General features: G+C 66.9%; 107 protein-coding genes, 2 tRNA genes and 1 riboswitch (2 of these 110 cut by a window edge). Of the genes, 36 read left to right on the forward strand and 73 right to left on the reverse strand.

The features are described from left to right. A protein-coding gene (locus MKD38_RS01315) for a LysR family transcriptional regulator (RefSeq protein WP_252674323.1) crosses the window boundary here: on the reverse strand, positions 1-796 show its 5' portion. Its footprint begins 143 nt before the window's first position; 796 of the gene's 939 nt are visible here — the first part of the coding sequence; the start codon lies at positions 794-796; its stop codon lies off the left edge, out of view. A 187-nt stretch (positions 797-983) separates the two neighbouring features. Here MKD38_RS01315 and MKD38_RS01320 point away from each other — a divergent pair, with 187 nt between their 5' ends. Beyond that, a complete protein-coding gene (locus tag MKD38_RS01320) occupies positions 984-2,246 on the forward strand; it encodes an acyl-CoA dehydrogenase family protein (RefSeq protein ID WP_252674324.1) in 1,263 nt (420 codons plus the stop codon). Positions 2,247-2,412: 166 nt separating this feature from the next. Then, complete coding sequence (locus MKD38_RS01325) at positions 2,413-3,105, forward strand: glutathione binding-like protein (protein ID WP_252674325.1); 693 nt, start codon at positions 2,413-2,415, stop codon at positions 3,103-3,105. Positions 3,106-3,140: 35 nt separating this feature from the next. On the opposite strand, the gene MKD38_RS01330 is transcribed toward MKD38_RS01325, so the two are convergent. Next, positions 3,141-3,992: a hypothetical protein gene (locus MKD38_RS01330; protein ID WP_252674326.1), complete on the reverse strand. Its 852-nt coding sequence runs from the start codon at positions 3,990-3,992 to the stop codon at positions 3,141-3,143. A 296-nt stretch (positions 3,993-4,288) separates the two neighbouring features. On the opposite strand from MKD38_RS01330, the gene MKD38_RS01335 reads away from it, so the two are divergent. Continuing rightward, positions 4,289-4,708, forward strand: coding sequence for a helix-turn-helix domain-containing protein (locus MKD38_RS01335; protein WP_252674327.1), 420 nt, complete (start codon positions 4,289-4,291; stop codon positions 4,706-4,708). Here MKD38_RS01335 and ureG read toward each other — a convergent pair. The 14 genes from ureG to urtA all read right to left on the reverse strand — a co-directional run bounded on the left by ureG (position 4,705) and on the right by urtA (position 16,840). Further along, on the reverse strand, positions 4,705-5,334 hold the full coding sequence (ureG, locus tag MKD38_RS01340) for an urease accessory protein UreG (RefSeq protein ID WP_062797828.1): 630 nt from the start codon (positions 5,332-5,334) through the stop codon (positions 4,705-4,707). The two genes, MKD38_RS01335 and ureG, sit on opposite strands and share 4 nt — an antisense overlap. 14 nt (positions 5,335-5,348) lie before the next feature. Beyond that, positions 5,349-6,041 (reverse strand): urease accessory protein UreF, encoded by a 693-nt coding sequence (locus MKD38_RS01345; protein WP_252674328.1) that lies wholly within the window; start codon positions 6,039-6,041, stop codon positions 5,349-5,351. After that, positions 6,041-6,433: an endonuclease domain-containing protein gene (locus MKD38_RS01350; protein WP_252674329.1), complete on the reverse strand. Its 393-nt coding sequence runs from the start codon at positions 6,431-6,433 to the stop codon at positions 6,041-6,043. Before MKD38_RS01350 ends, MKD38_RS01345 begins: the two co-directional genes overlap by 1 nt. 145 nt (positions 6,434-6,578) lie before the next feature. Next, on the reverse strand, positions 6,579-7,160 hold the full coding sequence (ureE, locus tag MKD38_RS01355) for an urease accessory protein UreE (RefSeq protein ID WP_252674330.1): 582 nt from the start codon (positions 7,158-7,160) through the stop codon (positions 6,579-6,581). A gap of 16 nt (positions 7,161-7,176) precedes the next feature. Further along, positions 7,177-8,892 carry an urease subunit alpha gene (gene ureC, locus MKD38_RS01360; RefSeq protein WP_252674331.1) on the reverse strand — a complete coding sequence of 572 codons (1,716 nt, stop codon included), beginning with the start codon at positions 8,890-8,892 and terminating at the stop codon, positions 7,177-7,179. Continuing rightward, positions 8,892-9,197, reverse strand: a complete 306-nt coding sequence (locus MKD38_RS01365; protein WP_252674332.1) for an urease subunit beta — start codon at positions 9,195-9,197, stop codon at positions 8,892-8,894. Before MKD38_RS01365 ends, ureC begins: the two co-directional genes overlap by 1 nt. An 11-nt stretch (positions 9,198-9,208) precedes the next feature. Further along, on the reverse strand, positions 9,209-9,820 hold the full coding sequence (locus MKD38_RS01370) for a HupE/UreJ family protein (RefSeq protein ID WP_252674333.1): 612 nt from the start codon (positions 9,818-9,820) through the stop codon (positions 9,209-9,211). 48 nt (positions 9,821-9,868) lie between these two features. Next, complete coding sequence (locus MKD38_RS01375; RefSeq protein ID WP_252674334.1) at positions 9,869-10,171, reverse strand: urease subunit gamma; 303 nt, start codon at positions 10,169-10,171, stop codon at positions 9,869-9,871. 39 nt (positions 10,172-10,210) lie between these two features. Continuing rightward, a complete protein-coding gene (locus tag MKD38_RS01380) occupies positions 10,211-11,080 on the reverse strand; it encodes an urease accessory protein UreD (protein WP_252674335.1) in 870 nt (289 codons plus the stop codon). A gap of 27 nt (positions 11,081-11,107) precedes the next feature. Further along, on the reverse strand, positions 11,108-11,800 hold the full coding sequence (gene urtE, locus MKD38_RS01385; RefSeq protein WP_252674336.1) for an urea ABC transporter ATP-binding subunit UrtE: 693 nt from the start codon (positions 11,798-11,800) through the stop codon (positions 11,108-11,110). Positions 11,801-11,802: 2 nt separating this feature from the next. Continuing rightward, positions 11,803-12,651, reverse strand: coding sequence for an urea ABC transporter ATP-binding protein UrtD (gene urtD, locus MKD38_RS01390; protein ID WP_252674337.1), 849 nt, complete (start codon positions 12,649-12,651; stop codon positions 11,803-11,805). Then, positions 12,648-13,847, reverse strand: coding sequence for an urea ABC transporter permease subunit UrtC (gene urtC, locus MKD38_RS01395; protein ID WP_252674338.1), 1,200 nt, complete (start codon positions 13,845-13,847; stop codon positions 12,648-12,650). The genes urtD and urtC overlap by 4 nt, the downstream gene beginning before the upstream one ends. Then, the gene (gene urtB, locus MKD38_RS01400) at positions 13,847-15,490 is read right to left on the reverse strand and encodes an urea ABC transporter permease subunit UrtB (protein ID WP_252674339.1); all 1,644 of its coding nucleotides are present in this window, start codon (positions 15,488-15,490) and stop codon (positions 13,847-13,849) included. Before urtB ends, urtC begins: the two co-directional genes overlap by 1 nt. Before the next feature lie 93 nt (positions 15,491-15,583). Continuing rightward, on the reverse strand, positions 15,584-16,840 hold the full coding sequence (gene urtA, locus MKD38_RS01405; protein ID WP_252674340.1) for an urea ABC transporter substrate-binding protein: 1,257 nt from the start codon (positions 16,838-16,840) through the stop codon (positions 15,584-15,586). Positions 16,841-17,292: 452 nt separating this feature from the next. Here urtA and MKD38_RS01410 point away from each other — a divergent pair, with 452 nt between their 5' ends. Then, positions 17,293-19,347 (forward strand): gamma-glutamyltransferase family protein, encoded by a 2,055-nt coding sequence (locus MKD38_RS01410; RefSeq protein WP_252674341.1) that lies wholly within the window; start codon positions 17,293-17,295, stop codon positions 19,345-19,347. 62 nt (positions 19,348-19,409) lie between these two features. Here the strand turns inward: MKD38_RS01410 and cyoD are convergent, their stop codons facing one another. From cyoD to MKD38_RS01570, 32 genes are all read right to left on the reverse strand, one after another. After that, a complete protein-coding gene (gene cyoD, locus MKD38_RS01415; protein ID WP_018005464.1) occupies positions 19,410-19,778 on the reverse strand; it encodes a cytochrome o ubiquinol oxidase subunit IV in 369 nt (122 codons plus the stop codon). Further along, positions 19,778-20,422 carry a cytochrome o ubiquinol oxidase subunit III gene (gene cyoC, locus MKD38_RS01420; protein WP_252674342.1) on the reverse strand — a complete coding sequence of 215 codons (645 nt, stop codon included), beginning with the start codon at positions 20,420-20,422 and terminating at the stop codon, positions 19,778-19,780. The genes cyoD and cyoC overlap by 1 nt, the downstream gene beginning before the upstream one ends. A gap of 5 nt (positions 20,423-20,427) precedes the next feature. After that, complete coding sequence (cyoB, locus tag MKD38_RS01425) at positions 20,428-22,401, reverse strand: cytochrome o ubiquinol oxidase subunit I (RefSeq protein ID WP_240073969.1); 1,974 nt, start codon at positions 22,399-22,401, stop codon at positions 20,428-20,430. A gap of 14 nt (positions 22,402-22,415) precedes the next feature. Continuing rightward, positions 22,416-23,378, reverse strand: a complete 963-nt coding sequence (gene cyoA, locus MKD38_RS01430) for a ubiquinol oxidase subunit II (protein ID WP_252674343.1) — start codon at positions 23,376-23,378, stop codon at positions 22,416-22,418. A 611-nt stretch (positions 23,379-23,989) separates the two neighbouring features. Continuing rightward, positions 23,990-24,466 carry a MaoC family dehydratase gene (locus MKD38_RS01435; protein ID WP_252674344.1) on the reverse strand — a complete coding sequence of 159 codons (477 nt, stop codon included), beginning with the start codon at positions 24,464-24,466 and terminating at the stop codon, positions 23,990-23,992. Positions 24,467-24,498: 32 nt separating this feature from the next. Next, positions 24,499-24,942 carry a MaoC family dehydratase gene (locus MKD38_RS01440; RefSeq protein WP_062797790.1) on the reverse strand — a complete coding sequence of 148 codons (444 nt, stop codon included), beginning with the start codon at positions 24,940-24,942 and terminating at the stop codon, positions 24,499-24,501. Positions 24,943-25,099: 157 nt separating this feature from the next. Next, positions 25,100-26,218, reverse strand: a complete 1,119-nt coding sequence (locus MKD38_RS01445) for an acyl-CoA dehydrogenase family protein (RefSeq protein WP_252674345.1) — start codon at positions 26,216-26,218, stop codon at positions 25,100-25,102. Between the two features lie 13 nt (positions 26,219-26,231). Continuing rightward, entirely contained in the window at positions 26,232-27,434 is a 1,203-nt protein-coding gene (locus MKD38_RS01450) for an acyl-CoA dehydrogenase family protein (protein WP_115706423.1), read from the reverse strand. Positions 27,435-27,527: 93 nt separating this feature from the next. Beyond that, positions 27,528-27,983, reverse strand: coding sequence for a DUF1178 family protein (locus tag MKD38_RS01455; protein ID WP_252674346.1), 456 nt, complete (start codon positions 27,981-27,983; stop codon positions 27,528-27,530). Between the two features lie 118 nt (positions 27,984-28,101). Then, the gene (locus MKD38_RS01460; RefSeq protein ID WP_252674347.1) at positions 28,102-28,764 is read right to left on the reverse strand and encodes an NUDIX domain-containing protein; all 663 of its coding nucleotides are present in this window, start codon (positions 28,762-28,764) and stop codon (positions 28,102-28,104) included. Positions 28,765-28,808: 44 nt separating this feature from the next. Further along, positions 28,809-29,117, reverse strand: coding sequence for a DUF2818 family protein (locus MKD38_RS01465; RefSeq protein WP_252674348.1), 309 nt, complete (start codon positions 29,115-29,117; stop codon positions 28,809-28,811). 13 nt (positions 29,118-29,130) lie between these two features. Continuing rightward, on the reverse strand, positions 29,131-30,606 hold the full coding sequence (nuoN, locus tag MKD38_RS01470; protein WP_252674349.1) for an NADH-quinone oxidoreductase subunit NuoN: 1,476 nt from the start codon (positions 30,604-30,606) through the stop codon (positions 29,131-29,133). 18 nt (positions 30,607-30,624) lie between these two features. Beyond that, the gene (locus MKD38_RS01475) at positions 30,625-32,091 is read right to left on the reverse strand and encodes an NADH-quinone oxidoreductase subunit M (protein ID WP_252674350.1); all 1,467 of its coding nucleotides are present in this window, start codon (positions 32,089-32,091) and stop codon (positions 30,625-30,627) included. Between the two features lie 27 nt (positions 32,092-32,118). Continuing rightward, positions 32,119-34,206, reverse strand: coding sequence for an NADH-quinone oxidoreductase subunit L (gene nuoL, locus MKD38_RS01480; RefSeq protein WP_252674351.1), 2,088 nt, complete (start codon positions 34,204-34,206; stop codon positions 32,119-32,121). Positions 34,207-34,264: 58 nt separating this feature from the next. Continuing rightward, the gene (gene nuoK, locus MKD38_RS01485; protein ID WP_029044763.1) at positions 34,265-34,570 is read right to left on the reverse strand and encodes an NADH-quinone oxidoreductase subunit NuoK; all 306 of its coding nucleotides are present in this window, start codon (positions 34,568-34,570) and stop codon (positions 34,265-34,267) included. Positions 34,571-34,586: 16 nt separating this feature from the next. Next, entirely contained in the window at positions 34,587-35,231 is a 645-nt protein-coding gene (locus tag MKD38_RS01490; RefSeq protein ID WP_111519566.1) for an NADH-quinone oxidoreductase subunit J, read from the reverse strand. Between the two features lie 175 nt (positions 35,232-35,406). Next, positions 35,407-35,898, reverse strand: coding sequence for an NADH-quinone oxidoreductase subunit NuoI (gene nuoI, locus MKD38_RS01495; RefSeq protein WP_022534067.1), 492 nt, complete (start codon positions 35,896-35,898; stop codon positions 35,407-35,409). 71 nt (positions 35,899-35,969) lie between these two features. Beyond that, the gene (gene nuoH / locus MKD38_RS01500) at positions 35,970-37,034 is read right to left on the reverse strand and encodes an NADH-quinone oxidoreductase subunit NuoH (RefSeq protein ID WP_115679827.1); all 1,065 of its coding nucleotides are present in this window, start codon (positions 37,032-37,034) and stop codon (positions 35,970-35,972) included. Positions 37,035-37,055: 21 nt separating this feature from the next. After that, a complete protein-coding gene (gene nuoG / locus MKD38_RS01505) occupies positions 37,056-39,422 on the reverse strand; it encodes an NADH-quinone oxidoreductase subunit NuoG (RefSeq protein ID WP_252674352.1) in 2,367 nt (788 codons plus the stop codon). Positions 39,423-39,434: 12 nt separating this feature from the next. Beyond that, entirely contained in the window at positions 39,435-40,730 is a 1,296-nt protein-coding gene (nuoF, locus tag MKD38_RS01510; protein ID WP_252674353.1) for an NADH-quinone oxidoreductase subunit NuoF, read from the reverse strand. 1 nt (position 40,731) lies between these two features. Next, on the reverse strand, positions 40,732-41,229 hold the full coding sequence (gene nuoE / locus MKD38_RS01515; protein ID WP_115681423.1) for an NADH-quinone oxidoreductase subunit NuoE: 498 nt from the start codon (positions 41,227-41,229) through the stop codon (positions 40,732-40,734). Between the two features lie 184 nt (positions 41,230-41,413). Further along, on the reverse strand, positions 41,414-42,667 hold the full coding sequence (locus MKD38_RS01520; protein WP_252674354.1) for an NADH-quinone oxidoreductase subunit D: 1,254 nt from the start codon (positions 42,665-42,667) through the stop codon (positions 41,414-41,416). 9 nt (positions 42,668-42,676) lie between these two features. After that, on the reverse strand, positions 42,677-43,276 hold the full coding sequence (locus MKD38_RS01525) for an NADH-quinone oxidoreductase subunit C (protein ID WP_115708774.1): 600 nt from the start codon (positions 43,274-43,276) through the stop codon (positions 42,677-42,679). 1 nt (position 43,277) lies between these two features. After that, a complete protein-coding gene (locus tag MKD38_RS01530; RefSeq protein ID WP_011297145.1) occupies positions 43,278-43,760 on the reverse strand; it encodes a NuoB/complex I 20 kDa subunit family protein in 483 nt (160 codons plus the stop codon). Between the two features lie 6 nt (positions 43,761-43,766). Next, entirely contained in the window at positions 43,767-44,126 is a 360-nt protein-coding gene (locus tag MKD38_RS01535) for an NADH-quinone oxidoreductase subunit A (RefSeq protein ID WP_010809131.1), read from the reverse strand. A 166-nt stretch (positions 44,127-44,292) separates the two neighbouring features. Continuing rightward, a tRNA-Leu gene (locus tag MKD38_RS01540) sits at positions 44,293-44,377 on the reverse strand. A gap of 187 nt (positions 44,378-44,564) precedes the next feature. Continuing rightward, positions 44,565-44,945, reverse strand: coding sequence for a preprotein translocase subunit SecG (gene secG, locus MKD38_RS01545; RefSeq protein ID WP_252674355.1), 381 nt, complete (start codon positions 44,943-44,945; stop codon positions 44,565-44,567). A 50-nt stretch (positions 44,946-44,995) separates the two neighbouring features. After that, the gene (tpiA, locus tag MKD38_RS01550) at positions 44,996-45,739 is read right to left on the reverse strand and encodes a triose-phosphate isomerase (protein WP_371925607.1); all 744 of its coding nucleotides are present in this window, start codon (positions 45,737-45,739) and stop codon (positions 44,996-44,998) included. Positions 45,740-45,820: 81 nt separating this feature from the next. Continuing rightward, positions 45,821-46,825 (reverse strand): NAD(P)H-quinone oxidoreductase, encoded by a 1,005-nt coding sequence (locus MKD38_RS01555; RefSeq protein WP_252674356.1) that lies wholly within the window; start codon positions 46,823-46,825, stop codon positions 45,821-45,823. A gap of 153 nt (positions 46,826-46,978) precedes the next feature. Then, complete coding sequence (gene pnp / locus MKD38_RS01560; RefSeq protein WP_111519558.1) at positions 46,979-49,150, reverse strand: polyribonucleotide nucleotidyltransferase; 2,172 nt, start codon at positions 49,148-49,150, stop codon at positions 46,979-46,981. 439 nt (positions 49,151-49,589) lie between these two features. Then, positions 49,590-49,859 (reverse strand): 30S ribosomal protein S15, encoded by a 270-nt coding sequence (rpsO, locus tag MKD38_RS01565; protein WP_010809136.1) that lies wholly within the window; start codon positions 49,857-49,859, stop codon positions 49,590-49,592. A gap of 160 nt (positions 49,860-50,019) precedes the next feature. Continuing rightward, positions 50,020-51,276, reverse strand: a complete 1,257-nt coding sequence (locus MKD38_RS01570; RefSeq protein ID WP_252674357.1) for a branched-chain amino acid ABC transporter substrate-binding protein — start codon at positions 51,274-51,276, stop codon at positions 50,020-50,022. Positions 51,277-51,482: 206 nt separating this feature from the next. Here MKD38_RS01570 and MKD38_RS01575 point away from each other — a divergent pair, with 206 nt between their 5' ends. Next, on the forward strand, positions 51,483-52,013 hold the full coding sequence (locus MKD38_RS01575) for a hypothetical protein (protein WP_252674358.1): 531 nt from the start codon (positions 51,483-51,485) through the stop codon (positions 52,011-52,013). A 121-nt stretch (positions 52,014-52,134) separates the two neighbouring features. On the opposite strand, the gene MKD38_RS01580 is transcribed toward MKD38_RS01575, so the two are convergent. The 7 genes from MKD38_RS01580 to MKD38_RS01610 all read right to left on the reverse strand — a co-directional run bounded on the left by MKD38_RS01580 (position 52,135) and on the right by MKD38_RS01610 (position 59,834). Further along, entirely contained in the window at positions 52,135-53,676 is a 1,542-nt protein-coding gene (locus tag MKD38_RS01580) for a 2-isopropylmalate synthase (protein ID WP_111519555.1), read from the reverse strand. A gap of 328 nt (positions 53,677-54,004) precedes the next feature. Beyond that, on the reverse strand, positions 54,005-54,508 hold the full coding sequence (lysM, locus tag MKD38_RS01585) for a peptidoglycan-binding protein LysM (protein ID WP_111519554.1): 504 nt from the start codon (positions 54,506-54,508) through the stop codon (positions 54,005-54,007). Positions 54,509-54,626: 118 nt separating this feature from the next. Then, a complete protein-coding gene (gene pssA, locus MKD38_RS01590) occupies positions 54,627-55,508 on the reverse strand; it encodes a CDP-diacylglycerol--serine O-phosphatidyltransferase (protein WP_252674359.1) in 882 nt (293 codons plus the stop codon). 25 nt (positions 55,509-55,533) lie between these two features. Beyond that, on the reverse strand, positions 55,534-56,184 hold the full coding sequence (locus tag MKD38_RS01595; RefSeq protein ID WP_018005432.1) for a phosphatidylserine decarboxylase: 651 nt from the start codon (positions 56,182-56,184) through the stop codon (positions 55,534-55,536). Positions 56,185-56,440: 256 nt separating this feature from the next. Then, complete coding sequence (gene ilvC, locus MKD38_RS01600) at positions 56,441-57,457, reverse strand: ketol-acid reductoisomerase (protein ID WP_092314074.1); 1,017 nt, start codon at positions 57,455-57,457, stop codon at positions 56,441-56,443. 121 nt (positions 57,458-57,578) lie between these two features. Further along, the gene (gene ilvN, locus MKD38_RS01605) at positions 57,579-58,070 is read right to left on the reverse strand and encodes an acetolactate synthase small subunit (RefSeq protein ID WP_252674360.1); all 492 of its coding nucleotides are present in this window, start codon (positions 58,068-58,070) and stop codon (positions 57,579-57,581) included. Beyond that, positions 58,071-59,834, reverse strand: coding sequence for an acetolactate synthase 3 catalytic subunit (locus tag MKD38_RS01610; RefSeq protein WP_252674361.1), 1,764 nt, complete (start codon positions 59,832-59,834; stop codon positions 58,071-58,073). Positions 59,835-60,210: 376 nt separating this feature from the next. On the opposite strand from MKD38_RS01610, the gene MKD38_RS01615 reads away from it, so the two are divergent. The 10 genes from MKD38_RS01615 (at position 60,211) to MKD38_RS01660 (ending at position 67,784) form a co-directional block, all read left to right on the forward strand. Further along, positions 60,211-60,780 carry an RNA polymerase sigma factor gene (locus MKD38_RS01615; protein WP_252674362.1) on the forward strand — a complete coding sequence of 190 codons (570 nt, stop codon included), beginning with the start codon at positions 60,211-60,213 and terminating at the stop codon, positions 60,778-60,780. Beyond that, on the forward strand, positions 60,777-61,208 hold the full coding sequence (locus tag MKD38_RS01620) for a DUF3619 family protein (protein ID WP_252674363.1): 432 nt from the start codon (positions 60,777-60,779) through the stop codon (positions 61,206-61,208). The genes MKD38_RS01615 and MKD38_RS01620 overlap by 4 nt, the downstream gene beginning before the upstream one ends. Position 61,209: 1 nt before the next feature. Continuing rightward, positions 61,210-62,013, forward strand: a complete 804-nt coding sequence (locus tag MKD38_RS01625) for a DUF3106 domain-containing protein (RefSeq protein ID WP_252674364.1) — start codon at positions 61,210-61,212, stop codon at positions 62,011-62,013. Between the two features lie 119 nt (positions 62,014-62,132). Next, positions 62,133-62,666, forward strand: coding sequence for an RDD family protein (locus tag MKD38_RS01630; RefSeq protein ID WP_252674365.1), 534 nt, complete (start codon positions 62,133-62,135; stop codon positions 62,664-62,666). Continuing rightward, complete coding sequence (locus tag MKD38_RS01635) at positions 62,663-63,643, forward strand: esterase/lipase family protein (RefSeq protein WP_252674366.1); 981 nt, start codon at positions 62,663-62,665, stop codon at positions 63,641-63,643. Before MKD38_RS01630 ends, MKD38_RS01635 begins: the two co-directional genes overlap by 4 nt. Positions 63,644-63,784: 141 nt before the next feature. Beyond that, positions 63,785-64,762 (forward strand): UDP-2,3-diacylglucosamine diphosphatase, encoded by a 978-nt coding sequence (locus MKD38_RS01640; protein ID WP_252674367.1) that lies wholly within the window; start codon positions 63,785-63,787, stop codon positions 64,760-64,762. A gap of 84 nt (positions 64,763-64,846) precedes the next feature. Beyond that, a complete protein-coding gene (locus MKD38_RS01645) occupies positions 64,847-65,986 on the forward strand; it encodes a glycosyltransferase family 4 protein (protein WP_252674368.1) in 1,140 nt (379 codons plus the stop codon). Further along, on the forward strand, positions 65,913-66,398 hold the full coding sequence (locus MKD38_RS01650; RefSeq protein ID WP_371925608.1) for a diacylglycerol kinase: 486 nt from the start codon (positions 65,913-65,915) through the stop codon (positions 66,396-66,398). The genes MKD38_RS01645 and MKD38_RS01650 overlap by 74 nt, the downstream gene beginning before the upstream one ends. Positions 66,399-66,498: 100 nt before the next feature. Then, the gene (locus MKD38_RS01655) at positions 66,499-67,203 is read left to right on the forward strand and encodes a TetR/AcrR family transcriptional regulator (RefSeq protein WP_252674370.1); all 705 of its coding nucleotides are present in this window, start codon (positions 66,499-66,501) and stop codon (positions 67,201-67,203) included. Next, positions 67,200-67,784, forward strand: a complete 585-nt coding sequence (locus tag MKD38_RS01660; protein ID WP_252674371.1) for an LOG family protein — start codon at positions 67,200-67,202, stop codon at positions 67,782-67,784. The genes MKD38_RS01655 and MKD38_RS01660 overlap by 4 nt, the downstream gene beginning before the upstream one ends. Before the next feature lie 32 nt (positions 67,785-67,816). Here MKD38_RS01660 and MKD38_RS01665 read toward each other — a convergent pair whose 3' ends face one another. The 5 genes from MKD38_RS01665 to MKD38_RS01685 form a co-directional block, all read right to left on the reverse strand. Next, the gene (locus MKD38_RS01665; RefSeq protein ID WP_252674372.1) at positions 67,817-68,413 is read right to left on the reverse strand and encodes a DUF924 family protein; all 597 of its coding nucleotides are present in this window, start codon (positions 68,411-68,413) and stop codon (positions 67,817-67,819) included. A gap of 44 nt (positions 68,414-68,457) precedes the next feature. Next, positions 68,458-68,874: a group II truncated hemoglobin gene (locus MKD38_RS01670; RefSeq protein WP_111519541.1), complete on the reverse strand. Its 417-nt coding sequence runs from the start codon at positions 68,872-68,874 to the stop codon at positions 68,458-68,460. A 36-nt stretch (positions 68,875-68,910) separates the two neighbouring features. Further along, positions 68,911-71,526, reverse strand: a complete 2,616-nt coding sequence (locus MKD38_RS01675) for an ABC transporter permease (RefSeq protein ID WP_252674373.1) — start codon at positions 71,524-71,526, stop codon at positions 68,911-68,913. Between the two features lie 85 nt (positions 71,527-71,611). Further along, entirely contained in the window at positions 71,612-72,211 is a 600-nt protein-coding gene (locus MKD38_RS01680; protein ID WP_252674374.1) for a DUF4126 domain-containing protein, read from the reverse strand. Positions 72,212-72,319: 108 nt separating this feature from the next. Beyond that, complete coding sequence (locus MKD38_RS01685) at positions 72,320-73,417, reverse strand: substrate-binding domain-containing protein (protein WP_116294675.1); 1,098 nt, start codon at positions 73,415-73,417, stop codon at positions 72,320-72,322. Positions 73,418-73,560: 143 nt separating this feature from the next. On the opposite strand from MKD38_RS01685, the gene MKD38_RS01690 reads away from it, so the two are divergent. Further along, the gene (locus MKD38_RS01690; protein WP_252674375.1) at positions 73,561-74,394 is read left to right on the forward strand and encodes an ABC transporter substrate-binding protein; all 834 of its coding nucleotides are present in this window, start codon (positions 73,561-73,563) and stop codon (positions 74,392-74,394) included. A gap of 4 nt (positions 74,395-74,398) precedes the next feature. Here the strand turns inward: MKD38_RS01690 and MKD38_RS01695 are convergent, their stop codons facing one another. Then, a complete protein-coding gene (locus tag MKD38_RS01695) occupies positions 74,399-74,920 on the reverse strand; it encodes a GrpB family protein (RefSeq protein ID WP_252674376.1) in 522 nt (173 codons plus the stop codon). Between the two features lie 9 nt (positions 74,921-74,929). Beyond that, on the reverse strand, positions 74,930-75,877 hold the full coding sequence (locus MKD38_RS01700; protein WP_010809162.1) for a LysR substrate-binding domain-containing protein: 948 nt from the start codon (positions 75,875-75,877) through the stop codon (positions 74,930-74,932). A gap of 219 nt (positions 75,878-76,096) precedes the next feature. On the opposite strand from MKD38_RS01700, the gene xdhA reads away from it, so the two are divergent. From xdhA to MKD38_RS01735, 7 genes are all read left to right on the forward strand, one after another. Then, complete coding sequence (xdhA, locus tag MKD38_RS01705; protein WP_252674377.1) at positions 76,097-77,599, forward strand: xanthine dehydrogenase small subunit; 1,503 nt, start codon at positions 76,097-76,099, stop codon at positions 77,597-77,599. A gap of 26 nt (positions 77,600-77,625) precedes the next feature. After that, positions 77,626-79,998 carry a xanthine dehydrogenase molybdopterin binding subunit gene (gene xdhB, locus MKD38_RS01710; RefSeq protein WP_252674378.1) on the forward strand — a complete coding sequence of 791 codons (2,373 nt, stop codon included), beginning with the start codon at positions 77,626-77,628 and terminating at the stop codon, positions 79,996-79,998. A gap of 143 nt (positions 79,999-80,141) precedes the next feature. After that, a complete protein-coding gene (xdhC, locus tag MKD38_RS01715; protein ID WP_252674379.1) occupies positions 80,142-81,131 on the forward strand; it encodes a xanthine dehydrogenase accessory protein XdhC in 990 nt (329 codons plus the stop codon). A 55-nt stretch (positions 81,132-81,186) separates the two neighbouring features. Next, positions 81,187-82,242 (forward strand): adenosine deaminase, encoded by a 1,056-nt coding sequence (locus MKD38_RS01720; protein ID WP_062797700.1) that lies wholly within the window; start codon positions 81,187-81,189, stop codon positions 82,240-82,242. Between the two features lie 76 nt (positions 82,243-82,318). Next, on the forward strand, positions 82,319-83,641 hold the full coding sequence (guaD, locus tag MKD38_RS01725) for a guanine deaminase (protein ID WP_252674380.1): 1,323 nt from the start codon (positions 82,319-82,321) through the stop codon (positions 83,639-83,641). A 188-nt stretch (positions 83,642-83,829) separates the two neighbouring features. Then, positions 83,830-85,002: a fatty acid desaturase gene (locus tag MKD38_RS01730; RefSeq protein WP_252674381.1), complete on the forward strand. Its 1,173-nt coding sequence runs from the start codon at positions 83,830-83,832 to the stop codon at positions 85,000-85,002. Between the two features lie 49 nt (positions 85,003-85,051). Further along, positions 85,052-85,288: riboswitch (yybP-ykoY riboswitch) on the forward strand. Positions 85,289-85,315: 27 nt separating this feature from the next. Beyond that, complete coding sequence (locus MKD38_RS01735; RefSeq protein WP_252674382.1) at positions 85,316-85,891, forward strand: TMEM165/GDT1 family protein; 576 nt, start codon at positions 85,316-85,318, stop codon at positions 85,889-85,891. Between the two features lie 166 nt (positions 85,892-86,057). Here the strand turns inward: MKD38_RS01735 and MKD38_RS01740 are convergent, their stop codons facing one another. Together MKD38_RS01740 and uraH are read right to left on the reverse strand one after the other, a co-directional pair. Further along, positions 86,058-87,263 carry a urate hydroxylase PuuD gene (locus MKD38_RS01740; RefSeq protein ID WP_252674383.1) on the reverse strand — a complete coding sequence of 402 codons (1,206 nt, stop codon included), beginning with the start codon at positions 87,261-87,263 and terminating at the stop codon, positions 86,058-86,060. Positions 87,264-87,294: 31 nt separating this feature from the next. Further along, positions 87,295-87,648, reverse strand: a complete 354-nt coding sequence (gene uraH, locus MKD38_RS01745; RefSeq protein ID WP_012352291.1) for a hydroxyisourate hydrolase — start codon at positions 87,646-87,648, stop codon at positions 87,295-87,297. 298 nt (positions 87,649-87,946) lie between these two features. Between uraH and MKD38_RS01750 the strand changes: the two genes are divergently transcribed. The 6 genes from MKD38_RS01750 (at position 87,947) to MKD38_RS01775 (ending at position 93,650) form a co-directional block, all read left to right on the forward strand. Next, positions 87,947-88,711: a GntR family transcriptional regulator gene (locus tag MKD38_RS01750; RefSeq protein WP_252674384.1), complete on the forward strand. Its 765-nt coding sequence runs from the start codon at positions 87,947-87,949 to the stop codon at positions 88,709-88,711. Positions 88,712-88,881: 170 nt separating this feature from the next. After that, positions 88,882-90,294 (forward strand): nucleobase:cation symporter-2 family protein, encoded by a 1,413-nt coding sequence (locus tag MKD38_RS01755; protein WP_252674385.1) that lies wholly within the window; start codon positions 88,882-88,884, stop codon positions 90,292-90,294. Positions 90,295-90,451: 157 nt separating this feature from the next. After that, on the forward strand, positions 90,452-91,402 hold the full coding sequence (gene puuE, locus MKD38_RS01760; protein ID WP_252674386.1) for an allantoinase PuuE: 951 nt from the start codon (positions 90,452-90,454) through the stop codon (positions 91,400-91,402). Beyond that, a complete protein-coding gene (gene uraD / locus MKD38_RS01765) occupies positions 91,399-91,917 on the forward strand; it encodes a 2-oxo-4-hydroxy-4-carboxy-5-ureidoimidazoline decarboxylase (protein WP_115706374.1) in 519 nt (172 codons plus the stop codon). The genes puuE and uraD overlap by 4 nt, the downstream gene beginning before the upstream one ends. A gap of 180 nt (positions 91,918-92,097) precedes the next feature. Next, on the forward strand, positions 92,098-93,165 hold the full coding sequence (locus MKD38_RS01770) for a porin (protein ID WP_252674387.1): 1,068 nt from the start codon (positions 92,098-92,100) through the stop codon (positions 93,163-93,165). Positions 93,166-93,404: 239 nt separating this feature from the next. Next, positions 93,405-93,650: a hypothetical protein gene (locus MKD38_RS01775; RefSeq protein WP_115706372.1), complete on the forward strand. Its 246-nt coding sequence runs from the start codon at positions 93,405-93,407 to the stop codon at positions 93,648-93,650. A gap of 103 nt (positions 93,651-93,753) precedes the next feature. On the opposite strand, the gene MKD38_RS01780 is transcribed toward MKD38_RS01775, so the two are convergent. Next, positions 93,754-96,075, reverse strand: a complete 2,322-nt coding sequence (locus MKD38_RS01780) for an NADP-dependent malic enzyme (protein WP_252674388.1) — start codon at positions 96,073-96,075, stop codon at positions 93,754-93,756. Positions 96,076-96,412: 337 nt separating this feature from the next. Next, positions 96,413-97,039, reverse strand: a complete 627-nt coding sequence (locus tag MKD38_RS01785; protein ID WP_252674666.1) for a DUF4136 domain-containing protein — start codon at positions 97,037-97,039, stop codon at positions 96,413-96,415. A 285-nt stretch (positions 97,040-97,324) separates the two neighbouring features. Here MKD38_RS01785 and pepN point away from each other — a divergent pair, with 285 nt between their 5' ends. The 3 genes from pepN (at position 97,325) to MKD38_RS01800 (ending at position 101,355) form a co-directional block, all read left to right on the forward strand. Next, positions 97,325-100,036 carry an aminopeptidase N gene (gene pepN, locus MKD38_RS01790; RefSeq protein ID WP_252674389.1) on the forward strand — a complete coding sequence of 904 codons (2,712 nt, stop codon included), beginning with the start codon at positions 97,325-97,327 and terminating at the stop codon, positions 100,034-100,036. Positions 100,037-100,117: 81 nt separating this feature from the next. Continuing rightward, positions 100,118-101,134 carry a class 1 fructose-bisphosphatase gene (locus MKD38_RS01795; RefSeq protein WP_012352281.1) on the forward strand — a complete coding sequence of 339 codons (1,017 nt, stop codon included), beginning with the start codon at positions 100,118-100,120 and terminating at the stop codon, positions 101,132-101,134. Between the two features lie 145 nt (positions 101,135-101,279). Next, positions 101,280-101,355, forward strand: a tRNA-Thr gene (locus MKD38_RS01800). A 40-nt stretch (positions 101,356-101,395) separates the two neighbouring features. On the opposite strand, the gene MKD38_RS01805 is transcribed toward MKD38_RS01800, so the two are convergent. The 3 genes from MKD38_RS01805 to MKD38_RS01815 form a co-directional block, all read right to left on the reverse strand. Continuing rightward, complete coding sequence (locus tag MKD38_RS01805) at positions 101,396-101,653, reverse strand: hypothetical protein (RefSeq protein ID WP_252674390.1); 258 nt, start codon at positions 101,651-101,653, stop codon at positions 101,396-101,398. A gap of 68 nt (positions 101,654-101,721) precedes the next feature. Beyond that, positions 101,722-102,639, reverse strand: coding sequence for a polyphosphate kinase 2 (ppk2, locus tag MKD38_RS01810; protein ID WP_112773483.1), 918 nt, complete (start codon positions 102,637-102,639; stop codon positions 101,722-101,724). Between the two features lie 114 nt (positions 102,640-102,753). Next, positions 102,754-104,142: an FAD-binding oxidoreductase gene (locus MKD38_RS01815; protein WP_252674391.1), complete on the reverse strand. Its 1,389-nt coding sequence runs from the start codon at positions 104,140-104,142 to the stop codon at positions 102,754-102,756. Between the two features lie 217 nt (positions 104,143-104,359). Here MKD38_RS01815 and MKD38_RS01820 point away from each other — a divergent pair, with 217 nt between their 5' ends. Next, positions 104,360-105,472 carry a CapA family protein gene (locus MKD38_RS01820; protein WP_252674392.1) on the forward strand — a complete coding sequence of 371 codons (1,113 nt, stop codon included), beginning with the start codon at positions 104,360-104,362 and terminating at the stop codon, positions 105,470-105,472. A gap of 270 nt (positions 105,473-105,742) precedes the next feature. On the opposite strand, the gene MKD38_RS01825 is transcribed toward MKD38_RS01820, so the two are convergent. Further along, complete coding sequence (locus MKD38_RS01825) at positions 105,743-107,356, reverse strand: flagellar assembly protein A (RefSeq protein WP_252674393.1); 1,614 nt, start codon at positions 107,354-107,356, stop codon at positions 105,743-105,745. A 186-nt stretch (positions 107,357-107,542) separates the two neighbouring features. Between MKD38_RS01825 and MKD38_RS01830 the strand changes: the two genes are divergently transcribed. Next, positions 107,543-108,385: a class I SAM-dependent methyltransferase gene (locus MKD38_RS01830; protein WP_252674394.1), complete on the forward strand. Its 843-nt coding sequence runs from the start codon at positions 107,543-107,545 to the stop codon at positions 108,383-108,385. Here the strand turns inward: MKD38_RS01830 and MKD38_RS01835 are convergent, their stop codons facing one another. Beyond that, positions 108,386-108,997 carry a DUF1415 domain-containing protein gene (locus MKD38_RS01835; RefSeq protein ID WP_252674395.1) on the reverse strand — a complete coding sequence of 204 codons (612 nt, stop codon included), beginning with the start codon at positions 108,995-108,997 and terminating at the stop codon, positions 108,386-108,388. 90 nt (positions 108,998-109,087) lie between these two features. On the opposite strand from MKD38_RS01835, the gene MKD38_RS01840 reads away from it, so the two are divergent. Further along, a complete protein-coding gene (locus MKD38_RS01840; RefSeq protein WP_252674396.1) occupies positions 109,088-110,371 on the forward strand; it encodes a TIGR03862 family flavoprotein in 1,284 nt (427 codons plus the stop codon). On the opposite strand, the gene MKD38_RS01845 is transcribed toward MKD38_RS01840, so the two are convergent. Both MKD38_RS01845 and MKD38_RS01850 read right to left on the reverse strand, forming a co-directional pair. Then, positions 110,368-111,993 carry an NAD(P)/FAD-dependent oxidoreductase gene (locus tag MKD38_RS01845; RefSeq protein WP_252674397.1) on the reverse strand — a complete coding sequence of 542 codons (1,626 nt, stop codon included), beginning with the start codon at positions 111,991-111,993 and terminating at the stop codon, positions 110,368-110,370. The two genes, MKD38_RS01840 and MKD38_RS01845, sit on opposite strands and share 4 nt — an antisense overlap. 67 nt (positions 111,994-112,060) lie before the next feature. Continuing rightward, positions 112,061-112,432 (reverse strand): hypothetical protein, encoded by a 372-nt coding sequence (locus MKD38_RS01850; protein ID WP_252674398.1) that lies wholly within the window; start codon positions 112,430-112,432, stop codon positions 112,061-112,063. Positions 112,433-112,607: 175 nt separating this feature from the next. On the opposite strand from MKD38_RS01850, the gene MKD38_RS01855 reads away from it, so the two are divergent. Next, positions 112,608-113,891, forward strand: the 5' portion of a protein-coding gene (locus MKD38_RS01855; RefSeq protein ID WP_252674399.1) for an aminotransferase-like domain-containing protein. 153 nt of this gene lie beyond the right edge of the window; 1,284 of the gene's 1,437 nt are visible here — the first part of the coding sequence; the start codon lies at positions 112,608-112,610; its stop codon lies beyond the right edge, outside the window.

Here is a 113,891-nt window from a genome sequence, read left to right on the forward strand (position 1 = left end):
ACGGCAGCGACAGCAGCCGGTTGGCATAGGGCTCGTTGGCGATGCGGGCATAGCGCAACGGCAGCGTGGCCAGCAGGTCGGTGCAGCTGACCACGCGGCACGCCGCGGCGTAGTGCTGGCAGCGCAGCCGCACGCGCCGGGTCAGGCCCATGCGATGCAAGGCCTGATCCTCCAGGCCGGCGCCGCGGCGGCGCGACGACACGTGGACGTGCTCGGCCGCGAGGTAGCGCTCCAGCGTCAATTCCTTCTTCACCAGCGGATGATCGCGCCGTGCCAGCACCACCATCGGGTCGGCCATGAACGGTGCATGGTGGATCGCCGGCGACACCGGCAGCAGGATGTCGAGCGCGGCGTCGAGCGTGCCGGCCAGCAGTTCCGATTCCATCTCGCGCCGGTCGAAGCGGATCGCGGCAATTTCCACCTGCGGCGCCATCGCGGTGACGCGGCTCATCAGCGGCGGCAGCAGCGTCGACTCGAGCGCGTCGCGCATGCCGATGGTGAAGCGGCGCACGGTGTTGGTGGGATCGAAGTGCGGCGTGTCCTGCAGCGTGCGCGCAAACGACTGCAGCGCGCTGCGTACCTCGGCCGCCAGCGACCGGGCCAGCGGCGTGGGCGCCATGCCCTGCCCGCGCCGCTCGAACAGCGGATCGTCGAACAGCGTGCGCAGCCGCCCCAGCGCGTGGCTGACCGCGGGCTGCGTCAGGTTGAGCTGGCGCGCGGCCGCGGTGATGCTGCCTTCGCTGTAGATGGCGTCGAATACGACGAAGAGGTTGAGGTCGATGCGGGAGAGCTGCATGCCGATGATTCTGGCACGGAATGCAGGGAATTGATACTGGCAAATCCAGAAAATTCATTTTTCTAATTACCCGCTTTCAGATAGAGTGCATTGCATCGGCAAGGGTAGTTACCCCGAGAGCCCGAAGACCCAGCCAACCGGCGCCGGCGGCCGCCCGCGCCCATCGATCCCGTAGCGAGGAGACCACATGGATTTCGAGTACAGCCCGAAGGTCAAGGAGATGCAGGCCAAGCTGCTGGCCTTCTTCGACCAGCACATCTATCCGAACGAAAAGCGCTTCGCCGAGGAGATCGACGCCAACCGCCGCGCCGGCAACGCCTGGATCCCCACCAAGGTGATCGAGGAACTGAAGCCGCTGGCGCGCGAAGCCGGCCTGTGGAACCTGTTCCTGCCGCGCTCGCCGCGCGCGCCGCAGGGCCTGTCGAACCTGGAATACGCCACGCTGTGCGAGATCATGGGCCGGGTGCCCTGGTCGGCCGAGGTCTTCAACTGCGCCGCTCCCGATACCGGCAACATGGAGACGCTGGAGCGCTACGCGTCGGAAGAGCTGAAGGACAAGTGGCTGGAGCCGCTGCTGGCCGGCGAGATCCGCTCGGCCTTCCTGATGACCGAGCCCGCGGTGGCCTCGTCCGACGCGACCAATATCGAATGCCGCATCGAGCGCGATGGTGACCACTACGTGATCAACGGCACCAAGTGGTGGTCGTCGGGCGCCGGCGACCCGCGCTGCAAGGTCTATATCGTGATGGGCAAGACCGATCCCGAGGCCGGCCGCCATGAGCAGCAGTCGATGGTGGTGGTGCCGGCCGATACCCCGGGCATCACCATCAAGCGCTTCCTGCCGGTATTCGGCTACGACGACGCGCCGCACGGCCATATGGAGATCGAGCTGAAGAACGTGCGCGTGCCGGTCGCGAACATCCTGCTGGGCGAAGGCCGCGGCTTCGAGATCGCGCAGGGCCGCCTCGGCCCGGGCCGCATCCACCACTGCATGCGCAGCATCGGCGTGGCCGAACGCGCGCTGGAACTGCTGTGCAAGCGCGCGCTGTCGCGGGTCGCGTTCGGCAAGCCGGTGTCGGCCCAGGGCGTGACGCAGGAGCGCATCGCCGAAGCCCGTTGCGAGATCGAGATGGCGCGCCTGCTGACGCTCAAGGCCGCGTACATGATGGACACGGTCGGCAACAAGGTGGCCAAGGCCGAGATCGCCATGATCAAGGTGGTGGCCCCCAACGTGGCGCTGAAGGTGATCGACTGGGCCATCCAGGTCCACGGCGCCGCCGGCGTTTCCAGCGACTTCCCGCTGGCCAGCTGGTGGGCGCACCAGCGCACGCTGCGCCTGGCCGATGGTCCGGACGAGGTGCACCGCAACGCCATCGCCAAGCTGGAGCTGGCCAAGCACATGAACGTCAATCCGGACACCATCAAGATGCCGGTGGCGCGCGGCTTCTGAGCGCCCCGGAGCACCCGGTAGCGCCGGCAGGGGCCCGCCCCTGCCGGCATTGTGGAAAACGCGCAGCCGACCTGCGCGTTTTTTTCTTCTGTGCTTAAATCGCGCGGTTCGCCACGTCGGTGGTCGATGTGGCCGTTCCCATGAATGCAGCCAGGAGACCCCTGCAATGATCGACGTTTACACCTGGGCCACGCCCAATGGCCACAAAGTCCACATCATGCTGGAGGAGTGCGGACTGGAGTACCAGGTCCACCCGATCAACATCGGCGCCGGCGACCAGTTCGGCGAGGACTTCCTGAAGATCAGCCCCAACAACAAGATTCCCGCCATCGTCGACCCGGACGGCCCCGACGGCAAGCCGATCTCTCTGTTCGAATCGGGCGCGATCCTGCTCTACCTGGCCGGCAAGACCGGCAAGTTCCTGCCCGAGGACGTGCGCGGCAAGTACGAGACACTGCAGTGGCTGATGTTCCAGATGGGCGGCGTGGGTCCGATGCTGGGCCAGGCGCACCACTTCCGCATCTATGCGCCCGAGCAGATCGAGTACGCGGTCAACCGCTACACCAACGAGGCGAAGCGCCTGTACGGCGTGATCGACACGCAGTTGTCGAAGCACGAATGGCTGGCCGGCGAGCAGTACACCATCGCCGATATCGCCACCTTCCCGTGGCTGCGCAGCTGGCAGAACCAGGGCGTGGAGCTGGACGACTACCCGCACCTGAAGCGCTGGTTCAACCAGATCGCCGAGCGTCCCGCGGTCAAGCGCGGCGTCGAGGTGCTGGCCAGCGCGCGCAAGGCGCTGCAGGACGACAAGGCGCGCGAAATGCTGTTCGGCGCCACGCAGTACAAGCGCCACTGAAAGCCGCGCGGCGGCCACGGCGGCCGCCGCCGTCATCAGGCCAGCGCCAGCGCCGTGCGCGCCACGGCATGACCATCCGCGCGCCGGCCGCCACGGGCGTCCACGCCATCATGCGGGGCATCGCCCGCGCCGAAGCAGCACAGCAGGCCGGTGCCCGGCACCAGCACGTCGAGCCGGCATGACTCGTGCGCGTCCGGCGCGTAGAGCGCGCCGGGCTGCAGGAAGCTCATGTCACCGGCGCTGCGCACCAGCGCGCCATGCCAGTGCAGGGCCAGCGCGCCCCGGTAACACAGCGCCCAGCGCAGGCCACGCGCCTGCAGGTGCCGGCCCCAGTCATCCAACGAGCCATCCAGCTGCACAAACTCCGGGCGCATGCCGTGCTGCGCCTGCCAGTGATCCGCTTCCAACACGTCCGCCAGCGCATGCGGCGCGGCCAGGCCATCGGCATCGGCCCCGGCCCCGGCCCCGACGGGAGCAATGGCGCCCAGCGCGCACTGCCACGCACCCTCGGGCATTGCCACGGGACGCGATGCCTCGGCCGCGCCTTGCGGCACCGCGCGCACCAGGATGGTGTCGGCCACCGCCTGAATTTGCATCGGCACGCCGGGCGCGGGCGCGAACAGTTCGCCCCCGCCCACCAGCAAGCTGCCGCGGCCGGGCGAAGACAGCCGCAGGCCACCGCGCAGGCAACCCCACCATTCATGGCAATCCGCTGAAAATTCGGGCTGGCGCTCGCCGGCGCAGAGGAAGACGTAGTCGCAGGTGCAGCCGAGACCGGCAGCGGCGGCAAGCAGGCGTGGCTGGAATCCGGGAAGGAAATCCGACCGCGCGTGGCGGTCGGCATCGATGGCGCGCATGCGCGCCTCGAACAGCGTGAAGATCTGCATGGCAATCCCCCTGCAGGGCAACAGGCGCGCTGCGCCTGTCCGCGCAGCCGGCGCACGCGTAGCGGCGTGACGCTCGGTCTTGCGCGATAACCCGTCTGGCACGGCGCTGCGATGCAGCCCGCCCGGTTGATGCCATCGTGCCGCGCCATGGCCTGGCGCGCCCCTCAATTTGCGGATCGGACACCGATAGTGAGGATGAGGATAAGTTGTCGTGGCCTCAAGGTCAAACCCTTAGCCTCAGACCACTCCGAACTTTTGTTGATCCCATGACTACTCGAAATCTCAGACTTTTCGGATTGCATCTCGCCTGGCTGCGCAAGCAACGAGGCTGGTCCCAGGAGACCCTTTCGCTCGAAAGCGGACTGTCGCGCTCCTACCTGAGCGGCATTGAAAGCGGCAAGCGCAACCTGGCGCTGGCCAACATCTGCAGGCTGGCCGAGACCCTCGCCGTGCCTACCGCCGAGATGCTCGACTTCAGCCGCCACGATGTCAGCCAGCTGCAGGTCGAGCAATCGCGCGCGCCGTTCGGCAACCGCCAGCGCGCGGCGATCGAGGCCACCATGCACCATATGGCCGAGCTGACCGAGCCCGAGCTGAACCTGGTCGCCGCGGTGGCGCGGGCGCTGGCGGGCAAGGGCAGCTTCCGCCCGGCGCTCGGGCACGGCAGTTCCGGCACCAGGCCGGCACCCGATGCCGACGCGACCCCGGAAGGCTAGAGCCCCAGCATGCCCTGCCGTTCGATGAAGCCGATCACCTGGTCCAGCCCCTGTCCCGACTTGACGCTGCCCATCACGAACGGCCGGCTGCCACGCATCTTGCGCGCATCGCTTTCCATCACCGGCAGCGATGCGCCCACATACGGCGCCAGGTCGGTCTTGTTGATCACCAGCAGGTCGGACTTGGTGATGCCCGGCCCGCCCTTCCTCGGAATCTTCTCGCCCCCGGCGACGTCGATCACGTAGATCGTAAGATCAGAAAGTTCTGGGCTGAAGGTCGCGGCCAGGTTGTCGCCGCCGGACTCGATGAAGACCACGTCGGCATCCGGGAAGCGCGCCAGCATGCGATCCACCGCTTCCAGATTGATCGATGCATCCTCGCGGATCGCGGTGTGCGGGCAGCCGCCGGTTTCCACGCCCAGGATGCGCTCGGCCGGCAGCGCACCGGAGATCGTCAGCAGGCGCTGGTCTTCCTTGGTGTAGATGTCATTGGTGATCGCGACCAGGTCATAGCGGTCGCGCATCGCCTTGCACAGCATCTCCAGCAGCGTGGTCTTGCCGGAGCCGACGGGCCCGCCGACGCCGACGCGCAGCGGAGGGTTTTTCTTGGTACGGGCGTGGGTCATGGTGCGGTATCGGTTCAGGATCGGAACAGCCGGGAGTACTGCGTTTCGTGGCGCGCGCACAGCAGTCCCAGCATCGGGGAAAACGTCGACAGTTGCGGCGGCGTGGCTTCGGCGCGGCGGCCGGCTTCGTCGACGGCGTCGAGCACGGCGCCATGCAGTCGGCGCAGCATGTGCTGCCCCGCCACTTGCCCCAGCGGCACCGCCTTGATCGCCGCGGCCACCTGGTTCTCGGCCCAGTTGAAGCAGTAGGCCGCCAGGCCATCGCGCGCACCGATCTCCAGCGCCACGCAGGCGGCGGTGAACGCGGTCGGCAGGCATACCGGCGACAGCGTGGCGAGCGTGTCGCGCAACGCCGGCGTGCCCCACTCCATCTGCGCGATCAGGCGGGCCAGCGACCAGCCCATCTGCTCGGTCTCCAGCCGCAGCTCGGAGGTCTCGCGGGTGGCGTGGAACCAGTCGTTCCAGGCCCGCACCTGCGCGGCGTCGCCCGCCTGCCAGTGGCGATGCAACAGCAGCCACAGCGGCGCCTCGCATTGCGCCTGGACATGCCGCAGGTTGTCGTAGATCCAGCGCTCCGCCGTCTGCGCGTCATGCACGCTGGCGCATTCGATTGCGGCCTCGAGACCTTGCGAATAGCTGAAGCCTCCGATCGGCAGCGATGGCGAGGCGAGGTGCAGCAGGGAGATGAGTTGGTGGAGGTGGGTCATCAGACGACGCCTCGCTTTGCGATGGTTTGCTCCCCTCGCCCGCTTGCGGGAGAGGGGTCGGGGGAGAGGGCCGGAGCATCCACGAGCCCCAACTCCAACAATACCTCGCGTACTTTTTCTAGTACTGCCACCGTATTTGCCAATACATCATGGTTCCAAAACCGCACCACACGATATCCCTCGCGATGGAACCAGACATCTCGTGTCGCATCAGCCTCAGAGCCATGCTGGCCGCCATCCACTTCGATGACCAATTTGAATGCGATGCAGACGAAATCCGCGACATAAGGCCCGCACTGCTGTTGACGCTTGAATTTCAACCCAAGAAATCGGTGGGCACGGAAGTGGTACCAAAGACGTTGCTCCGCCTTGGTCTGGTTGGAGCGGAGCATGCGGACGAACGTTGGCCCTGGCACACGCCTGCCCTCTCCCCCATCCCCTCTCCCGCAAGCGGGAGAGGGGAGCGCGGTGTCGGTATTGGTAAGGTTCTCAGCCAGATTCACATTCGCGCCTTCATGTCTTAAGCATCATTGGCAATCAATGCTTATGCATGCAGTCTGCATCGTCAACATGATGCACGTCGCGATGCCCATGCGAGTGCCCATGATGCTCATGAAACACCGCCTGCGCCGCCGCATAATCCTCCGCGAAGGTAGCGTCGTGCCCATGCTTGTGCCCGCCGCCATAGGCGCCCGCCTCCGGCTCGAACGGCAGTTCGGCGCGTTCCGCCTGCACGCCCAGCCGCCGCAGCATGTCGGCCAGCACCGCGTCATATTCGAGCCGCAGGTAGTCGCGCCCGATCTCCACCGGCGTGTGGCGGTTGCCGAGGTGGTAGGCCGCGCGCATCAGCGCGTGCGGGTCTTGCGCGCGCACTTCCAGCACGGATTCGGCGGCGGCCTGGACCTCGATGAAGCTGCCGTCTTCGGCCACCAGCAGGTCGCCGCCGCGCAGCACCGTGCCGCGCGGCAGGAACAGCGCGGCGTCGGTGCCGTTGTCGAGCACGGCGCGCAGGCGGCTCTTGCTGCGGTCGGCGAAGGGCAGTACCAGCTTGGGTGCGCGGCGCACCAGCACGCTGGCGATGCCGTGCGGGGCGATCAGATGTTTATCGATCTTCAGCATGGCAATTCCGCACCCATCAAAACAGGAAATAGCGCTGCGCCATCGGCAGCTCGGTGGCGGGCTCGCAGGTCAGCAGCTGGCCGTCGGCAACCACCTGGTAGGTCTCGGGATCGACCGTGACATGCGGTTGCCAGTCGTTGTGGACCATGTCGCGCTTGCTGACGGTGCGGGTGCCGCGCACCGCGGCAAGGGTCTTGGCCAGCCCGTAGCGTTCGCCGATGCCGGCCGCCAGCGCCGCCTGCGAGACGAAGGTCAGCGAGGAACGATGCAGCGCCCCGCCTGCTGAGGCAAACATGGGCCGGTAGTGCACCGGCTGCGGCGTCGGGATCGATGCGTTGGGATCGCCCATCGCGGCCGCGGCGATCATGCCGCCCTTCAGGATCAGGCTGGGCTTGACGCCGAAGAACGCGGGCCGCCACAGCACCAGGTCGGCCCACTTGCCGACCTCGACCGAGCCCACTTCATGCGCAATGCCATGGGTCAGCGCCGGGTTGATGGTGTACTTGGCGACATAGCGCCGGACGCGGAAGTTGTCGTGCCCGCCGCGCGCATCGTGCGGATCGCCCGGCAGCTTGCCGCGCTGCGTTGCCATCTTGTGCGCGGTCTGCCAGGTTCGGATGATCACTTCGCCAACGCGGCCCATCGCCTGCGAATCGCTCGAGATCATCGAGAACGCGCCGAGGTCGTGCAGGATGTCCTCGGCGGCGATGGTCTCGCGGCGGATGCGGCTTTCGGCGAAGGCAATGTCCTCGGCGATCGACGGGTCGAGGTGGTGGCACACCATCAGCATGTCAAGATGCTCGTCCAGCGTGTTGACGGTGTACGGGCGCGTCGGGTTGGTCGACGATGGCAGCACGTTGGCCTCGCCGCACACCTTGATGATGTCCGGCGCATGGCCGCCGCCCGCGCCTTCGGTGTGGTAGGTATGGATGGTGCGGCCCTTGAACGCGGCGATGGTGGCCTCGACGAAGCCGGCCTCGTTGAGCGTATCGGTGTGGATCGCCACCTGGGTGTCGGTCGCGTCCGCCACCGACAGGCAGGTGTCGATCGCCGCCGGCGTGGTGCCCCAGTCTTCATGCAGCTTCAGGCCGATGGCGCCGGCTTGCACCTGCTCCAGGATCGGCCCCGGCTGGCTGGCGTTGCCCTTGCCCAGCAGGCCGATATTCATCGGGTAGGCATCGGCCGCCTGCAGCATGCGCTCCATGTACCACGGCCCCGGCGTCACGGTGGTGGCGAAGGTGCCGGTGGCGGGCCCGGTGCCGCCGCCGATCATGGTGGTGACGCCGCTCGTCAGCGCCTCGTCGATCTGCTGCGGACAGATGAAGTGGATATGGCTGTCGATGCCGCCGGCGGTGACGATCATGCCCTCGGCCGCGATCACCTCGGTACCGGGGCCGACCACGATGGTGACGCCGGGCTGGATGTCGGGATTGCCGGCCTTGCCGATCGCCGCGATGCGCCCGTGCTTGAGGCCGATATCGGCCTTGACGATGCCCCAGTGGTCGACGATCAGCGCATTGGTGATCACGGTGTCGACGCAGTCCTGGGCCATGCGCTGGCTCTGCCCCATGCCGTCGCGGATCACCTTGCCGCCGCCGAACTTGACTTCCTCGCCGTAGATGGTGAAGTCCTTCTCGACTTCGATGATCAGCCCGGTATCGGCCAGCCTCAGGCGGTCGCCGGTGGTGGGGCCGAACATTTCGGCATAGGCCTGCCTGGAGATCGATGCCATCACAGCGCTCCCATGATCTTGCCGTTGAAGCCGTAGACGATGCGGTCGCCCGCCAGCGCCACCAGTTCCACGGTGCGGGTCTGCCCGGGCTCGAACCGCACCGCGGTGCCCGCGGCGATGTTCAGGCGAAAGCCGCGCGCGGCCTCGCGCTCGAACGACAGCGCCGCGTTGGTTTCGTAGAAGTGGAAGTGCGAGCCGACCTGGATCGGCCGGTCGCCGGTATTGGCCACGGTCACGCTGACGGTGGCGCGGCCGACATTGAGCGCGATCTCGCCCTCGGCGGGCATCAGTTCACCGGGGATCATGGCGGTCCTCCTCAGGCCACCAGCAGGCCGGCGCCGTACAGCGCCACGCCCGCGCCGGCCGCGCGCGCGAGCCAGCCGGCGCGGCCGCGCAGCAGCGTGCCGGCGCCGATGCCCAGCAGGTGCAGCGCCATGGTGGCCGCGGCAAAGCCGCCCACATAGGCCAGCACCGCCGGCAGCGCGCCCGCGCTGGCGGGCAGTTCCGCGCCATGCGCATAGCCGTGGAACACGGCAAAGCCGCCCACCAGCAGCGTACCGGCCCACGCCGGCAGCTGTGCGCGCAGGGCCAGCAGCAAGCCGATCACCAGCAGCGAGGCCGCGATCATCGGCTCCACCGCGGGCAGCGCCAGGCCGGCGAGGCCGAGCGCGGCACCCACCAGCATCAAGCCCACGAAGGCCAGCGGCAGGCGCAGCGTATCGGCGGCGGAGCGCGCCACCAGTGCGCTCCATACCCCCACCGCGGCCATCGCCAGCAGATGGTCGGCGCCGGTGAACGGATGCGCCAGGCCGGCCCACAGGCTGGCGCCGACGGTGGCCGCATCATGGCCGGGATGCGCCAGCGCGGCGCCGGCGGCAATGGTCAGGAAGGCGCCCAGGGCAAGGCGCAGGCAAGCGGTACGGGTCATCGTAGTCATCGGATTGGACTGGTTATCGGTTTCGGTGATCGATGCGTTTCAGACAATGGGATGGTGGACGGTCACCAGCTTGGTGCCGTCCGGAAAAGTAGCCTCGACCTGGATCTCGGGAATCATTTCGGCGACGCCATCCATGACATCCTCGCGGCTCAGCACGGTGGTGCCCTCATGCATCAGCTCGGCCACGGTGCGGCCGTCGCGCGCGCCCTCCATGATGGCGGCGGTGATCAGCGCCACCGCTTCCGGATAGTTCAGCTTCAGGCCGCGGGCCTGGCGCCGCTCGGCCAGCAGCGCGGCGGTGAAGATCAGCAGCTTGTCTTTCTCTCGCGGCGTCAGTTCCATCTCTCGTTCCTGTTTGGTGTTCGATTGCGTAGTGACGGGCTACGTCGCCCACAGCCGCAGCGGTTGCGCCGCGACGCCATGGAGCGGCAGGCGCAGCGCCTGCCAGGTATCGGTCATGACCTGGCGCACCGCTTCCATGTGCCGGCCCAGCACGCGCAGCAGCAGCATCGACTGGCCGTTGGCGGCGAGACAGGTCACGCCGGCGCGCAACGCCGGCGTATAGGGCAGCCGCTCGGCCAGCGTTTCGGCAAGGTCTTGCGTGGCGCCTGCGCCGACGGCCCACAACGTACCCAGCACGTTCAGCCCGTCCAGCCCGGGCACTGCATGGCGCAGCGGCGATGCCGCCTCGATCTGCGCTTGTTCGATCCACAGCGCGCGCTCACCGGCGCCGATGCGCGTATCCAGCCACAGCGCACCGCGCGCCCACTGCTCGCCCGAGGCCTGGCGGCCGAGCACCACGGCATCCCAGCCGATAGCGCTGCCGCCCGGCGCGACCTCGAGCACGGTGGAAATCCGCGCGCGCGCGTCGTCGAAGACGATGTTCTCCTGCGGCAGCCAGTCCAGCCGCGCGCCCTCTCCCACCGCCAGCCGCACCCGCTGGGCCGCGTCGCGGCCGAGCGACTTGTACCACTTGGTGGCGCCCGGCGTGGCCAGCACCGCATGCGCGCCGGCCTCCACCGTCACGTCGATCTCGAGGCTGTCGCCACCCGCCACGCCGGCCGGCGGATGCAGGATCACCGCGTGGCAGATGCCCCCTTCCGGGTACAGCGGCTTCTGCACCAGCAGCGGGCCCCGGTGACGCCGCTCGGTCAGCACGGTGCGTTCGCCTCGCGGCGCAAAGCGCAGCTGCAGCGTGGCCTGCCAGGCCGCCGGGATGGCGAGGGACGAAGGAAAATCGGGATGGCGCATCGATGGCGAATGGAACTTGCGCGCGCCCTACACGGCGATCAGCTCGCGCACGCCGTCCTGCTCCATGCTGGCGCCGGCGCCGCGCGCTACCACTTCGCCGCGGCTCATCACCACATAGTGGTCGGCAATGTGCCGCGCGAATTCGTAGTACTGCTCGACCAGCAGCACCGTCATGCCGAATTCGTCGACCAGCAGCCGCAACGCGCGGCCGATGTCCTGGATGATCGAGGGCTGGATGCCTTCGGTCGGCTCGTCGAGGATCAGCAGTTGCGGCTCGCTCATCAGCGCGCGCCCGATCGCCAGTTGCTGCTGCTGGCCGCCGGACAGGTCGCCGCCGCGGCGCAGGCGCATGGTGCGCAGCACCGGGAACAGCTGGTAGATGCGCTCCGGCACACCCGCCGGCCGCGCGCGGCTGGCGGCGCCGATCAGCAGGTTCTCCTCGACCGTCAGCCGCGGGAAGATCTCGCGCCCCTGCGGAACATAGGCCAGGCCGGCCGCGACGCGTTCGTACGGCGCCTTCTTCTCCAGCGGCTTGCCGTCCCAGTGGATGCTGCCGCTGCGCGTCGGCACCACGCCCATCAGGCATTTCAGCAGCGTGCTCTTGCCGACGCCGTTGCGGCCGAGCAGCGTGGTCAGCCTGCCTGCCGGCACCTCGAAGCTGACGTTGCGCAGGATATGGCTGCCGCCGTAGTACTGGTTCAGTGCATTGACCTGCAGCATGCCTATCTCCCCAGGTAGGATTCGATCACGCGTTCGTCGTGCTTGACGCTGTCGAGCGTGCCTTCGGCCAGCACGCTGCCCTCGGCCAGCACCGTGACCTTGCCGGCCGCGCCCGCCAGCGCGGCGACGAACTCCATGTCGTGCTCCACCACCATCATCGAGCAGCTGCCGCGCAGGCCGTTGAGCAGGCTGGCGAGCTGCATGGTTTCTTCATCGGTCATGCCGGCCACGGGTTCGTCGAGCAGCAGCAACTGTGGCTGCTGCATCAGCAGCATGCCGATCTCGAGCCGCTGCTTCTGCCCGTGCGACAGCAGCCCGGCGGGCCGGTAGGCCTCGGCCTCGAGGCCGGTCAGCGCCAGCGTCTGCTCGATGCGGCGATGCCCGGCCGCGGTCAGCCGCGCGCTCAGCGACGACCACCAGCGCTTGTCGGCCTGCATCGCCAGCTCCAGGTTCTCCCACACCGCGTGCTGCTCGAACACGGTGGGTTTCTGGAACTTGCGGCCGATGCCCACCTGCGCGATGCGCGGCTCGGTCATCCGCATCAGGTCGATGGTCTGGCCGAGGAACACGCGCCCGCTGACATTGGCGTTGCGCGGGCCGGTCTTGCCGGTGATGACATCCATCATGGTGGTCTTGCCGGCGCCGTTGGGGCCGATCACGCAGCGCAGCTCGCCGTGGTCGATCGACAGGTTCAGCTTGTTCAGCGCGCGGAAGCCGTCGAACCGCACGGTGACGTCCTCGAGGTAAAGGATCGGGCCGTGCGACACGTCGATGGTGCCGGGCTCGACGATGCGGCCCAGGCCGGTGGCATCGCCGCTTTCGGCCTGACCGTGTTCGAGTGCGGTGCTCATGCTTCACCTCCGCTGCGGCCCGCGACCGCCGGCGTGGCCACCGGCTCCTGCGCGGCCGGCTGCGCGCGGCGCTCGCGCCAGCGCTGCCACAGGCCGGTCACGCCGTCGGGCAGGTACAGCGTCACCAGCACGAACATCGCGCCCAGCAGGAACAGCCAGTATTCGGCGAAGTGCGCGGTGAACAGCGTCTTGGCGCCATTGACCAGGAACGCGCCGATCACCGGCCCGACCAGCGTGCCGCGCCCGCCCACCGCCACCCACACCGCCATTTCGATCGAATTGCCGGGCGACATCTCGCCCGGGTTGATGATGCCGACCTGCGGCACGTACAGCGCGCCGGCGATGCCGCACAGCACCGCCGAGAAGGTCCACACGAACAGCTTGTAGCCGAGCGGGTTGTAGCCCGAGAACATCACGCGCATCTCGGCATCGCGCACCGCCGTGACCACGCGGCCGAGCTTCGAGGTGACGATGTAGCGGCAGGCGACGAAGCCGGCCAGCAGCGCCAGGAAGGTCAGCACGAACAGCGCCGTGCGCGTCTGCGGTGCGGCGATGGCAAAGCCGGCGATGCGCTTGAAGTCGGTAAAGCCGTTGTTGCCGCCGAAGCCGGTCTCGTTGCGGAAGAACAGCAGCATCGCCGCATAGGTCATCGCCTGCGTGATGATCGACAGGTACACGCCCTTGATGCGCGAGCGGAACGCAAAGAAGCCGAACAGCCACGCCAGCACGCCCGGCACCAGCACCACCAGCAGCAGTGCATAGCCGAGGTGATCGGTGCCGTGCCAGAACCACGGCAGGTCCTTCCAGTCGAGGAACACCATGAAGTCCGGCAGGTCGCTTTTGTACACGCCTTCGCGCCCGATCGAACGCATCAGGTACATGCCCATGGCATAGCCGCCCAGCGCGAAGAACAGCCCATGGCCGAGGCTGAGGATGCCGCAGTAGCCCCACACCAGGTCGAGCGCGATCGCCGCCAGCGCGAAGCACATGATCTTGCCGACCAGCGTCAGCGCATACGCCGACAGGTGCAGCGGATGGGCTTCCGGCAGCAGCAGCGCGCACACCGGCACGCCGATGCCGACGATTGCCGTCAGCGCCAGCAGCGCGATCCAGCCGCGCGGCGAGAACAGCGACTGGCGTTCGGGCACGGCCAGCCGGAACGGCGCCGCGGAAGAATTGGGTTGGAATCGCTGCATCATGCCTCCGCGCTGCGCCCCTTGAGCGCGAACAGTCCCTGCGGCCGCTTCTGGATAAACAGCACGATCAGCACCAGGACCAGGATCTTGGCCAGCACCGCGCCATAGAAGGGTTCGATGAACTTGTTGAGGATGCCCAGCCCGAAGGCACCGACGATGGTGCCGGCGAGCTGCCCCACCCCGCCCAGCACCACCACCATGAACGAATCGATGATGTAGGCCTGGCCCAGGTCGGGACCGACATTGCCGATCTGCGACAGCGCGCAGCCGCCAAGCCCGGCGATGCCGGCGCCGAAGGCAAAGGCATAGCTGTCGACCTGCCAGGTGCGCACGCCCACGCACGCGGCCATGGTGCGGTTCTGCGTGGTGGCGCGCACGAACAGGCCCAGCCGCGTGCGGTTGAGCACTGCCCACGCCACCGCCACCACCGCCAGCGCGAACAGGATGATGACCACGCGGTTGTATGGGATCACCAGCCCCGGCAGCCATTCGAAGCCGCCGCTCATCCAGCCGGGGTTGGACACTTCCACGTTCTGCGCGCCGAACAGCGTGCGCACCGCCTGCATCAGCAGCAGGCTCACGCCGAAGGTGGCCAGCAGCGTTTCCAGCGGGCGCCCGTACAGGTGGCGCAGCACCAGCCGCTCCAGCACGAAGCCCACCATCGCGGCAGCCAGGAACGAAGCCGGCAGCGCCGCGGGCAGATACCAGTCGAGCGCGCCCGGCGCATAGGCGCGGAACAGCGACTGCACCACGTAGGTGGCATAGGCGCCGATCATCAGGAATTCGCCGTGCGCCATGTTGATCACGCCGATCAGGCCATAGGTGATGGCGAGTCCTAGCGCGGCCAGCAGCAGCACGCTGCCCAGGCTCAGCCCGGCGAACAGGTTGCCGATCACTTCGGCGCGGCGCTGGTCGGCCTGCAGCGTGTCCAGCGCCTGCTGCGCGGCCAGCCGCACGCTGCCGTCGGGCTCGCGGTAGCGGCCGGCGCTGTCGCGCTCCACCAGCGGCGCCAGTTTCTGGCGGCTCTGGGGGTTGCTGTCCCTGGCCAGGATGCGGATGGCTTCGAGCCGCGCCTCGCGCGCGGCAGGCTCAGGGGTCTCGCCCAGCAGCAGGTTGGCCCAGATCACGTCCAGGCTGGCGCGCAGGCCGGCATCGGCCTCGGACTTGCGCGCGGCTTCCACCGCCGCCAGCGACGCGCTTTCGGGCTGGTCGCGCAGCGTGGCCACCGCCTGCGCGCGCACCGCGATGTCGGGCGACTGCAGCAGCAGGCTGCTGGCGGCGCTGTCGACCAGCGCGCGCAGGCTGTTGTTCAGGGTCAGCGCTTCGAGTTCGTCGGCCTTGACCGAGACCGGCTTGCCGGTGATCGCATCGACCAGCTTGTCGCCATGCTGGCGCACCATGCCGACCGACGGCGCGTATTGCAGGGTGTCGTCCTGCAGCGCCTGCAGGATCGGGCCGGCTTCGGCGGGCGCTGCCCCGGCCAGGGCTGACAGCGCGGCGGTCTTGGCGTCGAAGTCGTCTTCGGCGAGCGGCTTCAGGTCGGCCTGCGTCAGTGCGCTGGCCCAAGGCGCCGCGGCCAGCAGCAGAGCTGCGAGCAAGGCGCGCAGCCAGGCAATGGCGGAAACGGAGAGTGGATTGCGCATAAGAGCCGGCAAGTGCGATGGTGTTGGCGAACTGAGGGAATACTCCCCTCTCCCGCACGCGGGAGAGGGGGCCAAACAGAGCGACCGAGCCCCTTACATCGCCTTGTCCGGCTTCCCTTCATTGCCCGCGATGAACGGGCTCCACGGCTGCGCGCGCACCGCCTTCGGGGTCTTCCACACCACCGCGAACTGACCGTCGCCCTTGACCTCGCCGATCATCACCGGCTTGTACAGGTGGTGGTTCTCGCCCATGGTCAGCGTGAAGCCGTCCGGCGCCTTGAAGGTCTGGCCATACATGGCCGCGCGCACTTTAGCGGTGTCGGTGCTGCCGGCCTTCTTCACCGCCTGCGCCCACATGTGGATGCCGACGTAGGTGGCTTCCATCGGGTCGTTGGTCACGCGCTTGTCGCCGCCGGGCAGGTTGTTGGCCTTGACCCAGGCCGCCCACTGCTTGCGGAAGGCGTCGTTCTCGGGGTTCTTGACCGACATGAAGTAGTTCCACGCGGCCAGGTGGCCCACCAGCGGCTTGGTATCGATGCCGCGCAGCTCTTCCTCGCCGACCGAGAACGCCACCACCGGCACGTCCTTGGCCTTGAGCCCGGCGTTGCCCAGCTCCTTGTAGAACGGCACGTTGGAATCGCCGTTGATGGTCGAGATCACCGCGGTCTTGCCGCCCTGCGAGAACTTCTTGATATTGGCGACGATCGTCTGGTAATCGCTGTGGCCGAACGGGGTATAGACCTCTTCGATGTCCTTGTCGGCCACGCCCTTGCTCTTCAGGAATGCGCGCAGGATCTTGTTGGTGGTGCGCGGGTAGACGTAGTCGGTGCCGAGCAGGAAGAACCGTTTGGCGCCGCCGCCCTCCTTGCTCATCAGGTATTCGACCGCGGGGATGGCCTGCTGGTTGGGCGCCGCGCCGGTGTAGAAGACGTTCTTCGACATCTCCTCGCCTTCATACTGCACCGGGTAGAACAGCAGCGAGTTGAGTTCTTCGTAGACCGGCAGCACCGACTTGCGCGACACCGAGGTCCAGCAGCCGAAGGTCACCGCCACCTTGTCCTTGCTGACCAGCTGGCGCGCCTTTTCGGCGAACAGCGGCCAGTTCGACGCCGGGTCCACCACCACCGGTTCCAGCTTGCGCCCGAGCACGCCGCCGCTCTTGTTGATCTCGTCGATGGTCATCAGGGCGACGTCCTTCAGCGACGTTTCCGAGATCGCCATGGTGCCGGACAGCGAATGCAGGATGCCGACCTTGATCGGCTCCTTGGACTGCGCCAGCGCCAGCGGGCTGGTACCGATCATCGCCGCGGCGGCTATCGCCGACAGCTTCAGCATGTCACGTCGTTGCATTTGCAGCTCCCGTTTATGGTGTTGGTCAGGGACTACGCTCCCCGGGTGATGCATCTGCAACTAGCGTGCCACGGCGATATCGCACGCGCGGCGCGGCTACAGGGGGTGCGCGGGGCCGGTCGCCGGCTGCCGGGCGCGTGCGCACCATCGCCGTGCAGCGAATCAGCGCACTGCGACAGTGCGTGCCGGCCGCCGCGTCCGATCCCGGTGCATGGCGCACATTGCCGGAACCGGCTTGCGCCACCGTGGCGCCATTGGCGAGCGCCGGCGTGCCAGCGCACTGGCCGGCGCCGATTAAGCAGGCGCTTAAACCCGGATTCGAATGCATGTAAATCCGTACATTCAATGATTAAGGCCGGTGCGCCGCGGCACTACGGTGAAAGATGGCCGCGGTCCCGCCTGAGGACCAGGCCGTGGCATTTCCCGGACCCACACAAAAGGAAGGAGAAACCATGCCGTACGCTGCCGACCCCCACGCATCCCCCGCCGAGCCGCAGCCGCAGCCGCGCGCCACCCCGTACTGGCGCCCGCGCCGCGGCAAGCTGGCGCTGGCGGCGCTGGCGCTGACCCTGGGTGCCTGCGGCGGCGGCGACGATCCCCCGCCTCCGCCCCCGCCACCGCCGGTCACGCCCACTGCCGGCTGCGAGCTTGATGGCAGTACCGGCGGCCAGGCCGTGGTGCTGCCGGGCGACCCCAACGCGCCGGAGCAGGCGACCGGCTATGCGCCCAAGGTCACGGTCTACAGCAAGACCTATATGGCGGTGACCAACAACCCGGTCTCGACCAAGGCGGCATGCGACGTGCTGAAGGCCGGCGGCACCGCGATCGACGCCGCGGTGGCTGCGCAGATGGTGCTGAACCTGGTCGAGCCGCAATCGTCCGGCATCGGCGGCGGCGCCTTCATCCTGCATTTCGATGCGGCGACGCGGCAGCTCACCGCCTACGACGGCCGCGAGACCGCGCCGGCCGCCGCCGACGAGAACTACCTGCGCTGGAAGTCCGCGGCCGACCCGACCACGCCCCTGCCCAATGCCCAGCGCAGCGGCCGCTCGATCGGCACCCCGGGCACGCTGCGCGTGCTCGAGCTGGCCCACCGCGACTACGGCAAGACCGCCTGGAAGGAACTGTTCGCGCCGGCGATCAAGCTGGCCACCGACGGCTTCGCGATCCCGCCGCGCATGGCCGCCGCGATCTCCGACAGCGCCACCGTCGCCAATATCAAGCGCGATCCGGAGATGGCCGCGTACTTCCTCAATCCCGACGGCACCCCGCGCGCGGTCAACACCGTGCTGCGCAACCCCGCGCTGGCGGCGGTCTTCAGCGCCGTCGCCGCAGACGGCGCCGACGCCTTCTACAAGAACGGGCCGATCGCCCAGGCCATCGTCGCCAAGATCCAGACCACCTACGACGGCAATACCACGCCGGGCGTGACCACGCTCGACGACCTGGCCAACTACCAGGCCAAGAAGCGCACGCCGGTGTGCACCACCTACCGGCAGTACGAGGTGTGCGGCATGCCACCGCCGTCGTCGGGCGGCATTGCGGTGGCGCAGATCCTGGGCATCGTCGAGAACTTCGACATGGCGGCGCACAAGCCCACGCTGGTCGATCAGAACGGCGGGCGGCCGAGCGTGCTGGGCGCGCACCTGATGGGCGAAGCCGGGCACCTGGCCTATGCCGACCGCAACAAGTACGTGGCCGACACCGACTTCATTCCGTTGCCCGGCGGCACCTCGGACACCATGCTGAACAAGCCCTACCTGAGCCAGCGCGCCAGCCTGATCAGCACCACCGGCTCGATGGTCACGCCGGTGGCGGCAGGCAACCTCGGCGACGTGCCGCTGGCGCCGTCGATGGTGGAGGAGCGCGGCACCACGCACCTGTCGCTGCATGACAAGTACGGCAACGTGGTGGCGATGACCACCACCATCGAGGCCGGCCTGGGCTCGTACCACATGACCAACGGCTTCCTGCTCAACAACGAGCTGACCGACTTCAATGCCGATCCGGCGCCGGGCGGCGTGCTGGTGGCCAACCGGCTGCAGCCGGGCAAGCGCCCGCGCAGCTCGATGGCGCCCACGGTGGTGTTCCAGCGCAACGGCGACGGCTCGCGCGGCGACTTCTACATGACCACCGGCTCGCCGGGCGGCGCCACCATCATCCAGTTCGTCGCCAAGACCCTGGTGGCTTCGCTGGACTGGGGCCTGGATGCGCAGCAGGCAGTGTCGATGATCGACTTCGGCGGCTCCAACGGCGCCGGCTCGGCCATGATCGTCGGCGGCGAGCATCCCAACGTCGACACCAGCACGCCGGCCGGCGGCCTGCCGGGCGACAACGACCCGCTGGTCCGGGGCCTGCGCAACCTCGGCCACACCGTCAACACCGCGGCGCAGTCGAGCGGGCTGAGCGCCATCATCCGCACCACCATCGGCGGCTCGGCGGTGCTGGTGGGCGGCGCCGATCCGCGGCGCGAGGGCGTGGTGCTGGGGGATACGTTCAAGCCCTAAGTCGCGGCAAAGAAAAAGGGGCCCCGCGGGGCCCCTTTTTTTCGATGCCAGGACGCCGGTCCTTACATCACCATCATGTTGGCGTTCAGGTTGTGCATGATCCACAGCGAACCCGCCACCACGATCACCAGGATCAGCGCCGTGAACAGCAGCGCGATCACGTTGCTGCGCTGTTCGGACGAAGAGTCCAGGTGCAGGAAGTACTTCAGGTGCACGATCATCTGGACCACGGCCATGCCGAGGATGGTCCACAGGATGGTGGCCTTGTCCATGGTGCCGTCCATCACGATCTTGAACGGGATCACGGTCAGGATCACGGCCAGGATGAAGCCGATCGCGTAGCCCTTGAAGCTGGCGTGGCCGCCAGCGTGGCTGTCATGCGCGTGCGAGTCGTGGGCGCCGTGCGCCGCCGGTGCGTTGTGTTGTGCCATCACAGATGTCCCATCAGGTAGACCACGGTAAACACGCCGATCCAGACCACGTCCAGGAAGTGCCAGAACAGCGACAGGCACATCAGGCGCTTGCTCAGCGTCGGGGTGATGCCCTTCTTGCCGAGCTGCCACATCAGCACGATCATCCACAGCATGCCGCTGGCGACGTGCAGGCCGTGGGTGCCGACCAGCGTGAAGAACGACGACAGGAAGGCGCTGCGGCCCGGGCCGGCGCCTTCGGCGATCAGGTGGTGGAACTCGTTGATTTCCATCGCCATGAACGCCAGGCCCAGCAGGAAGGTGATGCCGAGCCAGGTCTGCACGTGCTTGAGGCTGCGGTTCTGCAGCGAGATCATCGCCATGCCGTACGTGATCGAGGAGAACAGCAGGATGAAGGTCTCCACCAGCACGTAGTTGAGCTCGAACAGCTCCTTCGCCGACGGGCCGCCTGCCACTTCGCCGCGCAGCACGGCGAAGGCCGCGAACAGTCCGGCGAAGATGATGCAGTCGCTCATCAGGTAGATCCAGAAGCCATACACCGTATTGGCACTGGTATCGTGGTGCGCATGGTCATGGCCGTGCGCGCCGGCGTGAGCCGGGGCGCCTGCCTGCGCGGGATTGCGGTCTAGGACTTGAGTCGACATGGTTCTCAGGCTTGCGAAGCAATGCGCTGCAGATGGCGCGTTTCGATCTGCTCGACCTCGGTGGCCGGCACGTAGTAGTCGATGTGGTCGTCGTTGCTGCGGTGGATGAACGCCCACACCATGCCCACCAGGCCAACGATGGCCAGCCACCAGATATGCCAGGTCAGGGCAAAGCCGAACACCAGGCTGAAGGCGCCGATGATGAAGCCCGCGCCCGTGTTCTTGGGCATGTGGATCTTCTCGTAGCCTTCGGTCGGCAGGGTCTCGCCGCGTGCCTTCATGTCGGCGAACGCGTCCAGGTCACGCACCACCGGGGTGTGCGCGAAGTTGTAGAACGGCGGCGGCGACGAGGTGGCCCACTCCAGCGTGCGGCCGCCCCACGGGTCGCCGGTCACGTCGGCCAGCTTCTTGCGGTCGCGGATCGACACCACGATCTGCAGCACCTGGAAGAAGATGCCCAGCGCGACGAACACCACGCCCACCACGGCCAGGTACAGCCACGGCGTCCAGGCCGGGTTGTCGGTATGGTTCAGGCGGCGGGTCATGCCCATCAGGCCCAGCACGTACAGCGGCATGAAGGCGAAGTAGAAGCCCACCAGCCAGCACCAGAACGAAGCCTTGCCCAGGCGCTCGTTCAGCTTGAAGCCGAACGCCTTCGGCCACCAGTAGGTGATGCCGGCCAGGTAGCCGAACAGCACGCCGCCGATGATCACGTTGTGGAAGTGGGCGATCAGGAACAGGCTGTTGTGCAGCACGAAGTCAGCCGCCGGCACCGCCATCAGCACGCCGGTCATGCCGCCGATCACGAAGGTGATCATGAAGCCCAGGGTCCACAGCACCGGCGAGGTCATCTGCACGCGGCCGCGGTACATGGTGAACAGCCAGTTGAAGATCTTCACCCCGGTCGGGATGGAGATGATCATGGTGGTGATGCCGAAGAACGCGTTGACGTTGGCGCCCGAGCCCATCGTGAAGAAGTGGTGCAGCCACACGATGAACGACAGCACCATGATCGCGGCGGTCGCGTACACCATGCCCTTGTAGCCGAACAGCTTCTTGCCCGAGAACGTGGCGATGACTTCAGAGAAGATGCCGAACGCCGGCAGGATCAGGATGTACACCTCGGGGTGGCCCCAGATCCAGATCAGGTTCACGTACATCATGGCGTTGCCGCCACCGTCGTTGGTGAAGAAGTGCATGCCGAGGTAGCGGTCCAGGCCCAGCAGCGCCAGGGTCACGGTCAGCACCGGGAAGGCGGCGACGATCAGCACGTTGGTGCACAGCGCGGTCCAGGTGAACACCGGCATGCGCATCAGCGTCATGCCAGGCGCGCGCATGCGCAGGATCGTGACCAGGAAGTTCACGCCGGTCAGCAAGGTGCCCAGCCCTGAGATCTGCAAGCTCCAGAGGTAATAGTCCACCCCTACGCCCGGGCTGTAGTCCAGCCCCGACAGCGGCGGGTAGGCCAGCCAGCCGGTCTTGGCGAATTCACCGACGCCCAGCGAGATGTTGACCAGCATGGCGCCCGCCACGAACAGCCAGAACGACAGCGTGTTCAGGAACGGGAAGGCCACGTCGCGCGCGCCGATCTGCAGCGGCACGACCAGGTTCATCAGGCCGGTCATCAGCGGCATCGCCACGAAGAAGATCATGATCACGCCGTGGGCGGTGAAGATCTGGTCGTAGTGCTCGGGCGGCAGCACGCCGGTGGCGCCGTTGGTGGCCAGCGCCAGCTGGGTGCGCATCATGACCGCGTCGGCAAAGCCGCGCAGCAGCATGATCAGCGCCACCAGGCAGTACATCACGCCGATCTTCTTGTGATCGACCGAGGTGAACCACTCGTTCCAGAGATAGCCCCACTTCTTGAAATAGGTGATCGCGCCCAGCAGCGCGGCACCGCCCAGGGCGACACCGGCCAGCACGACCATGATGATCGGCTCATGAAACGGAATCGCCGACAAACTCAACTTGCCAAACATCATTGCTCCCAGGATTACGCGCCTGCCGGCAGCGCAGCCGGCGTGGTCGAGGACAGCTGCTCTTCACCGAGGGTGTTGCGCGACGTGCAGATCGGGCCGCCCTTGAACCCGTCGGCGGCCAGTGCGGCGCCGCCGTGGCCCATGTACTTGTGCAGGATGTTGCGGAACAGCTGGTCTTCCACCTTGCCGTAGTACGCGACCGGCTCCTTCTCGCTGGGCTGTGCCAGCGTCTTGTAGCCGTCAACGCCCAGTTCGGTGGACGAGGCGCGAACCTTCGCCACCCACTGGTCGAACTCGTAGTTCGACATGGCGATGGCCTTGAACTTCATGCCCGAGAAGCCGCCGCCGCTGTAGTTGGCGGACACGCCGTCATAGCTGCCGGCTTCGTTGGCGATCAGGTGGAGCTTGGTTTCCATCCCGGCCATGGCGTACACCTGGCTGCCCAGTTGCGGGATGAAGAACGAATTCATGATCGAATCCGAGGTGATCTTGAAGTTCACCGGGGTGTCGACCGGGAAGGCGATCTGGTTGACGGTGGCGATGTTCAGTTCCGGATAGATGAACAGCCACTTCCAGTTCAGCGCCACCACTTCGACCGTGACCGGCTTCTTGCTGGATTCCAGCGGCTTGTACGGGTCGAGGTCGTGCGAGGACTTCCAGGTGATGATGCCCAGCGCAATGATGATCAGGCAGGGGATCAGCCACACCACCACCTCGATCGCGGTCGAGTGCGACCAGTCGGGTTCGTAGCGTGCCGAGGTATTGCTGGCGCGGTACTTCCAGGCGAACACCAGCGTCAGCACGATCACCGGCACCACCACCAGCAGCATCAGCCAGGTGGCGATCAGGATGATGCCTTTGATGTCGACGCCGACCTGCCCTTTCGGGTCGAGCAGCGTCATGTTGCAGCCGGCGAGCAGGAGCAGGCCAAGGCAGGGCAGGAACCGCGTCCACCGCGGCAGTATGGGTTTCTTCATGTCACGACTGGTTTGGTTACACCGCGCTTTGGGCAAAAGCGCGGCTAAACCGCCTGATGCTTGCGCAAGAGGCGTGGGGCTGAGGGAAAACCGGAAGGACGTGTCCTTAGCTGGCGTTGCGGTCTGGGGGCGGATCCTGCGCCCGGGGACCATGCGGCCTTGCAACGCCATGAACACGGAAGGACTGACTGCGCGCGCTGCAGGCCCTGTGGGACCTTGCCGGCGCTGCGGCACCTGGCCGAAACCGCGAACGGTCCCGGCTCAGTACAGCGGCCGGGTAGCGTTGGAATACGAGGCTTTTGCGCCTCCCGACGGACCTGCCATCAGGACTGACCTGCGGGCAGGCGCGGTTTTCGGCCGGGGAGCGCAACACGTAAAACATCGTGGGCGCGACTGTACCGCAACGCAACATTAGGGGTAAACCCAACGCTACGGAACACACTGTTCATTTAAACGGACAATCAGTGCATTGGTGCACCGCGCTGTCTTTGATCCACGTCAACATCACAAAAACGCAGGTAAATATGCAGAAAGCCGCGCTTTGCGCGGCTCTCAGGGGTGCGACACCGCGCTGTGGCATATTGTCGCAGTGCCGCATGCGACGCCGCGCCTCAGCCGTAGCGGCGCGTGATCGACTCGGCGATACACACCGGGCGCTCGCTGCCCTCGCGCTCCACCGTGACCTCCCAGGTGGACTGCGCGCCGACCAGTTCGGGCGAGTTGGGCAGCGGCTCCAGGCGCTCGACCTTGAGCAGCTTGATGCGCGCGCGCAGCTTGCTGCCGACCGGCACCGGTGCGGTGAAGCGCACGCGGTTCAGCCCGTAGTTGACGCCGATCTTGGACGGCATGCTGAGCGCGTTGTGCATGAACTTGGGCAGCAGCGATAGCGTCAGGAAGCCGTGCGCGATCGGGCCGCCATAGGGCGATTCCTTTTTCGCACGCTCCACGTCGATGTGGATCCACTGGTGGTCGCCGGTGGCCTCGGCAAACTGGTTGACCTGCTGCTGGGTTACCTCGATCCAGTCGCTGACCGCGACTTCCTGGCCCTGCAGCCCTTCCAGTTCTTCCAGCGTTGCGATGGTACGCATGTCGATCGTCTCCTCGTGACGGTTAAATGTGGTTACGCGGGCCGGCGGCCATACATGCCCATGCCCTTGACGGTGCACACCAGCTCGCCGCGCTGGTTAGTGGCCTCCCACTGGGTATGGACCACGCCGCGGTCCGGCTTGGACTGCGACGGCCGGCTGTCGAGCACATTCAGCACCACGGTGAGCGTGTCGCCGGCATAGACCGGCTTGAGCCAGCGGATCTCGTCGACGCCGGGCGAGCCCATGCTGGCCGACTTGCCGGTGGTGCTCAGCACCAGCAGGCGCATCATGATCGAGCACGTCATCCAGCCGCTCGAGATCAGCCCGCCGTAGATGCTGTTGCTGGCGGCTTCCTTGTCGATATGGAACGGCTGCGGATCGTACTGGCGCGCGAAGCTCAGGATCTCTTCCTCGGTGACGAGGTAGGAGCCCAGTTCACGGCGGCTGCCGACTTCAAAATCCTCGAAATACAGCATGGGGGGTGTCTCCGTTGTGGATGCGGTTGACTTGTCCGCACGATCATCGCATGGCAGGCGGGCGCGCGCGTCCGTATTTGCCGAACCCGCCCCTAACAGCGCGCAAAGAAAAAAACCGCGCCTGGACTACAGCGCGGTTTTGACTGGACTGGCAGGCTCAGGCAGCTTCCTGGAACCCGGGCTGGGCGGCGAACCTGCCCAGGTGATGATCGACGTCGCCGAAGCTGGTGTTGATCATGGTCAGCCGCTTGAACATGTGCGCGGCCGGCAGCTCGTTGGTCACGCCCATGCCGCCGTGGATCTGCACCGCCTCCTGGCCCACCGTGCGCGCCGCCTGGCCCACGCGCGCCTTGGCGGCGGAGACGTAGCGGCGCCGCTGTTCCGGCGAGACCTCCTCGAAGCGCGCCGCGGCCAGCAGCGTGATCGAGCGCGACTGCTCGGCGTGGATGAACATCTCGACCATGCGGTGCTGCAGCGCCTGGAAGCGCGCGATCGGCACGCCGAACTGCTGGCGCGTCTTGGCGTACTCCAGCGTCGCGGCATTGAGCGTGTCCATCACGCCCACGGCCTCGGCGCACAGCAGCACCGCGGCATAGTCGGCCACCTGCTCGACCAGCGCGAAGGCCTTGCCGGCTTCGCCCAGCAATTGCGCGGGCGCGTCCTGGAAGGTGATATCGGCGGCGCGCAGGTTGTCGATGGTGCGGTAGTCCTTGATGCTGACGCCAGCGCCCTTGGCATCGACCAGGAACAGCGAGATGCCATCCTGTTCGGAGTCGCCGCCGCTGCTGCGCGCCGACACGATCAGGCGGTCGGCCTGACCGCCGTGCACCACCACGGTCTTGCGGCCGTTGAGCTTGCCGTCGCGCGCGCTGACGCGGACGTTGTTCAGCTCATAGCGCGCCTGCGGCTCGTTGAACGCCACCGCCAGCTTCAGCTCGCCGCCGGCCACCTGCTCCAGCAGCGCGTCCTGGCCGCCGGCCAGGCCGAGGGCGTAGGCGCCCACCACGGTGGCCAGGTATGGCTCGACGATCAGGCCGCGGCCCAGTTCCTGCTGCACCACCATCATGTCCAGGGCCTTGCCGGCAAAGCCGCCCTGCGCTTCCGGCACCGGCAGCGCGGTCAGGCCCAGCTCGGCCAGCGCGCCCCATGCGGTCTCGCCGTAGCCGGCGGCGCTTTCGTAGCGCTTCTTGCGCTCTTCGAAACCGTAGTCCTTGTCGATGAAACGGCGGACGGCGTCGGCCAGCTGCTTCTGTTCGTCGCTGAGATTGAAGTTCATGATGCGTGTCTCCTCACAGCCCCAGAATCATCTGGCTGATGATGTTCTTCTGAATTTCGTTGGACCCGCCGTAGATGGAGGTCTTGCGATAGTTGAAGTAGTACGCGGCCAGCGGCGCGGCGTCGTCGTAGCCGGTCACGGCGTGCTCGGTCTCGCACTCCAGGTAGGCGGTGTCGAACGGCTGCGCGTACGGGCCGACGGCCTCGACCATCAGCTCGGTCAGCAGTTGCTGGATCTCGGTGCCCTTGATCTTCAGCATCGAGGCCTCGGGGCCCGGGCCCTTGCCCGCCGCTTCGCTCGACACCACGCGCAGCACGGTGATCTCCAGCGCCATCAGCTCGATTTCCAGCGCGGCCACCTTGGCGCCGAACACCGGATCTTCCAGCAGCGGCTTGCCGTTCTTCTGCTGCTGGCGCGCCACGCGCTTGAGGAAGCCCAGCTCGCGCTTGGAATTGCCGACGCGGGCAATGCCGGTACGCTCGTGGCCGAGCAGGTACTTGGCGTAGGTCCAGCCCTTGTTCTCTTCGCCGACGCGGTTCTCGACCGGCACCTTGACGTTGTCGAAGAAGACTTCGTTCACTTCATGCTCTTCATCGAGCATGATGATCGGGCGCACCGTGATGCCCGGGGTTTTCATGTCGATCAGCAGGAACGAGATCCCCTCCTGCTTCTTGGCCTCGGGATCGGTGCGCACCAGGCAGAAGATCATGTCGGCGTGCTGGCCGAGCGTGGTCCAGGTCTTCTGGCCGTTGACGATGTAGTGCTTGCCGTCGGACGTCAGTTCCGCGCGGGTCTTCAGCGAGGCCAGGTCCGAACCCGAGCCCGGCTCCGAATAGCCCTGGCACCACCAGTCGGTGCAGTCCAGGATGCGCGGCAGGTAGTACGACTTCTGCTGCTCGTTGCCGTACTTCATGATCACCGGCGCGACCATGGCCACGCCGAACGGCAGCACGCCGGGCGCGCCGACGCGGGCATTCTCTTCGTCCCAGATATGGCGCTGGGTGGCGTTCCAGCCGGTGCCGCCGTACTGCACCGGCCAGTGCGGCGCCGACCAGCCCTTGCCGGCGAGCAGCTTGTGCCAGCGCACCAGGTCGTCGCGGTTCGGACGGCGGTGGTTGAGAATCTTGCCGCGGATATCCGCCGGCAAGTTGGCTTCGAGCCAGCTACGCACTTCCTCGCGGAAGGCGTCGTCGGACGCCGAGTAGTTGAGATCCATGCCCGTCTCCAGTGGTGCCGGCATGGCGCGGGCCGCCGGCGGTTTGTTCTGCCTGCGCGTCATGCGCCGACAGCAACGGGCACAGGACGCAATTCAGTGAGCCGTCTGCTTCAGCGCATCCGGCACCACGAGCGGAAAAGTATCGATGCCCTCCTCGGCCAGCGCCTGCACCTCCTCCGGCGAGGCCGAGCCGCGGATGCCGCGTTCCGGCGCCTCGTCATAGTGCATGCGCCTTGCCTCCTCGGCAAAGCGATCGCCAACGTCCTCGGTCTGCGCCAACACCTGCTTCACTGCTTTCATGTACAGCGCTTGCAGTGCCGCCGGCGCCGCGGCGGTTGCCGCTGGCTGCGCCGGCCTGGTCGCAGCCTTCGGCGCGGTCGCGCCTGACAGGTTCAGGCGCGGCGCGCTCGGCAGCCGCGTCACGGCGTGGTCGCCACAGACCGGGCATTGGACGAGGTCGCGCGCGATTTGCGACTGCGCCTCTTCCTCCGAGGCAAACCAGCCCTCGAAACGATGGTCATGCGCGCAGCGCAGGTCGAGCACCTTCATGATCTTTCCAGCCCGTCAAAAGCTATATTATCCGCGAAACCAAATTTTGTGAACGGTCGTGCTAAATTTTTTAGAACGACCGTTCGGAACCACCCTAGGGCGTTTGCGCCGGACGGCATCACCGATGTCCCGCCCCGTAGTCAGGCATGGGTTGTTCACCCGGCGCCCAGGCACCCGAGATCACTTTTTCCAGCCAAAACGCGCCGATGATGGTCTTTACGTCGGTGATGCGGCCGCTGCGCACCCAGTCGATCACCTGCCCCGCCGGGGCGATGAAGGTTTCCAGGAATTCGCCGTCGTCGAGCTGCGCCTCGCCATGCGTCAGGTCGCGCGCGAGCAGGATATCGATGAACTCGGTCGAATACGAAATCACGGGATGGATGCGCGTCAGGTAGTCCCAGCGCGCGGCACGGTAGCCGGTTTCCTCGAGCAGCTCGCGTTCGCCACAGCGCTGCGCGCCCTCTTCGGGGTCGAGCTTGCCGGCGGGAAACTCCAGCATCACCTCGCCCACCGGGTAGCGGAACTGGCGCTCCAGCAGCACAGTGCCGTCGTCGAACAGCGGAATCATCATGACCGCGCCGGGATGGACCACGTACTCGCGCCCGGTCTGCTTGCCGTCGGGCAGCCTGACGATGTCTTGCTTGAGGGTAAGGAACTTGCCGCGATGGACCGTGGCCGACGCCACGCACACTTCCTTCAGTGCGTCGTCGCTCTCGTCGTGCTCGGAAAGGCCGGCGGATGCGGCGGGAAGTTGGGTGCCGCGTTGGATCTTGTCGGTCATGGACGCTCCGGATCAGGCAGGGCCCGGCGCCGACAAGACCGGCTTCAGGCCGTGCGGTGTTTGACGAGGTATTGCCAGGTGAAGCCGGGGAAGGCAAACACCAGCATCATGCAGGCCGTGATGGCGTAGAACTGCCAGCCCTGGGCAAAGGTGCCTCCCAGGTTGGCTTCCGCCGCAAAGCCGGCGGCGCCGGCCACCGCGAACCAGACGATCAGTTCGAGCAGGCGCAGCCACAGCGGCTTGCGCGCCTGCCGCAGCGGGATCACCACGAACAGGCGCTGGTTCACGAACGGCAGGTTCGCACAGACCAGTGCCAGCAGGATGACAAACCAGCCGCTTGCGGAGGCGCTCATATTGCGTGGCGGATCAGGAACCCAGGGTCGAGCGGATGGCCTGGTAGCACAGGTTCATCAGCGCGGCCGGGAACAGGCCCAGCAGGATCACCGCGGCGCCGTTCACGCTCAGCATCGAACGCAGGCCGAAGGTGGCTTCCAGTTCCTCTTCGCCGGCGGGCGCATCAAAGTACATCAGCTTGACGATGCGCAGGTAGTAGAACGCGCCGATCAGCGAGAACAGCACCGCCACCACCGCCAGCCAGGTCATGCCGGCCTTGACCACCGCGTCGAGCACCGCCAGCTTGGCATAGAAGCCCACGGTCGGCGGGATGCCGGCCAGCGAGAACATCATCACCAGCATCAGGAAGGCAAACCACGGGTTGCGGCGCGACATGCCCTTCAGGTCTTCCAGGGTCTCAGCCTCGAAACCCTTGCTGGTGCGCAGCAGGATGATGCCGAAGGTGCCGAGCGTGGTCAGCAGGTAGGTGACCGAGTAGAACATCGCCGAGCTGTACGCATCGGCAGCGCCGTCAGCCTTGTTGGCGACCACGCCCGAGAGCAGGCCCAGCAGCACGAAGCCCATGTGCGAGATGGTCGAGTACGCCAGCATCCGCTTCAGGTTGCTCTGCACGATGGCGGTCAGGTTGCCGATCGCCAGCGAGATGATCGACAGCACCACCAGCATCATCTGCCAGTCGCTGGCCAGCGGCAGCAGGCCTTCCACCAGCACGCGGATGAACAGCGCGAACGCCGCCACCTTCGGGCCGCCGGCGATCAGCAGCGTCACCGCGGTCGGCGAGCCCTGGTAGATGTCCGGAATCCACATGTGGAACGGCGCGGCGCCCAGCTTGAACGACAGGCCGGCGACGATGAAGACCACACCGAAGGCCAGCATCGTGGTGTTGATGCGGCCGGACTCAACCGCGCGGAACACCTCGCCCAGGTTCAGCGAACCGGTGGCGCCGTACATCATCGAGATGCCGTACAGCAGGAAGCCCGAAGCCAGCGCGCCCAGCACGAAGTACTTCATTGCCGATTCCGAGGTCACGCGCGACTCGCGGCGCAGCGCCACCAGCGCGTACGACGACAGCGACAGCAGTTCCAGGCCCAGGTACAGGGTCAGGAAGTTGTTGCCGGTGATCATCACGATCTGGCCGCCCAGCGTGAACAGCGCCAGCATGTAGAACTCGCCGGCGAACATGTCGCGCTCGGCCAGGTAGCGGCGCGTATACACCAGCGTGACGAACAGGCCGGCCGCGCAGAACGCCGACAGCACGTTGGCCATCGGGTCGATCACGACCAGGTTGGAGAACGCGTAATGCGTCTCGCCGGCAGCGGCGTTCATGCCGAACCAGGCGGTCAGCACCAGCGTGGTCAGCAGCGACAGCGGATAGGCCACGCTCTGCTTGCCCTTGCCACGGGCCAGGTCGATCCAGTTGATCGCGGCGATGGCGATCGCCAGGAAGATGATCGGCGCCACGGGGGCGAGTGTCGAGGACGGTTGCATGTTGATATCTCTCCCCGATTACAGCTTCGACTGCGCCGCGTGCTGCAGCAGGTTGACCACGGACGGGTGCATCACGTCGGTAAAGGGCTTCGGGTGCAGGCCCATGTACAGCGTCATCAGGGCCAGCAGGCCGAGCATGACGAACTCACGCTGGTTCAGGTCGACCAGCTCGCGCACGTGCTGGTGCACGACGTCGCCGAAGATCACGCGCTTGACCATCCACAGCGAATAGGCGGCGCCGAAGATCAGCGCGGTGGCAGCCAGCAGGCCGATCCAGAAGTTGAACTTGACCGCGCCCAGGATCACCATGAATTCGCCGACGAATCCCGAGGTGGCCGGCAGGCCGCAGTTGGCCATCGCGAAGAACACCGACAGCGCGGCGAACTTCGGCATGGTGTTGACCACGCCGCCGTAGTCGGCGATCTGGCGCGAGTGCACGCGGTCGTACAGCACGCCGATGCAAAGGAACATCGCCCCCGAGATAAAGCCGTGCGAGATCATCTGGATGATGCCGCCTTCGACGCCGATGTCGCTGAAGATAAAGAAGCCCAGCGTGACGAAGCCCATGTGGGCGATCGACGAGTACGCCACCAGCTTCTTCATGTCGGCCTGCACCAGCGCCACCAGGCCGATGTAGATCACCGCGACCAGCGAGATGGTGATGATGAACGGGGCCAGGTAGTGGCTGGCGTCAGGCGCAATCGGCAGCGAGAAGCGCAGGAAGCCGTAGGCGCCCAGCTTCAGCATGATCGCGGCCAGCACCACCGAACCGCCGGTCGGCGCTTCCACGTGGGCGTCGGGCAGCCAGGTATGCACCGGCCACATCGGCACCTTCACCGCAAACGCGACGAAGAAGGCGATAAAGATCGCGATCTGCTCGTTCATCGACAGCTTGGCCTGGTGCCATTGCAGGATGTCGAAGGTGCCGGTCTTGTTGTACAGGTACAGCAGCGCAACCAGCGTCAGCAGCGAGCCCAGCAGCGTGTACAGGAAGAACTTGAAGGCCGCGTAGACGCGGTTCGGGCCGCCCCAGACGCCGATGATGATGTACATCGGGATCAGCGTGGCTTCGAAGAACACGTAGAACAGCATGCCGTCGAGCGCGCAGAACACGCCGACCATCAGGCCCGACAGGATCAGGAACGAGGCCATGTACTCGGCCACGCGCTCGGTGATTACCTCCCAGGCCGAGATCACCACGATCACCGTGATGAAGGCGGTCAGCACCACGAACCACATCGACAGGCCGTCAACGCCCAGCAGGTAGTGGATGTTGAAGCGTTCGATCCAGCTCGCCTTCTCGACGAACTGCATCGCCGCGGTGGCGCGGTCGAAGTTGAACACCAGCGGCAGCGTGACCACGAAGCTGGCGATCGAGCCGAACAGCGACATCCAGCGCACGAAGCCGGGGCTGCGGTCTGAGCCGAAGGCCAGGATCAGCAGGCCGAAAAAGACAGGCAGCCAGATTGAGAAAGACAGAACCATTTCTATGTTTTCCTTACTTGGTGCCTATCACTTGGTGCCGATCACGCCCGTGATCGTCAGCGTCAGCAGCACCAGCATGCCGACGATCATCGCGAACGCGTAGTGGTAGATATAGCCCGACTGCAGGTAGCGGCTGGCCGAAGCAAACGATGCCACCACGCGCGCCGCGCCGTTGACGAACAGGCCATCGATCAGGCTCTGGTCGCCGCCCTTCCACAGGCCGGTACCGAGCAGACGTGCGCCGCGGGCGAACACGGCCTGGTTGATGGCGTCCATGTAGTACTTGTTGTCGAGCAGCTTGTACAGGCCCGAGAAGCGATTGGCGATGGCCTCGGGGATATCCGGGCGCTTCATGTAGAAGAACCAGGACAGCACCACCCCGGCGATGGCCAGCCACAGCACGGGCGTGGTCAGCGAGTGCTGCGCCATCGCCACCCAGCCGTGGAAGGCTTGCTTCAGCTCGGCCATGGCGTGGTGATTTTCGCCGACGAAGATCACTTCCTTGAAGGCGATGCCGTTCTTGAAGAAGTCGCCGAACAGCATCGGCTCGATCGCGATGGCGCCGATGATCACCGACGGGATCGCCAGCAGCACCAGCGGCAGCGTCACGACCCAAGGCGATTCATGCGGCGTCTCGCCGGCAGACAGGCCATGGTGATGGTCGTGCGAGACTTCCTCGTCCTCGTGGTCGCCTTCATGGTGCTGGTGGGCATGGTTCTGGCCCCAGCGCGACTTGCCATGGAACACCAGGAAGTACATGCGGAACGAGTAGAACGCGGTGACGAACACGCCCGCCAGCACGGCGAAGTAGGCAAAGCCCGAACCGGCGATATGCGACTCGGCCACGGCCTCGATGATCGAGTCCTTCGAGTAGAAGCCCGCGAAGAACGGCGTGCCGATCAGCGCCAGCGAACCCACCAGCGACGTGATCCAGGTGATCGGCATGTACTTGCGCAGGCCGCCCATGTTGCGGATGTCCTGGTCGTGGTGCATGCCGATGATGACCGAGCCCGCGCCCAGGAACAGCAGCGCCTTGAAGAAAGCGTGCGTCATCAGGTGGAACACCGCCACCGAGTAGGCCGAGGCGCCCAGCGCCACGGTCATGTAGCCCAGCTGCGACAGGGTGGAGTACGCCACCACGCGCTTGATGTCGTTCTGGATGATACCCAGGAAGCCCATGAACAGCGCGGTGATGGCGCCGATCACCAGCACGAACGACAGCGCGGTGTCCGACAGTTCGAACAGCGGCGACATGCGCGCGACCATGAAGATGCCGGCGGTCACCATGGTGGCCGCGTGGATCAGTGCGGAGATCGGGGTCGGGCCTTCCATCGAGTCAGGCAGCCAGACGTGCAGCGGGAACTGCGCCGACTTGCCCATCGCGCCGATGAACAGGCAGATGCACGCGACGGTGATCATCATCCAGTCGGTGCCCGGGAAAACCACGGTAGCCAGCTGGTCGCGCGCGGCGAATACTTCGGTGTAGTTCATGCTGCCGGCGTAGGCCAGCAGCAGGCCGATGCCGAGGATGAAGCCGAAGTCGCCAACGCGGTTGACCAGGAACGCCTTCAGGTTGGCGAAGATCGCCGTCGGTCGCGTGTACCAGAAACCGATCAGCAGGTACGACACCAGGCCCACCGCTTCCCAGCCGAAGAACAGCTGCAGGAAGTTGTTGCTCATCACCAGCATCAGCATCGAGAAGGTGAACAGCGAGATATAGGCGAAGAAGCGGTTGTAGCCGGGGTCGCCGTCCATGTAGCCGACGGTGTAGATATGCACCATCAGCGAGACGAAGGTCACCACGACCATCATCATCGCCGTCAGCGAGTCGACCAGGAACCCGACCTCCATCTTCAGGTCGCCGATGGCCATCCACTCGTAGACGGTGCCGTTGTAGCCGGCGCCGTTCATCACGTCGAGCAGCACCATCACCGACAGCACGAAGGAAATGGCCACGCCGAGAATCGTCGAGGTGTGGGCCACGATCCGGCCGCCGCGCGACTCCGAGGAAAACAGGCCAAAGAACTTGGTACCGAACAGGCCGGCGATCGCTGAGCCGACTAGCGGCGCCAGCGCAATCGCGAGCAGCAGGTTGGGGTTGAGCGTGGTTGCCATAGGACGCTTAGTGGTGTGCGGTCGGTGAGTCTTGGGTATCTGCGTAGTGCGGCACGGATCAGTACTTCAGGGTGTCCATGTCGTCCACGTTGATCGTATCCAGGTTGCGGAACAGCACCACCAGGATTGCCAGACCGATTGCCGACTCGGCGGCGGCCACCGTGAGGATGAAGAAAACGAAAACCTGACCAGCCAGATCGCCCAGGTAATGCGAGAAGGCGACGAAGTTGATGTTCACCGCGAGCAGCATCAGTTCGATCGCCATCAGCAGCACGATCACGTTCTTGCGGTTCAGGAAGATGCCGACGATGCTGATCGCAAACAGGATCGCACCGAGCACGAGGAAGTGGGCGAGAGAGAGCACAGCGTTTCTCCGGGCTTTAGTTCTTATTGGCGGCAGCCGCGGCTTCCGTCTGCGGATTCTGGGCTTCGGCCTGCATCGGCACCAGGCGCACGCGCTCGTCGCGGCGGGTACGCAGCTGCGCCGACACGTCCTGGGCCTTGGTGTCCTTGCGGCGGCGCAGGGTCAGCGCGACAGCGGCAATGATCGCCACCAGCAGGATGATGCCGGCCACTTCGAAGGCGTAGATGTAGTCGGTGTAGATCAGCTTGCCGAGCGCAGCGGTGTTCGAGTAGCCCGGTTGCTGCGAACCGCTGGCCACCACCGGCGCGGTGGTGCCGATGAAGTTGCGCACCAGCACGATCGCCATCTCGGCGATGATCAGCGCGCCCACCACCGAGGCCATCGGCACGTAGGTCCAGAAGTCGCGGCGCAGGTGCTCGATGTCGATATCGATCATCATCACCACGAACAGGAACAGCACCATCACCGCGCCGACATAGACCAGCACCAGCAGGATGGCGAGGAATTCCGCCTTGAGCAGCATCCAGATCGCGGCGGCCGTGAAGAACGACAGCACGAGGAACAGTGCGGAATGCACCGGGTTCTTCGCAGTGATGACTTTCAGTGCGGAGAGCACCAGCACCAGCGCAAAGACATAGAATATGGTGGTCGTGAGTTCCATGGTTCCTATCGGATCCTCTCAGGGCCGTCCGGCACAAGCCTTCCCCTTCGGGTGGCCCGCTCCTGCGGCATCCTTGCTTTGGCCCCTCGCATTGAAGGGACCGTATTCAAATTCGGTGGCAGAAGCAGCCAGGTCTGTTACGGGTGGCCGCCCTGCCGTTTGGCGCGTGCGCCGGTCAGCGATACTTGGCGTCGGCAGCCTTGGCCGCCGCGATCTGCGGCTCGTAGCGGTCGCCCACGGCCAGCAGCATGTCCTTGGTGAAGTACAGGTCGCCGCGCTTCTCGCCGTGGTATTCCAGGATCTGCGTTTCCACGATGGCGTCGACCGGGCAGGCCTCTTCGCAGAAACCGCAGAAGATGCACTTGGTCAGGTCGATGTCGTAGCGGGTGGTACGGCGCGTGCCGTCGTTGCGCACGTCCGACTCGATGGTGATGGCCAGCGCCGGGCACACCGCCTCGCACAGCTTGCAGGCAATGCAGCGCTCTTCGCCGTTCGGATAGCGGCGCAGCGCGTGCAGGCCACGGAAGCGCGGCGAGATCGGCGTTTTCTCTTCCGGGAACTGGACGGTGACCTTGCGCGCGAAGAGATAGCGGCCGGTCAGCGCCATGCCCTTGAAGAGTTCCTTCAGGAGCAGGCTGTTGAAGAAGTCCTTGATGGCGAGCAGCATGACGATTGCTTCCTAGTATTTCCACGCGGTGCGCGCTGCCGCATTGCAGCGCCGCACCGTCGCTTGGCTGTTCAGTGCCAGATGTTCCACGGCGACTTGATCCAGATCGCCACGATGATCAGCCACACCACGGTCAGCGGAATGAACACCTTCCAGCCCAGGCGCATGATCTGGTCATAGCGGTAGCGCGGGAACGAGGCACGGATCCAGATAAAGACCGACAGCAGCAGGAAAACCTTGACCAGCAGCCAGAAGAAGCCGGGGACCGCGTTGGTGACCACGCTCGAGAACGGAGGCGCCCAGCCGCCCAGGAACATCAGCGCGGTCATGGCCGAGATGATGATCATGTTGATGTACTCGGCCAGGAAGAACAGCGCGAAGCCCATGCCCGAATATTCGATCATGTGGCCGGCCACGATTTCCGATTCGCCTTCCACCACGTCGAACGGGTGGCGGTTGGTTTCGGCCACGCCCGAGATGAAGTAGACGCCGAACATCGGCAGCAGCGGCAGCCAGTTCCACGACAGGATGTTGATGCCCATGTCAGCGAAGTAGCCCGTGTTCTGGCCGTTGACGATGGCCGACAGGTTCAGGCTGCCGGCAACCATCAGCACCGTCACCAGCGCGAAGCCCATGGCGATTTCATACGACACCATCTGTGCCGCGGCACGCATGGCGCCGATGAAGGCGTACTTGGAGTTCGAGGCCCAGCCGGCCAGGATCACGCCGTAGACGCCGACCGAGCTGATCGCCATCACGTACAGCAGGCCGGCGTTGACGTCCGCCATCACCACTTCGGCCTGGAACGGAATCACGGCCCAGACCGCGACGGCAGGCATCAGCACCATCAGCGGCGCGATCAGGTACATGCCGCGGCTGACCTGCGTCGGCATCATGACTTCCTTGAGCAGCAGCTTCAGCACGTCGGCGATCGGCTGCAGCAGGCCCAGCGGGCCGACGCGGTTCGGGCCGAGACGGACGTGCATCCAGCCGATCAGCTTGCGCTCCCACAGGATCAGGTAAGCCACGCACAGCAGCAGCGGCACCACGATCAGCACGGCGCGGATCAGGATCCACAGCGGCGTCCAGTACGCGCCCAGCACGCCCTGCCCTTGCGAGGTAATCCAGTCAATCATGTCTTCTTCTCGCTGTTGTTCTTACGCCGTGACCGCGGCGCCGGCTTTGGCCGGTGCCAGGTCGATGGCCTTCTCTACGGTGACCGTGCCAAACATGCCGCCCAGGCCCATGGCCCCCGGCGTTGCCGCCGGCACGCGCACGGTGTTGGCCGGCAGCGTGGCTTCGAGCACGGCCGGCAGCACCACGCTGCCCTGCCCTTGCGTGACGCGGACCGGGTCGCCCGACTGGATGCCCAGGCGGGCAAACAGGTCGGCCGGCAGCGCGATCTGCATGGCGCGGCGCGCGGCAGCGGTCAGCTGCAGCGAGTCGGCGCGGCGCACGATCGGGTCGGCGTGGTAGATCGGCACGTCGGCGATGCGTTCGATGCCGTTGGCGGCAGCGGCGGCAACGCGGATCGGCGCGTCGGTGGCGTTGTCCAGTTGGGTCTCGACCGGCGCCGACAGCGCTTCGGCACGGACCGACTCGGCGGTTTCGTAGTCGAAGCCGGCGACGTCGAGCAGGTTGCCCAGCACGCGCAGCACCTTCCAGCCCGGACGCGACTCGCCCAGTGCGCGCACCACGCCGTTGAAGCTCTGCGGCTTGCCTTCGCAGTTGACGAAGGTGCCGGAGGTTTCCGTGAACGGCGCGACCGGCAGGATCACGTCGGCGTACTGCATGGCCGCTTCCGAACGGAACGGCGACAGCACCACCACGGTGTTGGCCTGCGCCAGCGCGGCCAGGGCCTTGCGCGGATCGGCGGTGTCGAATTCCGGCTCGGTGTTCAGCAGGATGTAGGCCTTGCGCGGCGCGTCCAGCATCGCCTGCGCATTGGCGCCGCCCTGCTTCGGCAGCGCGCCGGCGATGTAGCCGCCGACGGTGTTGGCCGCTTCGGTCAGGAAACCCAGCGTCGCGCCCGTTTCGGTGGCGATCCACTGTGCCAGCGCATGCAGCGCCGAGAACTGCGGATGACGCACGGCCTCGTTGCCGAGGAACACGGCACGGCGCTCGCCCTGCAGCAGCGCTTCCGCCACCTTGGCGGCGGCGTCGCCACCGTCGAACCCATCGGTGCCGGCCGGGGCGGCCACGCCCTTGGCGGCGGCCACGGCACGGGCCACGCCGGCGAGTGCGGCAGTCCAGCCGGACGGCGCCACGTCGATGCGGGTCGCGGGCATCAGCAGGTCTTCACCGCCGGCACCGAGCACGGCCACGCGAGCGCCCTTCTTGGTCGCCTGGCGCAGGCGCGAGGCCAGCAGCGGATGATCCTTGCGCAGCGACGAGCCGATCACCAGCACGCGTTGCAGCGCGGTGACGTCGGCCACCGGCAGGCCCAGCCACGGCGCGCCCTTCAGCGCAGGCGAGAAGTCGGACTGGCGCAGGCGGAAGTCGACGTTGTCGCTGCCCAGGCCACGCACCAGCTTGCCCAGCAGGAACAGCTCTTCCAGCGTGCTGTGCGGGCTGGCCAGCGCGGCGATCTGGTCGGCGCCATGCTCGCGCTTGATGCCGGCCAGGCCATTGGCCACGTATTCCAGCGCGGTCTGCCAGTCGGTTTCCATCCATTCGCCGCCTTGCTTGAGCAATGGGCGGGTCAGGCGGTCGGCGCTGTTCAGGCCTTCATACGAGAAGCGGTCCTTGTCGGAGATCCAGCACTCGTTGATGTCTTCGTTTTCCAGCGGCAGCACGCGCATCACGCGCTGGTTCTTGGTCTGCACCACCAGGTTCGCGCCCAGCCCGTCGTGCGGCGACACCGACTTGCGGCGCGCCAGTTCCCAGGTTCGGGCCGAGTAGCGGAACGGCTTGCTGGTCAGCGCGCCGACCGGGCACAGGTCGATCATGTTGCCCGACAGTTCCGAGTCGACGGTCTTGCCGACGAAGGTGGTGATCTCCGAGTGCTCGCCGCGGCCCAGCATGCCCAGCTCCATCACACCGGCCACTTCCTGGCCAAAGCGCACGCAGCGGGTGCAGTGGATGCAGCGGGTCATCTCCTCCATGGAGATCAGCGGGCCCACGTTCTTGTGGAACACCACGCGCTTCTCTTCCTTGTAGCGCGACTCCGAGGCACCGTAGCCCACGGCGAGGTCCTGCAGCTGGCACTCGCCGCCCTGATCGCAGATGGGGCAATCCAGCGGGTGGTTGATCAGCAGGAATTCCATCACGGACTTCTGCGCCTTGACCGCCTTCTCCGAGTTGGTGAAGACCTTCATGCCGGGGGTCACCGGCGTGGCGCAGGCAGGCAGCGCCTTCGGGGCCTTCTCGACCTCGACCAGGCACATGCGGCAGTTGGCCGCGATGGACAGTTTGCGGTGGTAGCAGAAGTGCGGGATGTAGGTGCCCAGCTTGCGGGCGGCTTCCATCACCAGGCTGCCCTCAGCAACCTCAACCTTCTTGCCGTCGATCTCTAGTTCAACCATGTTCTGCCACGCTTAGATGTAGGCCGGAACCATGCACTGCTTGTGTTCGACGTGATATTCGAACTCTTTCCAGTAGTGCTTGAGCATGCCGCGGACCGGCATCGCCGCGGCATCGCCGAGCGCGCAAATGGTGCGGCCCATGATGTTTTCCGCGACGTTGTTGAGCAGGTCCAGGTCTTCCTGGCGCCCCTCTCCGTGTTCGATGCGATTGACCATGCGGTACAGCCAGCCGGTGCCTTCGCGGCATGGCGTGCACTGGCCGCACGATTCCTCAAAATAGAAGTACGACAGGCGCAGCAGCGAGCGGACCATGCAGCGCGTCTCGTCCATCACGATCACAGCGCCCGAGCCCAGCATCGAGCCGGCCTTGGCGATCGAGTCGTAGTCCATGTCGGACGCCATCATCAGGTCGCCCGGCACCACCGGCGCCGACGAGCCGCCCGGGATCACCGCCTTGATGCGCTTGCCGCCGCGCATGCCGCCGGCGAGTTCCAGCAGCTTGGCGAACGGCGTGCCCAGCGGAATCTCGTAGTTGCCGGGACGCTCGACGTCGCCCGAGATCGAGAAGATCTTGGTGCCGCCGTTGTTCGGCTTGCCCAGCTTCAGGTAGTTCTCGGGGCCGATGGCCAGCAGGAACGGCACCGCGGCGAAGGTCTCGGTGTTGTTGATGGTGGTCGGCTTGCCGTACAGGCCGAAGCTGGCCGGGAACGGCGGCTTGAAGCGCGGCTGGCCCTTCTTGCCTTCCAGCGATTCGAGCAGCGCGGTTTCCTCGCCGCAGATGTAGGCGCCGTAGCCGTGGTGGGCGTGCAGCTGGAAGCTGAAGCCCGAGCCCAGGATGTTGTCGCCCAGGAAGCCGGCCGCACGCGCCTCTTCGAGGGCTTCCTCGAAGATCCTGTACTCGTTCCAGATCTCGCCGTGGATGTAGTTGTAGCCCACGGTGATGCCCATCGCGTACGCGCCGATGGCCATGCCCTCGATCAGCGAATGCGGGTTGTAGCGAATGATGTCGCGGTCCTTGAACGTGCCGGGCTCGCCTTCATCGGTATTGCAGACCAGGTATTTCTGACCCGGGAACGTGCGCGGCATGAAGCTCCACTTCAGGCCGGTCGGGAAGCCCGCGCCGCCGCGGCCACGCAGGCCCGAGGCCTTGACGTCGGCGATCACCTGCTCGGGCGGGATCTTCTCGGTCAGGATGCGCTTCAGTTGCTGGTAGCCGCCACGCTTGACGTAGTCTTCCAGGTGCCAATTCTTGCCGTCCAGGCCGGCCAGGATCAGCGGCTGGATATGGCGGTCGTGCAGACTGGTCATGTTACTTGCCCCCCTTGGCCGCTTCGCTCTTGAGCTCGTCGACAAGCGCGTCGAGCTTGTCGTCGCTCATGAAGCTGCACATGCGGGTGTTGTTGACGATCATCACCGGCGCATCGCCGCAAGCGCCCATGCACTCGCCCTCTTTCAGGGTGAAGCAGCCGTCAGCGGTGGTCTCGTTGTAGTCGATCCCGAGCTTGCGCTTCAGGTACTCGCCAGCCCGCTCGCCGCCCGACAGGGCGCACGGCAGGTTGGTGCAGACGGCGAGCTTGAATTTGCCCACCGGCTTGGTGTCGTACATGTTGTAGAAGGTCGCCACCTCTTCCACCCACACGGGCGGCATCTCGAGGTAGCTGGCGACGAACTGCATGACTTCGGGGGAAACCCAGCCCACCTCGCCCTGTGCCACGGCAAGCGCCGCCATCACGGCCGACTGCTTCTGGTCGGCCGGATACTTCGCGATCGCGCGATCGATTTCCTTGAGAGCTTCTGCTGATAGCATGGTCATTGCAGTAAAACGGCGGAGGCAGCGCCACTGGGCGTCCATCCGCAGGTTTGCAGCCGTCGCTGCCGTTCCGCCGGCGGGCCTTAGGCCGTGCCGGTCCGCCGCGGGTCTTCCGGGCCGCTCCGCCCGGCGGAGCCCCTCGGAAAGCGCCCGGATCGTCGTCCGGGCCGGCGGTCCGTGATTAGCGGTCGATCTCGCCGAAGACGATGTCTTGCGTGCCGATGATCGTTACCGCGTCAGCAATCATGTGTCCCTTGGCCATTTCGTCCAGCGCGGCCAGGTGCGGGAAGCCAGGCGCACGGATCTTCAGGCGGTACGGCTTGTTCGCGCCGTCCGAGATCGCGTAGATGCCGAACTCGCCCTTCGGGTGTTCCACCGCCGCATACGCTTCGCCTTCGGGCACGTGCATGCCTTCGGTGAACAGCTTGAAGTGGTGGATCAGTTCTTCCATGTTGGACTTCATGTCCACGCGCGAGGGCGGCGCCACCTTGTGGTTGTCGGTGATCACCGGGCCCGGATTGCGGCGCAGCCATTCGATGCACTGCCTGATGATGCGGTTGGACTGGCGCATCTCTTCCACGCGCACCAGGTAACGCGCGTAGCAATCGCCGCCCACGCCCACCGGGATGTCGAAGTCCAGCTTGTCGTACACCTCGTACGGCTGCTTCTTGCGCAGGTCCCACTCGATGCCCGAGCCGCGCAGCATCGGGCCGGTAAAGCCCATCTGCAGCGCGCGTTCCGGACTGACCACGCCGATGTCCACCAGGCGCTGCTTCCAGATCCGGTTGTCGGTCAGCAGCGTCTCGTATTCGTCGACGTACTTCGGGAAGCGGTTGGTGAAGTCCTCGATGAAGTCCAGCAGCGAGCCCGAACGCGCTTCGTTCATGACCTTGATGGCACGCTCGTTGTGGATCTTCGAGGCACGATATTGCGGCATCGTGTCAGGCAGGTCGCGGTAGACGCCGCCCGGACGATAGTAGGCCGCGTGCATGCGCGCGCCCGACACCGCCTCGTACATGTCGAACAGGTCTTCGCGCTCGCGGAAGGCGTACAGGAACACCGCCATCGCGCCCACGTCGAGGGCGTGCGCACCGATCCACATCAGGTGGTTCATGATGCGGGTGATCTCGTCGAACATCACGCGGATGTATTGCGCGCGGACCGGCACTTCGACGTCCAGCAGGCGCTCGATCGCCATCACGTAGGCGTGCTCGTTGACCATCATCGACACGTAGTCGAGGCGGTCCATGTAGGGCACGCTCTGGATCCAGGACTTCTGTTCGGCCAGCTTCTCGGTGGCACGGTGCAGCAGGCCGATATGCGGGTCGGCGCGCTGGATGACTTCGCCGTCCAGTTCCAGCACCAGGCGCAGCACGCCGTGCGCGGCCGGGTGCTGCGGGCCGAAGTTCAGGGTGTAATTCTTGATGTCTGCCATGGCGCGTTCTCAGTGCTCCAAACCGCCGTACTTGTCCTCGCGGATCACGCGCGGCGTGATTTCGCGCGGCTCGATCGTGACCGGCTGGTAGATGACCCGCTTCTGTTCGGGGTCGTAGCGCATCTCGACGTAGCCGGAGACCGGGAAATCCTTGCGGAACGGATGGCCGACGAAACCGTAGTCGGTCAGGATGCGGCGCAGGTCCGGATGGCCGTCGAACACGATACCGTAGAAATCGAAGGCTTCGCGCTCGAACCAGTTCACCGAGTTCCACACGTCGATCAGGCTGGCCACCACCGGGAAATCATCTTCCGGAGCGAACACGCGCAGGCGCAGGCGCCAGTTGTGGGTAACCGACAGCAGGTGCGAGACGGCGGCAAAGCGCGGGCCGTCCCAGGCGCCGTCGCCGAATTCGGAATAGTCGACGCCGCACAGGTCGATCAGCTGCTCGAAGCGCAGCGAGGGATCGTCGCGCAGGATGCGGGCGGCTTCCAGGTAGTCGCCGGCCTTGACGATCAGCGTCAGTTCGCCGGTCGCCTCGATCAGTTTCTGCACGCGCTTGCCGAGAGCCTTCTCGAGCGCGGCCTTCAGGATGTCGAGCTTCGCCATTTCAGCCCTTGCGCGCGATGGTGTTGGTACGCTTGATCTTGTTCTGCAACTGGATCACGCCGTAGATCAGCGCCTCGGCCGTCGGCGGGCAGCCCGGCACGTAGATATCCACCGGCACGATCCGGTCGCAGCCACGCACCACCGAGTACGAATAGTGGTAATAGCCGCCACCGTTGGCGCACGAGCCCATCGAGATCACCCAGCGCGGTTCCGCCATCTGGTCGTAGACCTTGCGCAGCGCGGGGGCCATCTTGTTGCACAGCGTGCCGGCCACGATCATCACGTCCGACTGGCGCGGCGACGGGCGGAACACCACGCCGAAGCGGTCCAGGTCGTAGCGCGCGGCGCCGGCATGCATCATTTCCACGGCACAGCAGGCCAGGCCGAAGGTCATCGGCCACAGCGACCCGGTGCGGGTCCAATTGATCAGCTTGTCAGCGGTAGTCGTGACGAAGCCTTCGTTGAGAACGCCTTCGATTGCCATTTCACATCACTCCCAATCGAGCGCGCCCTTTTTCCAGATGTAGACGAAGCCCACGATGAATTCCAGCAGAAACACGCCCATGGCGATGAAACCCGGCCAGCCGATATCCCTCAGGGCAACACCCCAGGGAAACAGGAAGGCGGTTTCGAGATCGAACAGGATAAACAGGATGGCGATGAGGTAGTAGCGCACGTCGAACTTCATGCGCGCGTCCTCGAACGCTTCGAAGCCGCACTCGTAAGGAGACAGCTTCGCGGGATCGGGCTTGTTCGGACCGAGGATCCGACCGATCGACATCAGTGCCACGCCAAGCACGACACCGAAGATGATGAAGATGAGAACGGGGAAGTAGGCTTCGAGATTCAAGGTACGGCCAGCCTTATCTGGAATGTTGTCAACAGCACCAGCTGAAGCGGCGTCCTGTTGCCCACCCCAGGCGCTAAGCCATGAGAATCACGGCGCGCCGCCTTGCGGACTGCCGGAGCCCCATGCGCGGGTGCATTGCCCGGCCAGGGACTCCGATCAAGTTGTTTGGTGCCGACGGCGAGACTCGAACTCGCACAGCTTTCGCCACTACCCCCTCAAGATAGCGTGTCTACCAATTTCACCACGTCGGCTGGGGGAGAAACAATATTGCCTGGCGCCGGGTTTTGAGGCCCTTCAGGTCCGTTACAAAGGCTTTCGTCTCTGCGTGGAACCCATCGCTGGGGAATCGTTTCAAGCCTTGCATTCTAACCCAAATTTCTTGCTTTGTTCAACGCACAACTGCAAAAAAACTCAGGAATCCGCCGCAAGGCAATCGGATTATTTCGGTACAGCAGGGGCTGCGGGCGCAGAAGCGTCTGCAGCAGCAGCCGGGGCCGCGGCCGCGGCCGGGGCCGATGCGCCTGCCGTGGCGGGCGCCGAGGCCGGGGCGGCGCCCATCACGCCCAGCGACGCAGCGGGCTTGTAGTTGCCCAGCAACGTCAGCGCCAGCGTGCACACGAAGAACAACGTGGCCAGCACGGCGGTGGTGCGCGACAGGAAGTTTGCCGAGCCGGTGGCGCCGAACAGGCTGCCGGAGGCGCCCGAGCCGAAGGCCGCGCCCACATCGGCGCCCTTGCCATGCTGGATCAGCACCAGGCCGATTACGCCCAGCGCCGACAACACCTGCAGCACCACCAACAAAGTCTTGAAGATTGCCATTTGATTTAAATAACTTACTTGCCTGATCGGTCGATCGGAACGGCCGGCATTCAGGCGTTGCCGATCGCGAGAAAATCTTCCGACTTGAGCGAGGCGCCGCCAATCAGCCCCCCGTCGATATCGGTCATCGAAAACAGCTCGGCCGCATTGTCCGGCTTGACGCTGCCGCCGTACAAGATTGCCATGCGCTCGGCCACGCCCGCATCGCGCGCGGCGAGCTGGCCGCGCAGGAAAGCATGCACCGCCTGCGCCTGCGCGCTGGTGGCGGTCTTGCCGGTGCCGATGGCCCACACCGGCTCATAGGCCAGCACCACGCGGCCCAGTTGCTCCACCGTCAGCGCTTCCAGCACTGCCTGCAATTGCCGGCCGACCACGGCCTCGGTCTCGCCCGCCTCGCGCTGGGCCAGGGTCTCGCCCACGCAAACCACCGGGACGATGCCGAACTCCAGCGCCCGCAGGGCCTTGGCCGCGACGGCCTGGTCGGTCTCGCCATGGTAGGTGCGGCGCTCGGAGTGGCCGACCAGCACATAGGTGCAGCCGAACTCGCCCAGCATGGACGCCGCCACTTCGCCGGTGAAGGCGCCGCGCGCCTCCGCCGACACGTCTTGTGCACCCCAGGCCACCCTGGAGCCATTCAGCAGCGCCTGGCATTGTGCAAGATAGGGGAACGGCGCGCAGACCGCCAGCGTCGCGCCGGTCACACCAGCGCCAGCCTGGATGCCTTCCAGCAGTGCCGCGTTGGCAGCCAGGCTGCCGTGCATCTTCCAATTGCCGATGACGAGCTTTTGTCTCACGAGGTGCCCCTCCCAAATCAAACCCGCTATTGTAGCGTGTGGCAGGGGCAAGGCGCTATGCCCGCCGGTACGCCCGCCGATTTACCAGGTCAGCACGATCTTGCCGATATGCTCGCTCGACTCCATCAGCCGGTGCGCGTCCGCCGCCTGCGCGGCCGGGAACACCTGGTGGATCACCGGCTTGATCTTGCCGGCCGCCAGCAGCGGCCACACCTGCTGGTGCAGCGCCGCGGCGATCTTGCCCTTGAACGATGCCGGGCGCGGACGCAGCGTCGAGCCGGTCACGGTGATGCGCCGGCGCAGGATGTCGCCCAGCGGGATCTCGGCCTTGGCACCGCCCAGCAGCGCGATGATGACGATGCGGCCATCGTCGGCGATGCACTTGAGCTCGCGCGCCAGATACGGACCCGCGACCATGTCGAGGATCACGTCGACACCCTTGCCGCCGGTCAGCGTGGCGACTTCGGCAACGAAGTCCTGGGTCTTGTAGTTGATGGCGCGATCGGCACCAAGGTCTTCGCAGGCCTTGCACTTGTCGTCGGTGCCGGCGGTGACGAACACCTTGTAGCCCAACGCCTTGGCGATCTGGATCGCGGTGGTGCCGATGCCGCTGGAGCCGCCCTGGATCAGCAACGTTTCTTCCTTGCCGCGCGGGCCCTGGCCCAGGTAGCCGCGATCGAACACATTGCTCCACACGGTGAAGAAGGTTTCCGGCAGCGCCGCTGCTTCGATATCGCTCAGGCCTTGCGGCGCGGGCAGGACCTGCGCCAGCGGCGCGGTGCACAGCTGCGCGTAGCCGCCACCCTGCACCAGCGCGCAGACGCGGTCACCGGCCTTGAGGCCGAAACGGTTGTCGGCATGGTCGAGGTCGCCGCCCACCACCACACCGGCCACTTCCAGGCCAGGCAGGTCCGAAGCACCCGGCGGCACCGGGTAGTTGCCGGTGCGCTGGAATACATCGGGACGGTTGACGCCGGCGGCAGCCACGCGGATCAGGACTTCGCCCGCGCCCGGCACCGGGTCGGGACGCTCGGTCAGCTGGAGGACTTCGGGGGCGCCGTATTCGCGAATCTCGATGGCTTGCATGCTTGCTGCTCCTTGTCTTCTGTCGGGTCGGTGTGAGCTTGCGCTCGATAGGGTTGCCGGCAGTGTAAACAAAAAAACGGCTGGACATGGTCCAGCCGTTTTCTGGTGGCGCCTCCGTCCCGGAGGCGCCGGCGGGCAAGACTGCCCGCGGTATTACTGCTGTTCCGAACCACCGGCCGGCGCTGCCGGCGCGGCGCTCTCGCCGGCGTTGATCGGGCTGATGCTGCCGCCCTCTTCCGCCAGCGCCGCCTTCAGCGACAGGCGCAGGCGGCCCTTTTCGTCGGCCTGGATCAGCTTGACGCGGACCTGCTGGCCTTCCTTCAGCCAGTCCTTGATGTCCTTGACACGCTCGTTGACGATTTCCGAGATGTGCAGCAGACCGTCCTTGCCCGGCAGGATGTTGACGATGGCGCCGAAGTCCAGCAGCTTCAGCACGGTACCGGCGTAGATCTTGCCCACTTCGGCTTCCGCGGTGATGCCCTCGATGCGGCGCTTGGCTTCGGCCATGCCTTCGGTCGAGGTCGAGGCGATGGTGATGGTGCCGTCTTCCTGGATGTCGATGGTGGTGCCGGTTTCCTTGGTCAGCGCCTGGATGGTCGAGCCGCCCTTGCCGATCACTTCGCGGATCTTGTCCGGATGGATCTTCATGGTGATCATGCGCGGGGCGTGCGCCGACAGCTCGGTGCGGGCGTGGCCCATCGCTTCCTGCATGTTCGACAGGATGTGCAGGCGGCCTTCCTTGGCCTGCGCCAGCGCGACCTGCATGATCTCCTTGGTGATGCCCTGGACCTTGATGTCCATCTGCAGCGCGGTGATGCCGTTGTCGGTACCCGCCACCTTGAAGTCCATGTCGCCCAGATGATCTTCATCGCCCAGGATGTCGGTCAGCACCGCGAACTTGTTGCCTTCCAGGATCAGGCCCATGGCCACGCCGGCCACGTGCGCCTTGACCGGAACACCGGCATCCATCAGCGCCAGGCAGCCACCGCACACCGAAGCCATCGACGACGAACCGTTGGATTCGGTGATTTCCGACACCAGGCGGATGGTGTAGGCGAACTCATCGTCCTTCGGCAGCACCGGGATCAGTGCGCGCTTGGCCAGGCGGCCGTGGCCGATTTCGCGGCGCTTCGGGCTGCCCACGCGGCCGGTCTCGCCGGTGGCGAACGGGGGCATGTTGTAGTGGAGCATGAAGCGGTCGCGGTATTCGCCGGCCAGCGCGTCGATGATCTGCTCGTCGCTCTTGGTGCCCAGCGTGGCCACCACCAGTGCCTGGGTCTCGCCGCGGGTGAACAGCGCCGAGCCGTGCGCGCGCGGCAGCACCGACGAACGGATCTCGATCGGGCGCACGGTGCGGGTGTCGCGGCCGTCGATGCGCGGCTCGCCGTTCAGGATCTGGCCGCGCACGATCTTCGCTTCCAGGTCGAACATGATGTTGCCGACTTCCACCTTGTCGGCTTCGACGCCGGCTTCCGCCAGTGCGGCGGCCACGTTGGCCGACACTTCCTTCAGCTTCTGGCTGCGCGCCGACTTCTGGCGCAGCTGGTAGGCCTCCTGCAGCAGCGGCAGTGCGACTTCGGTGACCTTGGCGATCAGCGGCTCGTTCTTGGCGGCCGGGGCCCAGTCCCACTCGGGCTTGCCGCCTTCGCGCACCAGTTCATGGATGGCGTTGATGGCAGTCTGCATCTGCTCGTGGCCATAGACCACGGCGCCCAGCATCACGTCTTCCGACAGCTGGTTGGCTTCCGACTCTACCATCAGCACGGCACGCTCGGTACCGGCGACGATCAGGTCCAGGTCAGAGGTGGCGAGCTGCGAGCGGGTCGGGTTGAGCAGGTACTGGCCGTCCTTGTAGCCGACGCGCGCGGCGCCCACCGGGCCGCTGAACGGGATGCCCGACACGGCCAGCGCGGCCGACGCGCCGATCAGCGCGGGGATGTCGGCGGGCACATCCGGGTTCAGCGACACCACGTGCACCACCACCTGCACTTCGTTGTAGAAGCCTTCCGGGAATAGCGGGCGCAGCGGACGATCGATCAGGCGCGAGGTCAGGGTCTCGTTTTCCGACGGACGGCCTTCGCGCTTGAAGAAGCCGCCGGGGATCTTGCCGGCGGCGTAGGTCTTCTCGATGTAGTCGACGGTCAGCGGGAAGAAGTCCTGGCCCGGCTTCGGGTTCTTGGCGGCGACCACGGTCGCCAGCACCACGGTGTCTTCCACATCGACCAGCACGGCGCCGCCGGCCTGGCGGGCGATTTCGCCGGTTTCCATGCGGACCTTGTGCTGGCCCCACTGGAATTCCTTGACGACCTTGTTGAACATGGACATGTGCATTCCTTGACTTGCGTGCTGGCCGCGCGATCTACGCAATGACACGCGCGCGGCCTGCGACGCCTGCGTTCTCAGCCGCAGGCAAACTGCCGGGTTGCCGGTCGCGGTCGCAGGGAAGTGCTATGCCATTCCAGCGCGGCACCGGCGTTGCCGATGCCGTGCTGGAATGACACAAAGCCCTGTTTCCTTGCCCGATCCGGGTGTTGGATAAAAAGAACAACTTACTCCGTTGCGCGGTTTGCCGCAACGGCGCCCGCGCCATCGACATGGCCGGGCGGCGTGAAGCGAAATTCACTCCATTCACAGCCTGCACTCCGGCGACACGGATTCGCCCCGCCAGAAATGCAAAATGCCTGCTCAGCAATGCTGAAGCAGGCATCGAGGCCTCACGCGAAACCGTGCAAACCCAGGAATCGCGCTGCCATCGGACGCAACCTTACTTGCGCAGACCCAGCTTTTCGATCAGGGCGCGGTAACGGTCGGCATCGTTGGACTTGAGGTAGTCCAGCAGGCGGCGACGGCGGCTCACCATGCGCAGCAGGCCGCGGCGGCTGTGGTGGTCCTTCATGTTGGCCTTGAAGTGCGGGGTCAGTTCGTTGATGCGGGTGGTCAGCAGGGCCACTTGCACTTCGGGGCTGCCAGTGTCGTTGGCGCCACGTGCGAACTGCTTGATGACTTCGGACTTGTTGATATCGGCGACTGCCATGATGATTTCCTTTCACTTGCGAACGCTACAGCGCGGGATGCGCCGCATGCGTCGTGCCATGTAATTGACTGGCTGTTGCCGCCACCGGACCGGGGCCAGGTAACGACAGCCGCGGATTATAGCCGAAAAGCCGGTACAAGAGTACCCGGCGCCCCGCCGCTCACGGACGTTCCATCCTGCAGGTGGTCGGCAGCGTGGACTGCGCGGCCTTGAGCTTGCGCACGGTGCGGAAGCCATAGCCCGAGCCTTCGTTGTCGAAGCGCACGGCGCCGCCCTGGCGCTCCATTACCGACACATACAGCGGCTGCAGCACCTGGTGGTCGTCGGCCCGCACGGTGGCTTCGTGGAAGTCGTTGACGTAGCGCATATGCTCGAGCGCGCGCGCCACCTTGACCGCGTCGGTGGAGCCGGCCTGCGTGATCGCGCGCGCCAGCATCTCGACCATCATCTGCATGCGCAGGTGGACGTAGTCGTCCTTGGGCTCCGGATAGCGCGCGCGGAATTCCTGGTAGAACGCATCGGACGCCGCCCCGCCCACGTTGGGATGCCACTCGGCCACGGCCAGCACGCGCCCGACCCCGGCATCGCCCATCGCCGCCGGCGCGCCCAGGCCATTGCCGTAGAACGTATAGAACTTGGCCCGCAGCCCGCCCTCGCGCGCGGCCTTGACCATCAGCGTCAGGTCGTTGCCCCAGTTGCCGGTGATGACCGCATCGGCCCCGCTGGCCTTGATCTTGGCGATATACGGCGCGAAGTCCTTGATCTTGCCGATCGGGTGGAATTCGTCGCCGACGATCTGGATATCGGGCCGGCGCGCCGCCAGCATCTCCCGCGCCGAGCGTGCCACCTGGTGGCCGAAGCTGTAGTCCTGGTCGATCAGGTACACGCGGCGCACCGCCTGGTCCTGGCGGATGACCTCGGTCAAGGCCTGCATGCGCATGTCGGCGCTGGCATCGAAGCGGAAATGCCAGAAACTGCAGTTCTCGTTGGTCAGGCTGGGATCGACCGCCGAATAGTTCAGGAACAGCACGCGCGCATCCGGCTGGCGCGCGTTATGGCGGTTGATGGCCGACACCAGCGCGCCCGCCACCGCCGAGCTGTTGCCCTGCAGGACAAAGGGAATGCGCTTGTCGGTCAGCGCGCGCAGCTGGATCAGGCTTTCATCGACATTGCCCTTGCTGTCGAAGGTGACCAGCTCGAGCGGCCGCGCACCTTCGGCGGTCTTCACGCCGCCGCGCGCGTTGATGCGCTCGATCGCCAGGCGCAGGTTGCGCGCCACCGCTTCGCCGGCATTGGCGAACGGGCCGGACAGGCCGTCGATCATGCCCAGCCGGATCGGCTCCTGCGCCGATGCGCCCGCCGCTGCCGCCAGCAACATCCCACCCAGCCATCCCCGCCACCGCGCCACAACCGTCATTCATCTCTCCTGGAAAGCGCAGGATAGTAAGGCAGCGTCCGGTTGCGGGCAAATACCGGCGCGGACCGCACTCGCATCGCCGATTCCACGGAGAACCGCCAGGGTTATCGGCAGATCCACACAAAAGCTGCGTTGGATGCACACACCGACCGCCGCCGGACTACACTGGCGGTATCCATACCCCATCCATCGATCGAGGTCCAGCCATGAATTCCGTGATCGGCAAGGGCGCGCGCCGTCTCATGCTGGCGCTGGGCGTAGCCATGCTGTCCGCCTGCGCCACGCTGATGCCGGTGCAGGAAGGCAGCCGGCTGGTGGGCCAGCCGCAGGCCGCGGTGCAGGCCATGTTCGGGCCGCCCACCGATGTGTTCCCGCTGCGCGATGGCACCACGCGCTGGATCTACTCGAAGCAGCCGATGGGCCAGTATGCCTATGGCGCCGACTTCGACCGCAACGGCAACCTGACCGCGTTCCGCAACATGCTGTCGACGCCCGAGCTGTACAAGGCGCAGGTCAACACCTGGACCAGGCGCGACGTCGCCGAGCACTTCGGCGTGACCCGGCTGCCGGTCAGCTACTACCCGCGCATGCGCAACGAGGTATGGTCCTACCGATTCCTCCACGAAGACGTATGGCCGTCGCTGTTCCACTTCTACTTCGACGATGCCGGCGTGCTGCGCCGGACCCAGATCACGCCCGATCCGCTCTACGACCCCGACGAGCGCCGCTTTTTCTGACCCGCCGGCGATATGAGACATGCGCCCATGAAAAAGCCCGCCATCCCCGGGTCGGGAGTGGCGGGCCTGGTCCGTACGTTCGGGCCGGGTAGGCCTTCCGCCGTCAGCGCAGGAGCCTGGGTCAGATCTGCGGGTTGATCTTCTGCACGGCCTTGTCGTGCAGCTTGTTCAGTGCCGCCAGATAGGCCTTGGCCGAGGCCGCGACGATATCCGGATCGGTGCCCACGCCGTTGACGATGCGGCCGGCCTTGGACAGGCGCACGGTCACTTCCCCCTGGGCCTCGGTACCACCGGTGATGGCGTTCACCGAATACAGCACCATCTCGGCGCCGCTGGCCACGCGCGACTCGATCGCATGCAAGGTGGCATCGACCGGGCCGTTGCCCTCGCCCTCGCCGCTCTGCTCCTGGCCGTCCATGCTGAACACCACGCGCGCATGCGGACGCTCGCCGGTCTCGGAGCGCTGCGACAGCGAGATGAAGCGGAAGTGTTCGTTGGCGTCGTGCTGGGCCTCGTTCGAGACGATGGCGACGATGTCCTCGTCGAAGATCTCGGCCTTCTGGTCGGCCAGCTCCTTGAAGCGCGTGAAGGCGGCGTTGACCTCGCTCTCGCTGTCGAGCTCGATGCCCAGCTCCTGCAGGCGCTGCTTGAAGGCGTTGCGGCCCGACAGCTTGCCCAGCACGATCTTGTTGGCGGTCCAGCCCACGTCTTCGGCGCGCATGATCTCGTAGGTGTCGCGCGCCTTGAGCACGCCGTCCTGGTGGATGCCCGAGGCATGCGCGAAGGCGTTGGCGCCGACCACGGCCTTGTTCGGCTGTACCGCGAAGCCGGTGATCTGCGACACCAGCTTGGACGCCGGCACGATCTGCGTGGTGTCGATGCCGAGGTCGAGGTTGAAGTAGTCGCGGCGCGTCTTCACCGCCATCACCACTTCTTCCAGGCTGGTGTTGCCGGCACGCTCGCCGAGGCCGTTGATGGTGCATTCGATCTGGCGCGCGCCGGCCATCTTGACCGCCGCCAGCGAGTTGGCCACGGCCATGCCGAGGTCGTTATGGCAGTGCACCGACCACACCGCCTTGTCCGAGTTGGGAATGCGCTCGCGCACCGAGCGGATCAGCTCGGCATAGCCTTCCGGCACGGCGTAGCCCACCGTATCGGGCAGGTTGATGGTGGTCGCGCCCTCGGCGATCACGCCTTCGAGCACGCGGCACAGGAAGTCCATGTCCGAGCGGCTGCCGTCTTCCGGCGAGAACTCGATGTCGTCGGTGAACTGGCGCGCAAAGCGTACCGCCAGGCGCGCCTGCTGGTAGACCTCGTCCGGCGTCATGCGCAGCTTCTTCTCCATGTGCAGCGCGGAGGTGGCGATGAAGGTGTGGATGCGGAACGAGTTGGCCGGCTTGAGCGCCTCGGCCGCGCGGGCAATGTCCTTGTCGTTGGCGCGGGCCAGCGAGCAGATGGTGGAATCCTTGACCACCTGCGCGATCGAGCGGATCGCCTCGAAGTCGCCGTTGGAGCTCGCCGCGAAACCGGCCTCGATCACATCGACCTTCAGGCGCTCCAGCTGGCGCGCGATGCGGATCTTCTCCTCGCGCGTCATCGAGGCGCCGGGCGATTGCTCGCCGTCACGCAAGGTGGTGTCGAAAATGATGAGTTTGTCAGACATGGTGTGGAGCTCCTGATTTGCTTGTCGTGTGCTGTCCCCGGCATGCTGCGTCCGGGGCTTTACCGCCTGTTCCGCGCTCCACGGCTGTGGAATGCAAAACGCCCCGGCGTGCATGAAGCAGGCCGGGGCGTTGGAATTTCCTTGCGGATTCCGCGCTAAGGGGTAAGTCCGTCCTTAGCGCGCGCGCGTCCCGACCTGATGGCCTAGTAGGCCACCTAGGGTGGTGCGGGCGATTAGGACTTGGCGCGAAATCATGGCTGCGACTATAGCCGACTTGGCGCGCACGCGCAACACAGGGTTTTGCCGCACGCGCCGCCTGCGGAGGTTCTCAGCCCTTGGGCGGGATGCGCAGCTTCTGGCCCGGGTAGATCTTGTCCGGGTGGCTCAGCATCGGCTTGTTGGCCTCGAAGATCTTGTTGTACTCGGCGCCGTTGCCATAGGCGGCCTGCGCGATCGCCCACAGCGTGTCGCCCTTGACCACGGTGTGCCAGCCCGATTCCGCGGACTCGACGTTGACCGACATCTTGTCCTCGACCTTGTCGACGCCCTCGACATTGCCGGCGCACAGGATGATCTTCTCGCGCGTGGCCTGGTCGGGTGCCACGCCGAACACGGTGACGAGTCCCTGCGAGCCGTCGACCTGTACCATCAGCCCGGTCGCGTCCAGCCCCATCTTCCTGATATACGCCTCGATCGCGTCGCCCGCGGCGCGATTGGCGGCATCGACCTTCTCCGCCGATGCATCCGCCGCGGCCGCTGCCTGCGCGGCCTTGGCCTCGCCGGTGCCGAACAGCTTTTCTCCCGCTTCCTTGATGAAGTCGAACATGCCCATGACATCCTCCTGACGGTGGGTGGAAAACACTGCAGAGTGCCACGCCCGGTCGGCCGCGGCACGAAAACAATGGTGAATCCCGCAATGCATGAAGGGCGCCTGAGCGCCCTTCTGCGATTTATTCCCGCGGCTTCTTCTCGATCGCCGGCTTGCCATGCATGGCCCGCCAGGCCCACAGCACATAGCCCGAGATCGCGTAGGCCACGAACAGCCCGAACAGCGCCACTGGCGGATCGGTCGAGACCACCACGAACAGCACCAGGACCAGCACCATCATGCCGAACGGCACGCGGTAGCGCACGTCGAGCGCCTTGCCGCTGTAGAACGGCGCGTTGGACACCATCGACAGCCCCGCGTACAGCGTGATGCCGAACGCCACCCACGGCATCCACAGCTCCTTGACCGGCAGCTTGTTGTCGATCACCAGCCAGACGAAGCCGGCCACCAGCGCCGCCGCGGCCGGGCTCGGCAGGCCCTGGAAGAAGCGCTTGTCGACGACGCCGATATTGGCGTTGAAGCGCGCCAGCCGCAGTGCCGCGCAGGTGCAGTAGACGAAGGCGGCGATCCAGCCCCACTTGCCCAGGTCATGCAGGATCCATTCGTACATCACCAGCGCCGGCGCGACGCCGAACGAGGTCATGTCCGAGAGCGAGTCATACTGCTCGCCGAACGCGCTCTGCGTATTGGTGATGCGGGCCACGCGCCCGTCCATGCCATCGAGCACCATCGCCGCGAAGATGGCGATGGCGGCGGCGTCGAAGCGCATGTTCATCGCCTGCACGATGGCGAAGAAGCCGGCGAACAGCGCCGCGGTGGTGAAGGCATTGGGCAGCAAGTAGATGCCGCGCCGGCGCGGCCGCTGGTAGGCGATGTCCTGGTCGTCGGCGGCTTCGTCGTCGAAGTCGTCGTCGGCGCCGCGCAGCTGGTTGTGGCGGAACGGCCGCAGGTGGGTCACGTTGCCGCTGCTGCTGCGCTTGTTACGTCGATGGAAGGCAACCATCACTGTCCTCCGGTCAGGCCGCCGCTCACTGCACGTCGAGTTCGGCGAGGATGGTCGACGAGGCCGACACCTTCTCGCCGATGGTCACGCGCGGGCGCGCATCGAGCGGCAGGTACACGTCGACGCGCGAGCCGAAGCGGATAAAGCCGTAGCGCTGGCCGCGCGAGAGGTTATCGCCGGGCTTGGTGTAGCACAGGATGCGGCGCGCCACCAGGCCGGCCACCTGCACCAGCGTCACCAGCTGGCCATCGGCCGCGCGGCGGATCAGCACCGCGTTGCGTTCGTTTTCGGTCGACGCCTTGTCCAGGTCGGCATTGACGAACTTGCCGGGAAAGTACTCGACCTTCTCCACCGCACCGTCGACCGAGACGCGGTTCGAATGCACGTTGAAGACGTTCATGAAGACGCTGATCTTCAGCGCCTCGCGGTTGGCGTACGGGTCCATGGTCTTCTCGACCACGACGATGCGGCCGTCGGCCGGCGCCAGCACGGCATTGGGCGCCGACGGGATCGGGCGCGGCGGGTCGCGGAAGAACTGCAGCACGAATACCGTGATGATCCACAGCGGCAGCGCCCACCAGAAGCCCGCGCTGGCATGCACCAGCAGCGAGATGACAAAGGCGCCGGCCAGGAACGGCCAGCCTTCACGGGCGATCAGCGGATGAGGATAGTTCATGCAGTACGAATTTCGATGGAGTCAAAGCCAGGCCAGGACGCCGCATTGGCAAGCCCATAGGGGCGGCGGGAATAGCCGCCGTCTTGCGCCCGGAGAGCAGCATCCGGCACGCCTTGCCTGGAAAGTTCGACAAGGATAACAAAAAGCCGTTCAGGTTCCGGCTTATTCCCTTCCGATGATAGAAGGGCAAGGCACGGAACGCTGAACGGCTTCGGCCCGCCGCCGTGCGGCGCGGGCCATCAGGCAGCGCTGTGGATCAGTTCTTCGACTGGTCGACCATCTTGTTCTTGGCGATCCACGGCATCATCGCGCGCAGCTTCTCGCCCACCACTTCGATTTCGTGCTCGGCGTTCAGGCGGCGGCGCGAGATCAGCGTCGGGGCGCCGGCCTTGTTCTCCAGCAGGAAGCTCTTGGCGTACTCGCCGGTCTGGATGTCCTTCAGGCACTGCTTCATCGCCTTCTTGGTTTCCTCGGTCACCACGCGCGGGCCGGTGACGTACTCACCATACTCGGCGTTGTTCGAGATCGAGTAGTTCATGTTGGCGATGCCGCCTTCGTAGATCAGGTCGACGATCAGCTTGAGCTCGTGCAGGCACTCGAAGTAGGCCATCTCCGGCGCGTAGCCGGCTTCCACCAGGGTCTCGAAGCCGGCCTTGATCAGCTCGACGGTGCCACCGCACAGCACGGCCTGCTCGCCGAACAGGTCGGTTTCGGTTTCTTCGCGGAAGTTGGTCTCGATGATGCCGGCACGGCCGCCGCCGTTGGCGGTGGCGTACGACAGCGCGATGTCACGGGCGGCGCCGGACTTGTTCTGGTGCACGGCGATCAGGTGCGGCACGCCGCCACCTTGCGTGTAGGTGGCGCGCACGGTGTGGCCCGGGGCCTTCGGCGCGATCATGATCACGTCCAGGTCGGCGCGCGGGATCACGGCACCGTAGTGCACGTTGAAGCCGTGGGCGAAGGCCAGCGCGGCGCCTTCCTTGATGTTGGCGTGCACTTCGTTCTTGTACACGTCGGCGATCTGCTCGTCCGGCAGCAGGATCATGACCACGTCGGCGCCCTTGACGGCCTCGGCCACTTCCTTCACCTGCAGGCCGGCGTTGGCGGCCTTGTTCCACGACGCGCCACTCTTGCGCAGGCCGACCGTCACATTGACGCCCGAATCCTTCAGGTTCAGCGCGTGGGCGTGGCCCTGCGAGCCATAGCCGATGATGGTGACATTCTTGCCCTTGATCAGCGAGAGGTCGGCGTCCTTGTCGTAAAACACTTTCATGATGATTCCTTCAATCTCTGTCTTTTGTATGAGAGGAGCGGCATCCTCGCGCGCATCGTGTGCGCGCGGATCGCGCCGCCCCGGGGATACTGCGTGAAGCCGTTGGGTGAGCCGGGGCCGGTCAGACCTTCAGGATGCGCTCGCCGCGGCCGATGCCCGAGCCGCCGGTACGGACGGTCTCGAGGATGGCGGTACGGTCGATCGCGTCCAGGAACGCATCGAGCTTGACGCCGTTGCCGGTCAGCTCGATGGTGTAGGTCTTCTCGGTGACATCGATGATGCGGCCGCGGAAGATGTCGGCGGTGCGCTTCATTTCCTCGCGCTCCTTGCCCACCGCGCGCACCTTGACGAGCATCAGCTCGCGTTCGATGTGCGCGCCTTCGGTCAGGTCGACCACCTTGACCACTTCCACCAGCCGGTTCAGGTGCTTGGTGATCTGCTCGATCACGTCGTCCGAGCCGGAGGTGACGATGGTCATGCGCGACAGCGACGAGTCCTCGGTGGGTGCCACGGTCAGCGTCTCGATGTTGTAGCCGCGGGCCGAGAACAGGCCCACCACGCGCGACAGCGCGCCCGGTTCGTTTTCCAGCAGGACCGAAATGATGTGTCGCATTTACAGGTCCTCCGCGCCGAGCAGCATTTCGGAAATGCCCTTGCCGGCCTGGACCATCGGCCAGACGTTTTCGGTGGGATCGGTCTGGAAGTCCAGGAACACGGTACGGTCCTTCAGGCGGAACGCCTCGCGCAGCGCCGGCTCGACGTCCGAGCTCTTCTCGACGCGCATGCCGACGTGGCCATAGGCCTCGGCCAGCTTGACGAAATCAGGCAGCGCATCCATGTAGGAGTGCGAGTAGCGGTTGTCGTACTCGATCTCCTGCCACTGGCGCACCATGCCGAGGTAGCCGTTGTTGAGCGAGCAGATCTTCACCGGGGTGTCGTACTGCAGGCAGGTCGACAGTTCCTGGATGCACATCTGGATCGAGCCTTCACCGGTGATGGTGACGACTTCCTTCTCGGGGAATGCCTTCTTGATGCCCATCGCGTACGGCAGGCCCACGCCCATCGTGCCCAGGCCGCCGGAGTTGATCCAGCGGCGCGGCTCGTTGAACTTGTAGAACTGCGCGGCCCACATCTGGTGCTGGCCGACGTCGGAGCAGATGAAGGCGTCGCCGTGGGTCAGTTCCCAGATCTTTTCGACCACGTACTGCGGCTTGATGATCTCGGAGCTGCGGTCGTACTTCAGGCAGTCAACCGAGCGCCATTGCTCGATCTGCTCCCACCACCTGGCCAGGGCCTCGCGCTTGGGCTTGATGTCGCTGGCCTTGATCTGGGCGATCAGTTCCTGCAGCACGTCCTTGACGTTGCCGACGATGGGGATGTCGACCTTGACGCGCTTGGAAATCGACGACGGGTCGATGTCGATATGGATGATCTTGCGCGCCTGCGAGGTGAAGTGCGACGGGTTGCCGATCACGCGGTCGTCGAAGCGGGCACCGATGGCGATCAGCACGTCGCAGTTCTGCATGGCCATGTTGGCTTCATACGTGCCGTGCATGCCGAGCATGCCGACGAACTGCTTGTGGGTGCCGGGGAACGCGCCCAGGCCCATCAGCGTGTTGGTCACCGGGTGGCCGGTCATCGCGGCCAGCTGGCGCAGTTCATCGCTGGCATTGGCCAGCACCACGCCGCCGCCGCTGTAGATGTACGGGCGCTCCGCGTTCTGCAGCAGTGCCACGGCCTTGCGGATCTGGCCCGAGTGACCCTTGTTCACCGGGTTGTACGAGCGCATGTCGATCGACTTGGGGTACTCGTACTTGCAGGCATTGCGCGAGACATCCTTGGGGATGTCCACCACCACCGGGCCGGGACGGCCGGTCGAGGCAATGAAGAACGCCTTCTTGATGGTCGCGGCGAGGTCGCGCACGTCCTTCACCAGGAAGTTGTGCTTGACGATCGGACGGGTGATGCCGACGGTGTCGCACTCCTGGAAGGCGTCCTGGCCAATGGCGTGGGTCGGCACGTTGCCGGTGATCACCACCATCGGGATCGAGTCGAGGTACGCGGTGGCAATGCCGGTGACGGCATTGGTCACGCCGGGACCCGAGGTCACCAGGGCGACGCCCACCTTGCCGGTTGCGCGCGCGTAGCCATCCGCGGCATGGACCGCGGCCTGCTCGTGGCGCACCAGGATGTGCTCGAACTTGGTTTGCTTGTGGAGCTCGTCGTAGATATACAGCACTGCGCCGCCGGGGTAGCCCCAGACGTACTCGACGCCTTCTTCGGCAAGTGCGTGAACGAGAATTTCCGCCCCGATCATTTCGGGTGCGGCAGATGAATTGCTGTCGGCGTGGGAGAATTCCGCGCTGGGCATGTTCATTTCAGTCCTTTGCAATTTTCGGCAAAAAATTGTTTGGATGCTCTCTGCCGAACTTGTGGCTCGGGTTCAAGCGGTGCGCGTCTGCATGGAGACCGCCTCATAAGCGGCCGGATGAGACAACCACTGATGTCGTGTGAACCGTCGATGATACTGCAATGCACCAGCGCGGTCTACGGTTGTTTACGCCGCCGGCATCGGCAAGTTCCCCGAATCGCGAAAAAGTTTGCCGCAGCGCCATGTATGTCCCGCCATACAAAACGGTACAGCGCAGCCAAATTTTGCTAGCATCCCAGCACATCGGGGCGCTGCGCGTCCTTGGCAGCACATTCACCAGAACCGGGCACAGGTCCCGGCGCAATAAGCCCCAACCGCCTGAATGGCCACCGACCAGGAACTGTCCGCCTTTCTTGCCAGCGTCGAGCGGCGCGCCTTCAAGCAGGCCGTGTTTGCCGTCCGCGACGACGAGGCCGCGCTGGACATCGTCCAGGACGCCATGATCAAGCTGGCCGAAAAGTATGGCGACAAGAGCGCCGCAGAACTCGCGCCGCTGTTCCAGCGCATCCTGCAGAACACCATCCATGACTGGTTCCGGCGCCAGAAGGTGCGCAATACCTGGGTCTCGCTGTTTTCCAGCCTGCGCGACGACCGCAACGGCGACGACGACAGCGACCTGCTGGAGACGCTCGAGGCACAGGCCGGCTCGGAATCGGCCGAAAGCAGCGCCGACAAGGTCGAGCGCGCCCAGGTCATGCACATCATCGAGCAGGAGATCCAGCGCCTGCCCACGCGTCAACGCCAGGCATTCCTGATGCGTTACTGGGAAGATATGGACGTCGCCGAAACCGCGGCCGTGATGGGCTGTTCCGAAGGCAGCGTCAAGACGCACTGTTCCCGTGCCACGCATACACTTGCGCAAGCCCTGCGCGCACGGGGGGTCCGACTATGAGCAGAAACGACAAAGAAATCCGCGAACGCCGGTTTGCGCATGAGGTTCGCGCGGCACTCGACGCCGGCGCCGAAGCCTTGCCGGCCGACATTTCCGAACGGCTCGCCGCCGCGCGCCGGATGGCGGTCGCCCGCAAGAAGGCAGAGGCGCCCGTGCTGGTGCCGCAGCTTGCCATGCCGGGCGCGCACGCGCCGCTGTTCGACGACGACACCTCGCCGCTGCACCGCGCCGGCGCCTGGCTGCGCCGGCTGGGGCTGGTCTGGACGCTGGTGGCGCTGGGCGCCGGGCTGGTGGGCATCTATCACTGGCAGGAGCAGAAGCGCATCGAGGAACTGGCCGATATCGACGCCGCCATGCTGCTCGACGACCTGCCGCCCACGGCTTACGCCGACGAGGGCTTCCACGTGTTCCTGAAGCACGGGCAATAGCATGGCGCCCCCGCTTCCCTACCCCGACGCCCTGCGCCGCCGGCTGGCCGCCCTGCTGGCCGGCGTAGCCGCCTGCTGCGTGCTGCTTCCCGCCACGGCGCAGGCACAGGGGGCTTCCGCGGTGGACGGAGCCGCTGCCCCCCATGCGGCCCAGCCGGTCAGCGCCAAACCCGCCTGGGCCGACCTGAGCCCGGTCAACCAGCGCATCCTGGCGCCACTGCAGCCACTGTGGGACAGCCTGCCGGAGCTGAACCGCCACAAATGGCTGCGCATCGCCGCGCGCTATCCGAAGTATTCGCCGGCCGAGCAGGCCCGGCTGCAGGCGCGCATGGCGGAGTGGGTCAGGATGACTCCTCAGCAACGACGGCTGGCGCGCGAAAACTACCAGATCACCCGCTCGCTGCCGACCGAGAAGAAGGCCGAGGCCTGGGACAAGTACCAGCAGTTGCCTGAAGAGCAGAAGAAGAAGCTGGCCGCCGCCGACCATGTGCCGCGCCGCCCCGGCGCCGTCAGCGCGCTGCCCAGCGGCAAGCGCCTGCCCAGCGACACCGGCCGCCAGCTGCGCCATGAACACAAGGCGGGCGCGGGCCACGCTGGCCATCCGGCCGGCACGGCGGCCAGCGAGGGCGCGGCGCTGCCCGCAGCCGCGGCAGCTGCCGTGGCCGCGGCGTCCGCCCCCGCCGCTGCCACTCCGGCAACGCCCGCAAGCGCCGCGCTTCCCGCGGCCAGCGCGCCGTCCATCGCGCCAGCCCAGGCCCCCACCGAAGCGACGGCCGCGGCGTCCGACGCCACCGTGCGCCAGTAATTGGCGGGCCATTTGGCATAATGGCCGTTTGAGGCCGGCCAGCGCACGCGGGCCAGCTTCGCCAGGCCCGCAACGGCATCCGCATGCCGCGCGCCGGCGCCCTGTTCAGAACGCCATCGATGCCCGCTGCCACCCTCGACCCCGTACCCCCTGCCACGTCCGCGCCGGCCGCCCCGCCGCTGCGGCGCCGCGTCGCCTGCATGCTTTATGAAGGCGTGCTGCTGTTCGGCGTGCTGAGCGCCTCGACCGCCGCCTACCTGCTGGTGCGGCCACTGCTGCAGAAGCTGGGCGCGGATGGGCCGCTGGTGATCCAGCTGTGGAGCTTCCTGGTGATGGGCCTGTATTTCACCTGGTTCTGGCAGCGCAACGGCCAGACCCTGGCGATGCAGACCTGGCGCATGCGCGTCGAAAACGCCGCGGGCGTGCCGCCGAGCTGGCCGCAGGCGGCGCTGCGCTACATGCTGGCATGGCTGTGGTTGCCGCCGTCGGCCGCCGTCGGCCATCTGCTCGGGCTGGTCAAGGGCCCGTTTGTCGGCGTGCTGTGCGCCGGCCTGCTGATCTGGATCCTGCTGGCCTGGCTGGACCCGCGCCGCCAGTTCCTGCACGACCGCCTGGCCGGCACGCGCCTGACCGACCTGCGCACCAAGCCATGAGCCTGGGCGCCGCCGGCATCCGCCGCATCGCGGTGACCATGCAGGCGGCCGCGGCGCTGGGCATTGCCGCGGCGCTGGTACGCACCGCCGCATGGCCGTGGCCCGGCGCGCTGGCCGCCGGCGCGGGGCTGATCCTGGGCGGCTTCGCGGCCGGCATTGCCATCGCCTTCGCGCTGAGCGGGCGCGGCCTGTGGGTCGCACGCGGCGATCACCCGCCCGCGCCGCCCGCTGAACTTGCCGCCACCCGCAGGCCGCTGCGGCTGGCACAGGCATTGCGCTGCTACGCAACCGAATGCCTGGCGGTGCTGCGCATGTTCGACTGGCTGCAGCCCTTCCGCGCGCGGGCACCGTTTGCACCGGCCGACCCTGCCCGGCCCGGCCGCGATGCCCCGCCGGTGCTGCTGGTCCACGGCTACGCCTGCGGCCAGGCGATCTGGCTCGACATGCAGCCGGCGCTGGCCGCCGCCGGCTACCGCTGCCAGGGGATCGACCTGGAACCCGTGTTCGGTGACATCGACGACTACGCGCGCGCGCTGCTGGCCGCGATGCGGCGCATCCGCGCCGAAAGCGGGCGCGCGCCGCTGCTGCTTTGCCACAGCATGGGCGGGCTGGCCGCGCGCGCCGCGCTGCGGCTGACCGGCGACGAGGACCTCTGCGCCGGCATCGTGACGCTGGGCAGCCCGCACCATGGCAGCGCGCTGGCGCGCTTTGGCGGCGGCCACAATGCGCGCCAGATGCGCTGTGGCAGCTCCTGGCTGCGCGCGCTCGCGGCCGCCGAAACGCCGCGCCTGCGCGCGCGCATGATCTCGATCTTCAGCTGGCACGATTCGATCGCGGGCCCGCCCTGCACCGGATGGCTCGACGGCGCCGGCCATATTCCGCTGTCCGGCATCGGCCATGTGTCGCTGCTGCGCCATCCCGCCGCGGTGCGTGCCGTGCTCGACGCACTGGCCGAACTGTCCGCGCGCGGCCGCTGAGCCGGTCGCTGAGCCGGTAGCGAGCGGGCCCATGCAGCGGCTGTTCCGCGGCCGCAACGATTCACATGTCAGTCATGTTTTCGTCACCGTCGCGTCATTGCAGGCTGGCTGAATGCAGCCATCGCCGCAACCGGGACTGGCATGGTGCAAGCAATCCGATCTGCCCGCGGGTATCTGTCGAAGGCCTCGCAACTGGCGCCATGGCTGCGCCGCAGCGCTGACAGCGGCCCCGCCGCGCCGGTGACCGCCTTCATGGCGCCGGCGCTCGATGGCGCCGCGCTGGCGCCGCCACGCGAAGCACAGGAAACCTATCCCCCCGAGCCGCACCCGATCCAGCGCTACCGCGCCATCTGGCTGTCGGACATCCACCTGGGCACGCCCGGCTGCCAGGCCGACTACCTGCTGGATTTCCTCAAGCACAACGAATCCGACCAGCTCTACCTGGTCGGCGACATCATCGACGGCTGGCAGCTGCGCCGCGGCTGGTACTGGCCGCAAAGCCACAACGACGTGGTGCAGAAGCTGCTGCGCAAGGCGCGCAAGGGCACCGAGGTGATCTATGTCCCCGGCAACCACGACGAAGCCGCGCGCCAGTTCGACGGCATGGCCTTCGGCGACATCACCGTGCGCGAAGAGGCGATCCACGTTACCGCCAGCGGACGCCGCCTGTGGGTGGTGCATGGCGACCTGTTCGACGGCGTGGTGCAGCACGCGCGCTGGCTGGCCTACCTGGGCGATTCGCTCTACACCATGATCCTGGCGCTCAACCGGCACTTCAACCGGCTGCGCGCGCGCCTGGGCTTTCCGTACTGGTCGCTTTCGCAGTACCTGAAGCACCAGGTCAAGAACGCGGTCAACTACATCGGCGCGTTCGAGAGCGCGATGGTCGACGAGGCGCGCCGCCGCGGCTGCGACGGCGTGGTCTGCGGCCACATCCACAAGGCCGAGATCCGCGAGGTCAACGGCCAGCTCTACTGCAACGACGGCGACTGGGTCGAAAGCCTGTCGGCGCTGGTCGAAACCCTGGAAGGCGAACTGAAGATCGTCTACTGGACCACGCTGCTCGACGCGCCCGCGCCTGCCGTGCGCCGGCGGCGCCGCGCCGCCGTGGCCGGCTGAACCGCGCCGGTCACGCTTGTTTCGCATGGCTCCATCCGCCCCCCGCCATCCGCATTGCCATTCCACCGCGCCCAAGGAGGCTGCATGAAGATCCTGATCGTCACCGATGCCTGGGAACCGCAGGTCAATGGCGTGGTGCGCACGCTCAAGTCCACGCGCCGCGAACTGGAGGCGCTGGGCCACACGGTCGACATGATCACGCCGCTGGAATTCCGCACGGTGCCATGCCCGACCTACCCCGAGATCCGGCTGTCGCTGCTGCCGGGCGCGCGCGTGCGGCGGCGCATCGAGGCCTTTGGCCCCGACGCCTTGCACATCGCCACCGAGGGCCCGCTCGGGCTTGCCGCGCGCAGCCATGCGCTGCGCCGCAAGCTGCCCTTCACCACCGCCTACCACACGCGCTTTCCGGAATATGTGCAGGCGCGCTTCGGCATTCCGCTGGCGTGGACCTACCGATTCCTGGGCTGGTTCCATGGCCCGGCCCAGGCGGTGATGGCGCCGACGCCGGTAGTGCTGGATGACCTGCGGCGCTACGGCATCAACAACGCCGTGCTGTGGACGCGCGGCGTGGACCTCGACGTGTTCACGCCGCAGCGCGCCAACGTGCTCAACACCGCCCACCCGATCTTTTTGTACGTTGGCCGCGTGGCCGTGGAGAAGAACGTCGAGGCGTTCCTGGCACTGGACCTGCCCGGCTCCAAATGGGTGGTCGGCGACGGCCCGGCGCTGCCGGCGCTGCGCGCGCGCTATCCCGGCGCCAACTATCTGGGCGTGCTGAGCCAGCCCGAGCTGGCGCGGGTGTATGCTTCCGCTGACGTGTTCGTGTTCCCGAGCCGCACCGACACCTTCGGGCTGGTGCTGCTGGAAGCGCTGGCCAGCGGCCTGCCGGTGGCCGCGTATCCGGTCACGGGCCCGATCGACGTGCTCGGCGACAGCCCCGCCGGCGTGATGCACGAAGACCTGCGCGAGGCCTGCCTGGAAGCGCTGCGCATCGACCGCGCCACGGCCCGGGCCCATGCCGAGCGCTTCTCGTGGCGCGCCGCGTCCGAGCAGTTCCTGGCCCACCTGCGGCCGTTCGCCGCCGCCAGGCCAGGCCGGGGCGGCGCAGCGGCCCCACCCGCCACAGCCAAGCCTTCCGCCCCGCAAACCCATGCCGAAACCGCATCCGGAACTGCCGTCCGACCCGCCAATGCAGAGGCCGCCGCCCGCAATGCAGAGCGCTGAGTACTCCGTCGACCAGAATCCGCACAAGGGCAACCGGGGCCTGGCGCGCGCCTGGCATGCGGCCATCAATTCGCTGTCGGGACTGCGCTATGCGGTGCTCGAGGAAAGCGCGTTCCGCCAGGAGCTGACCCTGGTGGTGATCCTGACGCCATGTGCCTTCCTGGCGCCAGTGACGGCGGTCGAACGCATCCTGCTGCTGGGCACGCTGCTGGTGGTGCTGATCGTGGAGCTGCTCAACTCCAGCGTCGAGGCCGCGGTCGACCGCATCTCGCTGGAGCGGCACAGCCTGTCCAAGCGCGCCAAGGACTTCGGCAGCGCCGCCGTGATGCTGGCGCTGGTGCTGTGCGGCGGCACCTGGATCACCATCGCCGGGCCGCACGTGCTGCGGTGGGCGCAGGCGCTGGCCGGCTGAGCCGGCCCGGGGCGGCGCGCAGAATGGGCGCGGCAGGCCGATTGCTTATAATCGCTACCCTGCCCCCGACTTACCGATCGCACCGATCGCCCGGACGCCCATGGAACCGAAACCGCAAACCGGACCCCGCCGCACCAGGGACCGCATCCTCGACGTCTCGCTGCGCCTGTTCAACGAAGTCGGCGAGCCCAACGTCACCACCACCACGATCGCGGAAGCGATGGAGATCAGCCCCGGCAATCTCTACTACCACTTCCGCAACAAGGACGACATCATCAACTCGATCTTCGTGCGCTTCGAGCAGGAGATGGAGCGCCGCCTGAAGATGCCGGACGACCACAAGGCCACGCTCGACGAAAGCTGGGGCTACCTGCAGTACATGTCCGAGTTCCTGTGGAACTACCGCTTTCTGTACCGCGACATCAACGACCTGCTGGCGCGCAACCGGATGCTGGAGACCAACTTCAAGCGCATCGTCGAGCAGAAGCAGCGCTTTGCGCACGAGATCTGCCGCCAGTTCATCGAGGACGGCGAGATGGAAGCCACGCCCGAGCAGGTCGAGGCCATCTGCACCAACATGGTGGTGGTCGCCACCTACTGGCTGTCGTTCCAGTTCGTGCAGCATCCGCGCCAGTACAACGATCCCGAGCAGATCCGCGGTTACCTGCACGGCTCGAGCTACCACATCTTCTCGATCCTGGCGCCCTACCTGCGCGGCCGGGCGCGGGAGGCATTCGACCAGCTGGCGCGCGACTACGCGGCAGCCAAGGCCGCCGCCGGCGCGGCAAAAAAGGAAGCCAAGTGAAATCCGTCTGCGTGTATTGCGGTTCCAGTCCTGGCAACCGTCCCGAATACGCCGAGGGCGCGCGCCTGCTCGGCCGCACCCTGGCCGAGAACGGCCTGACGCTGGTGTACGGCGGCGGCAAGGTGGGCCTGATGGGCATCGTCGCCGACGCCGTGCTGGAACATGGCGGCCGAGCCATCGGCATCATCCCGGAAGCGCTGATGCAGAAGGAAGTCGGGCACCGCGGCCTGACCGAGCTGCACGTGGTGCGCAACATGCACGAGCGCAAGCAGATGATGGCCGACCGCGCCGATGCCTTTGTCGCCATGCCCGGCGGCGTAGGCACCTTCGAGGAACTGTTCGAGACCTTCACGTGGCTGCAGCTGGGCTACCACGCCAAGCCGGTGGGCCTGCTGAACCTGGCCGGGTTCTACGACGGCATGCTGGGCTTCCTGTCGCATGCCGTGCAGGAAGGCTTCCTCAAGCGAGTGCATGCGGACCTGCTACACGTGGCCGACACGCCCGCCGGCCTGCTGGAGCAGCTGGCCGCTGCGCCGCGCGTGCACGTCGACAAGTGGCAGGAGGCGCGCGACAAGACCTGAGCGCGCCCCGAGGCCGGCCTCCCGGGCCCGGCTCAGAACGACGAGCCCGGCTGCTGAAGGAACGCCTGTTCCTCGGCGGTGCTCTGCCGGCCCAGCACCGCATTGCGGTGCGGGAAGCGGCCAAAGCGCGCGATGATCACGCGGTGCTTCTCGGCCCACTCGACCGCATCCACCACCCCGCCGCTGGCTTCGCGCAGCTGCGTCATCAGGCGCACCGCCTCGTCCTGGTCTTCCGGCGACTCCGAATGCTCGAACGGCATGTAGCAGAACATGCGGTGGTAGTCGGTCGGCAGCGCGCGGTCCATGCCGCTGGCGACGATGCGCCGGGCCAGTGCCAGCGCCTGCGCATCGGTGCCGAAGCTGCGCGGGTCGTTGCGGAACATGTTGCGCGGGAACTGGTCCAGCATCACCACGCGTGCGCACGCGCCCTCGGGCGTCACCGACCAGTCGTCAGGCGCCCCGTCGCAGGCGACCTGCCAGTCAGCCAGGAAGTTCGCGCGAATCTGCGCATCGAACGCATCCGACTTGGTGAACCATTGCGGGCGCGCCGTATTCCAGGCGGCCGAACCGGGCTGGTCGAACCAGAAATCCAGTACACGCAGGGCGTCTTCAGGCAGTTGGGCTGTCATCGGCAGGGGAAACCTTTCGGGGTAGAAACGGAAACGTTGGCGCCTCAGCGCGCCACGTTGCGCATCCAGTCAGCGGTCTGGAAGAAGGCCTGCATCAGGCGCAACTGCAAGTCTTCGGGCAGGCCGATGTCCTGCATCGCCAGCGCCATGCAGCGCATCCACTGGTCGCGCTCGCTGACGCCGATCTCGAACGGCATGTGCCGCGCGCGCAGGCGCGGATGGCCGAAGCGCTCGATAAAGTGGTTGGGGCCGCCCAGCCAGCCGCACAGGAACCAGAACAGCTTGTCGCGCGAGCCCTCGAGCGAGGGCGGATGCAGCGCGCGCAGCCCGGCGAACTGCGGCTCCAGGTCCATCAGGTCGTAGAAGCGGTCGACCAGTTCGCGCACGCGCGCCTCGCCGCCCACCAGTTCAAAGGCAGTGACCTCGGCATTGCCGGGCTTGTCGTCGGATTCAGTACTCATCACACACTCGTTCTGCGGCGGCGCCGGCACGCGGGCTCAGGCATCGCGCAAGGTCGCCAGCGCGGGCTGACGCAGCACTTCGCGCAGGCCCAGCCAGCCGCCGGCAAAAGCGCACAGCATGCCAGAAACCACGCCGACCGGCACGATCCACGCATTGAAGCGGTACGGGAAATCGAACACGAACTGCGACAGCCCCCAGCCCACCGCGATCGCGCCGAGGCTGGCCAGCAGGCCGGCGAGCCCGCCCACCACCAGGAACTCGGCATACTGGGTCTGCCGCACCAGCGCGGCCGAGGCGCCCAGCGCCTTGAGCAGGCCCGCGTCGCGCATGCGCTCGTCGCGCGCGCCGGACAACGCGGCGTACAGCACCGTCACCCCGGCGGCGAGCGTGAACACGAACAGGAACTCCACCGCCGCGATCACCTGGTCCAGGATGTCCTGGATCTGGCGCAGGATCATGTCGGTGTTGACCACGGTGATGTTGGGAAAGGCCGCGATCAGCCGGTTGCCCAGCGCGGCGCTGGCGGGCGGCAGGTGGAACGAGGTGATGTAGGTCTCGGGCATGCCCTGCATTGCCCGCGGCGGCAGGATCACGAAGAAGTTGACCCGCATCGAGCCCCAGTCGAGCTTGCGCAGCGAGGTCACGCGCGCCTGCACCGGCTGGCCCGCCACGTCGAAGCGCAGCGTGTCGCCGAGCCGGATGCCCAGGGTCTTGGCAATGCCCTCTTCCACCGACGCGCCTGCCTCGGCGCCGTCGGACCCGTTCGACCAGCGCCCGGCGATCACGCGGTTGCCCTCCGGCAGCGCATCGGTATAGGACAGGTTGAACTCGCGCTCGACCAGGTTGCGCGCGCGCCCGTCCTCGAAGCTGTCGCCGCGGATGGTGCGCTCGCCGATATGGGTCAGGCGCCCGCGCACCATCGGGTAAAGCAGGTCGGTGATGCCGGCGCCGGCCAGCATCTGGCGCAGCGGCTCGCGCTGGTCCGGCTGGATATTGATGATGAAGCGGTTGGGCGCGTCGGCCGGCGTGGCGTTGCGCCAGGAATCGACCAGGTCGTTGCGGGTCATGCCGAGCAGCAGCAGCGCCATCAGCCCCACCGCCAGCGCCACCGTCTGCAGCACCGTGACCGCGCGGCGGCGCTCCAGCACCGCCAGCGCAAAGCGCCATCCCATCGCCGCGCGCCCGCGCAGGCGCCCCCGCAGCAGCCGCGACAGCAAGGTCAGCAGGCCCAGCGCCAGCACGCCGAACACCACCCCCGCGGCGACAAAGCCGCCGGCGGTGGTCAGTCCCAGCCGCAGGTCGCGCGCCGCCACCAGCAGCAGCGCGACAAAGGCGCCCAGCCCCAGCGCGTAGGCCACCCAGGCCGACACCGGCGGCAGCCCGATATCACGCCGCAGCACCCGCAGCGGCGCGACCCGCGTCAGCGCCAGCAGTGGCGGCAGCGCAAACCCGGCCAGCAGCACCAGCCCGGCCAGCACGCCCACCAGCGCCGGCAGCAGCGACGGCTGCGGCAGCGACACCTTGAGCAGCCCACCCAGCGACAGCAGCAGGCCATAGTGCGCCAGGTAGCCGAGCAGCACGCCGGCGAGCGCGCCACCCGCGCCGACCAGCAGGAACTCCAGCCCGAACGCCCGCAGGATCTGCCCGCGCGACAGCCCCAGGCACTTGTAGACCGCGCAGGCATCGGTGTGGCGCTGCATATAGCGGCGCGCCGACATCGCGATCGCCACCGCCGCGATCATCGACGACAGCACCGCCACCAGCGACAGGAAGCGCTCGGCGCGGTCCAGCGTGGCGCGCATCTGCGGCTGGCCCGATTCCAGCGACTCGACCCGCGTATTGCGCAGCTGGCGGCGTTCGATCTCGTCCTGCGCCCATTTCTGGAAGGCCGCGCCGGCGGCGTCGGGGCCGGCCACCAGCAGCCGGTAGGTGACGCGGCTGCCCCAGCCGATCAGCCCGGTACCGTCCAGGTCCGACAGCGGCATCAGCACGCGCGGCGCGAAGTTCATGAAGCCGGTGCCGCGGTCGAGTTCCTGCGTGATGATGCGGTCGATGCGGAAGCTGCGGCTGCCCAGGCGCAGATTGTCGCCCACCGCGACGCCCAGCGCGCCCAGCAGCGCCTCGTCGACCCATACCGTGCCCGGCGCGGGAATGCCGTCCGCGGGCGCATCCGGCCCGCCCGGCGCGCCGGTCACCCTGAGCCGGCCGCGCAGCGGATAGCCGTCGGTGACGGCCTTGAGCGCCGCCAGCTGGCTGGGCGGCTCGGCGCCGGCCTGGGCCTTGCCCTCGGCGGTGGCCATGCTCGGGAAAGTGACGGTCTGCGCCACCGCCAGGCCGGCGGCCCGGGCACGCTGCGCGAACGCGGCGTCGAAGGGCTGGTCGGCCACCAGCAGCACGTCGGACGCAATCATCTGGCGCGCGTCGCGCTCCAGGCCCAGCCGCATGCGGTCGGCCATGAAGCCCACGCTGGTCAGCGCGGCCACGGCCAGCACCAGCGCAAACAGCAGCAGGTAGAGCTCGCCCGCCAGCCAGTCGCGCCGCGCCATGCGCAGCGCCTGGCGCCAGGCGGAGAATTTGCCGCCAGCGGCGGCGTGCAGTCCAGCAGGTTGGGCGGCGGTGGCCGGGACGTCGATGGCGGACTCGGAGGGCATCGGTTGGTTGGTTCTTGGTTGCTGGCGCCGGTGCGCCTCGGGTCAGTCAGTAATGCAAAAAAAGCTGGCGGGAACGGCCGTGCCGCTAGCGCGGCACATCATGCCGGGTACCGCCGCGCAGGCTGGCATGGAGCCGGCGCACCCCGCGCCACAACTTCGGCAGCAGCCACACCGAGCCCACCAGGAACACCGCCAGCAGCACCAGGAACAGCACCGGCAAGAAGAACGCCAGCAGCAGGCTGCCGGTGGCGGTCAGGTCCTCAGTGAATGAGGCCGTCCAGTTGGAAAACGGTTCCGGCGACACGTTGATCAGCGCGCGCGTGCCGGCCTTGACCGCATGCGCGGTGCCGGCCAGCGTGCCGCCGATCAGGCCCGCCGCCACCACCCATTGCGGATCCAGCTGGCCGAACGCGGCGGCCGCCAGGATCGCCCCGGCCGGAATGCGGATGAAGGTATGGATGCCGTCCCAGACGGTGTCGAACGCCGGCACCTTGTCGGCGAAGAACTCCGCCACCGCCAGCACCGCGGCCACGCCGATCACCCACCAGGACTCCAGCGGCTGCAGCCCGGGCGGCAGTTCCAGCCAGCCCAGCCGCGCCAGCACCCCGGCGGCGAGCACGGCTAGATACAGGCGAAATCCGCTGGCCCAGGACATGCCCGCGGCCAGCGCGGCGGTTTCCAGCATGGCGCTCCTTGCAAGGGTCCGGCGCGGACCGGTGCAGAGACCGGCGCGCCCTGGCAGGGAGTGTAATACGGACCGGCCCGACCGGTCCGGGACCGGTCCGGCCGTGGCTCAGCTGCCTTCCTTGCCGTCCGGTCCGAACCACGGCAGCGCCTCCTGCGGGGTCAGGATGCCCGCCGGCTCGGCCATGGTATAGCCCGGCAGCGCCTCGATGCGCCGCGCAAAGGCCGGATCGGCCAGCAGGGCCAGCAGCGCGGCCATCCAGCCGGCGGTCTGGTCGTTCTTGCGCAGCGCCAGGTAATAGGCCTCGCGCGTCAGCGGCACGAACGCCAGCCCGTGGGCCTCGGCGTTCATGCGCAGCCCGAAACCGGCCTGGGCACGGCCGCTGTGCACGGCTTCCGCCACTTTTTCATTGCTGAACTCGGTCTCGTCGTAGCCATTGACCAGGTCGGGATACAGGCCCTCGGCGGCCAGCAGCTGGTCGAACAGCATGCGCGTGCCTGAACTGCGCTGCCGGTTGACGAAGCGCGCCTGGCTGCGCGCCAGGCCGCGCAGGTCGTGCACCTCGCGCGCCAGCTCGGGCGCCAGGATCAGGCCCTGCTCGCGCCACGCCAGCCGCAGCAGCCGCACGGCGCCGGGCCGCAGCCACTTGCGCAAGGTCACATGCGCCACCGAGCCCGCGGTCTGCACCGGCGAGACATAGAACCCGGCCAGCTCCGACTGGCGCTCCTGCAGGCAGATCAGCCCTTCCACGCTGCCGCAGAACACCGTGTCGAGCTGCAGCGGACTGCCGGCCGTGCCCAGCGCGGCGGCCAGCACTTCCACCGCCGGGTCATGGCTGCCGGTGAAATGCACGCACGACTGCGGCTGCTGGGCGTCGTCCAGATCGGCGATGAACTCCGCCATGGCGCGCTGCACCGCCGGCTCGATCGACTCGCGCAGGCGCAGCTCGGCGCGCAGCAGGCGCTCGCCGAAGCGCGTCAGCGAGGCGCCGCGCCCGCGCTCCATATCCAGCATGCTGCGGCCAAGCATCTCTTCCCATGACCGCATCACCCCCCAGGCATGGCGGTACGACAGCCCGATCTCGCGCGCGGCGCGGTGCAGCGAACCGGTTTCGCGCACCGCCTTGAGCAGCTGGAACACCTTGGCATTGGCGCGCGGATTGTCGTCGGAGGCGATCACCGGAAACAGGTCGAAGCGGAAAGTCATAGGTTCCCCGCTACATATTTACTTGTCGAACTCGGCTGGACCACAATGAATACCCATTCTTATGTTGTTTTGCCGGATTCTCCCTGAGATCCGGAGGCAAAATCAATTATGTCGGCAAGAACATAATAACGAGGAGATCGCCCATGTCCCGCCGTGCCCAACCCTTGCGCCGCCGTGCGCGCCACCTCGCCGTGCCGCTGCTGTGCCTCGGCCTGCTGTCGGCCGCGCAGGCCGGCGAGATCAAGCTCGCCACCACCACCAGCACCGAGAACTCCGGCCTGCTGAAGCACCTGCTGCCGCGTTTCGAGCAGACATCAGGCGTCAGGGTAAAAGTCATCGCCGTCGGCTCGGGCAAGGCCATGAAAATGGGCGAGATGGGCGATGTCGACGTGCTGCTGGTGCACGCGCGCAAGATGGAAGACGCGTTCGTCGCCGCCGGCTACGGCGTCAACCGGCGCGACGTGATGTACAACGATTTCATCTTGGTCGGGCCGGCCAGCGACCCGGCCGGGGTCAAGGGCGGCAAGGACGTGCTGGCCGGGTTCCGCAAGCTCGCCGCCAGCGGCAGCAAGTTCATCTCGCGCGGCGACAACTCCGGCACCGACGTGATGGAGAAGGACTACTGGAAGCAGCTCGGCATCGAACCCAAGGGCCAGCCTTGGTACGTCAACGCCGGCCTGGGCATGGGCGAGGTGCTGACCATGGCGGCACAGATGCCGGCCTATACGCTGTCGGACCGCGCCACCTATGGCGCCTACCGCGCCAAGACCGGCCTGGCAATCGCCATCGAGGGCGATCCGAAGATGTTCAACCCGTACGGGATCATCGCGGTCAACCCGGCCAGGCATCCGGGCACCAACTACAAGGATGCGATGAAGCTGGTGGAGTGGATCACGTCGAAGGAAGGACAGGACGTGATTGGGGGCTACAAGGTGGATGGGGAGCAGTTGTTCTTCCCGGACTACAAGGCCAAGTGACGTCCTATTGAGAGGGTCTCACCTGGCCCGCTGCGCCCAGCACCTGCTCGATAAACGCCGATTTAGCCGCGCGGTAGTCGCTCATTGCCGCACCGTCGTAGCTGCGCTTCAGTGCGTTGTAATGGTCGACCAACCCCGGATCGGCCCGGAGGCAATCACGGAAGCGAACGAATACGTCGAGGGGCGCGCCGCGCGCCACCAGTTGGATGCCCACCGGTGGCCGCAGTTCGTCGTGCTTGAAGGCAGAAAACCCAGCCGTACGCACCGAGCCCAGGTTCCTTTCATATAGCGCGACCAGCACCCGATCGGCCTCGGCAAACGTTTCCTCGCTCACCTGCACGCAGATGTCGAGGTCACCCTTGGTCAGGCAGCCGCTCACCGACGTGGCACCGACGTGCTCAATGACTGCGTCGGCGGGCAGGACCGCGGCAAGGCGTCGCCAGAGCGCCCGGAACAAGCGCTCCGCGGCGACGCCGCTCAGCTCGGAAGGGTCGAGCCGCAGCAGTTCAGCGCCGTCCTCGGACATCTCGCCGCCTCATCCCGCCTCGGCCTCCAGCCGCGGCAACTGCGGCAGATCCGCCGCCACCTCCGCGATCATGCGCCGGATCCACATCACGTCCGGCGCGGCATGGCAGCGCTCGTGCCAGAGCTGGTAGAAGCGCATGCGCGGGAACGACACCGGCGACGGCACCATGCGGATCGGCAGGTACTGCGCGTAGTGCGCGGCGAACTGCCGGCCGGTGGTAAAGACCATGTCGGTCTTCATCAGCACATACGGCACCAGGCCGAAATACGGCAGCGTGACCTGGATATTGCGCTTGTAGCCCTGCTCGGCGAGCGCCTGGTCGATCATGCTGCGCTGCATCGACGCGTAGGGCGCCGGCGCCAGGTGCGGCATTTCCAGGTAGTGCTTGAGCGTCAGTCCCTTGCGCGCCAGCGGGTGCTGCGCGCCCAGCATGCACACCACCTCGTCGTCGAACAGCGGCGAGATATGCAGGTGTTCCGGCGGCGACAGCCAGTTGCCGACCACGATATCCAGCTGTCCCTGCTCGAGGTCGTCGAGAAAATCCGACGACGACGTCATCGGATGCACGAACAGCTTGGCGCCCGGCGCCAGCCGGCGCACGCGCTCGACGATATTGGGCAGGAAGAAGGCGTCCAGGTAGTCGGGCGCGCCAAGGTGGAAGGTGCGCGTGGTGGTGGCCGGGTCGAACTGCTGCGGCGGCCGCGCGATGCGGTCCATCGCCGCCAGGCTCTGCTCGGCCAGCGCCAGCAGTTCGCGGCCGCGCTCGGTGGGCACCATGCCGTTTTTGCCTCGCACCAAAATGGCGTCGCCGGTGATCTCGCGCAGGCGCTTCAGGGTATTGCTGATGGCGGGCTGGGACTGGCCTAGACGCACGGCGGTGCGGGTCACGCTCTGCTCGGTGAGCAGGGTGTGGAGCACCCGCAGCAAATAAGTATCGAGATGGTCGCGTCCGTGCATGGCGATGGCGGCCCTCCGGCGAGGGCCGGATGGGTGGCGTGGGGGATGGGAACGGCGCATAGTGTATGACAGGCACCCCACAATTGGTCAAATCAGCATACCGCTCAGTGCGGCCGGGCACCGACGGGCGTTCCCGCTGATGGCGCATATCACCTGGGTCGAATATTGCATGAAACGTAGCGATGCTATGTTTCCGCCATCCCCAAGAGAGAGAAGACCATGGAGACGCAAACCATCCGCTTTTTCCACCGCGGCCAGGTCAAGGAAGTATCCGACGCCCCCATTACCCGCACCGTGCTGCAGTACCTGCGTGAAGACGCGCGCTGCACCGGCACCAAGGAAGGCTGCGCCGAAGGCGACTGCGGCGCCTGCACCGTCGTGATCGGCGAACTGCAGGACGGCGGCGACGTCGAATTCAAGGCCGTCAACGCCTGCATCCAGTTCCTGCCGACGCTCGACGGCAAGGCCCTGATCACGGTCGAGGACCTGCGCCAGGCCGACGGCAACCTGCATCCGGTGCAGGAAGCCATGGTCGAGTGCCACGGCTCGCAATGCGGCTTCTGCACCCCCGGCTTCGTGATGTCGCTGTGGGCGCTGTACCAGCAGCACACCCCGGGTGGCGAGGCGCCCTCGCGCCAGACCATCTGCGACGCCCTGACCGGCAACCTGTGCCGCTGCACCGGCTACCGCCCGATCATCGATGCCGGCGAACGCATGATGGCCCTGCCCGCCCCCACCGCGGACAAGCTCAACCCGCGCCAGATCGCCGACACGCTGCGCAATTTGAAGCGCGGCGAAACCTTCCGCTACCGCGCCCAGGGCCAGGAGTTCTTCGCCCCGCGCACCGCGGCCGAGTTCGGCGCGATCAAGGCGGCGCAGCCCGATATCCGCATCCTGGCCGGCAGCACCGACGTCGGCCTGTGGGTCACCAAGCAGTTCCGCGAGCTGGGCAACCTGCTCTACTTGGGCCAGGTGGAAGACCTGAACCAGGTCGAGCAACGCGAAGGCATGATCGAGATCGGTGCCGCGGTGACGCTGGAGAAGGCCTACGCGGCACTCAACGCCGCACACCCGGAACTGGAAGAGATGTGGAAGCGCTTTGCCTCGCTGCCGATCCGCAATGCCGGCACGCTGGGCGGCAATATCGCCAACGGTTCGCCGATCGGCGACTCGATGCCGGCATTGATCGCGCTGGGCACGGAAGTGGTGCTGCAGCATGGCGAGACGCGCCGCACGCTGCCGCTGGAAGACCTGTACCTGGCCTACCAGAAGACTGCCATGCAGCCGGGCGAGTTCGTCGCCGCGCTGCGCGTGCCGGTGGCCGGCCCGCAGCACTTCCGCACCTACAAGCTGTCCAAACGCTTTGACGAGGATATTTCCGCCGTGTGTGCCGCGTTCGGCATCACCGTGCAGGACGGCATCGTCACGCAGGCCCGCATCGCCTTCGGCGGCATGGCGGCGACGCCCAAGCGCGCCGCCGCCACCGAGGCCGCCCTGACCGGCCAGCCGTGGAACGAAGCCGCCGCCCGCGCCGGCATGGCCGCGCTGGCGCAGGACTACACGCCGCTGTCGGACATGCGCGCGACCGCGTCGTACCGCAGCCGCGGCGCCGCCAACCTGCTGTACCGGTTCTGGCTGGAAACCAACGCCGACGCACTGCCCGCCGCAGCTGTCAATGTGCGCGCCCCCGGCGCCGGCATCAACGAAACCGCCACGGCCTGAGCCAGAGAACAAGGAACGAAATCGGCATGAACAAGCAAACCGAACCCTTCCTGCTCGACGCCGCCGCCGAACAGGTACCGCAGGTCGGCATCTCGCGTCCGCACGAATCCGCCCACCTGCACGTGGCCGGCACCGCCACCTACACCGACGACATCCCCGAGCTGGCCGGCACGCTGCACGCCGCGCTCGGCATGAGCGCTCGCGCGCACGCGCGCATCAAGTCGGTCTTGCTCGACAAGGTGCGCGCCGCGCCGGGCGTGGTCGACGTGCTGACGGTGGACGACATCCCCGGCACCAATGATTGCGGCCCGATCATCCATGACGACCCGATCCTGGCGCGCGGCGTGGTGCAGTTCATCGGCCAGCCGGTCTTTATTGTGGTGGCGACCTCGCATGACGCGGCCCGCCGCGCCGCCCGCCTCGGCGTGATCGACTACGAAGACCTGCCGCCGGTGCTGTCGCCGCAGGCCGCGCACGAGGCCGGCAGCTACGTGCTGCCGCCGATGCACCTGACGCGCGGCGAACCGGCCGCGCACATTGCCGGCGCGGCCCACCAGGACAGCGGCACGATCCACCTGGGCGGCCAGGAGCAGTTCTACCTCGAAGGGCAGATCTCGTACGCCGCGCCGCGCGAGAACGACAGCATGCAAGTGTGGTGCTCGACCCAGCACCCCACCGAAATGCAGCACGCCGTGTGCCATATGCTGGGCTGGCAGGCGCACCAGGTGCTGGTGGAATGCCGCCGCATGGGCGGCGGCTTCGGCGGAAAGGAATCGCAGTCGGCGCTGTTCGCCTGCTGCGCCGCGCTGGCCGCGTGGAAGCTGATGTGCCCGGTCAAGCTGCGCCCGGACCGCGACGACGACATGATGATCACCGGCAAGCGCCATGACTTCGTGTTCGACTACAGCGTCGGCCACGACGACGAGGGCCATATCGAAGGCGTCAAGGTCGAGATGGTGTCGCGCGCCGGATTTTCGGCGGACCTGTCGGGCCCGGTGATGACCCGCGCCATCTGCCACTTCGACAACGCCTACTGGTTGCCGAACGTGCAGATCGACGGCTACTGCGGCAAGACCAACACGCAGAGCAACACCGCCTTCCGCGGCTTCGGCGGCCCGCAGGGCGCGTTCGCGGTCGAGTACATCCTCGACAATATCGCGCGCACGGTCGGCAAGGATGCGCTCGACGTGCGCCGCGCCAACTTCTACGGCAAGACCGGGAACAACGTCACGCCTTACGGCCAGACCGTGGAAGACAACGTCATCCACGAGCTGATCGACGAACTGGTGGCCAGCAGCGAATACCGCGCCCGCCGCGAGGCCACGCGCGCGTTCAACGCCAGCAGCCCGGTGCTGAAGAAGGGCATCGCCATCACCCCGGTGAAGTTCGGCATCTCGTTCAACGTGGCCCACTTCAACCAGGCCGGCGCGCTGGTGCACGTCTACAACGACGGTTCGGTGCTGGTGAACCACGGCGGCACCGAAATGGGCCAGGGCCTGAACACCAAGGTGGCGATGGTGGTGGCGCACGAGCTCGGCATCCGCATGGAACGCGTGCGCGTGACCGCGACCGACACCAGCAAGGTGGCTAATACCTCCGCCACCGCGGCGTCGACTGGCGCCGACCTGAACGGCAAGGCCGCGCAGGACGCCGCGCGCCAGATCCGCGAGCGCCTGGCCGCGTTTGCCGCGCGCAAGGCCGGCGTGGAGCCGTCCGCGGTTCGCTTCAACGATGACCTGGTCAGCGCCGGCGAGCTGCGCCTGTCGTTCGGCGAGCTGGCGCGCGAAGCCTATGTGGCGCGCGTGCAGCTGTGGTCCGACGGCTTCTACACCACGCCCAAGCTGCACTGGGACCAGAAGTCGCTGCAGGGCCGCCCGTTCTACTACTTCGCCTACGGCGCCGCGTGCTCCGAGGTGCTGGTGGACACGCTCACCGGCGAATGGAAGCTGCTGCGTGCCGACGCGCTGCACGACGCCGGCCGCTCGCTGAACCCGGCGATCGACATTGGCCAGGTCGAAGGCGCCTTTATCCAGGGCATGGGCTGGCTGACCACCGAGGAACTGTGGTGGAACAAGGACGGCAAGCTGATGACGCACGCCCCGTCCACGTACAAGATCCCGACGGTCAACGACTGCCCGGAGGAGTTCAACGTACGCCTGTTCCAGAACCGCAACGTCGAGGACAGCATCCACCGCTCCAAGGCCGTGGGCGAGCCGCCGCTGCTGCTGCCGTTCTCGGTGTTCTTCGCGATCCGCGACGCCGTGGCCGCGCTGGGCGACTACCGCATCAACCCGCCGCTGAAGGCCCCGGCCACCAGCGAGGCGATCCTCGATGCCGTGGATGCCGTGCGCGCGGCGGCGGCGCAAGGGGCTGCTCGGGTGGCTGCTCCCGCAGCCTGAACGGTGGCAAGGAAGCGCGCGCCTGCGGAGGCCCCGGACTTTCCCCCCTCGACTGCATTGACAGGCGAGGGGCCGGTGGCAGAAGCAGGCGCGCGCCACCGCTGACACAAGCGATACCACGCATCACCACAAGGCCCTCGACCATGCAGGACGCACCGCTCAAACCCTTCCGCTTCGCCGACGCCGCCCGCATGGTGCGTGCCGGCGTGCCGGTGGCGATGGTCACCATCGTCGAGGTCAAGGGCTCGGCGCCGCGCGAGGCCGGCATCCGCATGCTGGTCAGCGCCGACGACCTGGTCGGCACCATCGGCGGCGGCCACCTGGAATGGCGCGGCATGGACATCGCCCGCGAGATGCTGGTGCATGGCGAGCCGCGCCGGATCGAGCGCATTCCGCTGGGCCCGGCGCTGGGGCAGTGCTGCGGCGGCGTGGTGCAGCTCGCGTTCGAGGTGCTGGGCCCGGCCGACCTGGCCTGGCTCGATGGGGTCGAGCGCAATTTCGCCGCGCAGCGCGCGCTGCAACGGCAGGTGCCGGCCCGTGGCGCGGTGACTTTTTGCGACAGCCGCGCGGTGCTCGCCGGCGTGGAGCTGCAAACGGACGGCAGCTGGACCGACACGCTGGTGCCCGACACCATGCACGTGGTGCTGTTCGGCGCCGGCCATGTCGGCCATGCGCTGGTCAAGGTGCTGGCCACGCTGCCGTGCCGCGTGCACTGGGTCGACGAGCGCGACACGCTGTTCCCCGGCGGCCTGCCCGACAACGTCGAGGCCGAAGCCAGCGACACGCCCGAGGCCGTGGTCGCGCAGGCGCCGGCGGGCAGCTACTTCCTGGTGATGACGCACAGCCATGCGCTCGACCAGACCCTGTGCGAGGAAATCCTCAAGCGCACCGATTTCGCCTACTTCGGCCTGATCGGCTCCAAGACCAAGCGCGCGCGCTTTGAACACCGCATGGCCGAGCACGGCATCGACCCGGCCCGGTTTGCGGAAATGACATGCCCCATGGGGGTTCCCGGGATCACCGACAAGGCTCCGGCTATGATTGCGGTTGCCATCGTCGCCCAGCTGCTCCAGGTCCGCGAACAGCGCCTTGCCGCGCTGCGTGCGGGCCGCACGGAGACGGTGCATCCCTGAACCCGTGCCGCCGGTGCTGCCGGCCGGCACAGAAAAGCCCAGAAACGAGGCCCCCATGACCATCGATGCCGCGCTCGCGGAACAGATCCGCCGCACCCCCAAGGCCGAACTGCATGTGCATATCGAAGGCACGCTTGAGCCGGAACTGATCTTCCGGCTGGCGCAGCGCAACCAGGTGGCACTGCCCTACCCGAGCGTCGACGCGCTGCGCGCCGCCTATGCCTTCACCGACCTGCAGTCGTTCCTGGACATCTACTACGCCGGCGCCAGCGTGCTGCTGACTGAGGAAGATTTCTTCGACATGACCATGGACTACGTCAAGCGCGCCGTCGCCGACAACGTCCGCCACGCCGAGATCTTCTTCGATCCGCAGACCCATACTGCGCGCGGCGTGCCGATCGGCGTGGTGATCGACGGCATTGCCGATGCGCTGGCGCAGGCCCGCACCGAATACGACTTTTCGAGCAGCCTGATCCTGTGCTTCCTGCGCCATCTGTCGGAGGAAGACGCGTTCGCCACGCTGGAGGCGGCGCTGCCCTATCGCGACCGCTTCGTCGGCGTCGGGCTCGATTCGTCGGAAAAAGGCAACCCGCCCGAGAAATTCGCGCGCGTGTTCGCGCGGGCGCGCGAGCTGGGCCTGCACCTGGTGGCACACGCGGGCGAGGAAGGCCCGGCGCAGTATGTGACCGATGCGCTCGACATCCTGAAGGCGGAGCGCATCGACCACGGCGTGCGCGCCATCGACGATGCCGCGCTGGTCGAGCGCCTGGCACGCGAGCGCGTGGCGCTGACGGTGTGCCCGCTGTCGAACGTCAAGCTCAAGGTCTATCCCGACCTGCGCGACCACCCGCTCAAGCGCATGCTGGATGCGGGCGTGGCAATCACCCTGCATTCGGACGACCCGGCCTACTTCGGCGGCTATATGAATGCGAACTGGGAAGCCACCTTCGACGCGCTGCCGCTGGACGCGGCCGACGCGCACAAGCTGGCCCGCAACAGTTTTGAAGCGGCCTTCCTGCCTGCCATGCAGAAGGCCGAGTTCCTGGCGGAAGTCGACCACTTCTGGTCCGCTCCGCCCAAGTCCCCGCCCGCGACGGCCCCCGCGGCCTGAGCACGGCGCATGCCAATAGCCCGGCCTGCTGCTTGCACCATGCGGTGCCGCGCGGGCCGGCCACGAGAGACAAACCATGACGACCCACCCCACCACTGACTCCCGTACCCGCGCCATTCGCGGCCGCGTGCTGCATTTCCTGCGCGACCCGCAATTCCATGAGGACGCGTATCAGTATTGGGACGACGGGGTGCTGATCGTCACCGACGGGCGCATCGCCGCCGCCGGCGACTACGCGCAGCTGGCCGCGCGCATCCCGGCCGGCGCCGAAGTCATCGACCACCGCGGCAAGCTGATCGTGCCCGGCTTTATCGACACCCACGTGCACTACCCGCAGACCGACATGATCGCGTCGCCGTCGCCGGGCCTGCTGCACTGGCTCGACACCTACACCTTCCCCGAAGAGCGCCGCTTCGCCGACCCCGACTACGCGCGCGGCGTGGCCGGCTTCTTCACCGAGGAACTGCTGCGCAACGGCACCACCAGCGCGGTGGTCTGGAGCACGGTGCACAAGGCCTCGGCCGACGCGCTCTTTGCCGAGAGCGAGGCGCGCAACCTGCGCATGGTCACCGGCAAGGTGATGATGGACCGCAACTGCCCCGAGTTCCTGCGCGACACCGCCGAAAGCGGCGCCCGGGATTCCGCCGACCTGCTGTCGCGCTGGCATAACAAGGGACGGCTGTCGTACGCGATCACGCCGCGCTTCGCGCCGACCTCGACCGAGGCGCAGCTGGCCGCCTGCGGCGAACTGGCGCGCGCCTACCCCGACGCCTTTATCCAGACCCACGTGGCCGAGAACCGCGACGAGGTCAAATGGGTGGCCGAGCTGTTCCCGGATTCGCGCAGCTACCTGGACGTGTACGACCGCTACGGCCTGCTGCGTCCCGGCGCGATGTACGGCCACGCCATCTACCTGGACCAGGACGACCGCCGCCGGCTGGCCGACAGCGGCGCCGCGGTGGCGCACTGCCCGACTTCCAACCTGTTCCTGGGCAGCGGCTTCTATGACTTCCACCAGTCCGATGCCAATCGCCTGAACGTGACGCTGGCCACCGACGTCGGCGGCGGCACCTCGTTCTCGATGTTCCGTACCATGAACGCCGCGCACAAGGTGGCGCGCATGGGCGGCTACTACCTGACCGCGCTGCGCATGTTCTACCTGGCCACCCGGGCCGCGGCCGAGGCGCTGGGCTGGACCGGCCGCGTCGGCAGCTTTAGCGAAGGCTGCGAGGCCGACTTCGTCGTGCTGGATCCGAAGGCCACGCCGCTGATCGCTCGCCGCAGCAACCGCTCGGAAACGCTGGAAGAAGAGCTGTTCGCCTTTGCCATGCTGGGCGACGACCGCGTGATCGACAGCGTCTACGTGATGGGCGAGCCGGCCAACGTCCCGGCAGCCTGATCCGCCACACTTCCGCATCCGTAACCCGCCGCACCCGCGGCGGGCGCGCCCTTACCGCTTCCGCCGTCCCACCGGCTTGACGACCGTCAAGACTGCCTTCGACAAAGCCTTCTAACCTTGCGGTTCCGCCGCGGCCGCTCTGCCTTGCCGCGCACCGATATCCATCGACCGCAATCAGAAGGTTCTGCATGACCGCATATCAATCCGCTCAATCCGTCGACCCCGCCCCCGGGCACGCCCGGGCGCATGCCGGCGCGCGCGCCCGTGCGCAGCACCAGGCTCCGCTGCCTGAACCGATCGCACCGGACGCGCCGCTGCCGTCGCGCAAGATCATCCGCGGCTGGCTGATCCCGCTGGGCCAGCGCAGCACGCCGCGCGCGCTGATGCTGTTCGGCTTCGATTACCTGTTGTTCGGCGCCGTGCTGGCTGGCGTGGTGCTGGCGCCGCACTGGGCCGCCAAGCTCGCGCTGGGCGTGCTGGCGGGGCTGGTGATTGCGCGCCTGTTTATCATCGGCCACGATGCCTGCCACCAGAGCCTGACCCCGCGCCGCGGCCTGAACAAGTGGCTGGGCCGGCTGACCTTCCTGCCGTCGCTGACGCCGTACAGCCTGTGGGAAGTCGGCCATAACGTGGTCCATCACGGCTACACCAACCTGAAGGGCTTCGACTTCGTCTGGGCGCCGTATTCGCTCGAGGAATTCAACGCCCTGCCGCGCTGGCGCCGCGTGATGGAGCGCATCTACCGCACCGGCTTCGGTCCGGGCCTGTATTACCTGGTGGAGATCTGGTGGTGCAAGCTGTTCTTCCCCAGCAAGCGCCAGATGGCCACGCGCCGCCCGATCTTCACCGGCGACTGCGTGCTGGTGGCCGCGTTCGGGCTGGCCTGGATCGGCGCGCTGGTCGGCCTGGCCCTGACCACGCAGCAGTCCGTCTGGATGCTGGTCGGCGCCGGCTTCGTGCTGCCCTTCCTGGTGTGGAACATCACCGTCGGCTTCGTGCTGTACGTGCACCATACCCACACCAGTGTTGCGTGGTACGACACCAAGACGATGTGGGCCCGGGCCCAGCCGTTCGTCTCGACCACCGTGCATCTGCGCTTTCGCCATGGCATCGGCGCGGCGCTGCACCACATCATGGAACACACCGCGCACCACGTCGACATGAGCGTGCCGCTGTACCGCCTCAAGCGCGCGCAGGCGCTGCTGGAGCATGCGCTGCCGGGCCGCATCATCATCGAGAACTTCTCGTGGCGCTGGTATTTCGACACGGCGCGCCGCTGCAAGCTCTATGACTTCAAGGCGCTGTGCTGGACCGATTTCCGCGGCCGCCAGACCAGCGAGAACGCGCCGGTACCGGCCTGATCGCCTTGCCGGCCGCGACGGCGGTGGACGATCCACCGCCGTCGCGGTTATAATCGCCGCTTCCATTGGGGAGTAGCCGCCCTGCTCTCACCGCGCCGCGCAATGCGGACTCCGGGGGACAGGGGCGTACGTCAACAGACTTGACCGCTTGCGGTTATGGCGTGCGCAGCTCCGGACCCGCCTGGCCAAACCGGCCCAGGCAGCGTCCATGCCTGGCGAGACCGATGACCATCCCTTTCTGGCCGGGCCGGGAAAGGGTTGCGTCATTGGCATCTCGCGATGCATTGCGGCCCGGTTACCCCACAAGACCAATATGGAAGCCTTCCTCGTCTCCACAGGCATCGTCGCTCTCGCAGAAATGGGCGACAAGACGCAATTGCTGTCGCTGGTGCTGGCCGCGCGCTACCGCAAGCCGGTGCCCATCATCCTCGGCATCCTGATCGCCACGCTGTTCAACCACGGCTTCGCCGGCGCGCTCGGCGGCTGGATCACGCACGTGGTTGGCGAAAGCCTGCTGCGCTGGATCCTGGGACTGGGCTTTATCGCGATGGCCGCGTGGATGCTGATCCCCGACAAGCTCGACGACGCCGAGCAGGCCAAGCCCGTCAAGGGCTTCATCGGCATCCTCGGCACTACCATCGTTGCCTTCTTCTTTGCCGAGATGGGCGACAAGACCCAGATCGCCACGGTGGCACTGGCGGCGCGCTTCAGCGATGCGGTGCTGGCGGTGGTCATGGGTACCACTTTCGGCATGATGATCGCCAATGCGCCGGCCGTCCTGCTTGGCGACAAGTTCGCCAACAAGATGCCGATCGGGCTGGTGCACAAGATTGCGGCGGGAATCTTCCTGGTGCTGGGGGTGCTGGCGCTGCTGAATATCGGCGGATAAAGCGCCAGGCAAAAAAAACGGGGCACAAGGCCCCGTTCAAACCCTCGCCGGTCCGGTACTGACGGCTGCCAACTGCGCAACCCTCCGGACCGTCGATCACCGATGCTCGGATTTCGCGGGCCGGCTCTGCAAGAGCGCAGCCCAATGCTGATCAGCGCAGAACACGTTAATTCGTAGTCTTGGCACCGCCTTCGAACCACTGCCCCAGCAGCGCACGTTCGTCGTCGGTGATCTGCGTCACGTTGCCCAGCGGCATCGCCTTCTGCTGCACCGCCTGCTGGTAGATCAGCTGGGCGTGGGCCTTGATGTCCTCAGGCGTCTCGAGCTTGATGCCCTTGGCCGCGGTCGGCATCATCTTCGGCTGCTCGGCGTGGCACTGCACGCAGCGCGCGTTCATCACTTCCTGCACCTTGGCGAAGCTGACCGCCGCGGCGGCCTCGCCATCGGCCTTGGCCACGGCCGGGCGCGGCTGCGGCGCGATCATCACGGCGACAACTCCCAGCGCGGCGACGCCGGCGGCAGGCCACAGCACGTTGATCTTGCCCTTGTGCTTCAGGATGAAGAACTGGCGGATCAGCACGCCCGACAGCATGATCAGGATCAGCACCACCCAGTTGTACTTGTGGGCGTAGGTCATGCTGTAGTGGTTCGACAGCATCGCGAACAGCACCGGCAGCGTGAAGTAGGTGTTGTGCACGCTGCGCTGCTTGCCGCGCTTGCCGTGGATCGGGTCCACCGGCTGGCCGGCCTTCAGTGCCGCGACCACCTTGCGCTGGCCCGGGATGATCCACGCCAGCACGTTCGCGCTCATGATCGTCGCCACCATCGCGCCGGTCAGCAGGAACGCCGCGCGGCCCGAGAAGATATGGCACGCGACGTAGGCGGCGGCGGCGATGTAGATCGCCACCAGGATGCCGACCAGGCGGTCGTTCTTGTTGAACAGGCGGCAGATGCTGTCATAGACGATCCAGCCGATCAGCAGGTACGACACCGCGAAGCCGACCGCCGCGCCGGGCGACATGTCGAACACGTTCTTGTCGATCAGGAACGTGCTGGCGTTGAACAGGTACAGCACCACCAGCAGCGCAAAGCCGCTCATCCAGGTCGAATACGACTCCCAGTAGAACCAGTGCAGGTTCTCCGGCAGCGACTTGGGCGCGGTCAGGTACTTCTGCGGGTTGTAGAAACCGCCGCCGTGCACCGCCCACAGCTCGCCGTCGACGCCCTTTTCCTTCAGGTCCGGCGCGGTGGGCTTGGTCAGGCTGTTGTCCAGCCACACGAAATAGAACGAAGAGCCGATCCATGCGATGGCGGTGATGACGTGCACCCACCGCAGCAGCATATTGGCCCAGTCGAGGATATAGCCTTCCATGTCTTGTCTCCTGTTTCCCTATGCCACCGCTTCAGCTGCCGCGGTAGGTCGAGTACGACCAGGGCGAAACCAGGAGGGGCACGTGATAGTGCGCGTTGACGTCGGCAATGCCGAAGCGCAGCGGCACCACGTCCAGGAAGGCCGGCTCGGGCAGCTTCACGCCCTGCGCGCGGAAATAATCGCCGGCGGCGAATTCCAGCTCGTACACGCCCGCGGCGAGGTCGGCGCCCTCCAGCAGCGGCTGGTCGCAGCGGCCGTCGTGGTTGGTGACCACGGTCTTCAGGGTTTCGCGACGATTGTCGACAATTTTATGGAGAGTAATCGACATGCCCTGCCCGGGCGTGCCCGCAGCGGTGTCGAGAACATGGGTGGTCAAGCGTCCCATCGTATTTGTCCTTTTGCGATTGGGTTGTGAGGGGCGCCGCTGCCTTCACTAGCACCATGTGTGGGATGGTGCCCGCTCGGTACGTCTGGTAACGCATCCCGGCGCTGGGTTGGTGCGTGGCGACAATGCGCCTGCACTTGCCCGTTGGCAATTCAGGGATTTCCCTGAGTTGTCGAAAACCTGAGTTGGTTTTGTTGACAATATTGAGGCCGTAACCAAATAATTGTCAACAATTTTTGGATCACCGTACCCTGATACGCAGGATTTACGGTGCCCTGCCTGACCTGCCGGTGCCACGATGTCCAAGAGCCTGAAGCTGATTGCCGCTAACGCCGAATCCAAGGCCGGCGAGCCGACCGAGATCCCGGGCAAGCCCGCCAAGCCCGCGCGCAAGGGCTCGGTCGAGGAGCGCATGTACCACGAGATCTACGACGCGATCATGGAGCACCGGCTGCCGCCGCGCACCAAGCTTACCGAGCATTCGCTTTGCGAGATCTATGCCACCGCGCGCCACACCGTGCGCAAGGTGCTGTCGCACCTGGCGGCGGACGGCATGGTCGACCTCGAGCCCAACCGCGGCGCCTTTATCGCCAGCCCGTCGACCGACGAGGCGCACGACATGTTCGAGCTGCGCCAGATGCTGGAGCGCGCGGTGCTGGAAAAGCTGGCCGGCATGGCCGACGTCAAGGCCGTGATCGCCCCGCTGCGCCAGATGGTCGCCAATGAGCGCCAGGCCTTCCTGACGCACGACCGTCCCAAGTGGATCCGCCTGTCCGCCGAATTCCACACCGCGCTGGCGGAACTGTCGGGCAATGCGCTGCTGGTCAACATGATGCGCCGCCTGGTGTCGCGCACCACGCTGATGATCGCCAGCGTGGAAGCGCCGGGCAACAACGCCTGCTCGTTCGACGAGCACGAAGAAATCCTCGACGCCCTCGAACAGGGCAATGCCGCACTGGCCCAGTCGCGCATGGCGCACCACCTTGGCGCCTGCGCCGACCGCGTGCAGCCGGACGAACCGGGCAACTTCGATCTTCGCAGCGTGCTGGGTCGCTCCACCTAGCACGGTGTTCCCGTCACGCCCCCGCAAGAAGAAGGCAGCAGGCCCGTCGTCAGTACCGCGCCCAGGCAGGGCAAACGAGAGCGCGGCGACGGCGGGCCCATAACAACACCGACCAAACTGCCGGCACGGACGTGGCGTTCCCATCAAACCAAAGGAGAGGAGACGCACCAATGAATTCCGCAAGCACCGCGGTCCCGACGGACCTCACCAACGAGCGTTTGCCTTCCGGGCGCCTGCTCGCGCTCGGGTTGCAGCACGTTCTGGTGATGTACGCCGGCACGGTTGCCGTGCCACTGATCGTGGGTGGCGCGCTCAAGCTGCCCAAGGACCAGCTGGCGTTCCTGATCAACGCCGACCTGTTCGCCGCCGGCCTGGCCACGCTGATCCAGGCGATCGGCTTCTGGAAGTTCGGCATCCGCCTGCCGGTGATGATGGGCGTGACCTTCGCCTCGGTGGCGCCGATGATCGCCATCGGCACCGATCCCAATGTCGGCCTGCTCGGCATCTACGGCGCGGTGATCGCGTCAGGGATCTTCGGCATCCTGATCGCGCCGCTGATGGGGCGCATGCTGGGATTGTTCCCGCCGGTGGTGACCGGCACCGTGATCACGCTGATCGGTGTGTCGCTGATGCGCGTGGCCATCAACTGGTCGGCCGGTGGCCAGCCCACCACGCGCGCCGTCATCGACGGCGTCGTCAAGGAAGTGCCGAACCTGGCCTATGGCGACCTGGCCAACCTTGGCATCGCCGGCCTGACGCTGATCATCATCCTGCTGCTGACCAAGTACGGCCGCGGCCTGGTGGCCAACTGCGCGGTGCTGCTCGGCATCATCATCGGCACGCTGGTGGCGATGGGCCTGGGCAAGGTGTCGTTCGAGGGCCTGGACGAAGCCAGCTTCGTCGCCGTGATCACGCCGCTGCATTTCGGCATGCCGACCTTCCAGCTGACCGCGATCCTGTCGATGTGCATCGTCATGCTGATCACGCTGGTGGAGTCGACCGGCATGTTCCTGGCGCTGTCGGACATCACCGGCAAGAAGCTGAGCAACGACGACCTGACCCGCGGCCTGCGCGCCGACGGCCTGGGCACGGTGATCGGCGGCATCTTCAACACCTTCCCCTACACCTCGTTCTCGCAGAACGTGGGCCTGGTGACGGTGACCGGCGTGCGCTCGCGCTACGTCGCCGCGGCCGGCGGCATCATCCTGATCGCCTTCGGCCTGTTTCCCAAGATGGCCCACGTGGTGGCCTCGGTGCCGCAGTTCGTGCTGGGCGGCGCCGGCATCGTGATGTTCGGCATGGTCGCCGCCACCGGCATCCGCATCCTGGGCTCGTGCGATTTCAACCGCAACCGCAACCGCCACAACCTGTTCATCGTTGCCATCTCGATCGGCTTCGGCATGATCCCGACGCTGGCGCCGACGTTCTTCCAGTACCTGCCCAAGTGGACCGACCCGTTCACGCACAGCGGCATCGTGCTCGGCACCATCGTGGCGGTGGCGCTGAACCTGTTCTACAACGGCATCCAGTCGCGCGAAGAGGCCATGCGCAACGCCGCGGCCAACTCGCACGGCACCGAGTAATCGAAGTACCGGCAACGCAGGGCCGGCCCCGCCAGGGTCCGGCTCCCGGATGCAGACCGGCGCCGCCGCCGGCACGACTGGCATGCTCATTGCGTGACGATCGGCGCCTGCGGCGGGACGGCGGTGCCGGGTGGTTTCCTGAAGCAAGCAACGACACATGACAAACGATAACTATCCACGCGATCTCATCGGTTACGGCGCCCGCCCGCCGCACGCCCGCTGGCCGGGCGGCGCGCGCGTGGCGCTGCAGTTCGTGCTCAACTACGAAGAAGGCGGCGAGAACTGCGTGCTGCATGGCGACGCCGCCTCCGAGCAATTCCTCTCCGAGATCGTCGGCGCCGCGGCCTACCCCGAGCGCCACATGAGCATGGAGGGCATCTACGAATACGGCTCGCGCGCCGGCGTCTGGCGCATCCTGCGCGAGTTCGAAAAGCGCGGCCTGCCGCTGACCATCTTCGGCGTGTCGATGGCGCTGCAGCGCCATCCGGAACTGACCCGCGCTTTTGTCGAACTGGGCCACGAGATCGCCTGCCACGGCTGGCGCTGGATCCACTACCAGAACATCGACGAAGCCATCGAGCGCGAGCACATGCGCATCGGCATGCAGATCATCAAGGACCTGACCGGCGAGCTGCCGCTGGGCTGGTACACCGGCCGCGACAGTCCCAACACGCGCCGCCTGGTGGTCGAGCATGGCGGCTTGCTGTACGACTCCGATTACTACGGCGACGACCTGCCGTTCTGGACCGAGGTCGAAGTGACCGGCGGCGAGAAGAAGCCGCACCTGGTGGTGCCGTACACGCTGGATTCGAACGACATGCGCTTCGCCACGCCGCAGGGCTTCAATACCGGCGAACAGTTCTTCCAGTACCTGAAGGATGCGTTCGACGTGCTGTACGACGAAGGCGACCCGAACGGCCAGGACAGCCCCAAGATGCTGTCGATCGGCATGCACTGCCGCCTGCTCGGCCGCCCGGGCCGCTTCCGCGCGCTGCAGCGCTTCCTCGACTACGTGCAGGGGCACGACAAGGTGTGGATCTGCCGCCGTGTCGATATCGCCCGGCACTGGGCCGCCACCTACCCCTACACTCCCCGGAATCAAGCATGAGCCAGACCTACACCATTGCCCAACTCAACACCATGCCGGTCGCGGAATTCGTGCAGGTGCTGGGCGGCATCTACGAACATTCGCCGTGGTTTGCCGAGACCGCCGCCGCGCAACGGCCGTTCGCCGACGGCGCCGCGCTGGCGCAGGCGCTGCGCCAGGCCGTCGATGAAGCCGGCGAGGCGGCGCAGCTGAAGCTGGTGCGCGCCCACCCGGAGCTGGCCGGCAAGGCCGCCGTGCGCGGCGAGCTGACCGCCGAGTCGACGCGCGAGCAGAGCGGTGCCGGCCTGAACCAATGCACGCCCGAGGAGTTCGACCGCCTGCAGTCGCTCAACGCGGCGTACAACCAGAAGTTCGGCTTTCCGTTCATCCTCGCGGTGCGCGGCTACGACCGCCACGGCATCATCGCCGAGTTCGCGCGCCGCGTTGAAAACACACCGCAGCAAGAGTTGCAAACTTGCATCAACCAGATCCATCGCATTGCACAGTTCCGTCTTGACGACTTAGTATCCGCCTGAACAAAAAAGCGTCACCTGTATAACAAAAAACGCTGTACCCCGATGCCGCCGGCCTCCCATGCAACACCCCACCGAGCCCCGGCCAGGCGGCACGAATAAAAGCACAAAGACATGACAAGAACCCGTCAGGGACCCAGTACACAACGTTCCAAGCAGGATCAAAACCACGGAGGTCTAACAATGCAGAAGCAGTACAAGCCGGCGCTCAAGCTGGCGGCGGTAGCGGCTACCCTTTTTTCCGGCGCGGCCATGGCCCAGTCCAGCGTCACGCTGTACGGCCAGGCCGACATGTTCGTCGGCGGCGTGAAGAGCCCGGGCTCGGGCGAGCGCGCATGGGTGGCCAATTCGGGCGGGATGCAGACTTCTTACTGGGGCATCAAGGGCACCGAGGACCTGGGTGGCGGCACCAAGGCCATCTTCGACCTGAACGGCTTCTTCCGTACCGACAGCGGCAACAGCGGCCGCTTCAACGGCGACTCGATGTTCAGCCGCAACGCCTATGTCGGCCTGCAGAACGACAAGGCCGGCACCATCAAGCTGGGCCGCAACACCACGCCGTACTTCATTTCGACCATCCTGTTCAACCCGCTGGTCGACTCGTACGTGTTCTCGCCGACGATCTTCCACACCTACTTCGGCGCGGTCAGCGGCGCCGTCGCCGATCCCGGCATCATCGGCGATTCGGGCTGGAACAACTCGGTGGTGTACAGCACGCCGAACTTCGGCGGCCTGACCGCCAACTTCATCTACGGCTTCGGCGAGCAGCCGGGCGCCGCGGGCAAGCAGAAGTTCGGCGGCAACGTCCTGTACTTCAACGGCCCGTTCGCCGCGACCGTGGCCTACCAGCAGGTGCGCTTCAACAACGTGCCGACCGACATGTCCGACCTCGGCCTGTCGCGCCAGGACGCCGCGCAGATCGGCCTGTCCTACGACTTCAAGGTGGTCAAGCTGTTCGCGCAGGGCCAGTACATCAAGACCCGCGCCACCACCGCGCCGTCGGGCGACATCAAGCACATCGACGGCCAGTTCGGCGCCTCGGTGCCGATCGGCGCCGGCAACCTGCTGGCCTCGTACGCCTACGGCAAGGTCGACAACTCGCTGGGCGACTTCAAGCGCAATACCTTTGCCGTCGCCTACGACTACAACCTGTCCAAGCGCACCGACGTGTACGCCGCCTACTACTACGACAAGATCACCGGCATCGAGCACGGCGATACCTTCGGCGTGGGCGTGCGCCACAAGTTCTGATGCGCTGAAGCGTCACCGGCAGCACTGGAGCCCGCCTTTCCGGCGGGCTTTTTCTTTGCGCACGGCGCGCCTCGCGCGCAATGGCTCCACTTCAATAATGCTGCGCTGCGCCACGCCTGCGGCGCTCCCACGCCGGATTGGAAACTGCCGCTCCATAGGCGGATTCAATTGGATTGGCCCCGGCGCGCTTCCTAGATTGGTGTTCCAGGCCTCAAAAACCAATGACAGCGAGGTGACACATGCGGCGATACGCGAAGACCCGGTCTGAACTGATGGCCATCCTGAACCAGTGCCTCGACAACAACCCCGAGTGCGGCGAGTGCGAGCTGCACGCGGTGCGAATGCACCAGCCTGACCATACCGGTTGCAACTGGAGCGCCGAGGTCGATTTCCCGCAGGAGTCCATCGATAACCTGGGACACCAGCTCGCAGCGGCAAAATCGATTATCGTGGTCATGCGCGAGCAGTACAACGTGCTGCAATAGCCACCATCCCAACCGGCCCTGGCCGCGCGGATGCGGCGGGGCAACAAACAAAAAGGCCGGGTCATCGACCCGGCCTTTTGCATGGCAAACGCCGCGCGGCGAATCAGCGCACCGCGTTGCACTCGGCCACGGCAACGGCCGTCATATTGACGATCCGGCGCGTGGTGGCCTGCGGGTTCAGGATGTGCACCGGCTTGGCCGCGCCCAGCAGGATCGGGCCCACTGTCACGCCCTGGCCGCCCGTGATCTTGAGCAGGTTGAAGGCAATGTTGGCGGCGTCCAGCGTCGGCATCACCAGCAGGTTGGCACTGCCGGCGAGCTTGGTCGACGGCAGGAAGTGGCGGCGCACGTCCTCGACCAGCGCGGCATCGCCCTGCATCTCGCCTTCGACTTCCAGGTGCGGTGCCTCGCGCGCGAGGATCTGCGCGGCCTCGCGCATCTTGCGCGCCGACGGGCGCGTCGACGAGCCGAACATCGAGTGCGACATCAGCGCCACCTTGGGCTGCAGGCCGAAGCGCGCGATTTCTTCGGCGGCCAGCTGGGTGATGGCCGCCAGCTGTTCCGCGCTGGGGTCGTCGTTGACGAAGGTGTCGGTGATGAACAGCGTGTACTTCTCCAGCATCAGCGCGTTCATCGCCGCGAACACATGCGCGCCCGGCGCCAGGCCGATCACATCGCGCACGTGCTCGAGGTGCGCCTCGAAGCGGCCCACGGTGCCGCACAGCAGCGCGTCGGCGTCGCCCATGTGCATCAGCATGGTGCCGATCAGCGTGTTGGAGCGGCGCAGCGCCACCTTGGCCATGTCCGGGGTCACGCCGTCGCGGCCGCGCAGCGCGTGGTAGGCCTCATGGTAGGCGCGGTAGCGCGGATCGTCCTCGGGGTTGATCAGCTCGAAGTCCACGCCCGGCTTCAGGCGCAGGCCGGCCTTGTCGATACGCATCTGGATCACGTGCGGACGGCCGATCAGGATCGGACGGGCCAGGCCTTCGTCGACCACGCCCTGCACCGCGCGCAGCACGCGCTCTTCCTCGCCCTCGGCATAGGCCACGCGCTTGGGCGCGGCCTTGGCGGCCGAGAACACCGGCTTCATGATCAGGCCGGTGTGGTAGACGTAGGTGGAGAGCTGCTGGCGGTACGCTTCCAGGTCCTTGATCGGGCGCGTGGCCACGCCGGACTCTTCGGCGGCCTTGGCCACCGCCGGCGCGATCTTCTCGATCAGGCGCTGGTCGAACGGCGTCGGGATGATGTAGTCCGGGCCGAACTTCAGCTCGCGCCCACCGTAGGCCGCGGCCACGGCATCGTTCAGCTCGGCCTCGGCCAGCTCGGCGATGGCCTTGACGCAGGCCAGCTTCATCGCTTCCGTGATCTTGGTCGCGCCGCAATCGAGCGCGCCGCGGAAGATGTACGGGAAGCACAGCACGTTGTTGACCTGGTTCGGGTAGTCCGAACGGCCGGTGGCGATGATGCAGTCCGGGCGCGCGGCCTTGGCCACTTCCGGGCGGATCTCGGGCTCGGGGTTGGCCAGCGCCAGGATGATGGGCTGGTCGGCCATGGTCTTGACCATCTCGCCGGTCAGCACGCCGGCGGTCGAGCAGCCCAGGAAGACGTCGGCACCCTTGACGATGTCGGCCAGCGTGCGCGCCGAGGTGTCCTGCGCGTAGCGGGCCTTGTTGGCTTCCATGTTGGCGTCGCGGCCCACATAGATCACGCCCTTGGAATCGACCACCGAGATGTTCTCGCGCTTCACGCCGAGACTGACCATGGTGTCGAGGCAGGCAATGGCCGCCGCGCCGGCACCGGACACGGCCAGCTTCACCTTGGCGACGTCCTTGCCAACCACCTTCAGGCCGTTGAGCAGCGCCGCGGTCGAAATGATCGCGGTGCCGTGCTGGTCGTCATGGAAGACGGGGATGTTCATGCGCTCGCGCAGCTTCTGCTCGATGTAGAAGCACTCCGGCGCCTTGATGTCTTCCAGATTGACGCCGCCCAGCGTGGGCTCCAGCGCGGCGACGATCTCGACGATCTTGTCCGGGTCGCGCGCGTCGAGCTCGATGTCGAACACGTCGATGCCGGCGAACTTCTTGAACAGGCAGCCCTTGCCCTCCATCACCGGCTTGCCGGCCAGCGGGCCGATGTCGCCCAGGCCCAGCACGGCGGTGCCGTTGGTGACCACGGCCACCAGGTTGGCGCGCGAGGTGTACTCGGCGGCGGTGGCGGGGTCCTTGGCGATTTCCTCGCAGGCGTAGGCTACGCCCGGCGAGTAGGCCAGCGACAGGTCGCGCTGGTTGGACAGCGCCTTGGTCGCGGTGACCTGGATCTTGCCCTTGGTCGGGCTGCGGTGGTATTCCAGCGCGGCGAGGCGCAGCTGCGCTTCAGGACTGTTCGGGGCATGTTGCGGTGCATCACCGCTGGTCTTGCTGCTCATTGGCTCGTCCGGAAAATGGCCCGGACCGGAAGCGCCCCTCTCCCGCCATGGTTCGGCCCGGCTCAAGCGACAAGCCGGCAGCGAAGGACAAGCTCTGGCAGCGAAACTGACGATTCCGGCCGCCAGGCCGGAAAAATCGAGCAGCTATTCTAGCCCACGCGCCCGCGCAAAGTACCACCGCGGCACGCCTGCGGGCGGCATTTTGCGCGGATTCTGGCCGTTAAACAGCTTTTACCATTGGGTATGCAATGGCGGTGCAGAAGCATGCTCCTGCATGCATCCGCACGCATTGCACTGCCGGGCCTGGGACGGCCGGTGGCAGCTGATGGCGGTCGCGCTACTTAGCGTTCTTCTCCACCTCCAGCGTCACCCGGCGCGGACGGCCGCTGTCGGACGGGAAGTCGGTGAAGGCGCTGCGGATCAGGTAGGGCATCATCGCCGGCAAGCTGCCGTTCTCGGCCTGGTTCTGCGCGGTGACCTGCCAGACCCGCTTGCCGCTGGCCGCGTCCTTGAAATACACCCGCAGGCTGGAGAACGTCACCGGCACGTCGCGCACCACCGTCTGCGGCGGCCAGTAGCCCGGACCCCACGGGCCCCATGGCCCCCACGGCCGGTAGTAGCCCGGTCCCCAGTACGGACCCCAGTACGGGCCCCACGGGCCGTACCACGGGTCCGGGTAGACCGTCTCGGCCACGCGCACCAGCCCCGGCGCCGAGTCGTAGTCCATGCTGACCAGGTAGCGCGCCTGCCGGGCTGGCACCTGCTCGAAGCCGACCCCGGCCAGCGCCGCCGCCAGCCATTGTTCATAGGTCTGCCGGTCAAGCTGGGCCGCCTGCTCGGCGCTGCGCTCGAAACTGTAGGTGCGCGGCGCGTCGTTCTGCCAGCCCGGCAGGCGGAACGCCGTGACATCGGTGGTCACGGTGCTGGCGCACCCCGACAGCAGCAGCGCCGCCAGCAGCGCCAGCGCGCCCCACGTCCTGCGCAGCCCCGGCCACCGGCCCGCTGCCTCTTCATTGCCGACCCCGCCTGCGCGCTGCCACATAGTGCTACCTCGCCCTTCTGTCCACTGAAACCCTGCGTGTCTCTGAGACCACGCCGGCGCCGCGGAATTCCCCGCGCCCGCTTGGTGCGGCGCCCGCCAGACCGCGCCCCGACCCCTTGGCTACAATGAGGACTTCAGCGCCATGCTCTGCTTGCTCGCGTGGCCGCCCCCTTTTTCCTAACGGTCTACCGAAGACAGGATCCCTCCATGCTGCGCACCGACACGCCCGTTACCGTCTATCGCAAGGACTATACCCCGCCGCCGTTCGCCATCGACCACGCCGCGCTGGTGCTGGAGCTCGATCCCCAGCGCACCGTCGTCACCAGCACGCTGCGCTTCGCGCGCACGGCGGGCGCCCCCGACGCGCCGCTGGTGCTGGCCGGCGAAGAACTCGAACTGATCGGCGTCAGCCTGGACGGCAAGCCCGTGGCCAACGCCACCCAGGACGGCGGCACGCTGACGCTTGCCGGCCTGCCGGCGCAGGGCACGCTGGAAATCACCACCGCGTGCCAGCCCGCGGCCAACACCACGCTGTCGGGGCTCTATGTCTCCAACGGCAACTTCTTCACCCAGTGCGAGGCCGAGGGCTTCCGCCGCATCACCTATTTCCTCGACCGCCCCGACGTGATGGCGACCTACCGCGTCACGCTGCGCGCCGACCGCGCCGCCTATCCGGTGCTGCTGTCCAACGGCAACCTGGTGAGCCAGCGCGAACTGCCCGATGGCCGCCACGAAGCCGTGTGGGAAGACCCGTTCCCCAAGCCGTCCTACCTGTTCGCGCTGGTCGCGGGCAAGCTCGAATGCATCGAGCAACGGATCCAGTCCGCCTCCGGCAAGGACAAGCTGCTGCAGGTGTGGGTCGAGCCGCGCGACCTCGACAAGACCCGCCACGCAATGGACTCGCTGGTCCATTCGATCCGCTGGGACGAGCGCCGCTTCGGGCTGGAGCTGGACCTCGAGCGCTTCATGATCGTCGCCGTGGGCGACTTCAACATGGGCGCGATGGAGAACAAGGGCCTGAACATCTTCAACACCAAGTACGTGCTGGCCAATGCGGAAACCGCCACCGACACCGACTTCGCCAATATCGAGGCAGTGGTCGGCCACGAGTACTTCCATAACTGGACCGGCAACCGCGTGACCTGTCGCGACTGGTTCCAGCTGTCGCTGAAGGAAGGCCTGACGGTGTTCCGCGACCAGGAATTCTCGGCCGACATGATGGGCTCGGAATCGGGCCGCGCGGTCAAGCGCATCGAGGACGTGCGCGTGCTGCGCCAGGTGCAGTTCCCCGAGGACGCCGGGCCGATGGCGCATCCGGTGCGCCCCGACAGCTACGAAGAGATCAACAACTTCTACACCGTCACGGTGTACGAGAAAGGCGCCGAGGTGGTGCGCATGTACCAGACCCTGCTGGGCCGCGACGGCTTCCGCAAGGGCATGGACCTGTACTTCCAGCGCCACGACGGCCAGGCCGTGACCTGCGACGACTTCCGCGCCGCCATGGCCGATGCCAACGGCCGCGACCTGAGCCAGTTCGGGCTGTGGTACAGCCAGGCCGGCACGCCGGTGGTGACCGCGCGCACCGCGTGGAACGGCGACGACGGCAGCCTGACGCTGACGCTGTCGCAGCGCTGCCCCAAGGTCGGCATCGAGACCCGCGCCGGCACGCCCGACAAGCAGCCCTTCCATATCCCGTTCGCGCTGGGCTTGCTGGGCGCCGACGGCCACGACCTGCCGCTGCAGCTGGAAGGCGAAAGCGCGCCCGCCGGCACCACGCGCGTGCTCGACTTCACGCAGGCCGAGCAGAGCTTCCGCTTCATCAACCTGCCACGCGGCGCCGAGGCCCCGCTGCCGTCGCTGCTGCGCAATTTCTCCGCGCCGGTGATCGTCGATGCCGAGTACACCGACGCGCAGCTGACCTTCCAGCTGTCGCACGACAGCGACGCCTTCAACCGCTGGGAAGCCGGCCAGCGCCTGGCCACGCGCGCGCTGCTGCAGCTGGTGGCTGACGTGCAGGCCGGGCGCGAGCTCAGGCTCGATCCCGCGCTGGTGCGCGCCATGCGCGCGGTGCTGACCGACGACACGCTCAACCCCGCCTTCCGCGAGCAGGCCCTGGTGTTGCCGGCCGAGGCCTACCTGGCCGAGCGCATGGGCGTGGCCGATCCCGCCGCCATCCACCGCGCGCGCCAGTTCATGCGCGAAGGCCTGGCGCGCGCGCTGCAGGCGGACTGGCTGGCCGCCTACGAAGCCAATGCCACGCCGGGCCCGTATTCGCCCGATGCCGCTCCGGCGGCGAAGCGCGCGCTGCGCAACCTCGCGCTCGGCTACCTGGCCGACAGCGGCGACCCCGCGATGCAGGCGCTGGCCGACCAGCAATACCAGAATGCCGACAACATGACCGACCGCTTCGCCGCGCTGTCGGCACTGGTCAACAGCTTCGCCCCCGGCCGCGAGCATGCGCTGGCGGACTTCTACCAGCGCTTCGAAGACGACGCGCTGGTGATCGACAAGTGGTTCTCGCTGCAGGGCATGCAGCGCGGCAGCGTCGGCCCGCAGCCCGGTGGCCCGCACGCGGGCAAGCGCACCATCGACACCGTGCGCGCGCTGATGGAGCATCCCGCCTTCAACCTGCGCAACCCCAACCGCGCGCGTTCGCTGATCTTCAGCTTCTGCTCCGGCAACCCGGCGCAGTTCCACGCCGAAGACGGCTCCGGCTACCGCTTCTGGGCCGACCAGGTGCTGGCGCTGGACGCCATCAACCCCCAGGTGGCGGCGCGCCTGGCGCGGGTGATGGACCGCTGGCAGAAATATGAACTGGCGTTGCGCGACCGCATGCGCGCCGAGCTGGAACGCGTCGCCGCCTGCAGCACGCTGTCGCGCGACGTGCGCGAGATCGTCGGCAAGGCGCTGGCCGGCTGAGCGCGGCCGGCCGACGCCCCCCGATGCCCGGTCCGGCGCGGCCGGGCATGTAGAATTGCGGCCATCCAAGGAGAACCAACCATGACTCGCATCAGCCTGACCCGCTACCTGGTCGAGGAACAGCGCAAGCACAACACCATCCAGCCCGAACTGCGGCTGCTGATCGAAGTGGTCGCGCGCGCCTGCAAGGCCATTTCCAACGCCGTCAGCAAGGGCGCCCTCGCCGGCGTGCTGGGCTCGGCCGGCACCGGCAACGTCCAGGGCGAAACCCAGCAGAAGCTGGACGTGATCGCCAACGAAGTGCTGCTCGACGCCAACGAATGGGGCGGCCACCTGGCCGCGATGGCGTCGGAAGAAATGGAATCGTTCTACGAGATTCCCAACCGCTACCCGAAGGGCGAATACCTGCTGATGTTCGACCCGCTCGACGGCTCATCGAACATCGACGTCAACGTCTCGATCGGCACCATCTTCTCGGTGCTGCACATGCCCAAGCCGGGCCAGACCGTGACCGAGGCCGACTTCCTGCAGCCCGGCACGCACCAGGTCGCCGCCGGCTACGCGGTGTACGGCCCGCAGACCACGCTGGTGCTGACGGTCGGCAACGGCGTGCACATGTTCACGCTGGACCGCGAGGCCGGCAGCTTCGTGCTGACCCAGTCCAACGTCACGATTCCGGAAGACACCAAGGAATTCGCCATCAACATGTCGAACATGCGCCACTGGGCCCCGCCGGTGCGCAAGTACATCGACGAGTGCCTGGCCGGCGACGAAGGCCCGCGCGGCAAGAACTTCAATATGCGCTGGGTGGCATCGATGGTCGCCGACGTGCACCGCATCCTGACCCGCGGCGGCATCTTCATGTACCCGTGGGACAAGCGCGAGCCGGAAAAGCCCGGCAAGCTGCGCCTGATGTACGAGGCCAACCCGATGGCGATGCTGGTCGAACAGGCCGGCGGCGCCGCCACCAATGGCGAGCAGCGCATCCTCGACGTGCAGCCGGAAAAGCTGCACCAGCGCGTCTCGGTGATCCTGGGCTCGAAGAACGAAGTGGAGCGCGTCACGCGCTACCACCAGGAAGCGCAAGCCAAGGCCTGATACCGGCCAGGGCCAGCCTGAAACGGGGCGCTCCGCGCCCCGTTTTTCGTGCCGGCGCCGGATGACATCGGCGACACAAGAGGGCTTCACAAGGCCGGAAAACGCTGCTACTATTGCGGGCTGTTCCAGATCGCCGGAACATGTTGCCGAAGTAGCTCAGTCGGTAGAGCAGCTCATTCGTAATGAGAAGGTCGGGGGTTCGATTCCTCTCTTCGGCACCACCAGAATTCCAGGGCCCAGCCCGCGCAAACCCGGACAGCGTCACGCTCTCCGGGTTTTTTGTTGCCTGCGTTCTTGCGATGGCGGCGGTGTACAGGGGGGCAGCGGCAATGCCGCCGGCTGGCGCCCCAGCCGTTGCGCCCACCAGTAGCGGAAGGGGTGATCCAGATCGGGATAGAGCACCGGCTGGCTGAAGCAGCCGGCACGCTTCATCAGGAGATAGGCGGCAAGCATGGCCGCCCAGAAAGCTAGCAGTTCCACGATCACGGCCGCCGCGGATGTCGGGGTGGCCGTTTTCATTATAGGTAGCCGCCTTCGGCATGGGGCCGATGGCGCACCCCGTGGATACCCTAGGCGCCGGGCATCGTTCAGTACACCTCCGGCACGATCATCTCCTTCGGCACCGGCTGGCGCACGTAATCCTCGTGTCTCTCGCGCCCGGGCAGCACCACCGTGGGGGTCTCCACTTCGGCATACGGCACCAGGCTCAGCAAGTGATGGATGCAGTTCAGCCGCGCGCGCTTCTTGTCGTCGGCCTGCACCACCCACCATGGCGCCTCGGCGATGTGGGTACGCTCGAGCATGATTTCCTTGGCCCGGGTGTAGTCTTCCCAGCGGCGCTGCGATTCCAGGTCCATCGGGCTGAGCTTCCACTGCTTGAGCGGGTCATGGATGCGGCTCAGGAAGCGCAGGCGCTGTTCGTCGTGCGTGATCGAGAACCAGTACTTGATCACCTGGATGCCGGAACGCACCAGCATCTTTTCGAATTCGGGCACGGAGCGGAAGAACTCTTCATACTGGTCGTCGGTGCAGAAGCCCATCACGCGCTCGACGCCGGCGCGGTTGTACCAGCTGCGGTCGAACAGCACGATTTCGCCGGCGGCGGGCAGCTGCGCGACGTAGCGCTGGAAGTACCACTGGGTGCGTTCGCGGTCGTTGGGCGCGGGCAGCGCGGCAACGCGGCACACGCGCGGGTTCAGCCGCTGGGTGATGCGCTTGATCACGCCGCCCTTGCCGGCGGCGTCGCGCCCCTCGAACAGGATCACGACCTTGTGCCCGGTGGCTGCGACCCAGCTCTGCAGCCGCACCAGTTCGCCCTGCAGCCGGAACAGTTCGCGGAAATATTTCCGGCGGCTGTCCTGCTCGGCCTGGTCGTCCAGGTGCACGGGATCGCCGAAGGCCTCACTGGCCTCGCGGTCGTCCAGTTCCAGTTCGATCTCTTCGTCGTAGTAGTCGGCCACCTCGTTGTGGATGCGCCGCACCAGCTCTGCTTCACCCGGTCTCATCTGCTTGCTCCCCCTGTGGATACAACGCGGTCGCGGCGATGCTGGCATGGCCGTATTGCAGCCGCGTGAAGGCGGAGCAGGTCGCCCTGCCCCGCCCCGCACGTGTTACGCCTTTCAGCCCGCGGGATTGATGTTGTGGTTATGGCGGAACAGGTTGTCGGGATCGTAGCGCCGCTTCACTTCCACCAGCCGGTCGAAATTGGGCCCGTAGGCAGCGCCGACGCGGTCAACCTCCTCCTGCGTGAGGAAGTTGACATAGACGCTGCCCAGCGCGAACGGCGCCGCCGCGCGGAACACCTCGCGCGCCCAGCCGATGCACCGGTCGTCGTCCGCGGGGCTGTCCCAGCGCCCGTGCAGGTTCATGATGAACTTGGCGTCGCGATTGGCATAGGCGGTGGCGTCAGGCGCGACGCGGTTGGTCTGCCCGCCCATCGCGCCGATAAAGACCTCGCATTGCGGCGACGGCAGCTTGCCGATCTGCTCGATCAGCATCGCGATCAGCCCGTCGTCGAGGCCCGCGAAGTTGTGCGACTTCCAGTAGTTGCGCGCGCCCGGCGTCAGCAGCGGATCGAAGGCCTGCTGCCACGCGGTCAGCGGCATCGGCCCCAGGTGCTCGCCATACGGGGTGCCAAGTTGGCGCAGCGGCTCCACCAGTTGCGGCCCCTGCTCCGGCGGACCGATATAGCAGATTGCCAGCGCCGCCACCGGCTTGCCGTGCACCTCGGGCGGCAGGAACGGCAGCGGCGGCGCCTGCCGCAGCACCACCCACACGGTCAGTTCGTCGGGCATCGATTCATACAGTTCGCGATAGGCCGGCAGCACGCTGGCAGCCTGCTCCAGCGGATAGACGACCAGTCCCCCATAGACCTGCGGCCCGACCGGGTGCAGCCGGAACTCGAACATCGTCACCACGCCGAAGTTGCCGCCGCCGCCGCGCAGCGCCCAGAACAGGTCGGCGTTCTCGTCGCTGCTGGCGCGCACCAGCTTGCCGTCGGCGGTGACGACCTGCGCCGACACCAGGTTGTCGACCGTGGTGCCGAACTTGCGGCTGAGCCAGCCGAAGCCGCCCCCCAGCGTCAACCCGGCCACGCCGGTGGTGGAATTGATGCCGAGCGGCGTTGCCAGGCCCTGCGCCTGCGCTTCGTGGTCGAAGTCGCGCAGCGTGGCGCCCGGCTCTACCCAGGCGCGTTGCGCGTGGGGATCGATGCGCACCGAGCGCATCGGCGACAAGTCCAGCACCATGCCGCCCTCGCAGATCGCCAGTCCGCCAATGTTGTGGCCGCCACCGCGTATCGACAGCAGCACGCCGTGCTCGCGCGCGAAGTTCACCGCCGCCGCAACGTCGGCAGCGCCCGCGGCCTGCACGATCCACTGCGGGTGGCGATCGATCATCGCGTTCCAGATCCGGCGCGCGTCGTCATAGCCGCCGTCGCCCGGCTGGAGCAAGCGCCCGCGCAGCTGCGCCTTGAGTGCCTCAATATGTTCCTGCGATGGCTGAGCCATGATCTGCCTCCCGATGCTGGTTGGAAACATCGGACGACACGCGGCGTCAGGAGCAAAAAAATGGCCACGAGGACCGATGACTTCATCATTTAAGGCAGGCACCGCGAGAATGTAAATGCGCGCTGCGTCCGGCGCATTCCGCGGGTGGGGCCAAATCCTGGCGTGGCCGCGCGGCCTATCATGGAGGCACGGTGCCCGTGCGCCGTGCACCTGCACAATGGACCCTGCCAGCCAACCTCCCCTGTTCCTGTGCGGCGACGTGATGACCGGTCGCGGCATCGACCAGATCCTGGCGCATCCCAGCCAGCCGCTGCTGCATGAATCGTATGTGCATTCCGCACTGGACTACGTGCGCCTGGCGGAACGCAAGGCCGGCCCGATCGCGCGCCCCGCCGGGCCGGACTATCCGTGGGGCGACGCGCTGGCGGAACTGGCAAGCCGCGCCGCGCGGCCGCGCATCGTCAACCTGGAAACGGCCATCACCACCAGCGACGATGCCTGGCCCGGCAAGTCCGTGCACTACCGCATGCATCCGCGCAACGTCGATTGCCTGCAGGCCGCCGGCATCGACTGCGCGGTCCTCGCGAACAACCATGTGCTGGACTGGGGCCGCGCGGGCCTGGCCGATACGCTCGACGCGCTGGACGGCGCGCACATCGCGCACGCCGGCGCCGGTCCCGACGAGGCCAGCGCCGCACGCGCCGCGGTGCTGGCGCGGCCCGGCAGTGGTCGCGTGGTGGTGCTCGCCTTCGCCATGCCAAATGCCGGCACACCGGCCGCGTGGCGTGCCACCGCGGGGCACTCGGGCGTGAACCTGCTGGACGACTGGTCCGCGGCTGCGCAGCAACGCATTGCCGCGCAAGTCCATCAACTGCGGCGCCCGGGCGATGTGATGGTGCTGTCGATCCACTGGGGCCCGAACTGGGGCTACCACATCGATCCCGCGCAGCGCGCCTTCGCCCGCGCGCTGGTCGAGCATGCCGGCATCGACATCGTGCACGGGCATTCCTCGCATCACCCGCTCGGCATCGAACTGCATGGCGGCAAGCCGATCCTGTATGGCTGCGGCGATTTCATCAACGACTACGAGGGCATTGGCGGATACGATAGCTACCGCCCGGACCTGGCACTGATGGCATTCGTCAGCTTCGATGACGGCGGCAGCGCGGACCTGCGACTGGTGCCCTTGCGGCGCAGCCACTTCCGGCTGGCGTATGCGCGCGAAGTCGACATGGCATGGCTGCAAGCCATGTTCGAAGCACAGGGAAGCGCGCTTGGCACACGCGTGGCGCGCAGCGGACTCCACGAGTTGCGGCTGTGGGCGGCATAAGCGCAAGCCATCCCTGCCACGATTCCGATACTTGCCGGTACTGGCAAAAGGGTCGGCGCAAAAACAGAAAGGCCAGCGCGATGGCTGGCCTTCCGGTTCATTCAAGTGCCACGTGTGTCGGTTCGGTGTAACGCTTCCACAGAGTGCTGATCCGCTTCTGCATTCATTGCCCAACGCTAGCTCGGTCGCCCATCCTGCGGCACCCCAGGACATATCTGCAGGATAGTACAAATCCCCGCGGATCAAAGCGCGATCAAGGAAGCGCGCGTTTCAGCCGACCGTGATGCGGTCGTCGAGCAGGCGGATCTGGCCGCCGGGCTTGTCTTCCATCACTTTGAGCACGCGGCTGCCCACCTGCAGCGTGACCCCACCATGGATGCGCCGCGCGGCGTCGATGACGGCATCGGCGGCGGGCTGCATCTGCTGCCCCAGTTCGGTCAGGCGTGCCTCCAGCTCGAACAGGTCGCGCGACAGCTTGAACAGCGTCGCGCGCGCCTTTTCGCGCAGGTCGCCGACGGCGCGCTCCGGGTGCTTGGCAAAGAAATCCACCAGCTGCCTGACCTTGTTCTGCTCCTCCAGCATGCGCCGGCGCTCGGCCTCGAGCGCGGCGCGCTGCGCGTCGGCATAGGGATTGAGGCCCACCTGGATGCTGGTGGCGGTGCCGGCCGGCGCGCCCAGCACCGCGGCGCGCACCGCCAGCAAGGCGCGGCTGCGGCCGCCGCTGATGCTGCCCTGCACGCCGGTGCCGCCCACCACGATGCGCTGACCCGCGGCGACATCGCTCTGTCGGATGCCGCTGTCGACGGTGACTTCGGTGCCGGCCTCGACCACCGCATTCTCGATGAAGCGCGCCTTCACCGCGCCTTTGCAGCGCACGCTGGCGCGGCTGATGCCGCCTTCGGCATGGGCGCTTTCGGACTTGCCGATAATGCCGCCCTTGACGATGACGTTGCCGCCGGCCTCGACGCTGGCGGCTTCGATGGTGCCTTCGACCACCACGTCGCCGCTGACATTGACCGACATGCCGGTGCGGATGTCGCCCGACACGCGCAGCGTGCCGTCGAAGGCCACGTTGCCGGAGTGCAGGTCCACCGATTCGACCTGCACCACGGGACTGACCGAGATGCCATAGACGCCGACCACCGGCGATCCGGCAATCACCGCGCGCAGCAGTGCGGGGTCGTCCGCATCCGCCGCCGCGCCGGTCAGGCCCTCGGCAAACGGTGGGTCGTCGACCGCATCGGCGGCAATCGGCTTGCCGAACACGTCGACGCCGGCATGGCCCGGCACCGCCGCAACGCGCCGCATCAGCGGCGTGCCGGGGCTGACCAGCAGCAGGTTGCCCAGCTCGCGCAAATCGACCTTGCCGGCATCGTCGTCGCTGTGCGCCGGCTTGCGCGGCTCCAGCAGGTTGATGAAGCGCGCGGGCTCGCCCTGCCGCGGCGCGATGCCTGCGGCGATGGTGCGCAATTCGCAGCCGCCTTCGGCCAGTGCGGCGTCCAGTGCGAGCGACTGGATCGGCGCCACCACGCCGCGCTCTGCCATGGCGCGGCGGATCTCGTCCGCGCTGACCGGCCGGCCGCCCTCCGGCGGCATCAGCGTCAGCCGCACGGCCAGGCCGTCGGCGCTGATGTCAAGCTCGAACGCGCCGTCGATCAGCGCGCCGATGGTGGCATCGATCTCGTGCTCGGCGCGCTGGCATTGCGCCAGGAACTGCGCCACCGCACGCGCATCCAGCCGCGCGCCGGACCAGCCCAGTCCCTCCAGGCACTGCTGCAGCGTGGCTGGGTCCGGCGGCAGCCGGCCAGGCTGCGGCGTGTAGCGTGCATGCACCTGTTCGCCCGGCTCGGCAAGCTCCAGGCGCAGTCCCGATTCATGCGTCATGCGTCCCCTGAATCGTCTGGCGGCGACGGCGGCTGCCGGCGCTCTGCTTGTTATCGATACATCACCAACGGCAGGCGCGCCTGGAACTTTAGCCCACCACAGCGCAAGGGCGGCCACCGGGCGACTTTTCGGTAAACTGTCGCCATTCCGGGGCGCGCCGCGCCCCGCCGCCTGTGCAGTCCTCCAATGTCAAATACCCACGAAATCCGCCCCGGCCAGTCCATCGAGCTGCTCAAGGAACTCCATATCCTTACGCGCGACGGCAAGATGAACCAGGACAGCCGGCGCAAGCTCAAGCAGGTCTACCACCTGTTCCAGTTCATCGAACCGCTGCTGCAGGAAGTCAAGGCCGCGCGCGGCCGCGTCACGCTGGTGGACCACGGCGCCGGCAAGTCGTATCTGGGCTTCATCCTGTATGACCTGTTCTTCAAGGCCCTGCAGGACGACTCGCACATCTACGGCATCGAGACCCGCGAAGAACTGGTGAAGACCTCGCAGGCGCTGGCGGCGCGGCTGGGGTTTCCGGGGATGTCTTTCCTGAACCTGTCGGTGGCGGATTCGATCACCTCGCCGCAGCTGCCGCCCACCGTCGACGTGGTCACCGCGCTGCATGCGTGCAATACCGCCACCGACGACGCCATCCGCTTCGCGCTGGCCAAGCGCGCGCAGCACATCGTGCTGGTGCCGTGCTGCCAGGCCGAGGTGGCGAGCGTGCTGCGCAAGCACAAGGGCAAGCTGCTGGCGGGCAATCCGCTCACGGAGATCTGGCGCCACCCGCTGCATACGCGCGAGTTCGGCAGCCAGGTGACCAACGTGCTGCGCTGCCTGCAGCTGGAGGCGCACGGCTACCAGGTCAGCGTGACCGAGCTGGTGGGCTGGGAACACTCGATGAAGAATGAGCTGATCATCGCGCAGTACAAGGACCTGCCGCGCCGCCGGCCGGCCGAGCGGCTGGAAGAAGTGCTGGCCCGGCTGGGGCTGGAAGAAATGCGCGAGCGCTTCTTCACCGCGCCGGTAGCGGCGGCGTAACTACGCCTTCCCGGGCTCGGATCCAGGCCCGGACCCCGGCTCGTCCTCGCCCGCCATCCAGCGCCGCCAGCCCTCGTGGCCAAGGCGGCGCATGACCGCCTGGTTGCGCTCGTAGATGTCCGCCGCATCGGGGAAGGCCGCCGCCGCGCGCGCGATCGAGTCCTCGCGCAGCAGGTGCAGGATAGGGTATGGCGCGCGGTTGGTGTAGTTCTCGATATCGTCCGGCTCGGTCCCGGCAAACTGGTAGTGCGGATGGAAGCTGGCGATCTGCAGCGTGCCTTCCAGCCCCAGGCTGGCGAGCAGGCGCTCCGCAAAGTACAGCAGGTCGTTGAAGTCGAGGAAATCGGCCACCGCGTGCGGCAGGATCAGCAGGGTGGTGTCGATCTGCGCGGGGTCGGCATCGGCCAGCAGGCGCAGTTCGTGCTCCAGGTCATCCATCACGTCGGGCGCCTCGGTGACGGGGCTGACCACATAGCGCACCTGCTCCTTCACGTACACGCTCTTGGCGAACGGGCACAGGTTGAGCCCGATCACTGCGCGCTCGAGCCAATGGCGGGTGGCGGCAATGACGGCATCGTCGGAGTGGCTGGCGGGGTGCGTGGCGGAAGACATGATGGCAAGGTGCGGCAAACCGTCATTCTAGCGCTGCCGCAGGCTCTATAATCCGCGGCGGAAATACCCCTGCCCTGCCGAGCCCCGCCGATGCCCTCTACCGCCACGCCCGCCCGCGACCATGCCACCCATGCCACTCCCGACGTCGCCGTCATCGGCGGCGGCCCGGCCGGGCTGATGGCGGCCGAAGTGCTGGCGGCGCACGGCGCCAGCGTCGCGGTCTATGACGCCATGCCGTCGGTCGGGCGCAAGTTCCTGATGGCCGGCAAGGGTGGCATGAACCTGACCCATGCCGAGCCGGAGCCGGCCTTCCTGGGCCGCTACGGCGCGCGCACCGGGCAACTGGCACCAATGCTGGCTGACTTCGGCGCGCAGGCGCTGCGCGACTGGGTGCATGGGCTGGGCATCGAGACCTTCGTCGGCAGCTCCGGCCGCGTCTTCCCGACCGACATGAAAGCCGCGCCGATGCTGCGCGCGTGGCTGCACCGGCTGCGCGAGTCCGGCGTGCAGTTCCATATGCGCCATCGCTGGCTGGGCTGGGACGATGGAGACGGCGCCCCGCATGCGCTGCGCTTTGCCACGCCGCACGGCGACACGGTCGTGCGCGCACGCGCCGTGGTGCTGGCGCTGGGGGGTGCCAGCTGGGCCAGGCTGGGTTCCGATGGCGCATGGGTGCCGCACCTGGCCGAGCGCGGCGTCGAGATCGCGCCGCTGCGTCCGGCAAATTGCGGGTTCGACGTGGCATGGAGCGAGGACTTTGTCGCGCGCTTTGCCGGCGCGCCGGTCAAGCCGGTGGCAATCGCGCTGAATGACCGTGACGGGCACGCGCACTACCGCCAGGGCGAATTCGTGATCAGCCGCGACGGCATCGAAGGCAGCCTGGTCTACGCGCTGTCCGCACCGATCCGCGACCGCATCGAAGCCGATGGCGAGGCCACCATCCACCTAGACCTGCTGCCGTCGCACAGCGCCGAACAGGTCAGTGCGCAGGTCGAGCATCCGCGCGGCTCGCGTTCGCTGTCCAGCCACCTGCAGAGCCGGCTCGGCATTACCGGTGTCAAGGCCGGCCTGCTGCGCGAATGCCTGTCGCGCGAGGCCATGCTCGATCCCGGCACGCTGGCCGTGTCACTGAAGGCGCTGCCGTTGCGCGTGCTGCGCCCGCGCCCGATCGACGAGGTCATCAGCAGCGCCGGCGGCGTGCGCTTCGAAGCGATGGATGCCAGCCTGATGCTGCGCGCGCTGCCCGGCGTGTTCTGCGCGGGCGAGATGCTGGACTGGGAAGCGCCGACCGGCGGCTACCTGCTGACGGCCTGCTTCGCCAGCGGCCGCACGGCGGCGCTGGGGGCCGCGGCTTATCTCAGGACACAGGCTTAAACCGCCCTGCCACCAACGATGCTCAGCGCCACCGCCTCGGCCACTTCGATCCCATCGATGGCCGCGGAGTAGATGCCGCCCGCATAGCCCGCGCCCTCGCCCGCCGGGTACAGGCCCTTGACGTTGATGCTCTGGTAGTCGTCGTGATTGCGGCGGATGCGCAGCGGCGACGAGGTGCGCGTCTCGACCCCGGTCAGCACCGCGTCGTGCAGCGCAAAACCCGGCAGCTTCTTGTCGATCTCGGGAATGCCCTCGCGGATTGCCTCGATCACGTAGTCGGGCAGCGACGTGCTCAGGTCGGTCGGGGTCACGCCCGGCTTGTAGGAAGGCTCGACCGAGCCCAGCGACGTCGACGCGCGGCCGGCGATAAAGTCGCCGACCAGCTGGCCCGGCGCGTTGTAGTTGCGGCCGCCCAGCTCGAACGCGCGTTCTTCCCACTTGCGCTGGAACTCGATGCCGGCCAGCGGGCCGCCCGGGTAATCTTCGGGCGTGATGCCGACCACGATGCCGGCATTGGCATTGCGCTCGGCGCGCCTATACTGGCTCATGCCGTTGGTCACCACGCGGCCCGGCTCCGAGGCCGCGGCCACCACGGTGCCGCCCGGGCACATGCAGAAGCTGTACACCGAACGGCCATTGCTGCAGTGATGCACCACCTTGTAGTCGGCCGCGCCCAGCAGCTTGTTGCCGGCGAACTTGCCGAAGCGGCTGCGGTTGATCAGCCCCTGCGGATGCTCGATGCGGAAGCCCAGCGAGAACGGCTTGGCCTCCATGAACACGCCGCGCTCGTGCAGCATCTGGAAGGTGTCGCGCGCGCTGTGGCCCACCGCCATGATGACGTGGTCGGCCTCGAGGTATTCGCCGTTGGACAGCTTCAGGCCGCGCACCCGGCCGCCATCGATTTCGATATCGTCGACGCGGGTCTCGAAGCGGATCTCGCCGCCCAGCTCGATGATCTCGGCGCGCATCTTCTCGACCATGCTCACCAGCCGGAAGGTGCCGATATGCGGGCGCGCCTTGAACAGGATGTCTTCCGGCGCGCCGGCCCGCACGAACTCGTCGAGCACCTTGCGGCCATAGTGCTTGGGGTCCTTGATCTGGCTGTACAGCTTGCCGTCCGAGAAGGTGCCGGCACCGCCTTCGCCGAACTGCACGTTCGACTCGGGATTGAGCACGCTCTTGCGCCACAGGCCGAAGGTGTCCTTGGTGCGCTCGCGCACCGCCTTGCCGCGCTCCAGGATGATGGGGCGGAAGCCCGACTGCGCCAGGATCAGGCCGGCCAGCAGGCCGCACGGGCCCATGCCGATCACCACCGGGCGCGGATACGTGCCGCCCTGCGGCGCGCGCGCGACGAAGTGGTACGCCATGTCGGGCGTCACGCTCCAGTTCGGCTTGCCGGCCATGCGATGGATGGCCGCGGCCTCGTCGCGCACCTCGATATCGATGATGTAGGTCAGCTTGATATCCGAACGCTTGCGCGCATCGTGGGCACGGCGGAATACGGTATAGCCGATCAGGCCGTCTCCCTTGACGCCGATCTGCGCGGCACCGGCGCGCACGGCGGCGTCGAGGTCGCTTTCGGTATGGTCGAGCGGGAGTTTGACTTCACTTAGACGTAGCATGGGGAACCCGGGAACTGCGGCCGGGGGGTTGGGCACACCAATGTGCCAGGCCGGCCGGAGCGCAATTTTATCGCCTTTGGCGCGCCGGGTCGGGAATCCGCAGCGGAGCAGGCCGGGCGGCCGGTCGCGGACGGTGCCAGCGCAGCGCCAGCCGCGCCCGCAACCGTGCCAGCCAACCCGGCGGCACCGTGACAGACAAGGCGCCGCCCCGGCTCGCCGACACCGTCAGCCAGCCCCGCGCTGGAACGATCCAGGTGTCGCCCGCGCGCAGGCGCTGTTGCGGCATGTGGCAGTGGCCGGCGAGCCATTGCATCGGCCCGGCCAGCGCCATCTCGCCGGTGGCGACGTGCAGCACGGTTCCGGCCGCTACATGCAGCCGCAGGGCATGGCCGGCCGGCAGTGGCATCACGGTCGGGGTGTAGTCGAGATCGCCTGGCATGGCAGGACTCCGGTAGCTGGCACAGGACTCCAGCGTATCGACCGGCTGCCGCGCGCGGCAGGCACACGACCTCACCGCCGCGACCGGAACAGCGACCAGGATTTCCCCCTGTTACGATACAGAGCCCCCGCCTCTGTATCTGTACCGATACGGCCAACCGCGCCACGATGCCGCCATGGATACCGCCCCACTCTATCGCCAGCTTGCCGGCCATTACCGTCGCGCCATCGACTCCGGCACGCTCGCCGCCGGCGACCGCATGCCGTCGGTGCGCGCGCTGATGGCGCTGCACGGCGTGAGCCTGTCGACGGCGCTCCAGGCATGCCGGCAACTGGAAAGCGACGGCCTGCTCGAAGCACGGCCACGCTCGGGCTACTTCGTGGCCGCGCCGCGGCGCGCGGCGCTGGCCGCGCTGTCCGAGCCCGCCGCCGCGCTGCCCGACCCGGCCCAGTACGTCGGCATCCACCAGCGCATTTCCGGCCTGCTCGCGCGCGGCCAGCATGAGCACGTCCACACCAACCTGGGCGGCGCCTACTGCGCGCCCTCGCTATACCCGACCGAGGCCCTGCGCAGTGCCGCGGCGCGCGCGCTGCGCCGGCATCCGCAGCTGTTCGGCGAGGGCGTCGAGCCCGACGGCTACCAGCCGCTGCGCGCCGCGATCGCACGGCAGGCCCTGCACAACCGCGTGCAGCTGGCCCCGGAGCAGATCGTCATCACCAACGGCTGCACCGAGGCGCTGAACCTGGCGCTGCGCGCGGTGGCGGGCCCCGGCGATGTGATCGCGGTGGAGTCCCCCACGTACTATGGGCTGCTGCAGATCCTGGAGAGCCTGGGCATGCGCGCGCTGGAAATCCCGTGCAGCCCGCAGACCGGGATCTCGCTCGAGGCGCTGGAGCTGGCCGCGCAGCACTACGACAACATCCGCGCGGTCGCGGTGGTGCCGAACCTGCAGAACCCGCTCGGCTGCATCATGCCCGACGCGCACAAGGCGCGGCTGGTGCAATGGTGCGAGGCGCGCGGCATCGCGCTGATCGAGGACGACTGCTTTTCCGCCACCGCCGACAGCGACGCGCCGCCGGCCGCGGCCAAGGCCTGGGACGGCAGCGGCAACGTGATCCACTGCGCTTCGCTGCACAAGGTGCTGGCGCCCGGCATGCGGCTGGGCTGGATCGCCGCGGGCAAATGGCAGGCGCGTGTCGAGATGCTGAAGTTCGGGCTGTCGCGGCCCAACGAGATGCTGTCGCAGATGGCGGCAGCCGATTTCCTGGCATCGGGCGCGCATGACCGCCACCTGCGCCGGCTGCGCACGCGGCTGCGCGCGCAGCGCGAATGGTTCACGCAGGCCATCGCCGCCGGCTTTCCGGCCGGCACGCGGCTGGGCGCGCCGCGCGGCGGCATGCACCTGTGGGTGGAGCTGCCCGCGCAGGTCTCGTCCGAGGCGGTGTTCGACCAGGCGCTG

Source organism: Cupriavidus sp. WGlv3 (assembly GCF_023952475.1).
Classification (GTDB): Bacteria; Pseudomonadota; Gammaproteobacteria; order Burkholderiales; family Burkholderiaceae; genus Cupriavidus; species Cupriavidus phytorum.

Coding starts and splice junctions, on each gene's coding strand:
- MKD38_RS01720 (WP_062797700.1), top strand. CDS start 81,187: ATGACCATCGATGCCGCGCTCGCGGAACAGATCCGCCGCACCCCCAAG.
- MKD38_RS01740 (WP_252674383.1), bottom strand. CDS start 87,263: ATGGAAGGCTATATCCTCGACTGGGCCAATATGCTGCTGCGGTGGGTG.
- MKD38_RS01620 (WP_252674363.1), top strand. CDS start 60,777: ATGAGCAGAAACGACAAAGAAATCCGCGAACGCCGGTTTGCGCATGAG.
- puuE (WP_252674386.1), top strand. CDS start 90,452: ATGACAAACGATAACTATCCACGCGATCTCATCGGTTACGGCGCCCGC.
- MKD38_RS01575 (WP_252674358.1), top strand. CDS start 51,483: ATGAATTCCGTGATCGGCAAGGGCGCGCGCCGTCTCATGCTGGCGCTG.
- ilvC (WP_092314074.1), bottom strand. CDS start 57,457: ATGAAAGTGTTTTACGACAAGGACGCCGACCTCTCGCTGATCAAGGGC.
- MKD38_RS01365 (WP_252674332.1), bottom strand. CDS start 9,197: ATGATCCCCGGTGAACTGATGCCCGCCGAGGGCGAGATCGCGCTCAAT.
- MKD38_RS01735 (WP_252674382.1), top strand. CDS start 85,316: ATGGAAGCCTTCCTCGTCTCCACAGGCATCGTCGCTCTCGCAGAAATG.
- urtE (WP_252674336.1), bottom strand. CDS start 11,800: ATGCTGCAGGTCAATGCACTGAACCAGTACTACGGCGGCAGCCATATC.
- MKD38_RS01645 (WP_252674368.1), top strand. CDS start 64,847: ATGAAGATCCTGATCGTCACCGATGCCTGGGAACCGCAGGTCAATGGC.
- MKD38_RS01820 (WP_252674392.1), top strand. CDS start 104,360: ATGGACCCTGCCAGCCAACCTCCCCTGTTCCTGTGCGGCGACGTGATG.
- MKD38_RS01700 (WP_010809162.1), bottom strand. CDS start 75,877: ATGCACGGACGCGACCATCTCGATACTTATTTGCTGCGGGTGCTCCAC.
- pnp (WP_111519558.1), bottom strand. CDS start 49,150: ATGTCCATGTTCAACAAGGTCGTCAAGGAATTCCAGTGGGGCCAGCAC.
- MKD38_RS01465 (WP_252674348.1), bottom strand. CDS start 29,117: ATGAGCGCCTCCGCAAGCGGCTGGTTTGTCATCCTGCTGGCACTGGTC.
- MKD38_RS01730 (WP_252674381.1), top strand. CDS start 83,830: ATGACCGCATATCAATCCGCTCAATCCGTCGACCCCGCCCCCGGGCAC.
- ilvN (WP_252674360.1), bottom strand. CDS start 58,070: ATGCGACACATCATTTCGGTCCTGCTGGAAAACGAACCGGGCGCGCTG.
- xdhC (WP_252674379.1), top strand. CDS start 80,142: ATGCAGGACGCACCGCTCAAACCCTTCCGCTTCGCCGACGCCGCCCGC.
- MKD38_RS01775 (WP_115706372.1), top strand. CDS start 93,405: ATGCGGCGATACGCGAAGACCCGGTCTGAACTGATGGCCATCCTGAAC.
- urtD (WP_252674337.1), bottom strand. CDS start 12,651: ATGAGCACCGCACTCGAACACGGTCAGGCCGAAAGCGGCGATGCCACC.
- MKD38_RS01555 (WP_252674356.1), bottom strand. CDS start 46,825: ATGCAAGCCATCGAGATTCGCGAATACGGCGCCCCCGAAGTCCTCCAG.
- nuoI (WP_022534067.1), bottom strand. CDS start 35,898: ATGCTGCTCGCCATCAAGGACTTCTTCAACAGCCTGCTCCTGAAGGAA.
- MKD38_RS01475 (WP_252674350.1), bottom strand. CDS start 32,091: ATGGTTCTGTCTTTCTCAATCTGGCTGCCTGTCTTTTTCGGCCTGCTG.
- MKD38_RS01815 (WP_252674391.1), bottom strand. CDS start 104,142: ATGGCTCAGCCATCGCAGGAACATATTGAGGCACTCAAGGCGCAGCTG.
- lysM (WP_111519554.1), bottom strand. CDS start 54,508: ATGGGCATGTTCGACTTCATCAAGGAAGCGGGAGAAAAGCTGTTCGGC.
- ureG (WP_062797828.1), bottom strand. CDS start 5,334: ATGACCCACGCCCGTACCAAGAAAAACCCTCCGCTGCGCGTCGGCGTC.
- MKD38_RS01750 (WP_252674384.1), top strand. CDS start 87,947: ATGTCCAAGAGCCTGAAGCTGATTGCCGCTAACGCCGAATCCAAGGCC.
- MKD38_RS01670 (WP_111519541.1), bottom strand. CDS start 68,874: ATGAGTACTGAATCCGACGACAAGCCCGGCAATGCCGAGGTCACTGCC.
- MKD38_RS01595 (WP_018005432.1), bottom strand. CDS start 56,184: ATGAACTATCCTCATCCGCTGATCGCCCGTGAAGGCTGGCCGTTCCTG.
- MKD38_RS01455 (WP_252674346.1), bottom strand. CDS start 27,983: ATGAAGGTGCTCGACCTGCGCTGCGCGCATGACCATCGTTTCGAGGGC.
- MKD38_RS01690 (WP_252674375.1), top strand. CDS start 73,561: ATGTCCCGCCGTGCCCAACCCTTGCGCCGCCGTGCGCGCCACCTCGCC.
- MKD38_RS01850 (WP_252674398.1), bottom strand. CDS start 112,432: ATGCCAGGCGATCTCGACTACACCCCGACCGTGATGCCACTGCCGGCC.
- nuoH (WP_115679827.1), bottom strand. CDS start 37,034: ATGATTGACTGGATTACCTCGCAAGGGCAGGGCGTGCTGGGCGCGTAC.
- uraD (WP_115706374.1), top strand. CDS start 91,399: ATGAGCCAGACCTACACCATTGCCCAACTCAACACCATGCCGGTCGCG.
- MKD38_RS01650 (WP_371925608.1), top strand. CDS start 65,913: ATGCCGAAACCGCATCCGGAACTGCCGTCCGACCCGCCAATGCAGAGG.
- MKD38_RS01795 (WP_012352281.1), top strand. CDS start 100,118: ATGACTCGCATCAGCCTGACCCGCTACCTGGTCGAGGAACAGCGCAAG.
- MKD38_RS01580 (WP_111519555.1), bottom strand. CDS start 53,676: ATGTCTGACAAACTCATCATTTTCGACACCACCTTGCGTGACGGCGAG.
- urtA (WP_252674340.1), bottom strand. CDS start 16,840: ATGCAACGACGTGACATGCTGAAGCTGTCGGCGATAGCCGCCGCGGCG.
- MKD38_RS01530 (WP_011297145.1), bottom strand. CDS start 43,760: ATGGCAATCGAAGGCGTTCTCAACGAAGGCTTCGTCACGACTACCGCT.
- MKD38_RS01845 (WP_252674397.1), bottom strand. CDS start 111,993: ATGCTACGTCTAAGTGAAGTCAAACTCCCGCTCGACCATACCGAAAGC.
- rpsO (WP_010809136.1), bottom strand. CDS start 49,859: ATGGCAGTCGCCGATATCAACAAGTCCGAAGTCATCAAGCAGTTCGCA.
- nuoG (WP_252674352.1), bottom strand. CDS start 39,422: ATGGTTGAACTAGAGATCGACGGCAAGAAGGTTGAGGTTGCTGAGGGC.
- MKD38_RS01635 (WP_252674366.1), top strand. CDS start 62,663: ATGAGCCTGGGCGCCGCCGGCATCCGCCGCATCGCGGTGACCATGCAG.
- MKD38_RS01370 (WP_252674333.1), bottom strand. CDS start 9,820: ATGACCCGTACCGCTTGCCTGCGCCTTGCCCTGGGCGCCTTCCTGACC.
- MKD38_RS01780 (WP_252674388.1), bottom strand. CDS start 96,075: ATGAGCAGCAAGACCAGCGGTGATGCACCGCAACATGCCCCGAACAGT.
- MKD38_RS01675 (WP_252674373.1), bottom strand. CDS start 71,526: ATGCCCTCCGAGTCCGCCATCGACGTCCCGGCCACCGCCGCCCAACCT.
- MKD38_RS01755 (WP_252674385.1), top strand. CDS start 88,882: ATGAATTCCGCAAGCACCGCGGTCCCGACGGACCTCACCAACGAGCGT.
- ureE (WP_252674330.1), bottom strand. CDS start 7,160: ATGCTGAAGATCGATAAACATCTGATCGCCCCGCACGGCATCGCCAGC.
- cyoA (WP_252674343.1), bottom strand. CDS start 23,378: ATGAAGAAACCCATACTGCCGCGGTGGACGCGGTTCCTGCCCTGCCTT.
- MKD38_RS01520 (WP_252674354.1), bottom strand. CDS start 42,667: ATGGCAGACATCAAGAATTACACCCTGAACTTCGGCCCGCAGCACCCG.
- nuoF (WP_252674353.1), bottom strand. CDS start 40,730: ATGACCAGTCTGCACGACCGCCATATCCAGCCGCTGATCCTGGCCGGC.
- cyoC (WP_252674342.1), bottom strand. CDS start 20,422: ATGTCGACTCAAGTCCTAGACCGCAATCCCGCGCAGGCAGGCGCCCCG.
- nuoN (WP_252674349.1), bottom strand. CDS start 30,606: ATGCAACCGTCCTCGACACTCGCCCCCGTGGCGCCGATCATCTTCCTG.
- urtB (WP_252674339.1), bottom strand. CDS start 15,490: ATGCGCAATCCACTCTCCGTTTCCGCCATTGCCTGGCTGCGCGCCTTG.
- MKD38_RS01525 (WP_115708774.1), bottom strand. CDS start 43,276: ATGGCGAAGCTCGACATCCTGAAGGCCGCGCTCGAGAAGGCTCTCGGC.
- uraH (WP_012352291.1), bottom strand. CDS start 87,648: ATGGGACGCTTGACCACCCATGTTCTCGACACCGCTGCGGGCACGCCC.
- MKD38_RS01770 (WP_252674387.1), top strand. CDS start 92,098: ATGCAGAAGCAGTACAAGCCGGCGCTCAAGCTGGCGGCGGTAGCGGCT.
- urtC (WP_252674338.1), bottom strand. CDS start 13,847: ATGCAGCGATTCCAACCCAATTCTTCCGCGGCGCCGTTCCGGCTGGCC.
- MKD38_RS01685 (WP_116294675.1), bottom strand. CDS start 73,417: ATGACTTTCCGCTTCGACCTGTTTCCGGTGATCGCCTCCGACGACAAT.
- MKD38_RS01460 (WP_252674347.1), bottom strand. CDS start 28,764: ATGACCGACAAGATCCAACGCGGCACCCAACTTCCCGCCGCATCCGCC.
- MKD38_RS01325 (WP_252674325.1), top strand. CDS start 2,413: ATGATCGACGTTTACACCTGGGCCACGCCCAATGGCCACAAAGTCCAC.
- ureC (WP_252674331.1), bottom strand. CDS start 8,892: ATGGCATCGATCTCCAGGCAGGCCTATGCCGAAATGTTCGGCCCCACC.
- MKD38_RS01840 (WP_252674396.1), top strand. CDS start 109,088: ATGCCCTCTACCGCCACGCCCGCCCGCGACCATGCCACCCATGCCACT.
- MKD38_RS01445 (WP_252674345.1), bottom strand. CDS start 26,218: ATGAACTTCAATCTCAGCGACGAACAGAAGCAGCTGGCCGACGCCGTC.
- MKD38_RS01825 (WP_252674393.1), bottom strand. CDS start 107,356: ATGACGCATGAATCGGGACTGCGCCTGGAGCTTGCCGAGCCGGGCGAA.
- MKD38_RS01625 (WP_252674364.1), top strand. CDS start 61,210: ATGGCGCCCCCGCTTCCCTACCCCGACGCCCTGCGCCGCCGGCTGGCC.
- MKD38_RS01655 (WP_252674370.1), top strand. CDS start 66,499: ATGGAACCGAAACCGCAAACCGGACCCCGCCGCACCAGGGACCGCATC.
- MKD38_RS01345 (WP_252674328.1), bottom strand. CDS start 6,041: ATGACCCACCTCCACCAACTCATCTCCCTGCTGCACCTCGCCTCGCCA.
- pssA (WP_252674359.1), bottom strand. CDS start 55,508: ATGGTTGCCTTCCATCGACGTAACAAGCGCAGCAGCAGCGGCAACGTG.
- MKD38_RS01410 (WP_252674341.1), top strand. CDS start 17,293: ATGCCGTACGCTGCCGACCCCCACGCATCCCCCGCCGAGCCGCAGCCG.
- xdhA (WP_252674377.1), top strand. CDS start 76,097: ATGGAGACGCAAACCATCCGCTTTTTCCACCGCGGCCAGGTCAAGGAA.
- MKD38_RS01830 (WP_252674394.1), top strand. CDS start 107,543: ATGTCAAATACCCACGAAATCCGCCCCGGCCAGTCCATCGAGCTGCTC.
- xdhB (WP_252674378.1), top strand. CDS start 77,626: ATGAACAAGCAAACCGAACCCTTCCTGCTCGACGCCGCCGCCGAACAG.
- MKD38_RS01610 (WP_252674361.1), bottom strand. CDS start 59,834: ATGAACATGCCCAGCGCGGAATTCTCCCACGCCGACAGCAATTCATCT.
- cyoD (WP_018005464.1), bottom strand. CDS start 19,778: ATGGCACAACACAACGCACCGGCGGCGCACGGCGCCCACGACTCGCAC.
- MKD38_RS01350 (WP_252674329.1), bottom strand. CDS start 6,433: ATGCTCCGCTCCAACCAGACCAAGGCGGAGCAACGTCTTTGGTACCAC.
- MKD38_RS01665 (WP_252674372.1), bottom strand. CDS start 68,413: ATGACAGCCCAACTGCCTGAAGACGCCCTGCGTGTACTGGATTTCTGG.
- MKD38_RS01695 (WP_252674376.1), bottom strand. CDS start 74,920: ATGTCCGAGGACGGCGCTGAACTGCTGCGGCTCGACCCTTCCGAGCTG.
- MKD38_RS01435 (WP_252674344.1), bottom strand. CDS start 24,466: ATGCGTACCATCGCAACGCTGGAAGAACTGGAAGGGCTGCAGGGCCAG.
- pepN (WP_252674389.1), top strand. CDS start 97,325: ATGCTGCGCACCGACACGCCCGTTACCGTCTATCGCAAGGACTATACC.
- MKD38_RS01805 (WP_252674390.1), bottom strand. CDS start 101,653: ATGAAAACGGCCACCCCGACATCCGCGGCGGCCGTGATCGTGGAACTG.
- MKD38_RS01570 (WP_252674357.1), bottom strand. CDS start 51,276: ATGACGGTTGTGGCGCGGTGGCGGGGATGGCTGGGTGGGATGTTGCTG.
- nuoE (WP_115681423.1), bottom strand. CDS start 41,229: ATGCTATCAGCAGAAGCTCTCAAGGAAATCGATCGCGCGATCGCGAAG.
- MKD38_RS01380 (WP_252674335.1), bottom strand. CDS start 11,080: ATGCGCCATCCCGATTTTCCTTCGTCCCTCGCCATCCCGGCGGCCTGG.
- nuoL (WP_252674351.1), bottom strand. CDS start 34,206: ATGGCAACCACGCTCAACCCCAACCTGCTGCTCGCGATTGCGCTGGCG.
- MKD38_RS01835 (WP_252674395.1), bottom strand. CDS start 108,997: ATGTCTTCCGCCACGCACCCCGCCAGCCACTCCGACGATGCCGTCATT.
- MKD38_RS01680 (WP_252674374.1), bottom strand. CDS start 72,211: ATGCTGGAAACCGCCGCGCTGGCCGCGGGCATGTCCTGGGCCAGCGGA.
- guaD (WP_252674380.1), top strand. CDS start 82,319: ATGACGACCCACCCCACCACTGACTCCCGTACCCGCGCCATTCGCGGC.
- secG (WP_252674355.1), bottom strand. CDS start 44,945: ATGGCAATCTTCAAGACTTTGTTGGTGGTGCTGCAGGTGTTGTCGGCG.
- cyoB (WP_240073969.1), bottom strand. CDS start 22,401: ATGTTTGGCAAGTTGAGTTTGTCGGCGATTCCGTTTCATGAGCCGATC.
- ppk2 (WP_112773483.1), bottom strand. CDS start 102,639: ATGAGACCGGGTGAAGCAGAGCTGGTGCGGCGCATCCACAACGAGGTG.
- MKD38_RS01640 (WP_252674367.1), top strand. CDS start 63,785: ATGGTGCAAGCAATCCGATCTGCCCGCGGGTATCTGTCGAAGGCCTCG.
- MKD38_RS01320 (WP_252674324.1), top strand. CDS start 984: ATGGATTTCGAGTACAGCCCGAAGGTCAAGGAGATGCAGGCCAAGCTG.
- MKD38_RS01330 (WP_252674326.1), bottom strand. CDS start 3,992: ATGCAGATCTTCACGCTGTTCGAGGCGCGCATGCGCGCCATCGATGCC.
- MKD38_RS01490 (WP_111519566.1), bottom strand. CDS start 35,231: ATGGAACTCACGACCACCATATTCTATGTCTTTGCGCTGGTGCTGGTG.
- MKD38_RS01630 (WP_252674365.1), top strand. CDS start 62,133: ATGCCCGCTGCCACCCTCGACCCCGTACCCCCTGCCACGTCCGCGCCG.
- MKD38_RS01375 (WP_252674334.1), bottom strand. CDS start 10,171: ATGGAACTGACGCCGCGAGAGAAAGACAAGCTGCTGATCTTCACCGCC.
- MKD38_RS01440 (WP_062797790.1), bottom strand. CDS start 24,942: ATGCTGTATTTCGAGGATTTTGAAGTCGGCAGCCGCCGTGAACTGGGC.
- MKD38_RS01615 (WP_252674362.1), top strand. CDS start 60,211: ATGGCCACCGACCAGGAACTGTCCGCCTTTCTTGCCAGCGTCGAGCGG.
- MKD38_RS01450 (WP_115706423.1), bottom strand. CDS start 27,434: ATGGATCTCAACTACTCGGCGTCCGACGACGCCTTCCGCGAGGAAGTG.